This window comes from Trichocoleus sp. FACHB-262 (genome assembly GCF_014696035.1).
In the GTDB taxonomy this organism is placed as follows: Bacteria; Cyanobacteriota; Cyanobacteriia; order FACHB-46; family FACHB-46; genus Trichocoleus.
This window is the reverse complement of the sequence record NZ_JACJPK010000074.1, coordinates 1-115343: the sequence shown is the minus strand read 5'-3', so window position 1 is coordinate 115343 and position 115343 is coordinate 1. Positions and strand designations below refer to the sequence as shown.

Genomic DNA, 115343 nt, shown 5'->3' with positions numbered 1-115343 from the left:
TACGGTCACTCGCGCGGTGCAATTGGCGGGAGGGATTACTCAAGCCGCTGATACCCGCCAGGTACAAGTGCGACGGGCTCGTCCGCTCAATGTTGGTGGGGAGCAAGTGTTGACAGTCGATCTTTGGCAACTCCTGCAAACGGGAGACTTACGGCAAGACCTGTTGCTCCAAGACGGAGACACTATTTTTATCCCGACTCAAACAGTTGTCAATTTAGCGGAAGCTAACCAATTAGCAGCTGCTAGCTTTGCGGCCAGTAAAGCCGAGCCTTTACGCATCGCGGTTGTGGGGCAAGTGAATCGTCCCGGACCTTATACCTTGACTGGAAACATGGATGGGCAGGCCGAGGCAGGTGGTGGCGTACAAATGCCAACTGTAACGCGAGCCATTCAGGTAGCCGGAGGGATTACCCAGTCAGCAGACATTCGACGGATTCAGCTACGACGGTTAACCAAAACGGGGGCTGACCAAGTCATTGATGTTGATCTCTGGAAGCTATTGCAGGCTGGAGATGTACGTCAAGATATCCCCCTGCAAGAAGGAGATACCATCGCGATTCCTACCGCGACCGCCATGACTCCCACGGAAGTAACAGAGCTAGCTTCAGCTAGTTTTTCGCCTAACAAGATCACAATCAATGTCGTAGGTGAAGTGGTACAGCCCGGTGTGGTCGAAGTGCCCCCCAACACCCCCCTCAATCAAGGACTGCTCGCCGCAGGTGGCTTTAATCGCCGAGCCAAAAAGGGATCGGTAGAACTGATTCGGCTAAACCCCAACGGCACTGTGTCCAGGCAACAAGTCGCGATTAACTTTTCCAAGGGATTGAACGACAAAGACAACCCGCCTCTTCGAAACAACGACACCATTGTTGTGAAGCGCTCAGGCATTTCTGGAGTTTCAGACGCGATCGGGACTGTACTTTCACCCCTTACTGGTGGTTTTGGTTTATTTCGGCTCCTCGGCTTGTGATTTCGGCTTGATTCATTTCTAGGGTAAATAGTAGGCAAATTATGCAGATGGAACCATCCCCCTATTCTTTAGTACCAGGAAATCTCCAGCCACCTGGCGAACTACAACCTCAGGCTCTGCCCCTGACATACTACGCTCCCCAGCCCTACTATGCCCCCAAGGACGAGCTTGATCTTAAAAGCTTTCTAGAGGTTTTACGCCGTAGAGCGTTGATTGTGGCGAGTGTGGCGATCGCAGTCACAGCAACCACTTGGGGATGGACTTGGAGTCAAACCCCAATCTACAAGGGTGACTTTCAAGTTTTGGTGGAACCTGTCACCGATACGCCATCTCCCCAGCAGTTATTACAAGAGAATCAAAACGCCCTCCAACCCACCTTTGACTACGCAACTCAAATTGAGGTGCTGCGCAGCCCTGGATTATTAGCTCCGGCAGTATCAAAGTTGCAGAAGCTATATCCCGACCTCAACTATGGTTCCTTAGTGAGTAATCTCACCATTACTCAGCTCAGCAACACCAAAATCCTTCTAGTCAGCTACCGCGACTCCGATCCCAAGAAGGTGCACACGGTCCTCGAAGGCTTGTCAGATTTGTACCTCAACTATGGTGTGCAACAGCGACAAGTTAGCTTGCAGCAAGGCACTCAGTTTGTCGATGGACAATTGCCAAAGCTGCGCAAACGAGTTAGCAGCCTGCAAGAAGAGCTGGAAAAATTTCGTCAAAGATACAGTCTCATTGATCCAGAGTCACGAGGCAATGAACTATCTGAACTCATTAGTGATGTAGAAAAACAACAGCAAGAAGCTCGTACGCAACTCATTGAGGCTCAATCCCTCTACGGCACCTTACAAAATCAAGTAGGATACCGCCCAACAGAGGCGATCGCTGCTGCCTCTTTGAGTGAATCTCCCCGCTACCAACAACTCCTGAATCAAATTCAGGAAGTGGAAGCTCAAATCGCGGTTGAGTTAGCTCGCTTTCAACCGACCAGTCCTAATATTCAAATCCTAGAAGACAAGAAGCAGCAGTTAGAAGCCCTTCTAGGCGAAGAATCCCAAAAGGTCTTGGGCAACCAGGCGCGACCCAGCGGTGCGGATGGTAATTTAACCTCTATCTCTTTAGACCTCAGTAAGCAGTTGGTGAATACAGCCAATCAAGTGCAAGTGCTGCAAATGCGGAATTTGGCCCTTGCAGAAGTAGAGCGCAACCTAAAGCAAAACTTTGAGCTTGTCCCAGCGCTGGCCAGACAATACACTGACTTACAACGAGAACTAAAGGTCGCCACTGAAAGCTTAAATCGCTTCTTGGGCACCAAAGAAACGCTGCAAATTGAAGCATCCCAGAAAGCCATTCCGTGGCAAGTTATTTCGGCCCCCCAAGAACCACAGCAACCGATTTCGCCCAATACTCCTCGCAATTTAGCTCTGGGTGTTGTCGCAGGCTTACTTCTGGGAACTGGAGCCGCGTTACTCACCGAAAAGCTAGACAACGTTTTTCATTCTCCCACCGATCTAAAAGATTTGACCCGGTTACCACTGTTAGGAGTGGTGCCGTTTCAAAAACGTTTACCCGAACCTGCGTATGGTGTCGTGGCTCCTCGCTTCACCTTACCAGAGCAGAACCTTGCTCCTGAGTTTAGCGAGCAATCGCAATTAGAAACCTTCAATCTGGAAAATGCCCCCATTGCCAGTCCTAGCCATTACACCACTTCTCCTTTCTTAGAATCCTTCCGATCGCTTTATACAAATGTTCGTTTATTAGGATCAGATACTCCTATCCGCTCCCTAGTCGTAGGGTCGGCAGTTCCTGCGGAAGGCAAATCCACGATCTCCCTACAACTGGCAAAAGCAGCTGCAGCGATGGGTCAGCGAGTCTTATTGGTCGATGCTGATATGCGCCGCCCCCAAGTCCATACTTACTTGGGCCTAGCCAATATGCGAGGGTTGAGCCACCTAATCGCTACCAATGTGACTGCTGAAGAGGTGATTCAGCGATCGCCTAGTGACGAAAATCTCTTTATCATTACCGCAGGGCAAATTCCGCCCGATCCTACGAAGTTGCTCTCCTCCAAAAAAATGCAAAACCTGATGGAAGAGTTGCAGGAGAGCTTTGACTTAGTGATCTACGATACTCCTCCCGTATTAGGGCTGGCAGACAGTAGCATCTTAGCCACCTATACCGATGGAATCATCATGGTAGTAGGACTCGGAAAAACCGATCGCTCAACCTTGGTCATGGCTTTAGATAGTCTCAGGATTTCTTCCACCCCCGTCTTAGGCATTGTGGCGAATGGTATTAAGGGCTACACCACTCAATCCTATGACTACTACAATCGCTACTACACCCAAAAGCGCGATTCTGTCCCCCTAGAAGTTCCTGCGAACCTAAGTTAAGTCTCGGTAGATTACAGAACCACAGCTTGGAGCATAGTATTCAGCCAGTCACCCTCTGAGCTGGATTTGAGCTAGATACTATGCCCCTAAATGTTTTTGCACTTTTTCATTCCTCATCCTTCCATCAAGCTTTTCTAGAGAATCCTAGTCTAGATAACCAGCTATGATTCAGCTTGAAAGATAAAGAGAGAGGATCTTTTACGGCTACGGGGTAGGAAATCTTCGTTTGAGCCTTGATCACATTAGAGTATTGCTTGGCAATGATCTCTGGCGTAAAGTGAGTTAAAAGATAACGCCGCCCTGCTGCCCCTAACTTCGCTGATAGTTCGCGGTTCTGAACCAAGTCACGAATAAAGTGAGCTAAACCGCTACCATCTCCATTCTCAAACGCTTGGCCACAATCAGCCGCTGCTAGCATCTGACGGAGATAGGAGTGGGATTCACAAATAATGGCGACAGGACGCCCAGCGGCCAGCGTGCCATAAAGTTTACTAGGAGCGACCAATCCTTCCATCCCCGGACTAATGCTCACCAAGGACAAATCGCAGGCAGTTAAGGAATAGGGCAAGGTCTGCTTATCTTGATAAGGCAGAAACAAGCAATTATTGAGACCTAGACTTTGAGCCTGATCAATGCAACCTTGATACTGGGCTCCACTACCAATAAATACAAATTGAACAGCCTCATTTTTGAGGTGATCTGCCGCCGCTAAAATGGTCTCCATATCATGGCAGCGACCAAAATTGCCCGAATAAAGCACCGTAAATTTTTCAGTTAAATGGTGCTGCGTTGCAAACCAATTATCTTGCTTGGCGATCGGCACAATTGTATTGGGATTTGCCCAGCTATGAATCACTGAAATTTTATCGCTCAAAGCTGGATACCGATCAGCAATCCGCTGCTTCATGGTAGGACTCAAGACAATAATCTGCTGCGATCTACTCCAAACAGCCCAATTAATTGCATGCCAAATTTGAGCTAACCAGTGTTTTTGCGAAACAACATTCAGTTGAATCGCTACGTCAGGATATAGATCATAAATTAGACAAATATAAGGCAGCTTAAAGCATAAGTTAGCGAAGAGACCTAGAACTGGCAAATACGGAGGTGCTGTGGTAACGAGAAGAATATTTCCTCGTCGAGAATTCTTTAGTAAATGTAGTCCAGAACGCAGACAAAATAGCAAACCACTAACTACTTTTCCCCGGATGCGCTGCGGCCAAATTTGGGTAGTTCGCGATCGCCGAACTAGGACACGCTCAACCTTTTCAGTCGCTGGAGCCGATTTAGCTTGAAAAGCATATCCCGGTTGACCCGTAAAAACCTGAACTTCAATTCCTTGATGACTTAATTGGGAGGCCAGTTCTTCAATCAGTTGTCCGGTAGCAGCATAATCGGGGGGATAAAACTGCGTAATAATCGACAAATGCAGCGATCGATCAAGGTCTAAAGGGCTACCGTTCTTCATGTCTGGCTACTACTAGGGAGCTGATACAGTGATTGCTTGCTCAACCGAATTCCCTTTCAACTCTGGATATTAAACTTTCAAAATCCTAAATTTATTAATTTTATCTGAGGATTATACCCACTAAAATCTAATACTAATCATTTATCTCCAAGACTCTGTTAGATGTCAAGGAATATTTAATATGATTAAAGCAATGGAAACTCTTTATAAAAATTTCACTTTTTTGATGCCAGCTCGTAGCCAATATATTGATTTGCTCCTTGGTTTATACCATTTTTCTATGTTTAGGAGCTACTAAAACAGCTCTATTTCGAGTCAACCCATACCGTATTACTAGAAAAATTTGCTTCATCAGAAAAATTAGAAATTTTTTGGGGAACACACGATAAAAGTTTTCATTTATTTACAATGAGCGCGAAATGAATGAAAGTAGTGTTGGTGATAAAACCTTGCTTAATCTAAGCTCAAGTGAGGGATACTAAATTAATGCAGGTGCTTAAAAATACTAAGTGTGATGTTCAAAGTTGTTACCCGTAACTTCTCTCAAGAGTTTGGCCGTTGGACAGATGCCTTAAACACTGCTAAATCTCTGCAACCGCAATGCAAAAGCCTATTGCAAGATATCCGAATTTTTGAGGGAGAAGACTTGGTCTGGGTTTATAGTCGTTCCCATACTTATCCACAATTTGTTGGCCCTGGTGCTTACAAACGCTTAGCCATACGCTTTCTTCAAGAAGCGATCGAGAATGGAGAAGCATGGGCAATGGGAGAAGTAGCCGAAACAAGCTCAGAAACTAGCTCGGAAACGGGTGATGACTAAAACTTTCTTCTCTTGCTTAGCCTAGATTGTAGGAAAACTTGATTTATGAAGCAACTAATAGCTCTCCTTATAGTGATCCTTATTATTTTGAGTGGTGCCCCTAGCCCCGCTGGGGCTGCGGATGTGAATCAGGGAGCAGAACTTTTCCAGATTCACTGTGCTGGATGCCATGCCAATGGTGGCAATATTATTCGTCGCGGTAAAACTCTGAAGCAGAAAGCACTGAAGAAATATAAAGTAGACTCCTTAGAGGCGATCGCGGCTCTCGTAACTAGTGGCAAAAACAACATGCCTGCCTTCCAAGAGCGTTTAAGTGCGCCGCAGGTTCAAGCCGTATCAGCTTATGTTTTAGAGCAAGCAGCTCAAGACTGGCCTTGAATCGAGAAGCGATCGCCAGGCAACTTATTCCTCAAAAGCGAAAAAACAATTAAAGATTTTTGAGAGAAAAATTTTGGACTGAGTACTTACGCACTTTTGCCGTATTTTTCATCAAAAATCCCAGATTCTACTGAACTAAATACGCTAGGAAGTGTGAGACAACTATGAAGTAATCGTGAAGCAAGCATGAAGCAAAGAATTTTATGAAGATTGACTTCAAAAAGCAGAACATCAAAGTTACCGCAACTGCACCTGGTTCCTGGCATTTTCAGGTCAGTACCGCGACTCAACAACAATTTGCCATTGAAGTCAGCGCTGCTTCTACGGGCTTTTGGCAATCAGAAATTCGTGACAGCCAACAACGTCTGCTCGGATGCACCTGCGATCGCGCCCCCGAAAATGTGTTTGCTAAAGCGATCGCGCTCCTCCAAGCATTTCTCACTGAACCAGGCCTCACAGTCAACGCAGTAGTTTAAGGCTGACCTCATCACTACAGTGGCAGCTAGTTAATTACGATTTTAGTTTTAGCAACTTAAAACTAGCGGGTTAAAATTTCTAGTTTGATTCAGATTTTTTGATTCACATTTATTGAGATTCCTGGTTCGCTACATTTATTACCAGGAGCATGATTGTAGATTAAAGATTTGGTCGAGATAGTGGAACAAACGAGGAACGAGATACGACTGATAGGCAGTTCCTCCAATTTATTCAGGGATGCGATCGCGCCACAATCATTGTTCAATAGCTAGGGAGATGGCTCCTTCGCTTTCACCTTGATTTTCCTCGCTCCTGCTCACACGTTTTCCTACCCTCGACATGCAAACAGTTGCCAAGTTTCCCTGGTTTGTGCCCGGTTTAGTCGGTACGCTTTTACTTTCAGCTCCTGCCCACGCCGATGTTTTGCAATCTTGGCGGTTTGACGCTCGCCAGAATCAGTTAGAAATTAGCACTGATGAAGGAGTGCAGCCAACAGCTCAACTGATTGCCAACCCTAGCCGTGTTGTAATTGATCTACCTGGTATCCGCTTGGGACGACCCAAAACCAGCCAAGTGATTGGAGGTACCGTACAAGCAGTGCGGACGGGTCAGTTCAATGCCCAGACAGCCCGATTCGTCGTGGAATTAGCGCCGGGATATACGGTGGACCCGCAGCAAGTTCAGGTCAGAGGCAGTTCCTTGACGCGATGGACGGTGAAGTTGCCCACCCCCCAGCCCACGACTGCGATCGCCGATCCTCCCAGTAATGTGCCGCAGGCGATCGCCACTGTCGCCCCGCCTCCTGAAACTTTCGGTGGCTTGATCCCGGCAGGGAGACCTCTAACTTGGTTACAACAGCGAGTATCCTCGCTCCGTACCTCTAAATACTCATCTCTTCGCTCCGGAATTTCATTTCTGGATATGGAGACTGGCAATTATTTGGATTTGAACGGAGACAAAGTCTACGCGACTGCCAGCATTATTAAATTGCCCATCTTGATCGCCTTTTTCCAAGATGTAGATGCTGGCAAAATCAAGCTCAACGAAACCTTGACCATGACGCGAGATATGGTTGTCGGCGGCTCAGGAGAGATGCAAGATCTCCCTGTGGGCAGCAAATTTACGGCGTTGGAAACCGCCACGAAGATGATTACCATCAGCGACAACACCGCCACCAACATGATCATCAAGCGCATGGGTGGCATCCAGGTGCTTAACCAACGTTTCCGCAGTTGGGGTCTGGAGAAAACCGTAATTCGCAATTGGCTCCCCGACTTACGCGGCACCAATACCACCACTGCCAAAGAGTTGACTCGCCTGTTGGCTATGCTAGATCAGCAGAAGTTGCTCTCTTCTAAAAGTCAGGCCCAAGCGATCGGCATTTTGCAACGAGTCAAAAACCGGAAACTCCTGCCTGTCGGGTTGGGACGAGGAGCCACGATCGCGCATAAAACTGGAGATATTGGCTTCCTTCTTGGAGATGCTGGAATTGTCGTCATGCCTAATGGCAAACACTATCTCGCCGCTGTCTTAGTGGAAAGCGCTTACGACGACCCAGCCGCTAGAGACTTTATCCAGGATGTGTCTCGCATTGTCTACACTTACTTGGATCAGGCACCTCGTACTGCTTCGTTCAATCAACCCAATCCCTAAACAAAGCAGATATCCTTTAAGAATATTAGTAGGGGTTTAGCATTCAGGCGTTGAGCTAGGGAAAGCCTAGTAGCTACGCCCCTACTAATATTCAATAGAACAGAATCCTTAGGATCTTCTGAGATCCTTAGTGCCTTGAGTAACTAAATAGGCTACAACTGCTCCTACCAAACCGATCGCAAGGAAGCTGACTTGATCTTGAGAACTTCGGAATGTTTCTGAAGCAATTTTATAACCAATTGTGGTAATTCCAGCCAAAAACAGAAGTCGGAGGAGATCTACATACCAACGGCTACGGCGATCGCGACGTTTTAGGTCCCGAAAAAAATCAATGGTATCGGTGAGCAGAAAGGAGCCAACGCCTGCAAAAACAATCAATCCGGCTAAATATTGATATTGCATAGATTTTGTCTCTGGGTGTCCTTGCTAGCATCAGGTGCGATCGCCAAAAATTGTCTCAGTTGCTGAGCAAATCGGTGGGGATTTTCCCAGTGGATATTATGACCGCAGTTGGGCAAGATGCTCAATGTAGTTTTAGGACATAAGTTTGCCATTTCTGTGTTGATAGCTCTAAATTTCGTATCCTGTTCACCTACAAGCAACAGCAACGGCAGTTGATTCTCTGGTAAGCGCTCCCATAAAGAAGGTTGCTGCCCTGTACTCAGATAACGGAGAGATTGGGCCAGTTCCTGCGGATGATTGTTTAAGCGACGTTCTACGATTTGTTCAAAATCTGGATGCTGTTTGAGGGAGGTGAAAAGCGGTTGGTCGTACCACCGCCTCAGGAAATCGGAAAAATTCTCTGTTTCTAATTGCTCGGCGAGTCGGGCATCATGGTCGCGGCGTTGCGATCGCTCGGCAGCAGTTTTGAGCCCAGGCGAAGCTGACTCTATCGCGACTCGATGAAAAAACTGGGGAAAATTTATGGCTAGATATAACGCCAGCCGTCCACCCATAGAATAGCCAACTAAGGAACAAGTAGAAATCTCTAATTGCTCTAAAAGCTGAATTAACCCTTGAGCGGTCTGCGGCATGGTGTAAGATTCGTTTCCACCTCTGACTTTCGTTTTGCCATGTCCTGGCAAGTCCACGGCTAAGCAGCAAAATTGGTTGGCTAGCAAGGAGATGACAGAGTCAAAATCATGACAGTCGCCCAAAAAGCCATGCAAAAACAAAACTAGTGGTTGTCTGGAATCACCTTCTAGAGAGTAATGCCACTGATAGTTACCCAGTGTAGTTGTCCCTGTCATGATTCGCGGCTCAGCGATCGCCTGTTCTCGGCATTATAGTGGCTTTTCGATTCAGGCAGGACCGCTATTGCCAGCTAAAATTCGCTCTCGAATTTGAATCTGTGACCCGACGGCTGGTCTGCCAAATGCTTCCCAAGCACTGTGCCCCCGCAAAAATAACTCCATCCATTGAGTTTCTTGACCTGCGGAATCTGTCCAGCCGCTACTGCCTGGTGCAAAGGCGATCTGTCCTGGTTCTACAGCAAAACTACCATCACTGGCGATCGCGGTTTGCTCTGTGTCCCCAATCCGCACAGAGATTGCGGAGCCAACCTCAGCTTTGCGATCGCTCTGTTTAATAGTGGTCTTTAAGTTGCCGTAACCATCAATGTAAGCGATACAGTTCTCTGGGATATCAGGAATATCCGTCGGCTCTAGGACATCATCTAGCGCTTCTGGTTGCCCTAGAGCGATCGCAGCAGCGGCTTGAGGAAAGAGATCCCGCGATCGAAACTGGGAGCCTTCAGCAGCTACTGCAGCCCAACGCAACTCTGCTGCCGCATCCCGCACAAAGGAGAAGGCGTGCCCTGCATTGACCCCCATGACCCGTACTCCATTGGGCAGGCGGGCAAAAGCCAGCCTCTCCCCAGCATTTTCTGTACGGGCTTGCTCATCATCCTGGCGAGGCGCAACGTTGTGATAAATGATAGTGCCAGCGGGAGCTTCATTGAGACCTAGCTGGGCCACACAAAAGCCCGCTGCTAGCGTAGAAAAGGCGGGAACAGGCGTAAGGATCGGTTCAGCGTCTGGTAAATACAGTCTGATGCGCTGCACGACTTCCGCAAAAGCGAGGTCGCCTTGTCCATAATCGGCAATGATGTGGATCAGCATAGGTTTATTACGAGCTGTTTTTCAACCTTAATGCTGCGGCTGAGTTTGATCCTCAATCTAGGGGTGAGTGCTGAAGATGAGCGATCGCTACCTTCTCACCCTTCGCTCCTGACTCCTTACCTTTCATGGCTGTAATTGCTGCAATTTCTTCTGAGCTGATTGTGACAGCGCCTGGGCTTCAGCATAAGCTGTTGTTCCAGGCTGAACCTTGCCCAGTTGATCCCTAATGCCTTGCAGTTCGCTGAGGAGATAGCCCCGATTGGTAGAGAAGTTTTCCCTTGTAGCAGACGCTAAAAACGAGCGAGTCGTCCTTTGTGCTGCTTCTAGGGCTGCGGCAGAGTCTCGTTCCGCCTCTAGTCGAATTCGCACGATCGCCAAATTTTTCTTGTAATCTGCCAATAAAGACCGGGAGGCTACATAGCCGGGATCGGCCAAACTAGCCTGCTCCACTTGTGTAACTGCATCTTCCCATAACGCTACTATCTGCTCCCATTTTGCGGCTTGATGGGGAGAATTTTGGCCAAGTTGGGCGGCTCTCAAGGCTAACTGCATTCCAGCATTCATTAATGTATCGGTGCGGGCACTACCAGCAGCAAAACCTGTAACTTGCTCGAAATCCCGTTGACTGGCCACCAATTTAGTTTGAGCCATCCGACCCGCCAAGGTAGAAGAGGGAACTTGCTGCAACTGGTCGATCGCCGTTTGCCAGTCAGCGATCGCATCTGCTTTGGCAGCGGAAGCTTTGGCTTGTTGATATTCCTGCTTGGCAGTATTCAGCGCTTTGTCACTCGCTCCTAATTGTGTTTGAGCATTCTGCTCTTGAAACACTTTCGCTTCCATCCGCCCAATACTTTTGCGGGCTGTTTCAAACTCATCCAACGTGAAGCGCCAACCGCACTGAAAGAACCCACAATAGGTTCGGGGGCTATAGCCTAAAAACCAAACAGGTAAGGCATCCAAATGCGTTTGGGCTAACTTGACCTTTTCTCCTCCCAAGCTAATATCAGCGGAACTGGTGGCGCGATTGACCAGTTGATCCGACTGCTCTACCAAGGAAATTGCTTGTCGGTAGTTGTGGTCCATGCTGAGGTAGCTGGGGAACAGGAGAAACGGTGCAACTTTAGCCACCGGAATCCGAATCATGGGAAACGGCAAGTTGAGGACATAAATCCCACCGACTACACCCACAGTGGTCACAGTCACGAGCTTGACCTTACTCCAAATTCCAGGAGGACGATTTGCCCTTAACGCTTGCTTGATCGCCTTATGACTAAACTCTGGAAAAATATCACTAATCACCTGGCGTAATTCCGCTTCAGCCACAGGTACACCCATCTGCGATCGCAATCTCTCTAGCCGTCGTAGCACAATTTCTTTCTGCACTTGGCCCGCAGCATCATTGCTAGCGCAATTCTGGATTTCGGTTTGCAGGATATGAAAGGCGCGATCGCTGAGACGAGACATAAGAGCTTAGCCAAAACCACTGAATTACAGTTTTCCCGATTCTGGCCAATCTACTCCAATTTTTCTCTACCGATGGAAAGCGATCTTGAAAGCTCATCACACTCTAAATCGCTCGGCTTCAACAGGACTCTAGGCAGAATTGATGAACCTGCGTGGCGGCTAAGCCCTGCCAGGGCTAGGTAACCGTAAAAATTTATAGTGCCGAAATAATTCCGAATTAATTCTTGCTCAAATCATCATAGATTCCACGGATGTTTACCCTTCTGCAGCCGTGATACTGATCAACTGTCTGTCCATCTATGGTCAGGCTGACTACGGATAGATAGAGATGCTGTAGCTACAACAGTTGTGATTAACCTAGCCCCAGAAAAAATTATTTAGCATGCCTCAGAACCTCTCTGCCTCCAGTCACTTACAGCGTGAGGAACTCTGCTATCTATTTGTTGAGAATCTCCCCTTTGCTGCTGCCCTGCTCGATCGCAACATGAACTATCTCATCACCAGTCAGCGGTGGTTGAGTGACTTGGGGTTAGATCAGCTAGATATCACAGGGCGATCGCATTACGAATTTTTTCCTCAGCACTCTCATCCCTTGAGTGCTGCTCACCAACAGTGCTTAGCGGAAGTCACTGAGCTTTGTGTCGAAGAACAGTTTCAACGATCAGATCGGGCGATCGCTTGGCGACAATGGAGAATTTGCTCTTGGCAAGATCGATCGGGTGCCATCGCGGGCGTCATGCTACTGGTTGAAGACATTACCCAACGCAAGCAAGCCGAGGCAGCCCTGCGCGAAAATGAAGCAGAGTTACAGGCTATTATTGACAACTGTCCTGCCATTATTTACCTCAGGGATACACAAGGTCGGCTAACCCGTGTGAACCGCCAGTTTGAAATTTTGACAGGGATGAGTGCCGACCAGATTTGCGGCAAGAGCAGTCATGATCTCTTTCCCCAACATGTCGCTGATGAGCACTGGAGAAACGATCAAATCCTATTGACCTCTGGCAAAGCAATCACGGTAGAGGAGTTGGCACCACAGGCTGATGGTTTACATACTTATCTCTCCGTCAAGTTCCCTATTTTTAACGCTAAGGGCGAAGTTTCTGTAACGGGTGGTATTTCAACAGATATCAGCGATCGCAAGCAATTTGAATCAGCTCTGAGGCAATCAGAGGCCAAGCTGAGAGAAAAAGCCCAGCGAGAACAACTGCTCAATCAGCTCACAAATCAAATTCGGAGTTCCCTGAATCTCAACCAAACTCTAGAAACGGCGGTTCGGGAAATTCAATCTTTGTTGCAGCTCGATCGCTGTTTGTTTGTCCGCTACTGTCAAGATACTACGCCTCCTTATTGGGAGATCACTCAAGAAGCGAAAGATCCTGCCCTCGACAGCTTATTAGGATTTAAAAACGTCGATGCAGACATTCTGCCCTTAGCTGAGAAATCTTTAAGACGAGAGGGTGTTCGCATTGATGATGTGCAAAGGGAGCCTGACCCAACTACTCGGGAGTTCTTTACCTTTTTAGGCTACACTTCCACGCTGACGCTCCCTGTTCATACTCAATCTGGTGAGATTGGTGTTATCTGTTGCGCCATGACTCAAGCGAACCGAACTTGGGATGATTCAGAGGTGGCCTTACTGCAAGCAGTGGGCGACAATTTGGCGATCGCCATCGATCAAGCCAAACTGTACGAACAAAGCCGTGCGGCTGCGGCGACCGCCCAAGCGCAGACCAAACAGCTAGAGCAGACACTCCGCGCACTCCAGCAAACCCAAGCGCAGTTAGTTCAAACCGAGAAAATGTCTAGTTTAGGCCAGCTCGTGGCGGGTGTGGCGCATGAGATCAACAATCCCGTAAATTTCATTTATGGCAACCTCTCTCATGCCGATGGGTACATGCAGGACTTGCTGCATCTGTTAGCTCTCTATCAACGACATTACCCTCAGCCTCATCCAGAGATTCAGCAGGAGATGGCCGACATTGATATAGAGTTCCTCTCAGGAGATTTGCCTAACCTACTGTCATCTATGAAAGTAGGAGCAGACCGCATTCAAAAGATTGTGCTAGCGCTGCGTAACTTCTCCCGCATGGATGAAGCCGAGGTTAAGTCAGTGAATCTCCATGAAGGCATTGATAGCACCTTGATGATTCTCCATAACCGTATTAAGGATACGCCTAACCATCGCGGCATTGAGATCATCAAAAACTACGGCAATCTTCCTCTATTGGAATGTTACGCCGGACAGCTAAATCAAGTCTTTATGAATGTGCTCTCGAATGCGATCGATGCGCTCAATGAACGAGATAGCCAGCGATCGCTTCAAGAAATCAAACAAAATCCCAGTACCATTACGATTCAGACTCGTAAGCTTGATGCTCAGCAAGTGCAGATTAGGATTGCAGATAACGGGCCTGGCATCCCAGAACCTATCAGACAGCGCTTATTTGAGCCCTTCTTTACCACCAAACCGATTGGTAAAGGTACGGGGTTAGGTTTATCCATCAGCTACCAGGTGGTCGTTGAGAAACACTTGGGTCAGCTTGAATGTTTCTCTGCTTTAGGTCAAGGTGCTGAGTTTTTGATCACTCTCCCTCTCAGAATCCAGGGGATAGAGCGGATATAGATGTGTAGGGGAGAATGGCGATCTCCCCTGTAGAAATTTCATCTATAGCAATCCAGCTCTTAATAGAGAGAAATTAAACAACAGCACGGGCTAAGTCATTGAGGCGCTGACGAACTACGAGATTGGCAACGCCATCCACGTTGTAGGCATAGCGGCGCTCAAACTCTTTAACCGCAGCAACGGTTCTAGGACCATAAAACGGTTGATTCTGAGGAATATTGGCTCGGATCACCCGGTTGAGATTATCTTGCAAAATCCGCATCGCTTGTTCTGCTTTTGCCATTGTGAGCGGACCAGCAATGCCGTCTACCTTAAGTTTAAAGTAGGTTTGGAAGGCTCTAATAGCTTCTACTGTAGTTCTGTCAACAAGTGGTCCTTCGTAGCTGGAGATGGGAAAGTTAGGATCGGGTTCGGGAGAGGAACCGAAACCATAACCGTTCAAAATACTGCGGAATTGGGCATTGGTGTAAGCCATGATGAACGCTCTTCTCGAAGGTGTGTGGGCTTGATATTGCGATCTACAAGCTCCAAAATTGCGTTTTCGGGAACCTAGCAATAGATCACCCATCTGGGCGAATGGCGTTTGGCTTAAAGTTTTCGATTTCTTGCCGCGAGGCTAGCAATAACAGTGGCTAGTTCTGCTGGCTCGACTGGTTTAGGGATATGAATTTGAAATCCAGCCGCAATCACTCGCGTGCGGTCTTCAGTGCGGGCATAAGCTGTCAAGGCTACAGCAGGAATTGAGCCTCCTTGCTCTACTGGTAAAGCCCTAATCCGGTGGATTAAGCTGTATCCATCTTCTTCCGGCATCCCAATGTCACTAACCAGCACATCGGGTTTTTGAGCTAAAAGGAGTTCTATGGCTTCTTGAGCAGATGTTGCTGCTAAGGTTTCGGCTTCACATTGCTCTAGCACTGCTAAGAGGTAGTTTCGTGCATCTACTTCATCATCTACAATCAAGACCCTGACGCCTTTTAGAGAAGGCGGATTATTAAAAGGAACTGCTTGGGCAATGGTGGGATGAATGCGTTCTGTATTACTTTCCTCAATCCGCACCGGAATGAGGGGCAACTTGACTGTAAAAGTTGAGCCTTCTCCCGGACCAGGACTATAAGCCTCTACTGTACCGCCGTGCAGCTCAACGAGATGACGGACGATCGCCAACCCCAAGCCTAAGCCACTATAGGAACGGGTGATAGAGCTATCCGCTTGACGGAAGCGATCGAACACATAAGGAACAAAATCTGAGCTAATTCCTTGGCCTGTATCGCTAACAGCAATTTCAACATGAGAATGCACTCGCTCTAAGCGGATTTGCACCCGACCACCCTTGGGTGTGAACTTGATAGCATTAGATAATAAATTCCAAATAATTTGTTGTAGACGATCTGAATCTCCTGCGACGCACCCACTCCCTGGGTCGAGGACAGATTGCAAACGGATTTCCTTTGCTTCTGCGGCTGGCCCCGCTGTTTCCAGGGCAGTTTCAATGATTGCCTTCAGCTCAATGGGACGGACATTTAGCCGCAGCTTGCCCTGAATAATCCGGGAGACGTCCAACAAATCTTCTACGAGCTGAGCTTGGGAGCGGGCGTTCCGTTCAATAGTCTCCATCGCTCGTGCTGTAGTCGCTTCATCGAACTTGCGCGTATTCAGCAAACGGGTCCAGCCCAACATCGCATTCAGGGGCGATCGCAATTCATGAGAGAGCGTTGCCAAGAACTCATCTTTTACCCGGTTGGCTGCCTCTGCTTCTGTCCGTGCTTTCTGTTCTCGATTGAGTAGTTGAATTCGTTCTGCTTCGGCTCGCTGACGCTCTGTGATATCTGTAAGGAGATAAACTGCGCCTGTAAAAATATTCTCGGAATTAAATACTGGATCGACCGTAACTAAAAACCATCGAGAATCAAACTGAACTTCTTGAATTTCTCGCTGTTGAGTTACTTGGACCCGAGCAAAAGGAGTGATGTCTGTGTAGCCTAAAAACTTTTCAATTAGGGTTTGTTGAGAGTATCCAATAATGTCTTCTACGGGTCTGCCTAAAAGTTGAGACAGTGCCCGATTACAACGGAGAAAATTTCCCTCTCGATCGAGTAAGCCAACTCCATCACTGATCGAGTCAAAGGTGATTTGCCATTCCTTGGCCAAAGCTAGAGCGGCATCTTCTGCCCGCCGGATGCGTAACAGCGAACGAATGGTGGCAAGTAGCTCAATAGGTTCCACCGGCTGGGCCAAGTAAGCATCCGCACCACTGTCTAAGCCTTGGGCTTTATCTCGGCTTTCGATAAAGCTAGCAGATAGGTGTAAAACAGGAATAAAAGCTGTTTTGGCGTTCGTTTTAATCTGGTGACAAACTTCAAAGCCATTGAGATCAGGAAGCTTCACATCCAGAATTACCAAGTCGGGAGATTGCTCTGTAACGACTTGCAATCCCGCATAGCCGGTTTCGGCTTCTAGGGCGATAAATCCAGCATTCCGCAGAATCCGAGAGACAATATACCGATTAGACTCATTGTCATCTACATGCAAAATCTTGATCAATGACTCCTCAGTCATGCTCGATTCCCCCCGCCTCCAGCACTAATCCCGCTTTGATCAGCGCTTCTTGGAGCTTGGCGATCGCGACCTCGGCTGAGGAATTTTCTTTGGAGAGAATAGCCACCGTCCGCTCAGCTAAAATCTGACTCTCTTCGCCCTCTAAGAGCTGCGATGTGTTGATGATCACCGGAATACTACTCGTGGCAGGCTGCTGCTTCAGTTGGTCCAGCACTTCAATGCCACTCATCTCTGGCATGACTAAATCTAAGATTATCGCCTGAGGCTGTTCTGATTGCGCTAAGCGAATTCCTTCGTATCCATTGCTGGCTTCTAGAATCGACAGTGGTATGTGAGGCAGCAGTTGAGATAACTGTTGTTTCAACAGATAACGAGCCACTAGGTCATCATCGATCAGCAACAGTTTTTGTTGTTGGTTTTGATTAATTAACATATTTAGTTGCTTGAGCAATGACAGCCTATCTACAGGCTTAACCAGGAATGCGTCCGCGCCCAGATTCCTAGTTTGTCTCTCATTATCTACCACACTCATTACCAAAACTGGAATAGATCGAGTCGCGGGATCTTGCTTTAGCTGCGTCAGAAGGGACCAAGTGTTTTCTCCTTCCAAGAGAATATCCAAAACAATGGCTACGGGTTGCACTTGGGCTAAGACCTGGCTGGCATGCTCTAGTGTACGCGCTGGAATTAGCTGGTACGTTGAACCTTCGAGATATTTTTCGTAGGTAAAAAGGGTTTCAGCATGATCTTCCACCACTAGCACGGGCGATCGCTGCGGGTCAAACTGCCAATCAGGTTGGGCGACCGGCACCCCTTCAGGCAGATGAGGATAGACCAGAGGAATGGTGGCTGAAAAGGTAGAACCGTTACCTGGAGTGCTTGTCACCGCGACATCACCCCCCAAAAGTTCTGCTAATTTGCGCGAGAGTGGTAAGCCTAATCCAGTGCCCTTCACCCGCTTCTGTAAGTGCGACTCGATCTGAATAAAGTCCTCAAAAATTCGTTCTAGATCCTGTGGACTAATGCCAATCCCTGTATCAGCGACCGAGAGCACCACGTGATCGCCAGCCCTCACCGCAGACACTCGCACTTCTCCGTGCTCGGTATACTTCAGAGCATTCGAGATGAAATTTCTGAGAATCTGTGCCACTTTGCCTTCATCGCTATGGATTGCCGGAATATCTATAGGTTCCTCAAAAATCAGGGAAACAGAAGAGTTATGTTCTAAAAGCGGTCGCAGCATCCCCCGCAGCGTCGCAAATAGTTCATCAACCTCAAACGTAGAGAGGTGAACAGCCGTCTTTCCTGCTTCTACCTTGGCTAAATCCAGAAGGTCATTGACCAGATCCGAGAGTCCCGCTGCTGATTTACGGATAAAAGTGACTTGTTTTTCTTGCTCCGACGTGAGATCGCCATCTGTTCGATCCATCAGCAATCGCGTCAGAGACATAATTGAGTTCAAGGGAGTCCGGAACTCATGACTCATGTTCGAGAGAAAGCGGGTCTTCAGCTCATTGGCTCGTTTCAGAGAGTCTGCCTTCTCATCTAGCTCGGTATACAAAGCCACAACTCCCCGATTGGTATCCTCTAGCTCTCGGTTGAGTTGCGTTAACTGTTCTTCTCGTTTACGGAGTTCTGCTAAGGCTTGGAGGAGTTCTTGGTTTTGCTGCTGCACCTCTTCATAGGGATTTTGCGGCGATCGCTGAACCAACTCATTAACAATGTTCGTGATCTGCTGGCTGTTGAGAGCGGCGACTTGCCTCGGAAGCTGCTTAGCTAGAACTACGGTCGTGCCTCGTCCTGGCAAAGACTCAATTTGAAACTGATCCATCAGTTGCCGTGCCCCGACAATGCCCCGCCCTGCTCCCGTTTCAGACTGATAGCGTCCTTGCAAAACGTCCTCAAGCTGAGGGATACCTTGTCCTTGGTCGCGGATGATGATTAAGAAACTCTGGGGCGACTGACCTTCCAGGCGAAACTCAACTCTGCCACCTCCCGTATACTGAAAGGCATTGCGAGCCATTTCTGAGACAGCAGTAGCAATTCGAGTTTGGTCTTGTGCGTCAAACCCAATGAGCGCTGCAATTTGTCGAACTCGTTGGCGGGTTAGGACCACATCTTGTTCATAGCGAATTTCGAGGGTTAACAGCACTGTACTCATCTCAGTTCACCTCACGCGCAACCAGCACGGTCACATCGTCTCGTCCTCGGTTAAAGTCTCGATAGAGAATTCCGGCAATCAGGCTGGGATGCTGGTTGACCAAGCCAGGATAGCGATCTAAGCGCCATTTTGTTCCCAAACCATCGGAATGCATAATCAGTATCCCTTTCGGCTTCCACGAGTAGGTAAAGGTCTGATTTTTTCGCATTTCGCAGCCCACAGTGCCGTTGTGAGACACCATATTGGTAGTGCGCTCAATCGGCTGGTCAGTCGCCAAAAGGCTACCCACGATATTGCCAACTCCAACGTACTGCACCCTCTGTTCCTGCAAGTTCACTTCTGCGATCGCCACTGCTGCGCCCCGCGTGCTCCGCAAAGCTGCATGCATATCCGCCATCAGCTCGGATGGAGTGCGATCGCCTGCCTCTTGAAACACCTTTACTGCTTCCAATGAGGCTTGGGCTGCCATAGGCCCATGTCCTAACCCATCGGCAATCAGTAAGAGATGGCGATCGCCGACAAATTGGCTGCAATAGGCATCTCCTGACACCTCTTCACCCTGCATAGGCAAACAAACTACCCCAATCTCTAACTCACCCGCTGCATAGACTGGGCAGGCAGAACCCGCCCACAGCCGGCAGAAAATCGCGGTTCCTTCTGGGGAAGCGGAATAGATCTCAAACTGATCGGAGAGACGTTGAATTGCGCCTAACCCGGTTCCAGAAGTGCCACCCGTGGAGAAGCCGTCTCTGAGGCACTCGCTCACATCCCGCATTCCTGGTCCCCGATCAAGAGAAAGAATTTCTAGCCCCGCCACACCTTGTCGCTCTAGCGATCGCAGCAGCAAAGCCCCCTCTTGAGCATGTTTAATCAGGTTGTTGGCTATTTCAGTCACGACAATTCCTACCTTGCCTTGCTCTACCTCACTAAAGCCGAGCTGCGTTGCTAGAGATGCGGCTCTGCGTCGTGCTTCTCCAACCTGACTCGGCTCTACCATCGAGAGAACAATGGGGTGGGTCATATTCGTTTTATTTCCATTTTGTTACCGTCACCGTGGTTCCTTGACCAACCTGAGAAACAAGCTCAAACTCGTTCACCAGGCGCTTAGTTCCGCTCAAACCCATGCCCAATCCACCTCCTGTGGTGTAGCCGTCTTTCAGGGCAAGGTCAAGATCAGGAATACCAGGCCCTTGGTCTGCAAAGGTTAAGCGCACCCCTCGTCGGGCACCGACTTGCACAGTCTCTAGAGTCGCAGTTCCGCCCCCACCGTAGTCCAATGTGTTCCGAGCCAATTCGCTGGCTGCGGTCACAATTTTGGTTTGGTCCACCAAGCTGAGCCCGATCTCAATGGCCACCTGACGCACTGCTTGCCTCACTAGCACTACATCAGCCGAGGATTGGATACTCATGATTTCACATTTCTCCATAGATGCCTGTAGGCTCCTCTGGCAAGACGGGGCTCTCGTCTTCATTCAAATCTCGATGCACAGCCGATCGCAAGAGAGCCATGCCTTTTTCGACATTCAAAGCAGTGCGAATGCCAGTCAGTGACAAGCCCAACTCGACTAAAGTAATCGCAACCGCTGGCTGCATCCCCACGACCACGGTTTCTGCATCTAAAACTTGGGCCATTTTGGCAATATTGCCCAAGACTCTGCCAATAAACGAATCCACAATTTCTAGGGCCGAAATGTCAATCAGGACGCCGCGAGCATCAGCTTGACTAATGCGCGTGGTCAGATCATCCTGCAAAGTCATAGCTAGGCGATCGTGCATATCAACTTGAATCGTCACCAACAGCAGGTCGCCCATTTGGAGAATTGGAATGCGTTCCATAACACTTCCCTCCTTAACTTTGAGTGCGAATAATCTTCCTGCCTGTGCGCTCAAGCGCTAGCTTAAAAGCGTCGGCCAAACTAGATTTGGTCGTCACGCCTGCCAGGTCAACCCCCAGATAGACAATAGTTTGAGCAATCTGGGGCCGAATGCCACTAATGATGCATTCTGCGCCCATAAGGCGAGCCGCTGTAATCGTTTTGAGTAAGTGCTGAGCAGTGAGCGTATCTACAGTTGGCACACCAGTAATATCGATGATGGCAAAATCCGATCCTGTCTCGACAATCTTTTGCAGCAGCGACTCCATCACCACTTGCGTCCGAGCGCTATCCAAAGTCCCAATAATGGGCAGGGCCAAAATGCCCTCCCAGAGCTTGACGACTGGAGTTGATAGCTCTAGCAGTTCTTCCTGTTGTCGCAGAATTACCTCTTCTCGGTTCTTCTGATACACCTCTGTCGTAAACAGCCCCAGCTTATCGAGTAGAGCAGTCGCGGTCCAGACATTCTCCAACAGCTCTTCTCCGTCCTGGGCTAGTTCCTGGCGCAGACGAGCAAACAATGGCTGCTTGAAGGAGAAGACAAAGCTAGCCGTTTCTAAGGGAGTAAAACCCTTTTGGGAACGCATCCGAGAAATGTTACTCAACAGCCCCCGAACCTCATTCCAAGGCGCTGAATAAATGTCGCTCAAGCTGTCTTGGCGTACGGCTTCACGAAACAAATGAATAAACTCTCGGCATTCCTCGCGCAGCTCGCCTTCCTTGAGCAGCCCCCGCCGATGGCTGGCCGTGATGGCTTGCAGCCACTCTGTTAGTAGCTCAGCCCCATGCTGATCGAGAATGTCATAAATTTTGCTACCCATTCCTCTTTACCACCCCATCTCCAGTGACAACTCCATTCCAGGTGTTAACCTAGCTCCTTGAAGCAGCGACTGAAGAATAACGAATAGGCCTGAACTAAAATTTGACTAAAATTTTGAGTCCTATCGTTTAGTCCTTGAAGAAGTGGCCTTCGTTAGGGGAACTAAGGTAGCTTGATGCAACATCAAGCCTCACTCATTATAGAGGAGCTAGGTTCGGCTCAGAGTGCCTCTCAGTGCGATAAATTCTCAAGCTATTCCCTACAGATGATTTGCCCGTTGGGTAATTAGGCAGAAACTATGCCTTTAAGTAGAAATTATGCCGCCTCGACTGTAAAATTTTGCGATCGCCACCTATTTGGCGTAGCGATCGCTTGGACGCAGTTTTACTCAAGGGTTCACTATCCGAGCGATATTGTGGCGGGCTGAATGGTTTCCATGAAGTATTGGCTACGCAGGAATGAGCTTTAGCGTTGTTTGGAGGTTGGATTAGCGGCTGGAATAGATTCTAAAACTGGGGCTGGGTTGTTAACACCGTTGCTCAAGCGCTCTTCTAGGTAGCACGCTAGGGAAACTAAAGCAGGCAGGGAGAAGTTAATGGCAATCAATCTGACTAGATGACCCGCTGTGACAATCTCAACATCGTGATGTAAGACCAAGGCAATCCAAATCATTTCTGGAGAGCCTCCCGGAGCCGTCACCAACAGACAAGTGAGCCAATCCCAAGGCGTCAGTAGCATGGCAATTCCTGCCGAGAGCAAGCCTGCGAAGAAGGTCAATGTCACAGGCACCAAAGCATAGGCAATCGTAGCGCGACTAAACTTGGGATTAAGTCCCCAATATTCGCCAATTGTGATCCCTAAAAGGATTTGACCGATCACCTTAAATAAAGGTGAAAAGCTGAAGTCCATTTGGGCAGTTAGTGGCAGAGCAGCAAATGAGAAATTTAGAGCTATACCCACCACAATTGAACCCAAAAAAGCAGCTACAGGAATCTTCAGTTTACCTGCCGCAGAAACAACCAAAGCTGTCAAACTGAGCACCAAAACCAGGAGAAATAAGTAAGTTAAATTCAGCTTAAATAGGTCTTGAGTGAGAGTCGCGATCGCTGTATGAATGTCATAGGGATGGGAAACGTTGGCAATGAGCGGAATCGCTGAAATTAAAGTAGTAAAACGAATGAGCTGCACTAAGGAAACCAGGGCAGTGCTTTTGCCATAGTCTGCTGCTAGGCTCGCCATAATCCCAATGTTGCCAGGTACAGTGGCTAGGGTAGCAGTGAGTAAATCTGTTTTCTGTAAACGAGAATAGATATAAGCAATTAAGCCCCCGCTAGCTAACAAAAATAAAGCAAGAAAAACAAAAATTGGTAGCTGAGCTGTAATGGCTTCTAGGTTATGCGGCTGAATCGAAAAACCCACCGTTAAGCCGACAATCATTTGGCCCAGCTTTCTCAAATTACGGTTAGGCTCTATGCGATCGCTGAATCGAGCTCGGTAAATATAAAAAGCTAGGGCTCCAGCGGCAATTCCGCCCAAAATCCAAGCTCCACCACCGATGCCTAAAGCAATAAACCCAAAGCCAGCCGCGAAAGCCAGAATCGTTTCAACTAAGACTAATGAATAAGTAACAATATTTTTAGTGGTTATATTAAATTTGGCAGCAATTACTTCTATCACGAAGGCTCTCTTAACTTTATTTTTAAGCCTATCACTTCTCCCAAAAAGTGCTAAAGCCAAGGGAGAGATTTAGGAGGATTCAATGAAAAGAGAAATACGGTAACTCCGATCGTTATTTGATACTGATATTGCCTAACGATCCTTGCAGATTATTCAATCCGTAATCAATAACTCTAGTCCTCAATACCATCAGCGACAAGTCGGCAAAGTTACCAGGCCCTCTGAGAGGCGTGAATTTTCACGCCGATGTGGTTGCCCGTTTTTTGAAATCCTCAACTGCTCAATCTGTCCCTAGATAGAGAACTCCAGCTCAATCTTGCTAACTTATTTTTATCTTTGAAAGTTGATTTTAACCTTAGAGTGATATGAGGAATGGCTAGGAAGCCCGACAATACACCATAGGAAGGCTCTCACATTTCCACTTCTCACCCTCCTCTAAAGCGGTCAGCCAAAGGACTCAGCCAAAGCTATGAAAATGGGACAATGGATCGGCTTAATTGCCCTGCTAGTTTCGATGTACATCTTATGGCAGATCCGGCAGGTGCTGTTGCTGGTCTTTATGGCGGTGGTGTTTGCGACCGCGTTGAACCGTTTGGTGAGGCGATTGCGGCGATCGGGAGCGAAGCGAGGGTTTGCAGCATTGTTAGCTATCACTTGTTTCGTAGTCTTTTTCATCGTCTTTGCTGCGGTGACCATTCCACCCTTCGTTGAGCAGTTTCAACAACTGACCGAACTGGTTCCACGAGGACTAGAACGCCTGCGGATCTGGGTAGAAGCTTTACGAACCCAGTTACCTGGTCAGCCGCTGAGATACTTGCCCAGCGTCAATGACCTAACCCGCCAAATTCAACCTTTTGCTAGCTGGGCCTTTAACAATTTCTTTTCACTATTCTCAAATTTCTTAGCGATTCTGTTGAACCTGCTACTAGTCATGGTTTTGACCATTATGCTACTGGTCAATCCTGCTCCCTATCGACATGGATTTGTGCTGCTGTTTCCTTCGTTTTACCGCAGACGTGCCGATGAGATCCTGTCAAAGTGTGAAATCGCTCTAGTCAATTGGATGGGCGGCATTCTGATTAATATGGTTGTCATTGGTTTGGTCAGTGCCGTGGGTCTGTGGATTTTACGAGTGCCCCTAGTGCTAGCCAACGCTGCGATCGCGGGGCTCTTGGAAGCCATCCCTACCGTAGGCCCAACGCTGAGCTTGATTCCCCCAATGGCGATCGCGCTTTTGGATGCTCCTTGGAAAGCAGGAGCTGTATTAGCTTTCTATGTAGGAATTCAGCAGCTAGAGCAATTTTTGCTAGTGCCATTTGTCATGTCCAAACAGGTGGCAATCTTGCCTGCTGTGACGTTACTTTCGCAGGTAATTTTTGCCATCTTCTTTGGCTTCCTCGGCTTGTTCCTCGCCATTCCCTTAGTCATTGTGGGTCAGATTTGGGTAGAAGAAGTTTTAGTTAAGGACGTGCTTGACCAGTGGGGTGCAGAGTCTAAACCCAGTATGGCTTCAGCGCCTGTAGAAGTAGTTAATGGTCCAGCAGAAGTGATTGATCATGCGGCGGAGTCTTAAACTTCACTTGCATGCAAACTCGTGTTTCAATTGTGATTCCAACCTTGAATGAGGCCAACAGTCTAGAGCGCACGTTGCGTCCCTTGGCCTTGTTGCATCCCCCTGCTGCCGAAATCATCGTCGTAGATGGCGGCAGTGAAGATGAAACAGTCGCGATCGCTGAAGCAGTGGCAGCATCGGGTTGCATGCCTCCTGGGACGCAACTACGCCTTCTAGAAACCGAGCAACGGGGGCGATCGCTGCAAATGAACTTCGGCGCAGAAACTGCTACAGGAGATATCCTTTGCTTTCTCCATGCCGATACTTGGGTACCAGATGACTTAGTTGAAGTGATGAGCCATACTTTGTCAGATGCCCAAATCGCCTGTGGTGGATTTGTTTGTTTATTGGCAGGACCGCAAACCACCCGCTGGGGCATCTCCTTACATCACTACCTCAAAACCTATTACGCGCCCCTGTTATTTCGACCCCGTCTCTTTTTTAAGGGATTACGTCTTTTGTTTGGCGACCAAGTTATGTTTTGTCGTCGCCAGGACTTTTGGGAATGTGGCGGCTTTGATCCAGCTTTACCCATCATGGAAGATGGTGATTTGTGTCTCAAATTAGTCCAGAAAGGACGTATCTGCATGGTCAACCGAGTCGTGCAAACTTCCGATCGCCGGGTAGCCCATTGGGGTTCACTGAAAGCCACTGCCATCTATTCCTACATTGGCTTTCTCTGGGGATTGGGTGTTTCAGCGACCTATCTCAAGAAGTTTTATGCCGATATCCGCTGATTCAGTTGCCAATCGTAATCCAGATATTGGATTGGAGTTTCAGCATCCAGGGGTCGATCTACTTGGAGATAACGACGGATGTAGTCTGGAATAGAAGGGGCCACCTGGAGAAAGTCTTGCCGATACCACTTGAAAATCTGACTGCAATATAGCGTTTGCGTTTGCGAGTCGTAGTGCACCTTATCCTCGTTGTTGATAAAACGGCTGACATCCGCCTCCAATTGCTCCTCCACGCGATCAGGCCAGTAAGCTTCATTGCGTAGTAAGGGACAACCAATCGAGGCACAAACCAAGGCAAAATGAATCCGGGGTTCCTGGAATTGCGATCGCAGAACTTTATGTTCAATATCTGCCAAGCTGTAGCGCTTCCCTGCCACCACATGAGCGGGACGAGAGAAAAACCACAGAAAAGCGGCCCAGTTCGGTAATCCCAAAATCTTCGGTTGAATCGATGGAATCGGGTAACACTCTAAAATTCGCGCGATCGTAAAGGCATTGTAGAGATTAATCCATAATGCCAACTGCTGGTCTCGCGACAACTCCAGACTGAAATCAGGAGATTGAAAAGTTGAGAGCCATTGATTGAGCGTATCTGGCTGGTCCCGCTGCCAAGTGCGATAGTCTACTCGGCCCTGATCATCTACATATTGCTTGAGTAGGGCATCCCAAGGCGCAAAAGCGATCGCGACCATAATCTCCTAGAGTTCTATTACCTCTATAGGTTAAACCCTATGATCTGGCTCCAAAGCACAAGCTTGGCAAGAGTTGCCCAGCTCAATTTGCAGGGTCGTATGCTCAATGCCGAAAAAATCGTGCAATTCTTGAGCCATTTGAGCTAAGAACGCATCTCCAGGATGTCCTTGTGGCATCACTAAATGCGCTGTCAAAGCGGTCTCCGTCGTGCTCATACCCCAAATGTGTAAGTCATGAACTTGAGTCACCCCTACCTGCTCAGTTAAATAAGTCCACACCGCCTGCTCGTTAATCTGGGTGGGTACAGCATCCATGCTGAGGCTGAAAGCCTCCTTAAGTAATTGCCAGGTACTCGTAATGATAATTGCACTGACCACCAAACTAAAGGCAGGGTCTAACCAAAACCATTGAGTCAGCAGAATTGCCAACCCCGCCAACACCACACCCAAAGACACGATCGCATCCGCCACCATATGTAGAAATGCTGCTCGAATATTGAGGTCATGCTTACGACCTGCTAAAAATAGAGCCGCCGTAGCACCATTAATCACAATTCCCAGGGCTGCTACCCCGATCATGGTGCTGCCCGCAACTTCCGGGAGCGGCGCTGAGCGAACTAAGCGTTCGATCGCCTCCCAAGCAATACCACCCGTCACGACGAGTAAGAAAATTGCATTAAAAAATGCAGCTAAAACCGAAGAACGCCGCCAACCATAGGTATACCGCCGCGAGGGTTTCCGCTGAGCTAAGAGACTCGCTCCCCAAGCCAAAGCCAAACCCAACACATCGCTTAGGTTATGCCCCGCATCGGCCAGTAGAGAGACAGAATGGGCTAAAACTCCAAACACAGCCTCCGTTAGCACGAAGCCCAGATTTAAGCTGAGGCCAATGACAAAGGCGCGGTTATAGTTAGCCAGGCCATCATGATGGCCATGAGAGTGGTGATGACCGTGATGCCCCTGATGCTGATGATGCTGGTGCTGCTGATGGTCGCGATCGCGATGGTGGGGAGTATGCTCAGACATAGCACCATGATAAACATTCGGACTCTGGGAGCCCACCCTAAACTGAACCCAGTTCTTAGGCGATTAGGATAACCAATTGGTTTTAAGGAAATGAGCCAGTCGTCCTTGCACTTGGCTCAGGCACGCTTCCGCATCGCGCCGTAGATTTGCCAAGTTCTCTGGGCTAGCATTATCAATGCCTTCCTTTGAGTAATTCAGTTTGGGCTGAATTCTCAAGTAGTGGTCGTCAGCGATAATTTGCTGGGAGACGTAGGCATGAATGCCGGAAGGGGCATCCATCGTCACACCAATAATGCGGGCGTTCCAAGCCCAACGCAGTATCCCCCACTGTCTCGCTTCCACCCAAGGAATTGAGCCTTCAGGCTGCCCAGTGCCAATAGAGAGTACCTGAATATCTTGTGGCGCATGACCTAATCTTAGAGCTTCCGCGATCGCACAGGCAGTCGGGTTATTGGCTCCTACTCCACCATCAATGGTAGAAAACTCACCGATCAGACGGTATGTAGAAGTAGCATCGGGCACTACAGGCCAAGGTTGCGCCATAGTTGCCGTCTGGGTAGCAGCATCGTAGCGCTCAATTGAAGCTCTTTGCCCTTTTCCTGGCCCTGCCAAGATTTCAATTTGCATTTTGTAATAATCATCTGCATCTTGCCAGGGAGTCGCTGCTAAGGTAAGCGTCTGAGGAGTGGCACCTTTAGCAGTTCCGTCTGCCCGTACTAGGAGACGATGGGCAGGAAAATAGGAGGGCGCAGAAGCAGAGCAAGCACAGATCTCCCATAAGGGCACGTTGGCATACCACTTGTCATGCCGCCAACTCTTGAATACCAGTGGCATGCGCCGAATTGTATCGTAGGTCGTGACCAATAATTTTTGAGATTCGCCATTAGATTTCTGGGCAGAACTGATTTGGCAGAATCTGCGATCGCCTAATTCTGTTTGCAGCACTTTCAGCAAGCCTGCATCAGAAAACTTGGGCACAGAGAGAGAAGGGGGGAAACTGGTCAAACCATATTGCGCGATTAATTTTAACCGCTGCGGCATCAAATAGCCCCACCAATCCCCATAGGGAAAGATAGTTTTGCCGCGCTCTTGATAAAGATTGATTAACCTCTCACTGCTAAAGCCTAAAGTCACACCAGCGGCCAAGAGTGAGCCTGTGGAAGTTCCAGCGATCAAGTCAAAATGCTGGCTCAGGGGGCCGCCTAACTGTTGCTCCACTACTTGCAGAATGCGTGCTGCAATAACTCCCCGAATTCCACCTCCATCTAAGCTGAGAATCCGAAATGTCATAAAAATTTCCCTTAAAAATCCTAAAATCTGATGGCAGAGTACTACCTGCCTAGTCTGTCAGAGTCCGGAAAGCGAGCTTTTAACTTTAGATTCACTCACAGATCTCCGAAAGAACTTTAACTTACAATCAGACCATATTTTGCAATTCTGCGGCCTAGCAGGCTAAACCTATGATGCGGGTATCGCTCCATCGCCTGTTATTTGTCACCATGCTGGCTGCAACCCTAGCCTGGATGCCCATTGCATAACCGAGCGATCGCAACCGTTGCAGTATGAACCACAAAAAATGGGCAACTACTATGTCTTTGGCTACGGTAGCCCAGGCAATCATTTCTACGACTTCAAACTTCGAGTAAATTAGCTAAACCATATGTGTATCAACTGCTACTACGTCTTCGGAGGGGCAAATCTCCTTTCAACGGGGGATGTTCGAAAAAGAACATGTTCGCTAAGGCAGATGAGCAGCGAGTAGAAAGCAGGATAAGGTCAAGATCCAACAAAGAATATTAGAGCTAAGAGCGCAACGATCCTGTCAGAGGCTGGCTCCTATTTTCTGTTGGCTAACTTTGTGACTAACCGACTTAACGAAAATTATTTAACAAGTATAGTCATGCTTTCAACAAAACAACCTACTGCTCAGAACAATCGCTCCTATATTCTGCTGATCTGTGGAGCGGCGGCGCTGGGTGGCTTTTTATTCGGGTTTGATACTGCGGTCATCAATGGTGCGGTTGCGGCTTTGCAAGCTCACTTTCAAGCAAATAGTGTGTTGATCGGCTTAGCAGTTTCTTTGGCACTGTTAGGTTCTGCGATCGGAGCTTTCTTTGCAGGCCAAATCTCGGATCGCTTTGGTCGAGTCCGAGTCATGATCATTGCCTCAATATTATTCACAATTAGCGCGATCGGCTCTGGCTTACCATTCGGCATTTGGGATTTTATTTTTTGGCGAGTTTTAGGTGGTGTAGCCGTTGGCGCTGCCAGTGTGATTGCCCCAGCCTATATTGCTGAAGTCTCCCCGGCACATTTACGAGGGAGAATGGGATCTTTGCAGCAGTTGGCAATTGTGGTTGGGATTTTTCTGGCTTTGCTTTCTGACTACTTTATTGCTGTTTCTGCGGGTTCTGCGACTGCCCCTTTCTGGTTCGGCATTGCTGCTTGGCGATGGATGTTTTGGACAGAAATTCCTCCCGCTATTCTGTATGGTGTAGCGGCATTAAGGATTCCAGAGTCTCCCCGTTACTTAGTGGCGCAAGGGCGAGAATCCGAAGCGGCGGCTGTCTTTGCCAAGGTAGATAGAACCATTGATGTAAGAACCAAAATCCAGGAAATTCGTGATACAGTGCTTCGCGATCGCACTGCGAAATTCTCTGATCTGTTGAGTCGTAGAGGTGGTTTAATTCCGATTGTTTGGTTGGGGATGGGATTGTCTATTTTCCAGCAGTTCGTGGGGATTAATGTCATCTTCTACTACAGCAGTGTCTTGTGGCGCTCGGTTGGGTTTAACGAGGCGAGTTCGCTCTGGATTACCGTGATCACTTCAGTCACTAACATCGTCACTACCCTAGTCGCGATCGCTTTTGTGGATAAATTTGGCCGCAAACCCCTATTGGTTTTGGGGTCCATTGGCATGACACTGACGCTAGGCGCAATGGCAACTGTCTTTAGCAATGCGGCGGTAGATCCAGCGGGCAATCCAGTACTGGCAGGCTCTCAGGGCATTATCGCGTTACTGGCCGCTAACCTATATGTGTTTTGCTTCGGCTTCTCTTGGGGGCCTGTGGTGTGGGTGCTACTGGGCGAAATGTTTAACAACCAGATTCGTGCGGTTGCCTTGGCAGCTTGTGCAACGATTCAGTGGGTAGCCAACTTTCTGGTTTCAACTACATTCCCACCCTTGCTAGAATCCTTTGGTTTGGGGACTGCGTACGCTCTCTATGCTACAGCAGCAGCCATGTCTTTCTTCTTCGTGCTCTTCCTAGTCAAAGAAACTAAGGGCATAGAACTAGAAGATATGTAATCACGCAGATACTACTCAGAGGAGCAGGCAAACGCAAGGAGATTTGAAATAATAGAAGTAGGGAACGATATGAATCGGCTCTGTCTACAACTTCACACTTTTTCGATGTCTGAGGCCAACTGATGCAACGTTTAATTGCTGGCGTATTAGTAGTTTTGGGGTTAGAGCTATCCAGTGCCGCAGCGGTTCAGGCTCAGGCTGCCATTGATAGATTGGGAACTTTTAACTTTCCCAATACCAGAGACAGTCAACCTAACTACCCCAATAGTGCCCGAGTTTATTCTAATGGTGCCATCCGTTCTCCACGAGGCCAAGTGGCCTCTCCTGCCGCAACCATTAGACACAGTGACGGGTCTACGAGTTTCTATTATCGTGATGGAACTCAGATTAGGGTAGACAAAAAGGCGATCAGCCCCGTTGGCACTCCTTTGAGGTCAAGTGTGATCAATGAAGGAATGAGAAGATAGAGTGCGATCGCTCTATGTCTCAGGTGGCGCGTTCTGAAAGCATCCGATCGAATTGCGATCGCACCTAGAGGGCGGATCAGAGAGCCCAAAGCGATCGAGCAGAATAGCCACCCCAACTGCTAGAACCGCTCCAATCGACAGACCAACGGCAAGCAAGATCAGGTAAAGGCGCTTAAAACTTTGTTGAGTAGCTCGGAGCCGTTCTTGCTTCGCCTGTTCCGCTTCTGGTGATGGAGTAGGGGGAGTAGGCGTTGGTGGGGTTGATGGGGGTGTTTTCTGGCCTGAGCCATTATTACCATTAAGATGAGAATCGGACGGGTCGGAGGGATGCTGATTCATACCTCTGTCTTGCATACTCCCTGATGCGGCATTGTCGATCACTAGCCTCAGTCTAAACCCTTTCAGCGATCGCCATAATTAAACCCATTTCACCGGATCGAGTTGATAGTAGTGTTGTAGCTGCTCGTAAAGGGCGGGATGCGTTTTTAACAATTGCTGGGGTTTTTCAAAAAATGTTTCGGTTGCCACAGCGAAGAACTCAGCAGGATTTAGAGTGCCATAGCTATCCATCACCGTTTTGGTTCCTCGTTGCACATTGTGGCAGAGTTGTTGATACTCCTGCGTCATCACCTTTGCCCAAACTGCATAATCTAGATCTTTAGGCAAAAACGGCACCCCCTCAGCGTTGCCATCCTCTTGATCTAATTGGTGAGCAAACTCATGCAGCACTACATTATGTCCATCTCGCCAATTACTTGCGTCCCGCTGCACCTGCTCCCAAGACAACACCACTTGATCACGGCTCCACGACTCCCCTAGTCGTGCTACCCGTCTTTCCTCCACCACATAGTTACCCTCGATCGCAGTTTCATTCACAAAGTAAGTGCCGGGATACACCAAGATCGATCGCAACTTCGGAAAGTATGTCCCTCGCTCGTTCAACAACAGCAAACAAGCGACTGCCGCGATCGCCAGCTTCATCTCCTCTGTGACTTGCAACCCCCCACAGCCAATAAACTGCTTCTCTTTCAGAAAGACTTGGATATGTCCCTGTAGTCGTCTCCTTTCAATCGCAGAAAGACGGGAATAAATAGGGAGATAATTCTCTACTACGGCATTCCAAAGCGGTGGAAATGGGCGTTCTTTGAGGCGATCGCGGCGTCGTTTTACCAAGAGAGGACTGGCAAAAATCCCAACCACAACCAGGCCGATCGCCAGAAGAAGAATAACTGCTGCAACCATGTACTGTCGCGATCGCTGCGAAGGCGCTTGGAATTAAGACAAATTTTCTGGGGTGCTTTGCGGCGTTCTGAAACGAGAGAAAAATCGCCACAGTTTTGCGATCGCAAATCCCAGAAATGTGATCACCACAATAATGGCAACAACTGGCAAAGTGATCGCTAAAATCGAGAGCGCGATCGCTATTACTAATTCCACTGTCGCTACGATTGGATTCGCTAAACCACCAGAAGTTGCAGTTGAGGTAGCTCGTAACAGATTCGTCAGGCTTTTGGTGATGCCTGCCGCTCCTCCTCCCGCTACCAGCGCTAAGGTCCATTGCGCTACTGGGTTTAGATCTGGAGCCAGTGAAGCTGTGACGATTGTACCTGCCAAGATTGCCGCTGGGGTTGCCACTACATCTAAAAGATGGTCAAACCAGGGGATGTAGTAGCCACCCACTTCTAGAGTTGAGGCGATCGCAAACACAGCTAAAGCCTGGGGACTTTCAATCCAGTCGAAGTCAGTGGGTAAGTTGGCATGACCCAGCACAGCCGCAGCACTGAGCGTCAGGAGTGGCACAAAGACTCGGAAGCCAGAAGCTGCACTCAAGCTCACGCCTAATAAGATCTCGATTAAAGTGTTGAAATTCAAGAGCTGATCCACACGCTCCTCCCCTATTGCTGTATCTAGCCCCTAAATTTAGGATAACGGTTGCCCCATATCCCTAGCCTGAGTCTAAGGGTGGTTATCAGGACCATCTAGCTTTTAGGAAAGTGAATGTGAGCTTGTGTATCTATAAAGTCGGTAGAATCAGACCTCGTTTTAGAGATTCTTCCCGCTACTTGGGGATAACTACAGCCAAGGAGATGCTCACCTAACTTCTATGCTAGAACCTGAACAAGTTCTCCACATTCGCCAAGGCACACCAACTGAAGCGCACTACCGACTGAAACAAAAACTAGGGCAAACGGCTGGACGGCAAACTTGGCTGGCAGAAGATTTAGCAGCGCAGCCTCCAGAACCAGTAGTGATCAAGCTCTTGGCATTTGGCGACCAAGTGCAGTGGGATGACCTAAAGTTGTTTGAGCGCGAAGCTCAGGTGTTGCGGCAACTCAAGCACTCGCAAATTCCCAAGTACCGCGATTATTTTTCCATTGACGATCGCCTGCTTTGGTTTGGACTGGTGCAAGAGCATATTGCTGGCGCTTCCCTGAAGCAACTGATCGCTGAAGGTCAACATTTCAGCGAGCGGCAAGTGCGGCAGATGGCAGCGAATCTGCTGCATTTATTGATTTATCTTCACGAACTCAGCCCTTCGGTATTACACCGTGACATCAAGCCCAGCAATTTGATTTTGGGCAAAGATAATTACATCTACCTAATTGATTTTGGTGCGGTTCAAGATAAAGCTGCGGCTGAAGGTAGCACGTTTACAGTTGTGGGAACTTACGGGTATGCCCCGATGGAGCAGTTTGGGGGCCGAGCTGTTGCCGCTTCTGACCTGTACGCGCTGGGAGCAACCCTAATTCACCTCCTCACAGGGGTATCCCCAGCAGAGTTACCTCAGAAAGATCTGCAAATTCAGTTTGCCGATCGCGTCAGCTTAGACCCTGACTTTGTCTGGTGGGTGGCTAAACTGGTACAGCCTGACGTAGCGAAACGGTTTCAAACGGCCCGACAAGCGCTAGAAGCTTTGCGATCGCTAGAAGCCAGTAAAGCCTCACCGCTCTCGACTTCCTCCCAACAGCCTGACCCATCTCGTGAGCGATCGCCAGCACTTCAAAGAGAGCGATCGCTGGTGCCTCATTTTGATACTCGAATTCAGTTGCATCAAACTGCTGATGAGTTGCTGATTCAAGTCCCAGGCGCAAACCCCTGGAATTTGCTCTACTTAATTCCGGTTGCCATTGGGCTAGCGATCTTCGGTCAGATATGGGCACCTGTGATGGCTAGTATGAGCTGGCAGTTTGGCAATACTCTCTTTTTCTTCTTACCAATCGTGCTGCTAGTTGCTGCTTCGACCTATTGGGATTTTCTACCAACTTATGTGCAATTTACTCCAGAGAAATTTGCAATTTATAAATCTCCCTTTGGCTTCTCCTTGACGATGATTCAAGGCTCAAATGCAGAGATTCACAATATTTTTCATACCCTGAGAGCCTTCCGGGCGGGCAAGCAAACTTATGAAAAAAGGGTGGTCACGATCCAGACCTACAGTAGCGAAAGTTTCTTTGCTAAAGGATTTAGTTGGGATGAATGCAACTGGCTGGTGAAGGTGATTAAAGAATGGTTACGGATGACTTAATCCAGCTGACTCTTCACAATTTGTTAATGATCTTGTTTAGCATTTTGCTGTTATCCTACCTCTTCCTCAGGGCAGAATAGAAGTGTAAAGCTCGACACATTTTACTCTCGATAAAAACATCACGCGATTGCCCATCCCGCTTACTGTCGAGAGCCCCCCTCAACTCCCACATTCTGCCCGAAGGAAGGACAGCAAAATGGTTCAAAGTCTCAATACCACTGGTGTTAGCAAATTCACAGCAGCGGATTTAGATCGATTTGCCGAAGTGCTTAATCGAGATGGAATTTGTGTCATTCCCGGACTCTTCGATCGCGAGTTGGTCCAAGAGTGGGCAGCAGCATTTGATGCACTCTTTCGGGAGCGTCAACAGCGGCCCGGTGGGTTAGCCCCTCGTGAGAAAAACCGTTATTATTTGACTCTGCCTTGGGTGCAACCCTTCGCTAATACGGAAGTATTTGCCAACCCCACGATTTTGGGTGTGCTCGATCGGGTCTTTTTTCAGGAATACCGCTTGGTGCAACTAGGGGCCGATACGCCCTTCCAAGACTCGGAATACCAAGAACTGCACCGGGATTTCCGTCCCCTCTTTACTGATCAGATCGTTACGCCACTCTATGCTCTAGCAGTTAACTTTCCCCTAGTCGAAGTGACGGAAGACAACGGCCCCTTCCAAATGGCACGCGGCACTCATGTCATGCCTCGCGAAGAAGCATTGGTGAAGATTAGAGCGGGTGAGATTCCCGTCGAGTCTTTCCCCATGCAACTGGGTGATGTAATCATCCGATCGCCTTTGGCAATCCACCGAGGTTCGCCCAATATCACCGCTCAGCCCCGACCAATGGTGGTAATGGGTTATGTGATGCACTGGTTGCATACTCCGGTGATGGATCTCACAGTTCAGAAAGATTATTACGAGAGCCTACCGCAGCACCTCCAAGAAATGTTGCGCTGCAACGTGGTAGACCAGTTACCAGAGAATAAGACTGAAACTTACATCAATTTCAAGTACTAAAGCTTAATCCCAGAAGCTTACTCCAGATAGAGGATGATTGAACGGCGATCGCTAACGATCAAAGTTCCATCCTCTATTTTTTTGCTGCTTCATTTCCTGGTGATGAGGATGGATTGCAGTGCAAGGAGTGATGATGACTCAATCTGAAGCGAGACCCGGAGCCAGCCCAGAAACAGGTACTGAAACCAGAACCTACACCAATCCAGTTTATCCAGATTATTTCGCCGATCCGTATGTTTGGCAGCATCAAGGTATTTACTACGCGATCGGCACAGGGCCAGCAGAAGCCGCCGGAGAAGTAGAGGAAGCTGGGCAGAGACGAGTTTTTCCGCTGTTGCGCTCTAATGACCTGATTAACTGGGAATTTGTGCAAAACGCCTTGGTACGGCCTGACCCCAGTTTAGGAGATAATTTCTGGGCACCGGAGGTCGCTTACTGCGACGGCACTTTCTATCTCTATTACTCGGTGGGGCATGAAGATAAAAACCACCAGTTACGAGTTGCTACCAGCCAAGATCCGCTAGGCGCATATCAAGATGTGGGCGAACCGTTGTTAGATCCGCAGTCCTGCCCGTTCGCGATCGACCCCCACGCCTTCCGTGATGACGATGGTCAATGGTACTTATTCTATGCCCAAGACTTTTTAGACACTAACGAAACTACTCGTGCTGGCACTGCCCTAATGGTCGATCGCTTGGAAAGCATGACCAAACTAGCAGGTGAAGGCAAAGTCGTCTTGCGGGCCAGATCCGATTGGCAAAGATTTCTCACCGATCGCCCCATGTATGGCGGCATCTACGATTGGCATACTCTAGAAGGCCCTTGTGTCCGGAAGTATGGCGATCGCTACTATTGCTTCTACAGTGGCGGACGCTGGGAAACGGATAGCTACGGGGTGGATTATGGCGTAGCAAACCACGTGATGGGGCCGTACTCAGATGCGGGAAATGAAGCAGGCCCAAGGGTTTTGCGATCGCATCCCGGTTACGTCCTCGGTCCGGGTCATAACTCAATTACGGTCGGTCCAGATGGCAAAACAGACTACATCGTTTATCACGCCTGGGATACAGGCATGGAAGCTCGACGCATGTGCATCGACCCCATCCACTGGAGTCCAGATGGGCCGCGTTGTCCTGGTCCTAGTTGGACACCGCAAAACATTGTATTAGGCTCGAAGTAATCTCAGCCTAAGTTGTGGTTTGGGGGTTGCGTTCTGCATATAGGTAGTCGCAGTAAAGTGCCCAAGCGGCACCAGAGAGAGCGGCTAGAGATCCAGCGATCGCGGCAGTCGCTCCCCAACCTAGAGGGCCGAGCCAATTGGTAAATTCTTTCAAAATCGCGGTGCTGCCTTTCGCCACAATGTACGCAACGCCAGTTGCAGCCACGGTCACTAGTCCCACCTGGGTCAGCATTTCCATCAAATTGCTGTGGGACAAATCCTCTTCAAAATAAATCTTCCAAATTCTGGTGTACATCAGCACGTCGGAAGTGCTGAGTAGCACTTGTTTTGGTAGTTCTCCGCCGAAAGTCGGCACCGCCACTGCTGCACCGCTGCCCACGGCGTAACCCGCGATCGCCAGGGCTACATCCAACCGCTTTTTCTCTAGGTTGCTCACGCTATTCTCTCCTTGGGGTTGTCTTAGAAGACCACCAGTAATTTTGGCGGTTCTGCGAGCTATCCTAGCTTGAGACCCTAATTCCTCCTCACCCAGACTCGCCTTGAACCCGATAGCTGCCCCTCTTGCCGATCGCTTGCGCCCCCGCACTTTAGATGAATTTGTCGGGCAGGAGCATATTGTTGGCCCCGGACGACTGCTGCGACGCGCCATTCAAGCCGATCAGCTTGCCTCTGTGATTTTTTCTGGGCCACCCGGTACAGGCAAAACGACGCTGGCACGGGTGATCGCCAACAGCACTCAGGGGCACTTCATTTCGATTAATGCTGTTCTGGCAGGGGTGAAAGAAATTCGCGCAGCGGTCGAAACGGCTCAAGAACGGCGCGATCGCCACAATCAACGAACCATTTTGTTTGTGGATGAAGTGCATCGATTCAACAAGTCGCAACAAGATGCGCTGCTGCCGTGGGTGGAAAATGGCACCGTAATTTTAATTGGAGCCACCACAGAAAATCCTTACTTTGAAGTCAACAAAGCTCTTGTCAGCCGTTCTCGGATTTTTCAGCTCAAGTCCCTCACTGCGGCTGATTTAGTTGGAGTTGTGTACCAAGCTCTGACAGATGCCGAACGAGGCTATGGCGATCGCTCCATTCAAATCGATCCAGAAGCGTTAGACCATCTTGTGAATGTGGCGAACGGAGATGCGCGAAGTCTCCTGAATGCGTTGGAACTTGCGGTTGAAACCACAACTCCTACTCCTACGGGCACAATTCACATTGATCTCGCAGTTGCCGAAGAGTCGATTCAGCAGCGAGCGGTTTTATATGACAAAGAGGGAGACGCCCACTTTGATATCATCAGCGCCTTCATCAAAAGTCTGCGGGGCAGTGATCCAGATGCAGCGCTATATTGGCTGGCTCGCATGGTCTACGCCGGAGAAGATCCGCGATTTATCTTTCGCCGAATGTTGATTTTGGCAAGTGAAGATGTAGGGCTCGCAGATCCGGAGGCTGTCGCTAGAGTCAATGCCTGTGCCGCCACATTCGATCGCGTGGGCATGCCCGAAGGTCGTTACCCGTTAGCCCAAGCTGCTTTGTATTTGGCAACCGCCCCAAAATCTAACAGTGTGATGGGCTTTTTTGATGCCTTGGCTGCCGTGGAGCGAGAACGCGAAGCAGATGTGCCCTCCCATCTCAAAGATGCTAATCGAGATAAACATAGTTTTGGGCATGGAGCCAACTACCTTTATCCTCATGCCTACCGCGATCATTGGGTGGCGCAGCAATATCTACCAACGGCGCTGCAAGGCCAAGTCTTTTACCAACCTTCAGAGCAAGGGTTTGAAGCGGGCATCCGCACCCAAGTCGAGCGTCGTCGGGAAGCCCAACTGGCTGCGATCGCCGAAGGCTTAGATGTAACGGCTCCAGAAATTCTCACCTACAGCCCCACCAATAAAGCTCAAGAACGTTGGCTACAACGCACGCTATCTCAAACCGGAGAACGCTTGGCACAGGTCCGCGATCGCCTGTTTGAAATGGCTCAACCCCAGCGGCATCACACAATCCTAGAACTCAATGGTGGCAACGGTTTACTCACTTGGGAAGCACTGCGCCGAGTCCCAGAAGGTGGTGTCTACGTACAGGTGCCAACCTCAACAGACGTAGAACGCTTACAAGCTCAAGCAGAAGCTTTACCAGAGTTGCTACGACCGACAATTCTGCAAGGCCCTGTGCAACAGCTACCCGCTTTATTAACGGCTCAGGCACCCGACATCCGGTTCGATCATATTGTGGGCCGCAACGTCTTAATGGCAGCAGTAGATAGACCTGGCCTAATTCGCATTTGCGTATCTCTCTTACAATCCGGAGGCCAAATCACATTGGCGGAAACAATGCCACGCCATAGCCAACGATTGTATCGATTGCTAGACCCAGCTCACGTTGAGCCTGATCTGTATCAACGATTAGTAATTGCTGAAGAAGCCATCTACGCAGACACAAGCGATCCTAAGATCAGTTGGGACCACACAGACCTAAAGCTTGACTTTGAGCAAGCAGGATGTAGGGCTCAAACCGAGACAGTTCAAACAATTGCGGAAATGTATATCTCTGCCGCTTTAATCGAGCGATGGTTTGCGATTGCAGCTTATCCGCCTACCTATGCCAATCACCTCAGCCATTACCTGTCAGAATTAGAGATAAATTGGGTCAGCAAGCTGTTTCAGCGCTACTTACAAGAGAAAACTGTATCCTGGGTAAGCACAATTGCGTTTGTGCAGGCAGAGAAATCGCTTACTTGAAAGGCCTTTGGCGATCTAAACCGTTGTACATCATGGTCATCATGGGATCGGCCTCAGAGCGAGAGTTGGACTGATAGCGCTCTGCTTTAATGAATTTTTGGCTCAACATGAGACCCAGGAGCAAAGCCACCAACTGCAATTGCCAGGGTGCCAGAATAAGACCAAAAAGGACGCCTGTAATGGCTGCAACCGCTGATAAAATAGCGATCTCATCGCAGGATCGTTCGTAGATGAAAAATGCAGTAATTGCAATTCCCAAAGGAGCTAAGAACAACCAAGACATAGTCAATACGTTGTAAACACTGCTAGTTAAGATGACTTAACTATTGAATCAAGTTAGCATAATATTTGTTAATCTCTCTCCGTACAACGAAATAAGTTTCAAGGTAGAAGCGGTCTAGAAACTCAAAACTCGCTCTCAGTCTGGAGGAAGGGCTTGTCGGCTTTACTGAACACCAAGAGCAACAATAACCCTTGTACTACTAAAAAATTTGTTACAAGGAAAAATGTCGCTTCCTCAATAGGTAGCCCAAATAAATGCAGCCCAGTGGTATACACCTCTGATATGCTCCAAATGCCTTGGCCAATGGCAATGCGATCGGCTATCCAGAGGTACAGAGTGGGGACTAAAGTGGCGGTGAGCCAAAGACGTTTGCGAACCCAAAGCTGTGCTCCGCCCACCAACCATTGCAAGGCTAGGATCGGGCTAGCCCACACCAAAATCAGCCCCAGATAAACGCCAAAATCGCGTTGTAGTAACCAACCACCCGCGAGACCTAAACCTGCCCAGATAATCGTTCCTCCTATATTGGCTGCGAGAGAGGATTTGACTTCGCCGGATTCCTCGGTATGAGCTAACAACCGATATAGCCATAACCCGGTCAGAATCGGCTGTAGCACAAAAAATAAATACTCTTCGATGGGGACATATCCAACAGTACCTATTACGCGATCGCGCCCGTAGTGCCACACATCGCGCCAAATTAGATAATTGTCCCAAGGTGTCGTGTAAATAAACGCTACAGCAGCAATCAAGAGCAGAGAGAGCCCAGCTTTACGACCTCCCACGCCTGCTAGAGGTTGCGGTTGCTGCAAGGCGAGTAACAAAATGGGCGGCAAGATAAAAATCAGGTGAAACAGTGAGTAAGTCATTTTTATGAAGTTATTTTTAAGGATTAGTCAGGCTCATAATAATTTTTAACCAGGGGTATCAGCAATAAATTCCAGCGGTAGAGCAAGCGTTCTATTAACGAATGCATTACCGAGTTTATTGCTGAGTTCCGGTCCTACATTAAGCGTGAAATGTTCTAGCAGCATCCTTCCAGAGGCTTGAATCGAATCAAATATCACTAGTTAAAATAAATTGCCAGTCGCTTTGCATCCCATGACTCACAACACTAGCGGTTGCACTAGGATATACTTCGAGCCTTGACAGTTCTGTGGCTAGAGCATCTTCTGTAGGAGCACAAAACATATGAGTGTATCCAGGTTGGGGAACTGCGATCGCTCCTACTTTGCCTACTCCCCACTGCACATGGAGTAGAGGCAATATTTGGCCTGTGCTCTGCAATCGCAGATCTTTTACTCCTTGGAGGGAGAGATAAGTAATAGGTCCACGATGCTTATTTAGTATTGGCTCTAGCTTCTGCATAGTCATGGCATCACAGCTATAGATACCAAGTGTCGTTGCCCGACAAAAAGCAATTTGATCAAATCGCTCTAGAACGCGAACCCAGCGACTGGCACTGCCATCTTCGGTATTCATGGAGATGGTGTATCCCGCAACACAATTTGGCAAACCATCCGCGATCGCATGGCTAAGAATTCGCATCGAAAGCTGCTGTCTTTGGTAAAGGGGATTAACTTTCAAGTCACACAGATACCAAGCTGGCTGCAAAGCTTCTGCCCGCCAAGTTTTTACCTGTCGTAAAACTCCTGCTCCCACAGCCGCTACGCGATCGCCATCCAGCGCCACATAGTAATTGACAGATCCTAAGCGGTCAAAAAAGGCGAAGTAATCCGATCCGTGGTCTAACTGAAAAAAGTCATCTCCCAAAGGGTAACTAGCCATCTGCTCAATGGCAGCGATACCAGGTTGCCACCGTAATCGCTCTTCTAAGCTCAGGCGATGGAACTTCATAGCCGCACTCCTGCAACCACTTCTCGATAAAAGTAGGAGCGATCGCTAGCGCCTAACTGAGCACTTAGCTGCCGATCAACTGCAACATGCTCGGCCATCGTTGCCGTCAAATCATGATCACCATTCAGACGCCTGCCCAGCAATATCCCGCCTGTTCGTAAACTTGCTGCCGCTGTAGCCAGCATTTGGTGTAGATCAGAAATGGGCATCCAATCAGAAATATTGGAGAATTGAATCAAATCGTAAGCATCCTGCTGAACCAGCCTTGATAAAACTTCTGTAAACGGCCCTAGATGCAGTGCTAACCGTGAAGTACCTAACTGACGAATTGATTCTTGCACCGCAGCTTGGAGATAAGGCGGCACGCCATCCGAGCCAACCGCATAGCGATCGCGCCATACCTGCGTCAAAAAGTAATTTTGATTGGGTGCAAATCGTTGTAAAGCTTGAGCAAACACATCCGCAAAGTGCTCACTAAAACTCCGATCCATAGAATAGCTCACCGCTGCGGGGCCAAAAGTTTGCATCAGTTTGTCTCGCTCGAATACAGCTGCAAACACGGCTGACCAGTGGGGATGAGCCATTGCTGCTTGAGGGTTATGAAGCGGGTCTATTCCCAGTTCAGTAAAGCGAGTTGCTAGCTCCCTAAAGAGTTGCTCAAACTTGCCAATTCGATTCACTCCAAAAGCGATCTGGTCCAGACGAGCATCCCAAAAGAGACGAGTTGATTCAGGGAGGTGAGTCTGTAAGCGTTGGTATAGTTGGAAGCGATCGCCCGCTTCTGCCCCTAGTTCAGATCTCCCTGCGGCATCAAAAAACTCAAGAGAGTCAGATGCTGCCCCTAACAACCGCCACTGCTCTGGTAGAGAGAGATGTAATAAAGCTGTCAGTTTGAGCGTGACTAAATGCAGTTGAGCAGGGTTAAGATCGACCGCATCAATCTGCGCGATCGCGGGATGGGCTAACAAACTCAGCGCTGTACAGCCTCCAGAAGCAACCAACAAGATCCGTAATGGCCGTTCCTGCTGTTTCGCCAGTCGCTCCACCAGTTGCCATTCAGTCAAAGGATCTTCTCGGACTTGGGAGAAAGCAATTTCAGAGGGAGGGCAGCAAATCGGCATATAGGCTCCAAAAATAATGTGCCCCTAATAGCAAGGCTTGAGCTAGAGACAGACGAGATCGAGCGTCTTGCCAACCAGGGCTCGCTAGTTGCAATAAGTCATGAGCATGTTCAGTATCTAGCTTTTCATGTACGGCATAGTGCGATTGGCTACCTGGCGCAACCCATGCTCGCTGGGTCAGGGTTCGAGCGATCGCAGCACTAATGCCCACATACAGATATTCGATCATCCCTAGCATCGCTGCTCCTACCTCCGCAGGTTGGGTAAGACAGTAGTTCAGGATAGCCTGATTGAAAGCTAAAACAGAGGTAGGGCAGGGCTTTGTCAATCCAGTGCTAGTAGCTCCCAATGCCTGGAGATACTGCTGGAATGTGTATTTGTGAGACCGCCAGCGATCGCCATGCCCATGCTCTTCAGCTACATTCTCTACGATCGCCAATCGCATTTCTAAACTGGGAATCCTAGCCAAGACGGCTGCTAGCGCCTGAGAGAAGGACTCTACAGCAAATCGGAACGGCAATTGGCTATTGCAGAAAGCCTCTCGACTAGTCGCGGGGGCTATCATCCAGCAGAAATAGGGATGATGTGGAAAATCATATGCGGCTGCAACCTGGGCAACAGCAGCATCTAACGTGGTGAACTGGATCAGATCTTCACAAACCAATGTGGGTGAGGGTAGCACCAGGGGAAATAGCGTTGGCAGTTTGGTCGGCAGCTCTAGCATGACTGCTTTTCTCCTTGCGTTACCAGCGCTACGCTACCCACAGAAGTCCGGCGAATACTAGCAACCACAAACTCGCGAACAAAAGCGAAATATGAAGGGAGATAAGGTGCACCGCGAGATTCTAGTTCTGCTTGCAGCTCTTTGTGGAGTTGAGGAAGATGATACCAAGGGACAGCGGGATACAAATGATGTTCTAAGTGATAGTTTTCATTGCACATAAAGAAGCGGGTAACAGGATTAGTTAGAAGCGTTCTCGTGCCTCGGATTAAGTCAGTTTCATGTTCTAGCAGAGTATGTTGGCTCATGCCTCGAATATTAACCATCCCATTGATCAACAACATGGGTATGAGCCAGCCATGTACCAGGAGCGATCGCGGGATAGGAGAAAGTGCCACACCTGCAATCAGCAGTCCGAGCAATAGAACTTCTAACCCAATCCACAGGCGATCGCGACGATTTCCCTGCCAAAACCCCAACAGAGGAATTGCGACAATATAAACGGGATAACCCACTAATAAACGTCCCCAGTGCATCAAGAAGACTAACCAACTCCAATGGGTGTAGTTCTTGTAGTGGTCAGGATCGCCTTGAGCACCCAAGTGCTTGTGATGTTTGAGGTGCAATACCTTGTAGGCTGCATAGTTCTGCAAAACTGGCATCGCACAAACCATACTTAGCCCCCGATTCCAATGGGGATGAGGAGACAGTACACTATGCACCCCTTCATGGGTAAACAAACTGATGCCATGCAGAGCAGCAGCGGCCAGAATGTAGAGTGGCACACAGGCCCAGAGGCACCAAAAGCCGCCCCAATAAGTCGCCAAAACCCAAGCTGCAGCCGCAGCAAAGCTATAGAGGCCCATAAAGACTCCTAAACGGCTATGGTGTGCTGCTTCTAGAAGATGCAGCGATCGCAGCAGATCGAGAGGAATTTTAGGACGGTCGCGATCGCTCAACGGACTCTCTACCGTCAGTTCTGTAAAAGTTAATTTAGGTACTAATGACTCGACGGTCATAGAAAAGTCACATAAAGGAGTGGATTGATTTCTACTATGGCTGTCTTGATAAGTTTTCTCTCACTTGCATGTGTAGGTTCATAGACTGAACAGCGGACAGAGGCGATCGCAGTCTCAGCCTAGAACCATCAACTTCAGGGTTCTCTGCCAGCAGCAGGTTTGTCGTAAGATAGTCATTGGTGTATGTGAAACCAAAAGCCGCTTGAACAGCAACTCGACCATTCTTCAGCAAGCTGCCTTGGCAGTGCTTGAGCGCTCTCATCAGCGTCCCACTCCTGAACAGGTGGTTCAGGCACTGTTAGATGTAGAAAAAGCGAACAGGCACCAAAAAATCCGTTATTCCTTGAACGATATTACGGGTGACTGGCGGCTTTGCTTCATCACAGGTACTCGCAAAACTCGGCAACGGGCTGGAGTCGTGCTAGGAGCAGGCCGCTATGTGCCATCTTTGATCACGATCTCTCTAGCTTATGCCGCATCCCCTTTAGCTGCATCTCCTTCAACTGCGACAGATAACGCGTCCTACAGTGCATCTTTTGAGACAGGTAACGTCACCAACCGAGTTCAACTGGGTCAGCTTCAAATGGCACTGTCAGGCCCAACTAAGCTGTTGAGCAAAAACAACATCTTGGCGTTTGACTTCACAAGAATCACTTTGCAACTGTCTAAATTCTCCCTATATCAAGGTACAGTTCGCGGTGGGGAAACCAGTGAAGCTAAGTTCTATGCGGCGAGTGTGGGGGTGGAGAAGCAAGCTTTTTTCAACTACTTCTTAGTGCAAGAAGATATCATTGCAGCCAGAGGTCGAGGTGGGGGACTGGCTCTGTGGGGGCGGCAAACATGAAGTCCTCTTTCATTACTTTTCTGTTGCTACTCGTGTTGTTACTCTTCCCTGTTTCACCAGTAGAGGCAAAATCGTTTTGTCGTTTGCTTAGCGATCGCACCATCTGTATTCTTAGCATCCAACGCAGTGCCAAGAATTACTGGGAATACAGAGCTGCTGTGAGTGTTGATGGAGTGGCTAGACCCACTGAAGTATATAACTGCCGCGATCGCCTGCGAGTTCGTCAAGATGGAAAAGTAGTGCCATTTAAGCCGGAAAGGGTAGGAGAAGTAATCTGTAATCTCATGCAACGATGAGAATGGAATCAGCGACATGAGGCGTGTAGGAGCACAATCAATGAACGACCAATTTTTGCTATCTGCCAATCACTGGCAAGATTGGGCGACAGTACTAGGTTACTTAGCTTTTACTCTCTTCATCGTCTGGCGTGTGCTTAGTCCTCGGTAGCCAGCGATCGCTTTCATGCGTTTTGCTCAGCAGGTACGGGATTCCCATCCCTTCTACGCTAATCCACCCTGTTTCTCAACTTAAAGGAAATATAGACTGGGAGAGCATTCAGTTTGGTGAAGCGATTCTCGTCTCTGTCCTATCACTCAAGTTACTAACCCACGTTGCTCCAGGAACTTTCCCATGCCTACCAGAGAAGACATCTTACAGAACTTTAATCCCAATGATATTGGCCTCGACAACGGTAACTTGTTGGGTCTCCCTTTCAACTACGAATCTGCCCAAACCATCGTATTTGGTGTGCCCTGGGAAGTGACGGTCTCGTATGGTGCGGGTACAGCCGCAGGCCCTCAGCGCGTCCTAGAAGCTTCTCGCCAACTAGATATCTACGATTTTGATCATCCAGAGGGTTGGCAGCAGGGCATCTTTATGGCTCCAATTCCAGAACATATTCAGCAGAAAAATGAGAGTCTACGGCAGGATGCCACTCGCATCATTGCCCACATGGAACAAGGAAGGCAGATTGAAGCTGATCCAGACTTGGCAGACCTACTGCAAACCGTGAATCAGGAATGTGAAGCGGTAAACCAATGGCTCTTTGAGCAAGCTAAAGCAGCAATGGCGCAAGGAAAGCAGGTCGCAGTGATTGGCGGCGATCACAGCGTTCCCTTGGGCTGCATTCAAGCTTTGGCTGAGCGTTATTCAGAGTTTGGCATCCTCCACATTGATGCTCATGCTGATTTGCGCCAAGCCTATGAAGGGTTTCAGTACTCTCATGCCTCCATTATGTTTAATGCCTTAAAAGTGCCTCAAGTCTCAAAGCTGGTTCAAGTAGGGATTCGTGACTTCTGCCATGATGAAGTCAGTTTAATTCAGCAGTCAGGCGGGCGAGTCTCCACCTACTACGACCCTCTACTGAAGCAAAAGCTTTATGCAGGCGTGCCTTGGCTAGAACTCTGCAAGCAAATGGTGGCCGAGCTTCCCCAACATGTTTACATTAGCTTTGATGCTGATGGCTTAGACCCCAAACTTTGTCCTCATACCGGAACTCCAGTGCCCGGTGGCCTGGAATTGGAACAGGCGTTTTGCTTGTTCCGTGAAGTGGTCAATAGCAGTCGAAAAATTATTGGTTTTGATGTGTGTGAAGTGGGTGATGACGAATGGGATGGCAATGTTGGGGCTAGAGCTGTTTATAAGCTTTGTAACTTGATGGCTTTATCACGATCTGCTTTAGCTACCTCAGTGTGGGCTTAATGGCAGTTGGTCAAGAAGTTTAACTGATTGAGCATACTAAGGCAAGCTTTGATTTTGCCACCTATTTTGAACCAGGGGGGGCGGGGTTGCCTTTCTAGACAGGATAAACCCCGACACCTGTTCAAGCATTGAAAAGGATTGTTGTAGCAAAGAATATGCAATCCAAAGGCCCACTCAGCGAGAGGGCACAGTGAGGTTTTGCCAGTCAACTTTACCAGCATGGACTTTGACCGTCTCAATAGGGATATCCTCGGGAAGTAATGTCGTGAGAACCTCATCATTTAGAGATGTCAAGACAGCTAATCGATTCGCTTGTTGCTCGATGCTTTTCTCAAACAGATTACGCGCGACTCTAGCATTGCCAAACGTTGAGTTTCGGTTCGCATAAAGCTCTGCAAACATCGTTTGTAGTTTATCTCGCGTGGAAGGAGTCAAGTGAAAATGACTTTTGCTACACATCTTTTCAAAGATGGCAAGCAGTTCCTCCGGTTTATAGTGGTTGAAGTAAAAATAGCGATTGAAACGAGATTTCAAGCCAGGATTAGATTCAATAAAAGTGGTCATTTCGTCGGTGTAGCCTGCCACAATAATCACTAGGCGATCGCGGTAGTCTTCCATGCGTTTCAGTAAAATATCGATCGCTTCTTGACCAAAATCACGTCCTGCTTCTTTAGGAACTAGGGCATAAGCCTCATCAATAAATAGAACGCCATCTAATGCCGAGTTAATTAATTCATCTACTTTCTGAGCCGTTTGGCCGACATAACCTGCGACTAAACCTGTGCGATCGGTTTCTATCAAGTGTCCTTTTTTCAGAAATCCTAGACCGTGATAAATCCGCCCCATCAATCGCGCCACGGTAGTTTTGCCCGTTCCTGGTGGCCCACAAAACACGGCATGGAGTGACACTGAAGTTTGGGCTAAACCCCGCTCAGCTCGGACTTTCTGGATTTTGAGAAAGTTGGTCAGGGTTTTCACTTCTTCTTTAATATTTTCCATTCCAGTCAAATCATTGAGTTCCGCTAGCGCTTGCTCTAAAATCTCTTCTGGCTGCTCTGGGGCGGGAGTTGCAGCAGCTTGTGGCGCTACTCCAGAGTTTGTACCAGGATTTGATGTGGGATTTGGTGTTGCATGAGCAATCTCAGAGACAGCTTGTAATCCTGCTTGATAACTCTCTAGTTTCTGATAGGAATGCAGCAGTTGCCAAATCAGAGACAAAGATTCCAAATCTTGTAAATCCACCGTGTCATCTGCTTTGATGATGGCTTGGGCAAATTTGTAGATGGCATTGATCACATCTCCTAGATAATTGGTGCCTTTTTCCTCATCTAGTTGATTCAAAATTGAGGGTAATATCAACTGCTCAGGTTTTTGGTCTTTGGTGAAATCTAAAAGAAGCTGCAACGTGATTTTTTGATACTGCAACTGCACTTCCGAGGAAGCTTCCCAAAGATTAACAGCAGCATTGAGTTTCTCAGCATCTTGCTTAACCAGAGCATAAACCACTAGATAGGCCATTAATTCAGCAGAGCTTAACTTGCCAGTGCTACGGCCACAGAGCTGCACAATTTTGGCTAAATCTATCAAGATGGCATCCGCAAATCTAGCATCTACGCTTAGCACTGGCGAGAGCGACTTATAGAGCAGATTTGCTTCTTTTCGCAGCAGTCGGAAATTCACAAAGTGTTTGAAATCCACAAAAGGCTCCTCTGTTGGCGATCGCGGGGCAGCTAGCAACGCTTCATGCTGCTGAATTTTAATCTGTTTGCCTTTGGGCGTCAGCTTCACTAGGAACGAATATCGCTCAGTTTTGAATTCGCTCACCATTAAATCTCACCCGGTTGGATGATCTATTTGGGTCGTGACGCCATCTAACAATCTTGCCTATTCTAGATGCATCAGTTAATCATTCAACCTAATTCAGCGAATATTCATCCTTAGGAGGCACTTATGCTACATCATCTTTCTGTTTCCGTTAAAAATCCTCAGCACGTTGCTAGCGTCTTAGCAGAAGTTCTCCAGGGTCGGATGATGCCATTCCCTCCTAACCCTGGCAGCTACATTGTCTTCGCCGCTGATGAATTCGGGACTGGAATTGAGCTGTATCCTTTGGGCAGTGAACTAATTCCCGATGCCTGGGAAGGGCAGGCAGGCTTCCAAATCAACGAACAGCAGTCTTCTCAGTACACCCCTGTCCATGCTGCTTTTTCTGTATCCCTCAGCTTAGAAGAGATCGAACGCATTGGTGAGCGGGAAAGCTGGCGGGTGCTTCCAGCCAACCGAGATGGCTTGTTTGACGTGGTTGAGTTTTGGGTAGAAAACCGCTTGATGCTGGAATTCTTCACACCTGCGATGGCCCAAAAGTATATGAATGTCTTTAGCCCAGCAGGCATTGAACAGGCTGCCCAGCAATTTGTCACGACCGCAGAAGCCCGCCGATAATAAATTTTCCTCAGGCGATCGCCTCTCGATAAAAGTTTTGCATCTCTGTAAACCACTGCTGGCGCGAGTCATCCCAACTATAAAACATATGTCCACCTTGGAAATGTTTTAGCGTCAAGTTGGGGCGGATCTCAGGGTCGAGCTTCATGAGATCCGCTAGGTGATTGGAGGCAAAGTAGGGAGTCACCAGATCAAAAAATCCGTGGGTGATATACACCTGCATATAAGGATTCAGTGTCATTCCTATCCGCAAATCATCCACTGCACCAATAAATCCTTGTTTTAATTCTCCTTTGAGATCAAACTGCCAAGCCTTAAAGGTTTCCATATTCAGGAGGTGGTAGGTCAAATCTGTTTCCAGACCCAAGGTATCGCGCAAGTGGCTGTTGATTGCTCCTGTAAACAGGCGATCGAGTCCATCCAGCGTCGGGTCAATCCCTTGATAAACGGTGCGATCGGGGAAGGGATCGATCGCGGTGATTGAGGCATCATACAACCCCACAATCCGCTGGCGATCGCGCAACAGTTCTCTCGAAAAAACTTCAATATCAACCCGCCCAGCCTGTCTCTCCACCAAAGACAGCGGCAACCCAATCAAATTTGCGATCTGTTGATAGGCTGATTGGCGCTCCTCAGAAGTTAGCGCATCTCCCATCGCTAACAGCGGAATCAGCGTCCTACGGGCAAAGAGTTCGGCTGCGACCATATGGGCAGATAGATCTCCGGGATCTCCAGCCCACTGAGCGTGTCCATGATGAGCTGCTGCCGCGGCCAGGGAGGGTAGCAATGTGGCCCAGGAAGTGAGGTTGTAATCATTTCCACCCAGCAAGCTGAATTCTAAGGCGGGAGAGATTAAAATCGCTCCGGAAAGACCAATACCAAACTCCTGTTGGAGCTTGCGAGCCAACTTAGCAACCCGGAAGCCACCATAACTTTCCCCTGCAATAAAGATAGGAGATAACCAGCGTTTGTGGCGCGAGAGAAATCTTTGGATAAACTCTCCCAATGCCTTTAAATCCCGCTCCACTTCCCAGAACTCTACTTCCTTGGGTTTCTCTGCTTCCGTGCTGCTAGGTGTCTCACTCGATTTGTCCTGCTTGTCTTTGTTAGCTGGCAAACTACGGCTAAATCCCGTTCCGATCGGATCAATAAACACCAAATCTGTAAAACTGAGCCAACTTTCGAGGTTGTCGACCAATCGCACCGGAGGTTTCGGCAAGCCACCATTGGCATCAAAATAGATCCGTTTTGGCCCTAGCGCACCCATGTGGAGATAGGCAGAAGCAGCCCCAGGCCCACCATTAAACACAAAAGTTAGGGGACGAGTGGTTGCTTCATCTGTTTCAGCTAGATAGGCAACGTGGAACATTTCTGCCACAGGCTTCTCTTGGTCAAACAGCGTTTGCCACTCCGCTGAGGCGGTATAGCGAATCCGGCGATCGCTCAGCGTCAGGGCATGCTCGGTGATACTGGATTTGCGAGCGACGGGGGAATTAGGGGTGTCAGACATAAGTTCAGGTTGGGCAACAGCTTAGATAGAGGTAGTTCTTAAACTAACATTCAGAATAATTCCTGAAAATCGGCAATCATCACTGCCTCAAGTATCAAGAGAAAGATCAGACTAACCCAGGAAAGCCGGTTGCATAACTGGCTTGGATGACGTTGCCGTCTAAGCCTTAGGGCTATGCTACAAATCTGTAGAATTGCAGCCAGGAGCAACAACCCTAGTAGCCATAGAAATCCAGGACCAGGACCATAAAGCAAAAAGCCAGTGAAGTCCAGCGGTCTGACTCCCGGTGCCATCCCTAAGAGAATGAGGGAAAGAATCAGTAGACTGCCAACTAGAGCCAGCAGCCAAAACAAAATCCTGATGACTAGATTCATAGGCTAAGCAACACGTTATCTAGCAGCGCAACGATAGAGTTGATAAGGCACGCCAATACGATGATAGTTTTCCTCATCGCGCTCGCAAGCCACCGTCTCCCCTCCCGACTTAGCTTGGCTCGGTAAGCTGAGCTGCTCTGGAAATTCTCTTTGCCTCAAACCACTGCCAACAATCCACAAATTAGGTGGAGTGGAGACAGGCGGTTGCACGTTGGCTAAATTCTGCCAAAGTTGGCTGTAGGTGGGTTGGCGACTCAAGAAACCAAAGGAGACGTTTTGATTTAGTTCTGGAGAAGTGAGCGATCGCCGATGCACTTCCAAGTCGAAGCTCAACCCTAGAGCAACTTCCAAGAGTGTGTCATAACCTGTCACCACCATCAGAGGTTTAGTGGGTTCCAACATTAAATTCTGAGCTACCTGTTGCGGCTGGTAAGGTTTCTGAAAGATGAAACCCAGTCCTAAAAAGATACAGCTAAGGAGACCAACCACTAAGACGCTGATCTGGACTCGGTAAGCACTCCAGTAGTGAGACCAGGCCATTCTAGGAGGCAGAGAGCTGTTTTGAGATAGCTGGGTTAGGCTTGCTCCTAATAAAGCACAGACCGCTGGATAGTAGACAAAGTTGTAGCGCGGCACTACCGTAATGTCTTTGCCTAACACATAGACAATCCCCAAAAATTCCACCAGCACACACAGAATAAAGCTGGTCAAAGTGATAGTTGCTAAATGAGTCTCTGGCTGTACCCAAAGCTGCTTCAAACCCTGGATGACGTGGCGCATAAGCCAAATTGCAAACACCAACATCAACAAAGCCGCTGGAATAGCGCTCCAGAGTGGCTGATTCTCCACAGGGAAGGAGATCACCATGATCAGCCAAGCCGCAGGCAATTGATAGAGCGGTGCTAGCTTGTCGAGCCAACTGGATTGAAAGGGAGATAGCCAATCGGTTTCTGGGCGACTTGTGTGACCTAGCAATGTAGGCAACCAAGGGAGATAGCTCAAAACTACGCCAGAGATAGCTAGGGCGATCGCCCCCCAGTGGTAGCGGGAGATTCTGGAGCGTTGCCAAACTGCCATCCCCACTAAGGTAACCACTTGCCCCACAAACGCCAACAAGAAAAAATAGTGGATATAGAAGCCAATGCCATTGACCAACATCCAACCGAGCCAAGGCAGCGGTCTGAGCCGTCGAGATTGCCACAAGTCTTGCTGCATCTGGACTAAACTCAATAATGCCAGCGTAATCAGCAACATTGGCAAGGTATAGTGACGGGCTTCCTGCGAAAGATACACCGCAAAAGGAGACACCGCCATCAAAGCTGCTGCCGTCAAGCCTGCCTTGGGAGCATAGGCAACGCGATTTAGTCCATAAATAGCTACGATCGCTGCAACCCCAAACAACGCCGGGAGCGATCGCAACTTCCACACCCAAGACTGGGCCAATGGGTTGATCCACCGCAACCAACTATGCAGCAAGCAGAAGAACAGCGGCGGATGCACAGACTCAGTGCTAACAGTTTGGGCGATTTGCGGACAACTAACACCCGATTTGAGCGTGAAGACCTGATCCAGCACCGTATGTGGAAACAGCACATTTAGCGGCACATCATAGTAGCTGCGACCAAAGCTAAAAATCGCCGTAATCACTTCATCTAGCCACAGAGGTTTGGCATCCAAGTTCCAGAAGCGTAACGCTGTGCCCAACGCGATCGCTCCGATCAAAGCCAAGTAGTGTAAACGTTTCATGCGCCCAAGATCTCGTCATCCACTGAAAAGCCTACTGCCGCTGTGTCCCGACCGGAAACGAGATAATCTTGGTGAAACGAGTCTTGCAGCCCAGAAACAAGATCGAATTTAGGGTGCCAGCTGAGTTCAGCGATCGCCTTTTGCACCGAGGCAAAGAAGTGTTGGGTCCGCAGGGGAAAGGCTTTGCGCTTACCGAAATCAAATTGTTTGGGGTCGTAGTGCACAATCTCAACTGCATCCGCAGATTTCCCCGCAGCCGCCGCACAAGCGCGAGCTAAGCCATCAAATGTGACATAGCGATCCCCAGAGATATTGTAAACTTGCCCGATCGCTGTCGGATTACCCAACACATTTGCCATTGCTTGAGCTAAGTCTTGCACATGCCCCAATTGCGTCAAGTGCAGACCATGACCCGGAATTGGAATCGGGCGATCGCGAACAATACGATCAAAAAACCAAGCTTCTAAGTCGTTGTAGTTTTGCGGGCCGTAGATATAGGTGGGGCGAATTGCAGTAAAGGGCAATCCCTGCTCCGCCAGATAAGCTTCTGTTTCGTGCTTTCCACGATGCCGACTTTTGGGGTCTACCACATCTCCTTCCACATGCGGCATCTGCTCAGATTTCAAATACACTCCCGCAGAACTCATGTAGATAAAATGTTGTACTTTGTCTCGGAACAGATCTGCTAACGGTTGAGTGTCGCTCAACTCCCGACCGTTGTTGTCAAAGATGGCATCAAACGTCTCTGTGGCTAGTTTGTCTTTGAGTTGAACAGGGTCTGTGCGATCGCCCTGAATCTGCTGCACACCCGCCACCGGAGCAGGTTTGTTCCCCCGATTGAACAAAACTACTTCATGCCCTTGCCCAACCAAAATTCGAGTTAGGTAGACCCCAACAAATCGGGTGCCACCCATAATCAAAATCCGCATACCCAGACCTCCTCACAACCCAGCTTTATTATCTTAGGACGTGGGAGGAAAGAGGTAAAAGTTAGGAGTCAGAAGCTAGGAGCCAAAAATCAACAGTTAGTAAATAATAGTGAGGATTTAGGCTAAGGGCGATCACCGTGGAAAAGCGATCGCCCTTAGCCTAAATTTATAGCCTGCTCTATGCGTTTTGAAGCCTGCCTGTTTCAACCAGGCGATCGAGGGCAGCTTTGACATCTTGTTGGGGGTAATTGAGCTGGTAGGCAATCATTACGACACTCCAAACAGGACGCCGCCGGACTACATCAAAGACGCTTTGCTCTAAGTTAGTCATTGGAATTTCTCCTCTGCAAAACTTTGGGCTATCATTCTTCCTACGTTACCCTTGATGAGGCATTCAAAACTCCGTCAATGAGCGCAAATTTTGTCGCTAGAAAAGCCCTATCACCAAGGTTAATCTACCCTAAGGAAGGAATAGGTCATAGATGGAGCTGCGTCACGGCAATTTTGCCAGAGAAACAGACATCAACATCACTACCTAGAGTGCGAGCGCGTTTGGAATATTCTCCTTTGTAAATTAGGGAGTCTCCTTCGATCGCGTAATCAATCGGTAGTGGCCGCTTGCAGGAATCACAAAACACGACCTCTGGATCAGGATCACCGGGTTCTAAATGAGGAAGATTGACATTCCAAAAGCTGCCGAGCTCTAGGGGGCGATCGCGCAGCTGGGTTAAAACCTGAGCAGTCCAGCGCGCGGCTGTATCCCAATCCACATTGCGTCTCCCTTTGCGGTAGTGAGATATAGCTACACCTGGAATTCCATGTAATGCAGCTTCGCGCACGGCTGCTACGGTTCCAGAAATATATACATCTGCGCCCAAGTTGCCTCCAGCGTTGATCCCAGACAGGACAAATTGGACTTTGGGAAAGAGATGGCTGATCGCGATACGGACACAATCGGCAGGAGTGCCTCCGATCGCATACTCGGCGGGCGATCGCTGCTCAATATGAATGGGAATGGTAGTCGTGACCCGATGCCCACAACCAGACCATTCTAGTTTGGGAGCGACCAGCACACCTGTTCCATTCACGGCCTTTTGCAAAGCTCGAATTCCAGGGGCATCAATACCATCATCATTGGTGAGAATTAGAGTCATACTGGGTGGGGGCTGGATTAAAACGGGCACAAAGGGAATTGGCCTTATTTTAGGGGGGCGATCGCGTGATTAATCAAGTAGCTGCTCAATTAGAATGATGCTAGAGCCTGCTCCATCCTTTGAACCTGAGGCACGATGGATTTTAGTCAAGCGCTAGCTGCAAAACGAGACATCATTGTACAAACCTGGATTGAGACAGTTCGCCAGGATTTACAGATTCCGGCGGTTGACGATCTACCGCGATCGGCAATTCGGGATCATCTTCCGGATGTGCTTGTAGCCATGGTTAGCATTCTCTCCCAGACTCAAGATAATGATATTCAATCCATTGTTGAGAGAAGTTTAGAGCATGGGGTCTTACGGGCGGCTCAAGGTTTTGCACCCAATGAAATTGCTCGTGAGTATCACCTTCTACGTCGGGTCATCTTTGCTACTCTGGAAACCGATTTTCTCAAAGGAACGGTGTCGGACGTAATACGGGCATATAGCTTAATTGACACCATGATTGACGAAGCGATTACCCAGTGCTTTAACAGTTATGTGGAAGAGCGCTTGTGTGAGTTGCACCAACTCCAAAGCCAAGCAGAACTCACAAACCAGGAACTTACTCGCTTAGTGAAAGCGAATCAAGACAATCTATCCCAACTAGCTCATGAGCTAAAAAACCCCCTCAATTCCATTATTGGCTACTCAGAGTTGATGTTGCGAGCGTCTCGCAAGGTGCCAGAGACACGAGACACCACATCCCATGTAGAGCATATTGAGACTGTCGTTCGTAATGGTAGACAGCTACTACGACTGATCAATGATGCCCTCGAGATTTCCCGCTATGAAGCAGGCAAAATGGACCTGCATCCAGAACCCACTGAAGTACGTTCTGTGATTAAGGATGTGGTGGAGATGCTCAAGCCTTTGGCAGATACCAAAGCTCTAGAGCTTGTGGTTAATTGCGATCGCGCCCCTGCAACGGTGTATACAGATTCTCTACGCTTGCAGCAAATTGTTACCAATCTCCTGAGTAATGCAATTCGCTACACCAAATCAGGCACGATTTGGCTCTCCTGTGAGACTTTAGGCGATCGCCAATGGTTGTTGGCAGTTAAAGACACAGGAATCGGGATTGCCCCAGAAGAGCAGTCATTGGTTTTTGATCCCTTTTATCGCGCTGAGAACAACGAGGTGCATGTGCCAGATAGTACTGGATTGGGCTTAGCGATCGTCTCCCAACTTGTCAATCTCATGCAAGGAAAAATTGAGCTAAAATCTCAGCTGGGAGTAGGCTCTACCTTTACGGTGACTTGGCCTCTAAAAATTCAAGCTTAGGGAGCATAAGGTCTATATTTAAGAATTGCTTTTTCCATGGAGCGCAAAAAAGCAACTCTCTACTAACCCTCGAAAAGTAGTAACCCTCGAAAAGTGGCTACTGCGAGGGGCTCATTGTGTCTTTTAAACGTAAAAACGCATTAATCCTAGCCATTAACTCGTCATAGTCAATCGGCTTGCGGATGAAGTCATTGGCTCCCAAGTCTAATCCTGCTGGAGCACTGGCACTCTCAGACGCAGTAATCAAAATCACTGGGATGAACGGTAAGCTTTTATTTTGCCGGATGCGCCGGGTTAGTTCATAACCATCCATGCCAGGCATCATGGCATCGATCAGGGCTAAGGCAGGAGGTGACGCTTCTAAAAGAGCTAGAGCAGATTTACCATTTCTGGCACTATCAACCTCAAATCCTTCTTCAATCAAGATTGCTTCTAAAAGAGACAAATTATCGGGCATGTCATCAACAATTAAAATGCGTTTGGCTGGGGGGTGAGCTTGAGTAGGAGACATAAAACTATTTTTTAGGTGGAGGTGTTATGGCCCTTCATATTAGTGATTGAAGAGTTAACTTACCTCCGTCTTAAGATGATCCCAGCTACTAAACACCTCAAACCAAAACCATTTCAGGCCAACACCAGATCTGTAGCAATCGCCCTCAGTTAACCTCGCTTGGCTCTTCATTCCAGCGACTCAGCTCGCTAAGGATAGAGAGGTAAGCTTAAACCTGAGGTAACTCGAAAGCTTAAGAAAAAGGATGCTGGAGGTGTAGTTTCCAGATCCCCTGCTCCTAGTCCTAGACTCAGCAAACCAGTAATGACCGCTGCTAGCAAGAGTTTTTCTGCCATTGCAGTAGCCCCTCAGCTCAATTTCATATCTTAAAGATACTCCTTTAAGTCGATGACAGAAATCCTCCAAGTAAATGACCCAACTGGGTGAGTCGGGAGCGTTGGAGTGATCGCGCCTAACCAAACAAAAAAGCACCCAATTTCCATACCAAATTTAAGCCCAATGAACAGTTTTTTCTACTAAAAATAGCAGCCATTCATTATAGAAATATTTGCAGGCGGGGAGCAGAGATGGAAAGCGATCGCCAGCAAAATTAGACTGTGATGAACCATAACTAATAAATTAGAATTCTCTAACTATAAAAGCCCCAGTAATTTCTAGGGCTTTTATAGTTAGAACTTCAATAGATGCATGCTTCAAGCCTAACGGTTTTTATGGCTGTTCCGACCGCCTTCACGCCCAATTTCTGCCATGTGATCGCGGTCTTGGCTGACTGTTTCGCCACCTTTGCGCCCAGCTTCTCTAGCTTCTTCAGGGCTAAACTCATGAGCAGTGCCTTTCTCGTGTGCAGCCTTGCCACCCATGCTAGCAATCTCACGTTGCTTGCTTTCGTCCATGGAGGCAAAACCCTGTTTCCCTTTCTCTTCCTTCTTTTTATTTGCCATAGAAAGACTCCTTGCGTCAGCGACTATTAAACTTTGTTGAAACCCAAAATCATTACAAGTGATTCACTTGTTGTCTCTAGCCTAAAAAAACAGATGTACCGCTTCCTCCGACTAAGGATTGATAATTAAGAATTAAAAGAGAAAATTTTTCCTTCTAATGACGGAGAGCCATAATCTAGCTCTTTAGACATAGAATTTGGCGTAAATCTAGCTCATTCAAGGTTATAGTAGCCAAGCATGAAAAGCTCACAGAATAAATGTAGTAGCAGTTCTTAATAGATTTTTTAATCAAGAACTTTCAGAAATTTTGATTAAAAAGTTGCGATCGCTCTTGCTCCTCCAAATCGCTAATTTTCTGATTCACTCGCTCACGGATTCCGTCTGCATTCTTTAATCTCTGTAACAATTGTTCATAATTCGTCTAAGCGGTGTATCGTGAAAACATTGGTTTAGAGATACGTGCGTATGAGACACTTCCTCATTAACATTCGCTGTTGGAGTGGTTTGCTTCAACGCCTGGTTCTATGCCTAGCGTTAGTTATGTTGGCTGTGCAGTTGGTGGCCTCACCTGCTAGGGCCACTGGAATTTATGAGATGCCTAGCTCGCCGCCACAAACGCTGCTTTTGGACCAAGCTGATGTCATCAGTCGCCTCAACGAAGGCAAAATTACTAAGGAATTAGAAGATTTATCTCAGCAAACTGGGAACGAAGTTCATTTGGTCGTGATCCGTCGCCTTGACTACGATGAGAGTCCAGAAGGGTTTACGAATAAGCTGTTTGAGAAGTGGTTTCCGACTCCTGAAGCCCAAGCCAAGCAAACGCTTTTGGTGCTAGATAAAGTGACGAATCAGGCGGCAATCCGCACGGGTGACCAGGTAAAAGCGGTGATGTCGGATGCGATCGCGACTAGTGTAGCTCAGGAAACGTTGCTGGTACCGTTGGTGCAGGGTGACAACTATAACCAGGCGTTTTTAGATGTGAGCGATCGCTTGGTAGCAGTGCTTTCGGGTCGGTCTGATCCGGGTCCACCTCAAGTTGTGGACAATGTACGGGTGGAAGGAACATTCGCCACGGCGGAGAAAACCGAGCAGGAGCGAGGCAATTCTTTGGTTTGGGTGGTTGGGTTGTTGGTTGCTGCCACCGTGATTCCAATGGCGACTTACTATTTCTACTTGTTTTTACAGTCTCGGGCATAGAACCGAGCCTTGGGGGCACTCGCCCCCAAATCCCCGCTGAGGGACGGTTGCGTCCCCCAGACCCCCTCCAAACGAGCCTAGCTGTTAGCGTTTCGAGTTCTTGGGTTGCTACTTCTTAATCTCTGGTTCTTGGCTCCTGGCTTCTAATTCCTCACTTTTCACTCCCTTCATCCTTCATCCTTCTCTAGTCCTGCACATATTCCTCTCCGGAGAGCATGGCGGTTTCAGCTCGGACGAATTCTCGGCCTAGGTAGGCGGCGTGATCGAGCTTGGTGACGAGGCTGGGTTCTTTAGACTCAAAGAGTTGGATGCAGAGTTCTTTGGCACTTCTAGCACTGTAGATTTTGGTGTGAGTGCGTTCTACTTTTCCCCGAACTGGGATGACTTCGCCTGTTTCTGGATCAACGGCTAACCCGCGATCGTTGATGGTGTTGGTGTAGTGCTTGGCGCAAATTTGGTTGGTTTCGCGATCGATGTAGATGATGAAGTAGCCGCCTGGATCGAGGTCGATATAGCGGTTGGATAATTTGTTATCGAGGACGGTAACTGCTTCAACAATTGGATTCATGGGAATGCGATCTCTGGACAATTTCTCTGCACGTTGATTGTGACCTTGACTACATTCTACGAAGAGAGCAGCTCTCCTGCGAATTGAGTTGTAAATACTGGGACTATCTTTCAATCCTGGCGCTGGAAGCGGCCTAAGTGTTCTTCTCCTTGGCGCTCTGGGATGGAGTTGGCGACAGGTGCTAGCTCTAGAATCTGGAAACTAGGTTGAAAATACTGCTGAATCTGGACGGGTGCAATGCCAAAGGGAGGGCCACCTGGACGGTTGTGGGTGAAGAACAGTGCTAGAAGTTGTCCTTGAGGTTTAAGCAAGGTGTGGACGAGTTGCACATAGTCAGCTCGCTGTTCTGGGGCGATCGCGCAAAAGCAGGTATGCTCAATCACGTAGTCAAAACTACCAGGAAATTCGGCGGCTAAATCAAAAATGTTGCGCTGGAGGAACTGGGCTGGGTTCTGACTAGTTTGAGCTAGGACGGTAGCGGCAGCGATCGCGGTTGGCGCGAAGTCAAACCCCATCACTTCAAAACCATGAGCCGCAAATAACAGCGCATCATACCCTCGTCCACAACCAAGTACAGCAGTTCGGCCTGGTTTAGGAGCAGGAGATGAGTTTAGCAACTTGGCAAATGGTGGTGCAGCTTGTCCAATATCCCAACGGTCTGTACCTTCGCAATACCGTTGCTGCCAATAATCTGCTTCTCGAACTGACACCATAAGTACTATTCTCTTCAACCTTACCTAGTCTAAACAAACTCTATGGTTGACTCGGCTTTGGCTCGACCCCATACGACAGTTGTGTTGGCAATGAGTGCAGATGGCAAAATTGCCGATGTAAGGCGATCGCCCGCTCGGTTTGGTTCTGCGGCGGACAAAGCTCATTTGGAAAAACAAGTGGCTCAAGCAGATGCAGTACTGTTTGGGGCGGGTACGTTGCGTGCTTATGGCACGACGCTGCGGGTCTCTCACCCGGAACTGTTGGAGATGCGATCGCAGCAAGGCAAACCCGCCCAACCTGTACAAATAGTTTGTTCTCGCTCTGGTGAATTTGACCCCAACCTGCGTTTCTTTGCTCAACCTGTACCCCGCTGGTTGCTCACGATTACCCTTGGGGCAAAGGCTTGGCAGGAGAGAGCTGAATTCGAGCGCATCCTGGTGGCTGAGGCACCTGAGGCACCTGAGCAAACCTTGGATTGGGAGCAGGCTTTTCAGCAACTAGCCACATTGGGAATTCGGCGTTTAACGGTGCTGGGAGGTGGCGAAGTAGTTGGTTCCTTGATGGCTCTGGATTTGATTGATGAACTGTGGCTGACAGTTTGCCCCTTGATTCTAGGTGGAGCGATCGCGCCTAGCCCAGTGCAAGGTTTAGGTTTTTCGGCAGAATCAGCGCCCCGCTTAGAATTGCTCTCGGCGGAAGCTAACGGCCCCGAAGTTTTTCTCCACTATCGCCTGCAACGCTGAAAAGATTGAATTACGCTAGAGAGCGGATGGCCCTAACTCCAGCAATCATGGTCGAACAACTCCAGCCCCGGTATTCCCTCGCTTGGATCAACAAAGTTTCTGAAGTGCCCCAGGCTGAATGGGACGCATTAGCCATGCCCTTGAACACTCCATTTTTTGAATGGGACTGGCTCAACAACATGGAAACTTCGGGCAGCGCTACCGCCAAAGCGGGATGGTTGCCCAATCACCTCACCGTTTGGCGCGATCGCCATCTGATCGCTGCTGCCCCGCTCTATATCAAGGGCCACAGCTATGGCGAGTTTGTCTTCGACCAGCAGTGGGCCGATTTAGCCCAGCGCTTAGGCATCAGTTATTACCCCAAACTTCTAGGGATGTCGCCCTTCACTCCTGCTGAAGGCTATCGCTTTCTGATTGCCCCTGGCGAGGATGAAGACGAAATCGTAGAAATGATGCTAGACGAAATCGATCACTTCTGCGATCGCAACCGCATCTCCGGTTGTCACTTTCTCTATGTCGATCCGGAATGGCGACCTGTTTTAGAACGTCACGGCTTCACCCCTTGGCTACACCATAGCTTCATCTGGAGCAACCTCGGCTTCCAAAGCTTTGATGACTACCTCAATGTCTTTAATGCCAACCAGCGCCGCAACATCAAGCGAGAACGCAAAGCTGTTGAGAAAGCAGGTCTGACGCTGAAAACGTTTACTGGAGATGACATCCCCAACTCCCTATTCCCACTGATGTATACCTACTATGCCGATACCTGCGACAAATTCGGCTGGTGGGGTAGCAAATATCTAACCCGACGGTTCTTCGAGCAACTCCATCCTCACTACCGTCACCGAGTTGTTTTCGTCGCTGCCTACAGTGAACAAGACCCCCACCAACCGATGGGCATGTCATTCTGTCTCACTAAAGGCGATCGGCTCTATGGACGTTACTGGGGCAGTCAGCAAGACATCGACTGTCTCCATTTCGATGCCTGCTACTACAGCCCAATTGAATGGGCGATCGCCAATGGCATTCAAACTTTCGACCCTGGCGCGGGTGGTCGTCACAAAAAACGCCGAGGCTTCCCTGCCACGCCCAACCATAGCCTGCACCGCTTCTACGACAAGCGCCTCAGCCAAATCCTGCGATCGTACATCCGGGAAGTGAATGAGCTAGAGCAGCAGGAAATGGATGGCATCAACGAAGCCCTTCCTTTCAAGCAAGCCAATGCCAATTTAGAGCAAACAGATGGTGACCATTAAAGAATTATTTGTCAGAAAGTGTTTGTAAAAGAGCGTCAAGCAATGATTGATTCCCATCTCCGCCAATTCTTAGTTAATCGTCGTAGCATCAGCCGGATCATAAACACATAAATCATGCTTTCGTGATTCTCTGGTAAGCGTTCGTAGTCACAAGTCAGAATACGAGCGTTCTCTAACCATGTCCAAGGGCGCTCAAACATCCATCGTTTGGGTTCCACTTGAAAGCCTTTCGTCTCCTCAGCATGTTGGCTAATTTCTAGTTCCATTTAATGCTCCCCAAATGCTTGCTTGACCAGAGTTGCTAAACCACCCTGATACCTTTTTTCTGCTAGAACTTTGGTAATCCTTTCGTAGAGATTTAATACTCACAACAGCACCGCAGGGCCGCTTCGACAATAGTCTTTAAATCCTGTCATCTATTCTAGAGATAGACGTGATCGTAATGCTGCCAACTTTGTCGTGTTCAATCACTCATCCAATAACTCTTTCAAGAACTAGCCTGGATAACAGTCGAGCACTGAGCACCTACCCGTATTACCACAAAAAAGAAAATGAGTTCTACGATCGCTGGCTACAACTTGCTCGAAGTTCTTTATGACGGGGCTACAACCTGCGTTTATCGAGCTAGAAGGGTATCTCACAGTGATCTGGGATCAACAGTCATTATCAAAACGCTGAAAGCTGAATATCCAACGGTGAATCAGCTGAATCAGTTGAAGCATGAATATCAAATTCTGCAAGACTTAGAAATCGAAGAAATTGTTAAGCCTTTAGCATTAGAAAACTACGGCAATGGGCTAGCTCTAATTCTGTCTGATTTTGACGGAGAATCATTAGCAAAAGCGATCGCCACTCGACCTTTTGAGTTGAACAACTTTTTACAAACTGCGATCCATTTAGCTGCAATCTTGGCGCAGTTGCATCAACAAAATATTGTTCACAAAGATATTAAGCCTTACAACATTCTGGTGAACTTAGCAACGGGTGAAGTCAGGCTAATTGATTTTGGGATTGCTACCCGTCTATCCAGAGAAAATTCAGCGATTAGCAGCATTAATGGTTTGGAAGGAACGCTTTCTTATATGTCTCCCGAACAAACTGGGAGAATGAACCGATCCATCGACTACCGCACCGACTTTTACTCTCTAGGCGTTACTTTTTACGAGATGCTGACTGGGCAGTTGCCGTTTCTAGGAACCGACGCGCTAGAAATCATTCACTGTCACATTGCCAAAACGCCCGTTCCACCTCATCTGGTCAATTCAGAAATCCCAGAGACACTGTCTAACATTGTCATGAAGTTGCTGGCTAAGACGGCAGAGGAGCGCTATCAAAGTGCATTGGGACTGAAAGCTGACTTGGAGCTGTGTTTGGAGATGCTGCAAACTGGCACAATTTCTCCTTTTCAGGTGGGAGAGTTCGATTTATTTAGCCAGTTTTCGATTCCGGAGAAGCTGTACGGGCGCGATCGCGAAGTTAGTTTATTGATGAGTACGTTCGCTCGCGTAGCGTGTCCGCAGGACAATCACGTCAATGCTGGCAAAACGGCAGCTTTGATGGTTACAGGCTACTCTGGCATTGGTAAATCGTCATTAGTCAATGAAGTTCGCAAGCCCATTGTGGGTGCGAGAGGATATTTCATCTCTGGCAAATTTGACCAATTCCAGCGCAATATTCCTTATTCTGCCATCATCACGGCCTTTCAGTCACTAGTGAAACAACTTCTGACTGGAAGTGAAACTCAACTGACGCAATGGAAAACTAAGCTTTTAGCTGCTTTGGGCTACAACGCTTCCGTCATAATTGATGTGGTTCCGGATGTGGAGCGGATTATTGGCAAGCAATCTCCTGCTCCAGAGTTAGCGCCTACGGAAGCCCAAAACCGATTTAATCTAGTTTTCCAAAACTTTATCCGGGTATTCTGTTCGCCGGACCATCCTTTGGTTCTATTTCTCGATGATTTGCAATGGGCTGATGCCGCCACGCTGAAGCTACTAGATGTAATCTTGACGGATGCAGAAATAGGCTATTTGTTTTTAATTGGAGCTTATCGAGATAACGAAGTGAGTCTGAGCCATCCCTTGACGATCGCTCTAGAGGCACTACGCTCTAAAGACGTTGTTATTCATGAAATTACTCTGGCTCCTTTAGCTCTCACGGATATTAGCCATCTGATTGCGGATACGCTGCATAGTGATATCACGTCTGTCCTACCCTTGGCTGAATTAGTGGTTCGCAAAACATCGGGCAATCCCTTCTTTGTGAATCAATTTCTCAAAACGCTATATCAGGAAAACCTGCTAACCTTCAATCCGCTCTCGAACCACGCGAAAGCTGGCTGGCAGTGGGATATGACCCAAATTGAGGCGCTTGATATTACCGATAACGTCGTTGAATTGATGATTCAGAAGCTGCGAAAACTCCCTGAATCAACTCAACAAGTGTTGCAGTTAGCCGCCTGTGTGGGCAACCAGTTTGACTTGCAGACGCTAGCAATTATCAACAAGCGATCGCCAGTTGCAACCTATCAAGATCTAGAGTCAGCGATCGCAGAAGGCTTAGTATTGCCTACCTCTGAGTTAACCCTTGCACCGGATCTCCTAGATCTCACGAATACGGATCTAGTCAGCCTAGAATGCAGGTTTCTCCATGATCGGGTGCAACAGGCGGCCTATGCCTTGATTGAGGATAGTTCTAAGCAAGCGACTCACTGGCAAATTGGTCGTTTACTTTGGCAAAACATATCACCAGAAACATTATCAGAAAAGATATTTGAAATTGTCGATCACCTTAATTTAGGCATTGAGCTAGTTGAAAATGAAGCGGAACAGATTGAGATTGCCAAACTTAATTTAACTGCTGGCCAAAAAGCTAAAGCAGCAACGGCCTATGCAGTGGCGATCGCGTATTTGCAATTTGGGCTGAAGTTGTTAGCCGAAGATAGCTGGAACCACCAATACGACCTCACATTATCTCTACATACCGAAGCGACAGAGGCCGCATTTTTGAGCGGTGACTTTGAAGAAATGCAGAGATTGGCTGCAATCGTGCAAAACTGCGCCAGAACGCTATTGGATAGCGTAAAAGTGTACGAAATCCAGATTCAAGCTGATATGGGGCAGCAACAGCTACTAGCAGCACTGAACACAGGATTGCGAGTCTTAAAGCAGCTGGGGATCGAGTTTCCTGACGCGCCCAATCCAGCGGATATTGGGCAGGCTCTAGGAGAAACTGCGGCAATTTTGAACAGAACGCCAACTGAGGCATTACTCAATCTCCCTGCAATGAGCGATCCTCATCAACTCGCTGCGATCAGGATTTTGTCCAGTATCTTTTCTGCTTGCTATTCTGGCATGCCCTCCTTGGTGCCTCTGACCGTATGCAAACAGGTTAATTTATCTGTGCAATACGGCAATGCTGCTGTATCTCCCTTTGCCTATGCTGTCTATAGTCTGCTGCTTTGTGGAGCGGTAGGAGAGATTGAGCGGGGCTATGAGTTCGGTCAATTAGCGTTACGTCTCGTGTCGAAGTTGAATGCCAAAGAAATCGCAGCCAAGACTTGCCATTTGGTCTATGCTGGCGTTCAACACTGGAAAGACCATGTCCGAACTACATTAGAACCATTTCTGTCAACCTTCTCTAGTGGGCTGGAAACTGGAGATTTAGAATATGCTGGCTACGCCGTTATGGTGTGGAGTCATTACTCGTTTCTTGCGGGTCAGCCACTCATACAGCTCGAACGAGAAATAGTCACCTACACAGATGCGCTCCATAGCATCAGCCAGGAAACGGCGCTGAACAATACAAAGATCTGTTGGCAAGCCGTCTTAAATCTGATAGGAAACAGCCAAAATTTATGCCAGTTAGAGGGGGAAGCTTACGACGAAGTCAAGATGCTGCCATTGCATCAGCAAACCAACAATCAACTGGCAATTCACTACTTATACTTGCACAAACTTGTGCTTTGTTATGGATTTGAAAATTACCGAGAAGCCCTAGAACATATCCCTCATATAGAAAGTTCTTTTGGGGCATCTACAGGCCAGCTCACGGTTGTGATCTTCTATTTTTATGATTCCTTAGTACGATTAACTATCTATTCTGAAGTTTCACATATTGAGCAACAAAATATTTTAGAACGCGTCCAAACCAATCAGGAAAAACTGCAAAACTGGGCGCATCATGCCCCCATGAATCATTTACACAAATACTATTTAGTAGAGGCAGAACGACATCGCATTTTAGGCGCGAAAACAGAAGCAATGGAAATGTATGACAAAGCTATTGCTGCGGCCAAAGACAATGAGTACATCAATGAAGAAGCTCTGGCTTATGAACTGGCCGCTAAGTTCTATTTAGCGTGGGGTAGACACGCGATCGCCCAACTCTACTTTCAAAAAGCGCACTACGCCTATCAAGTCTGGGGCGCTCAAGCTAAAGTGGAGCATTTAGAAGAAAAATATCCTCAGCTTTTTACTAAAGCTGCCGCTAAAAGTGGCACAAACACAACCAACCCTCAAAGGACAACCAATCATTCTGGAACGGATCACAACCTGGATTTAGCCACGGTCATGAAAGCCGCACAAGCACTTTCGGGAGAGATTGTTTTCAGTAGTTTACTGACGACATTGATGCAAATTTTGCTAGAAAATGCGGGTGCAGAAACCGGGATACTCATTTTAGAGAAAGATGCACAACTCTTTATTGAAGCGACTGGGCAGGTAAAGCAAAATGAGGTCATTGTTCAGCAATCGATCGCGGTAGAAACCAGCCAGCAGCTCCCGCTGTCCATCATTAATTATGTGCGGCAAACTCAGGAGAGTGTGGTTCTCAATGATGCAACTCGTGAAGGGATTTTTACCACCGATCGCTACATTCTCGATCACCAACCAAAATCTATTTTGGGTGTGCCCATCGTGCATCAAGGTAAGCTAATTGGCATTCTTTACCTAGAAAACAATTTAACCATAGGTGCTTTTACAGCAGAGCGAGTTAAGGTTTTACAGCTTTTATCCTCACAGGCCGCGATCGCCATTGAAAATGCTCGTCTTTATCAAGATTTAGCCCTTGCAAATGCCAACTTAAAGCGATCCCATGAACAGTTAGAGAATTACAGCAAAACGCTAGAAGCAAAAGTCGAAGAACGAACGGTCCAGCTACGCCAAGAGGCGCGCGATCGCCAGAAAGCAGAGCAAATTGCTCAGTCTGCCAACCAAGCCAAGAGTGAGTTTTTGGCCAACATGAGCCACGAACTGCGGACCCCGCTGAATGGCATTTTGGGATATACCCAGATTTTTCAAAAAGACCGAGAACTATCCCAACAGCAACAGAATCGCATTGCCATCATTCATCAATGCGGAGAGCACCTCCTCAACCTAATCAACGATGTTTTGGATCTATCTAAAATTGAAGCTCGCAAGATGGAACTGTATCCGAGAGAGTTTCATTTTGATGAATTTTTACACAGCATTGCTGAAATTTGCAGAATTAAAGCAGAGCAAAAAGGAATTACGTTAACTTATCAAACTCTGTCTCCGCTCCCTAAAGTGATTCGAGCCGATGACAAACGCCTGCGCCAAGTCTTGCTAAATCTGCTGGGCAATGCGGTTAAATTCACCGAGGCTGGGGCGATCGCTTTTAAGGTAGGTTATCACGAGCAGAAAACTCGCTTTCAAATTGTAGACTCTGGCATTGGCATTGCCTCAGATGAGCTGGAAGAGATTTTCCAGCCGTTTCAACAAGTTGGTGAAAATAGCCGCAAAACAGAAGGAACTGGATTAGGACTGGCGATCAGCGGTCAACTGGTAGAGATGATGGGCGGCAGGCTTCAGGTCCAGAGTACGTTGGGAGTAGGCAGCACCTTCTGGTTTGATCTAGAGCTACCAGAAACTCAGGCACCAATAGAGGCTGCGACTACCTCAAAGGGGGCGATCGCTGGGATCAAAGGCGACAAGCGGAAAATTTTAGTGGTAGACGACAAACCCACAAACCGCGCCATCCTCGTCAATCTCTTGGAGCCGCTCGGATTTGAGATGTTAGAGGCTGTGGACGGTGAAGATGGGCTGAACCTGGCGCAATCGTTTCAGCCCGATGCTATCCTGATCGACTTGGTGATGCCAAATTTGGATGGTTTTGAGGCCACCCGACGCCTTAGGTTAATGCCAGTTCTGCAAGACACGATCGTGATTGCAGTTTCGGCTAGCGTTTTTGAATTCGATCAGCAACAGAGCCTCAAGGTTGGCTGCAACGATTTTCTACCGAAACCTATTCGAGAAGACGCGTTACTCCAGAAATTACAAGAACACTTGAAACTAGAATGGATTTACGAAAATGCCAACGAAACTGGGGCACCCTGGAAACAGGATCAGCCAGAAAATAACTTCATAATGTCTTCCTTAGCTGCGGCTGACTTCCCCACTCTGCCCGCCGAAGAACTGGCTATTTTTCTGGATTTAGTTATGCGAGGAGATTTACGAACCATTGCCCGGCGAGCCACCCAATTAGAAGAGTTAGACCCACAGTTGAGGCCGTTTACCACCCACTTGAAACAGTTAGCTAAAGAATTTAAGGGGCGACAAATTTTGGAATTTTTAAACCAATTTTAATAAGAGGTATTCATGAATACAGGCATAACTGAAGAAGATGTGATTTTAATTGTGGACGATATGCCCACAAATTTAGATGTGCTGCTCGACTTACTAGAGGCGGCAGGTTTCAAAGTGGTGATTGCAGAAGACGGAGAAAGAGCGATCGCCCTGGCTGAATATGCACCTCCTGATCTGATTTTGCTCGACGTTCTCATGCCTGGAATCGATGGATTTGAAACCTGCCGTCGGTTAAAGGCAAACCCCGCTACCCAAGAGATCCCAGTTATTTTTCTCACGGCGGTTAGCGACAACGTAGATAAAGTTAAAGGCTTAAATCTGGGCGCAGTTGATTACATCACGAAACCGCTACATCATGAAGAAGTTTTGGCCCGAGTCAATACTCATGTGCGGCTGCAAAACCTCACCAAGCGCTTAACAGCACAAAATGAGCGACTAGAGAAGGAGATTCAACAACGCCAACACCTGGAGGTAGAACATGAGCAAGCATTTAGAGCCTTACAGCGCAGTGAAGCTCGATTTAGATATCTGATCGAATCCAATGTGATTGGCGTGATTTTTAGCAAGCTAGACGGCAGTATTACAGACGCAAATGCTGCCTTTTTGCAAATGGTAGGGTACGATCGCGCTGACTTAGAAGCGGGTAATATCAATTGGCAAGTGCTCACCCCTCCAGAATATAACCATTTCAGCCAAGTCGCAGTGGCAGAACTCGCCAGTTTGGGAGCGTTTAATGCCTTTGAGAAGGAGTACTTCCATAAAGATGGCTACCGGATTCCAGTGATGGTCGGTGGCGCTTTGCTGGATGAATCGCAAGAGGCGATCGTGACGTTTGTATTAGACCTGACACAACATAAGCAAGCAGCAGATAAAATCCGAGAACAGGCGGCTCTGCTCAACATCACCACTGATGCCATTCTCGTCCGAGATTTAGATAACAAAATTCAGTATTGGAACAAGGGCGCAGAGCAGGTCTACGGCTGGAGTTCGGAAGAGGCGATCGCCCAAGACGCAAATCAGCTATTGTATCCCCCAAACTCGCTCGATCAGCTTGAAAGTGCTCAAAGCAGTTTAAGAGTATTTGGCACTTGGCAAGGTGAATTATATCAAGTCGATCGCCAAGGTCAAGAAATCATTGTGGCGAGCCGCTGGACCTTAATGCATGATGCCCAAGGAGAACCGCAATCGATCTTGACCGTCAATACCAACATCACGGAAAAGAAACAGCTCGAAAGTCAATTTCTGCGAACCCAACGGCTGGAAAGTTTGGGAACCCTGGCGGGTGGCATTGCTCATGATCTCAACAACATTCTGACTCCCGTTCTCAGCACAGCCCAATTGTTACAGTTCAAGTTTCCCCATGCCGATCAGCAGAGTCAGCATTTGTTTGAAATTATTGAAACGAATACCAGACGGGGAGCGGCTCTGGTGAAGCAAGTGCTGCAATTTGCTCGCGGGGTCGAGGGTAAACAGGCGATCGTGCAAGTGAAACACCTGATCCACGAAGTGAAGCAGATTGCTGAAAAGACGTTTCCTAAATCCATTGAGCTGCTCATCGACGTAGAACCAGGGCTTGGGCTGGTGTCTGGTGATGCCACGCACCTGCATCAAGTGCTCATGAACCTGGTCGTCAATGCTCGTGATGCCATGCCTCACGGCGGTACACTCACTATTTCTGCCAAAAACCTGTTTGTAGACGAACCCTATGCCCGCCTGCATCTGGATGCCTCGGTGGGTTCCCACATTGGACTGATTGTGAGAGACACCGGAACTGGCATGCCACCGGACATTGTAGATAGAATTTTTGAACCTTTTTTTACTACTAAAGAGCTGGGCAAAGGCACAGGATTAGGGCTTTCTACGGTGAGGGGCATTGTTAAAAGTCATAGAGGATTCATAGATGTATCCAGCAAAGTGGGTCAAGGAACTGAGTTCAAAGTATTCTTGCCAGCAGTAGAAGCATCTGTTCCCATTCAAGTAGAACCTGCTAATCCAGCCAATGGCAATGCCGAATGGATTCTGGTGGTCGATGATGAAACAAAGATTTTAGAAACAACCAAAATGGCGCTAGAAGCTTATAACTATCATGTGCTAACAGCCCACGATGCCATTGAAGCGATTTCACTCTGCGCTCGCCACAAAGACCAGATTGCTGTCGCGCTAGTCGATATGATGATGCCATCAATGGATGGCCCCACCACCATTCAAACGCTGCAAAAAATTAATCCGCAGATTAAAGCGATCGCCGTTAGTGGTTTTGTCTCTAACGACAAATTGCAGGAGGCGAACGGCATCCAGAACTTTCTTGCCAAGCCCTACACCATTCAAGAGCTGCTACAAATGCTACAGGCTGTCCTCAGACAGCCCACCGAGAAACAAATAATGCAATATAATTTTATCGACTAACATTAATTCTTTAAACAGAAATTTTGAAGGGGTCAATTGCCTGCTAGAGGTTGAAATCCCCAAAACAACAAAATTGGACATTAATTCTTTAAAAGACAAATGGAGAATAGGGGATTCGAACCCCTGACCTCTGCGGTGCGATCGCAGCACTCTACCAACTGAGCTAATTCCCCAATAGCGCTCGGCTATTATAACAAGAAACTTAAACAAGCTCTAGAGAGATTGCTGATGAAATCGGGGTTAGAGAGATGCGGCTTGACTCAAGTTTGGTTGAGCATACAATTCTTGCACTCGGTCCAGCTCTAAGTCAGATAGGTAGTCTACAGCCCAGTTGGCTTGCCGCTGCATCATATGAAACGGATAAGTATTAGCGACTCCTACGACGGACATTCCCGCTCGCTTCGCTGCCTGAATTCCTGCGGGAGTATCCTCGATCGCGAGACATTCAGAGGGTTGCAGATCCAGCTCCGGATATTGTTGATTGAGCCGTTCCACGGCTAAAAGATAACCGTCAGGTTCAGGTTTGCTTGCCGTAATCTCATCACCCGCCACGATCGCGCTGAAGTATGGAGCCAGTTGGCTCTTCTGCAAAACCAACTCGATTTCAGCCTGTAAGGCTCCACTGACAACCGCAAGTTTGAGTTGCGCTGCTCGCAGGTTAAACATCAAGTCGGCTAAGCCTGGATAAAGCGGCAGTTTTTCTAGGGTTTCTAGGTGGCGTTGGTAGGCACGAGCTTTGCGAACCATTAAGTCCATTAGATAGGGTTCTGTGACGACTCGGCCCCGACTGTTTAACAGCTCACTTAAACAAGCGCGATCGCTGCGTCCTAAGCAGACACGACTAAACTCTCCAGGACCGAGCCGTAGGTTTTCCTCAATCAGCAGTTGTTCAATCAGCTGCTCATGAACCGCCTCATCGTTGATGATGACACCATTAAAATCAAACAGAACCGCCTTTAAAACCATACTTAGCTTACTCAAATGCGGGAGCTGGAAACCCTGTGTCAGGGACAGCAGAGTCATCAATCCTAACAGAGTTGGGATGGGGGCTAGCAGATTCAGGATCGTGCCCCGGAAGTGGCTTAATTCCCCAAGTGATTTGGTGTATCCACCACAGCTCTTGAGTTTGTACCGCGCCAAACCCCGCTGCCCCCATCCAGGCATCCACACTTCCAGTGGCATAAGCTTGCATGTAGGGTTCTTCAAAGATTTGGGTCAACCATTCAGTTTGCCGCAGGGTGTTTTGGCTGCCATCCAGAATCAAAACTTCTCCGCCAGGTTTTAGAAGCCGAGCCGCTTCCTGCAAAATGGCTCGTGAAACAGTCGGAGGAGTTTCATGAAACAGCAGAGAAGCGGTGACTAAATCAAAAGAGCCATCTAGCAAGCCTGTTTGCTCAGCGTTGGCATGAATAAACTTGATATTTAGCCCAGCCTGCTGCGCTTTATAGTCGGCCATGACTAGCATGTAGGGCGAAAAATCCAAGCCAATGACTTCAGCTTCTGGAAATGCTTGTTTGAGCAATAAAGTCGTTGAGCCTGTCCCACAACCTAAATCTAAGATGCGTCTGGGTTTGCCTTGCACAGTGGCGATCGCCGCTTGCCGAATTAAGGTTTCGTTGGGCAGCAAGACATACTGAGTGATCGGGTCATAAGAGACCGCCGCTCGGGGATTTAAATAGCCTTTTTCAACCCCATGAAAATTTTGAGTGCTGTAGTAAGCAGGATAAACCAGGGTGGGGTTGCGGAAGCGATCGCTTTCTGTTTCCCAATCGATGCTGCGATAAAACTGCTCTAAGCCGTCACGATCAATAAACAACTGTAGAACAGGCGACAAAAATCGCTCAAAAATTGTATCCTTCCGAACTGCCATAGGAAGCTACCTAATAGGGGTTCTTGCCAGCCGCCACAACCAAAAGGTAGGACCGCCTTAGTAACATTCTACTTTTATGAAGTTTAATGAATTAACTCGCGTCATGCCACCGCTCACATCTCAACTTCCTACCAAGTGAGCAATAAACCTAACTCAGCCATAGCCCAGAACTGCTAAGGATGCCTCTAGCGAGCGATCCTGAAAAAAGCCTATTTTTGCTACGGTCTTGACGGTGCAGTTAGAGTGCGCCCCTAAACAGCAGTACTAGACAGCAATTGGGCACTCTCTAACAAATGTGCAAGCTCCTAAAATTCCCAAGAACTAGCCATGCCTGCCCTTTTACCTGCCAACGAAGCAGAAAGGTTTGAAAGTCTGCTTCAGTACGCCATCCTGGATACTGAGGCTGAGGAATCCTTTGATGAACTCTGTCGCTTGGCTGCCTACATTTGTCAAACTCCTATCGCCTTAATCAGCCTGTCTGACAGTAACCGTCAATGGTTCAAAGCGAAGGTTGGCTTAGATGCTACAGAAGTCCCACGAGACGTTGCCTTTTGTAGCCATGCCGTTTTGCAATACGACATGTTTGTGGTGCCTGATACCCTCGCTGACGAACGGTTCGCCACCAATCCGTTGGTAGTCGCTGATCCTCATATCCGATTTTATGCTGGTTCTCCTTTGCTCACTGCTAAGGGGCATGCCTTAGGCACTCTCTGCACCCTCGATCGCGTACCTAGGCAACTCAGCCCAGAGCAGTTGACAGCACTGCAATCGTTGGGCAATCAAGTCATGAGGCAACTGGAATTACGGCGCAATTTGGGGGCTTTAGCTCGAATTACACGCAAACGGCAAGAGGCAGAAGCGGCTCTATGGCAAAGTCGAGAGCAACTCCGAAATTTGGTTGAGCAAATCAATGATTGGGTTTGGGAAGCGGATATTAAGGCTGTTTTTTCTTACGTTAGTCCCAAAGTTTCCGCCATTTTAGGTTACGAACCCAATGAGGTGATTGGCAAAACCCTGGACCAGTTTATGCTTGAGGACGAAGCCAAGCGCTACACAACTTTAATCAGTTATTTCACAGCTCAACAAACGCCCTTTACTCAGCTAGAAACCACTCTAGTCCACAAAAATGGTCGGCTTGTGGTTTGCGAGAGTAGTGCTTCCCCGATCTTTGGTCAGCAAAACCAATTGGAAGGTTACCGGGGTGTGACTCGCGACATTACCGAACGCAAGCAAGCAGAACAACAAATTCGTAAAGCCCTGACGAAAGAAAAAGAACTAAGTGAACTTAAATCCCGTTTTATTAACACAGCCTCGCACGAATTTCGGACCCCACTCACTACTATCTTGGCCTCTGCTGAAGGCTTAGAGCACTACAGCCATAAATGGTCTGATGAAAAAAAGCTGACTTATCTCCACCGCATTCAATCAACGGTGCACCATCTCAATGGGCTCTTAAATGATGTTTTACTGATTGGCAAATCTACTGCAGGCAAGCTGGAGTATCAGCCAACGCCTCTAGATTTAGAAAAATTTTGCTATGAATTGGTGGAGGAAGTTCAGCTCAGTAGTCCTAATCACTCGATCAACTTTGTCAGTGATGGTTTGTGTCATTCAGCCTGTATGGATGAGAAGTTAGTGCGGCATATCTTGATTAACTTGCTATCAAATGCAGTTAAATATTCTCCCACAGGAGGTCAAGTCAATTTTCAGCTTTCTTGTCAAGATAGAATGGCTGCTTTCCAAGTTCAAGACTCAGGAATAGGAATTCCTCAGCAAGACCAAAAATGTTTGTTTGAATCTTTTCACCGAGCCACAAATGTAGGCAATATTCCAGGAACTGGCTTAGGGCTATCCATCGTCAAGCAAGCTGTAGAAACGCACAGGGGCACTGTTTCGGTTAATAGTACGGTTGGGCTAGGTACCACATTTACCGTGCTGCTACCACTTAATAAAGAGTAATAGAAAGGATAATAAACCATGAAAAAGATTTTAGTAATTGAAGATGAGCGAGATGTGCGAGATGTCATTCTGGACATCTTGGATGCAGAAGAATTTGATGCACTTGGAGCAGAAAATGGTTTAGTTGGAGTGCAGTTGGCCCAAGAAAAAGCACCGGATCTAATCATTTGTGATGTGATGATGCCTGAACTGGATGGATTGGGTGTTTTGGCGGCATTGCGAAAGCACCCTGAAACAGCAGCGATCCCATTTGTGTTTTTGACGGCTAAAGCTAGTAAAGATGATTTTCGCCAAGGGATGGAACTGGGGGCCGATGATTATCTGACCAAGCCGTTCACGCGATCGCAATTGCTCAAGACGATCTCTACTCGCCTGGAAAAGCAAGCAGTGGTAGATGAGAGAGTGCAGCAAAAACTTGATGACGTACGCAGCACGATTACTCTGGCTCTACCTCATGAATTAATTACTCCTTTGAATGCGATCGCAGGCTTGTCGAGTGTGCTAATGAACGAGTGCAGCTTGATGGAGCAAGCTGAAATTGTGGAGGTAGCAGAAGACATTCACAACTCCACGCAAACTCTGCATCGGTTGGTGCAAAACTTTCTTTTATATGCTCAGTTGGAGCTATTAGTTAAAAGTCCAGAACGAATCAAGGCTCTCCGTAAAGGCATCACTCATTCTGTCAGTATGCTAGTTAGCGATTGGGTGACGCAAAAGGCCCAAGAGATGAATCGAGCCACTGATTTACAGTTAGAGCTGAAGGACGCAGTGGTTCAAGTTCCACAAGCCAAACTGAAAAAAATAGTGGATGAACTGGTTGATAATGCCTGTAAGTTCTCGCCCTCAGGGACTCCCATACGAATTCTTAGTAGATGCAATGAGCATACATTTATTCTCTATGTAATTGATCAGGGTCGAGGGATGACTCCAGAACAAATTGAGAATGTTGGCGCTTACGTACAATTTGAGCGCAAACTGTATGAGCAACAAGGTTCAGGACTAGGGCTAGCCATTGCCAAACGCCTAGCAGAATTGCAGGGTGGAGAACTGGGGATCGAGAGTATTCCCGGCAAGCAAACGACTGTGCGAGTCGTTCTACCTTTGGCACAAGACTAGGGTCAGTGTTGAGGCAACTTTTCGATAGATAATAGCCAAAGTCTGGGTCCTTCCTTAGCTAGACGATATTTAATCCCCTACTTGACTACAGTAAAAGAACTAAAACTAGTAACCTTTTTTACTGAAATATTAAGCGTTTTATGATTACCCAAGATATTATTCTGCTATTGCAAACCACGGCCACCCACTTACTTCATCAGCGCTCCGAAATAAGCTGCTCGAACCTCCCCTGCCATTGTGATCACCCGGGGCAAAAACTTCGGTGTGAGGAATGCCCTTATCTAGAAGCCTGCTTATCGCGCTCTAAACTTAGAGGCAGAACCTAGTCGTCTGCACTACATCAAGCTATGCACCGAGACTGTCCTTGGGGTAGATGCCATCGGGCAGCTTACTCAGCTACTTTCTTCAATAACTTCAAAAACTGTTGACCTTGTTTGAAGGCGAAGAGGAGCAGAGTGAATGTAGCAAAAGCCAAATTGACTTCGGGAAGTTTGGTTGCAAGAACTGGCATTGAATTGGCATTGAAATCGACTTCAAAATTGAGTTATTAAGTTGAAAGACGGGCTTCAATTTGTTTTAGCAAACACAACAGTCTTGCTTAGTTGTATCTAAAATCATTAGATGCAATTTAGCTATTTTTGCCTCCACTAATTTTTACCCCCACTAAAATTTTCAGTTTATGTATCTAGCGCTTTGGCCGGGAAAAGTTTATCCCCTCGGTTCTTATTGGGATGGAAAAGGTACCAACTTTGCCTTGTTCTCAGAAAACGCCACAGGAGTGGAGTTGTGCTTATTCGATCGCGATGACAAGGAAACTCGAATACACCTGACCGAAGTAAGCAACTTCGTTTGGCACGGGTATATCCCTGGCATTGGTCCTGGTCAGCGTTATGGCTTCCGAGTTCACGGTCCTTATTCTCCTCATGAAGGACACCGCTTCAACCCCAACAAGCTGTTGCTCGATCCTTATGCTAAGGCGATCGATGGTGACATCGGTAACGGACCCGAATTATTTGGCTACTCTTGGGAGTCTCCAGAAGCTGACCTCTCCTTCTCTGAGTTAGACAGCGCCCATTTAATCCCCAAATCAGTCGTTGTTGATGAATCTTTTGACTGGGAAGGCGATCGCCTGCTCCGGACTCCCTGGCATGAAACCATTATTTATGAAACACATGTCAAGGGTTTTACGAAACTGCATCCCGATATCCCAGAAGAGTTGCGTGGTACCTATGCTGGCATGGCTCACCCAGCCGCGATCGAGCATTTGCAGCGATTGGGCATTAGTGCAGTTGAGTTGATGCCTGTGCACCATTTTCTGTCGTATCCCGGTCACTTAGCAGATAAGGGTCTCAAGAACTACTGGGGCTACGACTCAGTCAACTACTTCGCTCCCCACTCTGGCTACAGCGCTGGTGGCAGTACAGGCCAGCAGCTAAATGAGTTTAAGGAGATGGTGAAAGCGCTGCACCGCGCTGGGATTGAGGTAATCTTGGATGTGGTTTACAACCACACCGGAGAAGGAAATCATCTTGGTCCAACCCTATCCTTGCGTGGCATTGATAACAGCGTCTACTACCGCTTAGTAGATGATGATAAGCGCTACTACATGGACTTCACAGGTTGTGGTAACTCCCTGCATGTAGGTCAACCCCAAGTGCTGAAGCTGATCATGGATAGCTTGCGCTACTGGGTGTTGGAGATGCATGTGGACGGTTTCCGCTTTGATCTAGCATCTGCTTTGGCGAGAGAACTGTATGAGGTGAATAGCCTAGCTGCCTTCTTTGACATTATTCACCAAGATCCAGTCTTAGCTGATGTGAAGCTGATTGCGGAACCGTGGGATATTGGTGATGGTGGCTATCAAGTGGGCAATTTCCCTGTCCTTTGGTCTGAGTGGAATGGAAAATATCGTGACACGGTGCGGGATTTCTGGCGCGGAGAGAACAGTATTTTAGGAGAGTTTGCCTACCGCTTTACTGGTAGCCCTGATCTCTATTTCCAGTTCAATGGCCGCCGCCCCAACGCCAGCATCAACTTTATTACCGCCCATGATGGTTTCCCCCTCAATGACTTAGTGAGCTACAACGAAAAGCATAACGAAGCCAACGGTGAGAATAGCCAAGATGGTGAGAGCCATAATCGTTCTTGGAACTGTGGCGCGGAGGGAGAAACAGATGATCCTGAAGTATTGCAGTTGCGGGAACAGCAACGGCGGAATTTCTTATTGACGTTGATGCTCTCCCAAGGCATCCCAATGATGTTGGCAGGAGATGAGCTAGGCCGAACCCAGCAGGGCAATAACAATGCCTATTGCCAAGACAGTGAAATTTCTTGGACCAACTGGGAGTTGCAAGAAAAGAACGAAAATCTTTTGGACTTTGCTCGCGAGTTAATCTATTTCCGACGACAGCATCCAGTCTTCCGGCGACGCAAGTGGTTCCAAGGACAGGCTATTCATGGGACTGGCGTGAGTGATATCGTCTGGTTCAACCCGGATGGTACTGAGACAAGTGATGAGCAATGGGAGATTGGTTACGCTAAGGCGATCGGAGTATTCTTAGATGGTCGCCAGATCCCCAGTCCAGGCCCGCAAGGACAACGAATCAGTGATGACAGTTTCATCCTGTTCTTTAATGCTCACTACGAAATGATTGAGTTTGCCTTGCCTGAGGCCTTTAGGCAAAAACAGTGGCAGTTGACAATTGACACCAAGGAACCACGCTTCATTCAAGAGGAAATTATCTTTAATGGAGAGCAGATGATACCTGTCAATGCGCGCTCCAGTGTCGTTCTCCGCCTGTTGGGATAACCCTTAGTCGTTGAACTAGAAGGCAACATCCAAAATAACCCAAAAAGCGATCGCCTAGGTCTATTACTAGCGATCGCTTTTTTGTGGTTTGATCAAGAATTGTGATCGCCTATGTGTTTTTGAAGACTATTCGATTTCATGAATGACTAGTCCTTTTGAGTGTTCCTACATATGCCTATAGCGGAAGTTAGCGTTGCTTCCCTACTACGCTTCATGGTGTTAGCGCAAGCAGGACAGGCAGGTAAAGAGGCAGACATAAATCAATTGATTTAACTTCATCTCCCCCATCCTTACATCTTTATGACTACCTAGAATTGTACTTCTGAGCGATCGCTCGTTGGAGTTATTTTTGTTTTAGACGTTGCTCGGCGGCTTGCAAATGTCTTTCAACATCGCTCGCTCCGGGAGCTGCTTGCAAGGCTTGTTGAAATTCTCGAATAGCAGCGGTTAAGTTACCTTGCTGTTCGTAGAGCAACCCCAAGTTATTATGGATGATCGCTTTAGAGTAGGCATCTTTGGCAACCTTCAATGCCTCTTCATACACCGCGATCGCTTCTGTAGATCGATTCTCCATCTCTAGAGTTTCCCCTAACCACAAGCGCGGCACAATTTCTGCGGGATCAAGCGAAATTAGCCGGCGGTAAGTGATAGTTGCTTCACTTCCACGGTTCTGAGATTTTTGCAGTTCCGCTAGCTGATAGAGCAATTGCGAATTGTCAGGATAGCGTTGAATGGCTTCTTGATAGAGTGCAAACGCTGAATCTACTTGATTTTGTAGGACAAGTGTTTTAGCTAACTTTTCATAGCCGGAGGCGATGTCCTCGGGGGACGCTTGTGTTGCACGTTGTAGTTCGATCAGACGACGATAAGTTGACGTTGCGGCAACCAACTGATTTTGCTCAACCAAAACATCGCCTAAGTAACCGTGCAGCTTTTCATGTTGGGGATGGCGTTGCAGCAGTTCTTGGTAGAAAGGGATCACAGTCTCTAATTTATTTTGCCGCCTTAAGCTCTCTTCAAGGCCGTTAACGTCAGCGGTAAAGATAATACCAAAGTAGTCAGTATTGGCTTCTAGGGTTATGGCTTGACGGTAAGCAGCTTCTGCCTCTTGCCAGCGCTGCAGGTCTAAGACGGTGGATGCTAATTCTTGATAAGCTTCTATATAGTTAGGATTCAGTTTGATGGCTTGGCGGTAGTGCTCTAGTGCGGCCTCCGTCTTTCCCTCAATTCGCAAGTTTCTGCCTAAGCTCAAATGAGCAGCTGGATCGTCTGGCAGCATTTGCAACCACCGTTGGTAAACTGCCATCTCTTCGGCTCTATGATTAGTTCCGAGAAGGGTCAAATTCATTGCCAATGAATTATAGGCATAAGCTAGTTTAGGATCGAGGGCAATGGCACTTCGAAAAGCGGCGATCGCTTGAGCAGTTTCTCCTTGATCGGAAAAGATAGTACCTAAACCACAGTAGTCAACTGCGGTGCTGGGACTTTGCTGGCTTTCTATCAAAAGACGGCCCAATCTCTCGTAAGAGTTAGTAAATGATGGATTAACGGCGATCGCTTGGTGATAAGTGATGATCGCCTGATCTACCTTTCCTTGCTCATACAAGATGTCAGCAATTTTGAGATAGCCAAAAATTTCGTGAGGATTTAGTTCCACACTTTTACGAAACGCACTGATCGCTTCCTCTAACCTGCCTTGATCGTGTAGAACTACCCCTAGTTTGATGTAAGCATCGAGTAGCTTTGGGTCTAGCTGAATCACTTGTCGCCAAATCCGCTCCGCCTCAGAGTATTGCTTGGCTTCTAGTGCTGCTTCTCCTTGCTTAAACAGTTGCTCCAGCGAAGGAGCCGCGATCGCCACATGAGGCGTAGCGGTTAGCAACAAAGACAACAGCAATCCGCTGAGCTTGGGCAGTCTGTTCATGGATCTCAAACTTCGTCACCGTGTCAGAATAGCTACATCCGTAACTTTGGCAATTTTGGAGACTGACAAGTTAAATTTTCAGAAAATTGCTGAATTTCCCCTGAAGATACTTAATGAGGGGCATCAGTGAGTTGAGTGGAAAACGGCTCAATTCGCCCTCATGGAGAAGATGTGATGAATAAGGAAATTCTGAGTTGGCTGGCTCCCACGGTAGCCCTCTTGTTGAGTTGTGGCACAGCGATCGCAGTGGCTGAACCGCTATATGAATGCTCACCCGTATCCCCGACTTCACTGACGCAAAGCTCTACACCTCGGATTGAGTTTCGCTTGCAAAAGCCAGGTACAGAGGCACAACTGCAAGTCCAGCAACAAATGCTCGCTCGCCTGCTACTCCAGAAAACACAAATCAGCCAAACTGAAAAATCCATCGCTTTATACGAAAATCGGGCTGCCATAGAAAAAACCTACCAAGCGATCGCAGCTTTGTACGAACCGACCCGCCTCACTAGCAGCCATATTAAATCTGCTGACACTGCGTCCACTTTCACCCCGCCTTCTCCGTGGCAATCTTTCACCGCTTTAGACATTAGCGTTGAATTTGACGATTCAGGTAGCGAAACCTTTTCTACATTGACAAAAGCGATCGCGGGAACGGGACGCACCTTGGGCATTTTCTTGAATGACCGATTGATCAGTGCGCCCCTCGTTGATGCGGTCTATGCCTCCACGGGGATTACAGGTGGGCAAGCCATGATTAACGGCAACTTTACCAACGCAGAAGTGCAGGAACTTGCACCTTGGTTGGGGTTATCCTTAGAGCCAAAAACCTCTAAACGTAAGTAATGAGCTACTTTCTGCAACTCAAATCATTTTTTCTGAGACCGCTTCTTCTCTGGTAAATTGCGAAGCGGAGTTTCTCGCCCTCGGTAAAACTGCTGCTCTAGCCTACCTAATCCCAGCCAGGCTGCTCCACTCACCAAGCTGGCGATCGCTGCTGCTACCACACCAAACCCTGCTTCATTTCCTAGCGAAACGGCCAGCAATGGGGCGACGGTCCAGGCGATCGCTGCCAAGATGAGACAAGCTAACCTAATTTGTTGTAGTCGGGTCAGGGCCGCACTGCAACTAGCGCACTTGATGGTGTGCGAATAGTAGCGATCGAGCAATTGCTCTTTGGGCAGTGCGGGGGGTAACGTCGCGCCTGAAAACGGATCAGCGCTGTATCGGTTCACCCATTGCCGCAAAGCTGAGACAAAGCGATCGGCTCTTGTAGGCAAATAAAATGCTTTGGCAAAGTTGGCGCTCCCGCCTGCCTGCTCCAAATAGCGCTCTTGGTGATGCAAAAAGATTTGGTCATCTTCTAGCACATTGTTCTGTCCCAAGTGAGAATACCAACGGGGTGTCAGGCGAATAAAGAAACTAGGCAGTTTAGCAGAGAACTTGAAAGGGAATATCGCAAACAACCGACACTCGCCTTTACGGATTGGGGTAGCGTAAACCACCGTCAACGTTCTGCCGAACTGCTTGGAAGTCAGGTCGTGCCACATCAACCCTGGGGCAATAAAGGTGGTGTCTTGGCGACCGAGTGTCCCCTTGCGTGGGCCTTCCTCCCACAACCCCTGGAAGCCTTGCTTGCCAGATTCCACAAGCTCCAAATCTACTGGGGCAGCATTGGCGCGATTGCCCACGGAGCGGTGGTGCGTATAAGGCACATGGCTGGCATCTAAGACGTTTTCCAACAAGGTCAGCGCGTCGTAGGGCAAATCTCGGAAGGTATTGAGGCAAACCCAGCCGTCTAATTCTTCTATTGGAGTTACGATCGGCACTGCGGTTTTGGTGGCGTGGTCTGGGTTGCCAGGATAAACAAACAACAACCCCTGACGGATTGTAGCGGGAAACGCCCTCACACAAGCCCGTTCCGAGGTTTCTGCAGTACCTCCGATCGCCTGTTGCGGAATGCGATCGCAGTGGCCCGCTCCAGAGAAAGCCCAACCGTGATAGGGGCACTCTAGCAAACCATCTTCAGCAATTCTGCCTTCGGAAAGCGGCGCTAAGCGGTGAGGACATTTATCTTCTAAAACTCGCCAAGCCTCTGTCGCCTGCTCCCACCAGATGACTAAATCGGTTTCCAGTAGGGTAAATCTAGCTGGCTTGGTCTTATCTAGATCTTCTACATAGAACACTGGATACCAAGCTTCTTTGGCATCAAACCGAGATGGGTCAGGGCCACCCGCGGGCAATTCATGCGTTTCGCTATCTTGTTCTAGTACTCCGCTCTGGAGAGTGGCCACAGTTGCGCTACCTACAGTGGTTTCCAGCTCTGTGTCTGCGATCGCCTGCGCTTGAGTTAAAGACGCATCAGACATCACTCTTGGGGTTATCTCCATTTCTTTCCTTTCCGCACGGTTCCCTAGCACTTAACTCCTATGTTAAGAAGTTTTGAGCGTTACTGGGAACAACTGTTTGCAGGTGATCGGCTGTAGGGGCGAACGGCCGTTCGCCCCTACGAGGATGTGGAAATCGGATTCTGAGATTTAGCACATTACGAACGGTTGGCAGGGACTTGAAATTGGTAAGTGTCACCGTGGCTGAGGTATTCGATTTGGGTGTCTAGTCCTGCGGCGGCGATCGCCTGTTTAAATTCTTCTAAGGGAGACTTAAAGACGGTGTAATCGTTGTAGTGGATGGGGATGGCGGTTTTGGGGGCGATCAAGCGCACCATTTCTACGCCTTGCTTACCGTCCATTGTCACCAACACGCCAAACGCTCTAGTACCACCTAAATGCAGCAGTGCCAAATCAATGTGAGAATGGCGTTGGGGAATTTCCTTGATTTCCTCATAGACCAATGTATCGCCCGTGATATAGAGGCGAAAGAGAGCCTGTCCAGTGCTATTTTGGAACTCTAATAAGCTACCCATCACCGGAGGTAGTAAAGTGGCTAAAGCGCCAGGTCCATGTCTTCCTGGCATGGCACTGATGCGGAGCTGCACCCCTCCTTTCTGAATGGTTATGGTTTCCCAAGTGTCTAAAGCATAGGTTGCTTGGAAGCCCTTCTTCTGCAACTTCTCAGTCGCATGTTTGGTCGTGACAATAGGAACAGTTTTGTTCAGCTTTTGCTCAGCAATGTGATCGAAGTGATCTTCGTGCATGTGGGAGAGTACGACCAGATCCAGCGGCGGCAACTCCTCAATCTCAATCGCAGGATTGGTGACTCGTTCAGAACGCAATCCATATCCTAAGTGAACGTGATCTCCCTGGTGCAAGAAGTTAGGGTCGGTCAGGATAGTGAACCCAGCATACCGAAGAATGACAGTCGCAGTACCAACAAAGAAAATGGAACCAGTCGCAATATCAGGGGTGTGGTTTTCGGCTGGCAAAACTAAGGTACTTGAGTCAGTCATACATCACCTGAGAGATAACCCAACGCTTCCAGTCGGCCTACTGGAATAGCATCAAGAAGATTAATTCGACAGTCGCGGAAGTTAGCGGTAGCGGAGACGAAAAAGCTTGGTGCTAAAGCTTGGCTTGGTAGCCAGCCTAAGGTTAGAGAGCGATCGCAATTAGCAAAAGAAATAGGAGGTTCTACTTATTCAGCAGATTAGAAGCGATCGCTGAAGCTAACGTCTATCTAAAGAAAGCTTGGGTATATATCTAAAGAGCTGTAAAACAATCAAGCTGGTTTGTAGCTAAAGTCACAAAGTAGTCTTGGTTTTTGTAGAGGGGGCTTTAGCAAGCAACTGTATCGCTCTACACACATTTCTGGCCTATGTGCTGAGCCATCAGTTCGCCCTCAAGAGAGATTCAGTCAACGCTAAAGCAGATTAAACATAGATTAGCGAATTCAGAAACCAGCTTTCTGGTTAGACCCATCGAAACGATTTACGGTAATACCCAAGGCATCAAATCCAGCCAGCTCAAGCAGCTTCAGCGATTGTACGAACAGCGGCAACCGAGCGATCGCTTTTGTACTCCGGAGTTGGCTCAAGAATTAGCGGCTGTTAGCACAGCGATTCATCATCCTGTCTGTATGTACCTAAATCGCCGGGGACAGGTGTTGCGGGTGGCCGTGGGTACGCCAGCCCAAACTCAGCTATCCGAGCAGGAACTACCTCGACATAGTGCCGAGCGCTTGAGCGGAGTTCGGTGTCTGGCAACCCAGCTTAAAGCAACTCCTCCGGATGGCGCTAACCTAACAGCGATCGCTCGACAGCGCTTAGATGCCTTGGTTACCCTAGTTTGTGCTCCCAGTGATTCCAAGTCGAATTCCAAGTCGAAAGGTGCGGTCGCGAAAAATGGAACTTCAAGCGAAATTCAATCTACTTATTTAGTGCATCTCGTTCCGGATCTGGATCAACCTTGGGAAATTTCTCCCCTTCCCCTCGCAGAGCTGACAGAGGAAGACTTTAGCGATCTAGTCGATGACTGGGAAAAAGAGTTTCACGCCGCTGGGTATGGAGCTTTTCAGTTTGAGGAAAAAGGAGATGACCAAGACAAGATTTTGCTCGTGGGGTTGATGACCGATGATCTGTCGCCTCAACGCTTCCAGGATGGCTTGGAAGAACTGGTTCGTCTAGCCGAGAGTGCTGGAGGAACGGTTCTGGAAACCATGATTCAGAAGCGATCGCAACCGCATCCCCAAACGGTCGTAGGTCAGGGGAAAGTAGATGAAATTGCCCAACAAGCTCAAGCGATTGGAGCCAACTTAGTAGTGTTCGATCGCGATATTTCGGCTTCCCAGATTCGGAATTTGGAAGCCCAAATGAACCTACGAGTCGTAGACCGTACCGAATTGATTCTGGACATCTTTGCCCAACGCGCCCAGTCGCAAGCAGGTAAATTGCAGGTCGAACTCGCCCAGTTGGAATATATGTTGCCGCGACTGCGTGGTCGAGGGCAGGCGATGTCTAGGTTGGGCGGTGGTATTGGCACCAGAGGCCCAGGGGAGACTAAGCTAGAAACCGAACGGCGGACGATTCAGCGGCGGATTAATCAACTGCAACAGGAAGTGAACCAGTTGCAAGCCCATCGTTCTCGCCTGCGCCAACAACGCCAACACAACGAAATTCCGACCGTAGCCCTAGCAGGGTACACCAATGCCGGGAAGTCTACTCTGCTCAATACCTTGACTCACTCAGAAGTTTATACGGCTGACCAATTATTTGCCACCCTCGACCCCACCACACGACGGCTAACCATCACCGATTCTGAGACCCAATCTCAGCGATCGCTCCTGCTCACAGATACAGTGGGTTTTATCCATGAACTGCCGCCTCCCTTGATGGATGCCTTCCGAGCCACTTTGGAAGAAGTCACAGAAGCCGATGCGGTGCTGCATGTGGTGGATCTCTCCCATCCCGCTTGGGAAAGCCATATACAGTCAGTCCAAGAGGTGTTGGCAGATCTCCCAACCATTTCTGGTCCTACATTGTTGGCGTTTAACAAAGTAGATCAAGTGGAAAGCGAGGCTCTAGCGGCTGCTCAGCAAACTTATCCGGATGCTATCTTTATCTCAGCGACGCAAGGACTGGGTTTAGAAACACTCAAGCAACGCTTGGTGCACATCGCCACGCCTGCCGCGGATGCCAAGATGAACACGGAGTTCAGCGCCCCTTAATTTATCCGGTTTATGGCAGCGATCGCACCTCGGTCGCACCCCGTTTCAAACAGCACAACCTAAGGAGTCTAACCTGCATCTTCAGCGGTGCTGTCTTCGGATGGGGCTTCTACTAGTTGCCGACTCAACCAATGCAGGTTGAGAAACATTAGACTGCCCAGCACCAAAAGCATCACTCCTAGCACCGTGCCATATCCTTTGGTATGCCACCAAAGCCGCTTCACGAGCGCCGAACTTAACTGGTGTGCTTGCCCTAAAGGGGAAAACGGACTCCGAATAGAATTAACTGTCTGATTAGTCAATCTTTTTTGACCCAGACGAGTGTGACTATCAAATGCGATCGCCATGCTAAGTACTCCTGTTAGCCCTACTGGCGGGCCAGCAATTTCGTGCCACTTAATCTACGGTAAACCGGTAGACTTGTGTGTATTTGGCAGTATTGCAGGCCAGAATCAGGAAAACAAGTTCAAATGTTACTTTTTCAGAATTTGCTTAAAAGTATTGGGCTTCAGCTACGAGGCTCAAAGTCTAAGCAGTCTTCACAGGGGCCGTAGGGACGCACCGCACATCTAATATGCAGCGATCGCGCTGAGTAAATACAGTGAGGATTGCCTAGAGGTTTTTGCTTCGTGGCGGCAAGTCGCGCTCGGAATTGAGCATTTAACTCATCCGTACGGGCTTTATGCTGCTGCCACTGCCACCAAAGATTTAGCAAGCTCAGCGGCAAGTAAAGCAGCGAGCTACCCACGACGATTCCGGTAAGCAGTCCGGGTGAGCCTGCTTGCAAGGCCAAACAGAGATTGGCAAACATGATGCTGATCAAGCAGTAGTTGCTGTGCCGCATCAGGGTGCGAGTTGATTGTTGAAACAGAGACCTGAAAGCCATGACCGTGGCCTGGGTAGAGATTGGCCCTGATTCAGAATAGCGCTTCTCTCAACAGTGATGGCAGTTTTGCTAGCCAGCGCCAAGGGAGGCAATGTCATCAATCAGTAGTGCGGGCTATTGTGGAGAATATGAAGTATCGTAACCTTTACTCTGGCCTGCAATGGCGCTTGCAGGAACTCTCCCAATCGCTGAATCTATTTCAATATGGTGGCCGCGCTGTGGAGTTGGTCTGGTCAACCAATCACCGCTTGACCCTTGCTTTGGCCCTTTTTACCTTGGTTGCGGGGTTACTCCCTGGCGCGATCGCTTATGTCGGCAAGCTAATTATTGATAGTGTGGTTGCAGCGTCTCAATCGCAAGCTGTCGGCGATCGCTGGGATGCGTTAGGTTATCTGGCTTTAGAGGCGATCGCCGTAGCGCTTTTGGCGGGCAGCAAGCAAGGTCTAACGCTCTGCCAATCCCTGCTGCGCGTGCTTCTAGGGCAGAAAGTAAATGTGCTGATTCTGAAGAAAGCACTGACGCTGGATTTGGCGCATTTCGAGGATTCCGAGTTTTACGACAAAATGACCCGTGCTCGCCGAGAAGCGTCTAGCCGCCCGTTAAGCTTGGTGGGGCGAACCTTTGGACTCGTGCAAGACAGTTTAGCCCTGATTACCTATGGCGGTTTGCTGCTGAATTTCTCCATCGGAGCTGTCTTTGTTTTGATGTTAGCCGCTGTGCCTGCCTTTATTGCGGAGACGCGCTTTGCGGGACAAGCGTTTCGGCTGTTTCGCTGGCGAGCCCCAGAAACGCGCGAACAAACCTATTTGGAAACTTTAATCGCTCGTGAAGACTTTGCCATGGAGGTGAAGCTGTTTCAGTTGGGGCCGCTGCTCTTGACCCGCTACCAAGAGATTTTCCATCGCCTTTATGATGAGGACCGTAGCTTAACCATTCGGCGAGGGCTTTGGGGCTACTTGCTCGGCTTACTCAGTACGGCGGCCTTTTATGCAGCTTATACCTGGATTGTGATTGAGGCGATCGCAGGCCGTATCTCTCTGGGTGACTTAACCATGTACTTGGTGGTGTTTCGCCAAGGTCAAACAACCTTCTCCTCAGCTCTCAGCTCCATCGGCGGGATGTTCGAGGATTCGCTTTATCTCTCTAATCTATATGAATTTTTAGAGCAAGAAATTCCTCAACCCTTCGGAGCTGCAACCAGAGGGCCAACTGCAGGCGATGGTATTCGCTTTGAAAATGTCTCCTTTATTTACCCAGGTAATGCTCAACCTGCTTTAACCAATATCTCTTTTCACCTTAAACCGGGGGAGAAGATGGCGATCGTGGGAGAAAACGGCTCTGGCAAAACCACGCTGATCAAGCTGCTCACTCGCCTCTATAGCCCGACCTCAGGCCGCATTCTCCTCGATGGTCTTGACCTGGAAGCTTGGGATATGGAAGTGCTGCAACGTCGGATTGGCGTCATCTTTCAGAACTTTGTGCGTTATCAATTCACCGTAGGGGAAAATGTTGGGGTTGGGGATGTGGAACATATTACCGAATCGCCCCGTTGGGAAGTAGCCGCAAATAAGGGGATGGCGTTGCCCTTTATTGAAGAGATGACAGAGGGGTTCCAAACTCAGTTGGGCAAGTGGTTTAAAGGTGGGCGAGAGTTGTCAGGGGGGCAATGGCAAAAAATTGCTTTGTCGCGTGCCTTTATGCGAACAGGGGCCGATATTCTCGTTCTGGATGAACCTACTTCAGCGATGGATGCGGAAGCGGAAGTGCAAATTTTTAATCACTTTCGGACCGTGACGCAGCACCAAATGGCGATCTTGATTTCCCACCGTTTCTCTACAGTGCGGATGGCGGATTGGATTGTGGTGCTATCGGCTGGTGAGCTAATTGAGCAAGGCACCCATGAAGACTTAGTCCAAGCAGGCAAGCGTTATGCTCACTTGTTCTCTCTGCAAGCAGCGGGTTATCAGTAATGCTTTAGGGTCGCTATAGTGGTAGTAGCATCCTGGTCTTATTTGGGACCTTGGTGTGGCATAACTTCATTTTTTATGAATACCGAACTTCTCACTCGAAAGCCTTGGCTCGCTCTTAGTCTGCTCGGATTGGCCTACACAGTGCTGGGATGGCATCTATCTACTCACCATATCTTTTGGCTGGTGGGTACTTTTGTCATTGGTGTCACGCTAATTGCAGCTTGGAAGAACAATCCAATCTTGGAGTCCTTGGTTTGGCTGGGGACTCAGAAGTTGTTTGCCGTGGTTGGCATTACCCTGCTCGTGAGTGTGATAGTCGCTTTGGCACTGACCCAACCCATGTTATTAAACCTGATTTTTCTACCACTGGCGACGCTGGTATATTCTGAACTGGAAATGAAAGCGATCGGCTTGAAGGCCACTGATATCTTTTTGTGTTCGGTTACAACAGCTAGTCTAGGTTTGATCATCGGGGAAGCAATAGACCTGTGGATTATCCCGAGCATGCGATATTAAAGGCATCACCTTAAAGAAGTGTATTAAGTTACAACCTATTTCAGGGATCATGAGATCTTTGTAGCAAGTAGCATCAGAGGGGCGCTGAGCTAATGTCTCCTACCGAACCTATAGTGGCTGCACCGTTTAATCTCACCCTGGTATCAGGTCTGTCGGCTGTAGCACTGGTTCTGGTGCATCTTTTCTCTAGCAACCTACGTTTTCTTGAAGCTGTTCCTCGTAGCCGTTGGTTGTCGTTTGGCAGTGGTGTGTCGGTGGCTTATGTCTTTGTCCATGTGCTGCCAGATCTGAGTGCAGCTCAAGAAACTCTCCGCGAAACCTGGGGTAAAGGATGGACGTTTCTGGAGCACCATGTCTATTTGGTAGCGTTGGTAGGTTTAGCAGTTTTCTATGGATTAGAGCGAACTGCAAAAATTTCACGACGGCGCAATCGCGAATCAGGCCAAGGAGATGTGACGGAAACAGGTGTCTTCTGGCTGCATATGGGGTCGTTTGCCCTTTACAATGCCTTGATTGGTTATCTTCTGCTGCATCGAGAAGAACCTGGGTTTGCCAGTTTGCTACTTTTTGCAGTGGCTATGGCCTTGCATTTTGTGGTTAATGACTATGGCCTGCGCGAGCATCACAAGAAGTACTATGACCAAGTGGGCCGTTGGATACTAGCCGCCTCTGTGATGGCTGGGTGGGTGATTGGCAGCGGCACTCAAGTTCCTCAAGCGGCGATCGCGGTTCTGTTTGCCTTCTTAGCAGGTGGCATTGTGCTGAATGTGTTGAAGGAAGAACTGCCGGACGACAGAGAAAGCCGCTTTTGGGCTTTTTTAGTTGGGGCTGCAGGTTATTCAGCTCTATTGTTGGCTTTATAGCTCGCTAGACCCGCTAAATGCTTACAGATGGGGATTGTGGACTTCCTAGTAAGTGTGTTTTTAGCCTATTTAATGTCTGTCGTTGACCTTAAGGAAGAGATTTGCGAATTCAGATGATTTTTTAAGCTACTTTTAAGAAACTCTGACAAATAACAAGATTAGAACAAGGTCTGGACAAAAATTGCATCCGCCTGAAAAAGGCTAAGCATAATTACGGGTGGAGTTCAGGATAACCATCAAATTTTATGCCTAGACAAGGAATTGCATGGGGTCCTATCGTCTTTGTGGTAGCCACCCTTTTTGCCAGCGCGGGTTTAATTACTTGGGGATTGTCGTCTTCCCCGGACGTTCCCACCTCAAGTATTCGCAATCCTGCTGTACAGTCCGACGGTTAGGCAGGGTTGCGACTTGCTGCCATTCATCACCTATGTTTATCATCTATTAGATAGGTTGCTACAACTCAGTAAACTAGGAACTGCGATCCAAAATTGATACTGAGATGTTAGAGGCCTAACTGCCCCATGTAGATTTAACCCAATCAGGAGTGTGGCAGCAATTGCTCGTCAGTGCTCCACTTTGTTCTAGCGTGGTCGCTGGTTGGCAAGGTATTCACTTGGCACACCATCACCTGTCAGCCCATGAACTGCCTGATTGCTATTTTGCCCAGCACGTCATTACGATTTGCATGGGGCAGTTTGAGGTAGAGCTGAAGCTCGGGAGTCGTTGGCAACTAGAGCGATATAGACCTGGTGATATCGGTATTTTTCCAGCGAATCAGTCTCATCCTCAAGCTCGCTGCGATCGCGGAGCTGAGTTTATCCAGCTTTATCTAGAGCCTCAACGTGTTGCTCAGGTCGCGGCTACATCCTTAGAGACAGACTCAGTTGCCATCATGCCCCAACATAAAATTCGCGACCCCTTGATTCAACAAATTGGCCTCACACTCAAAACCGAGTTGGAATCTAGTGGCACAGATAGCCGCTTCTATGCCGATGCTATGGCGACTGCGCTCTCAGCCCATCTGTTCCAGCGATATTCTACCCAGCGATCGCTCCTGAGAGAATATACAGGTGGCTTACCGCCCTATAAGCTGAACCAAGCGATCAGCTATATCCACGACCATTTAGACCAAGACTTACGATTAGCGGAAATCGCTGCGATCGTGCAAATGAGTCCGCATTACTTCGCCACTTTATTCAAGCAATCCACGGGCTTGGCTCCGCATCAGTTCGTGACACAATGCCGGATTGAACGTGCCAAATGGTTGTTAGCCAAGCAGGAACTAACAATTTCAGAAATCTTGCTACAGCTTGGTTTCAAGAGCCAAAGTCACTTTACTAAAGTATTCCGGGAGCAAACTGGGTTGCCCCCACAGCTTATCGGAGCCATAGCTAAAAGTCTTCGGAAGATTAGAACAGTTTTGGAAGAATCAGCCAGACAGAGCACCAAGGCGATCGCTAAACTTTGCCACTCCTTTAGAAATTTTGCCAGAGTGGTATCTCTATCCCACGTTTCAAATTTTCCGCATTGTCCCCAACAAACTCCTGGGTATACTGCTCAATGCCTCAATTCCTTTGGGACTCATGTTGATTCCCTTTATTGAGAATGCCAACAAGTTTCAAAACCCCTTCCGCCGCCCTGTAGCGACTACTATCTTCCTGCTTGGGACACTGATCACGCTCTGGCTAGGCATTGGAGCCACGCTGCCAATTGATCAGGCCATAACCTTGGGCTTGTTTTGAGAGTCTATCTGACGCTAGGCGCAATTTAGAGAAGTCGTTGTGTAGGGTGGCATATTTACAAGCTGTGCTCCAGCCCAGCTATTTGTGCCATGACCTCCGACAAACCTCTGCCTAAAGCACTCATCTGTGACTTAGATGGCACGCTCTGCAATATCTACCATCGACAACACTACATGCGCTCCCGACCCAAGAACTGGAAAGCTTTTTATCGAGCTTTAGGGAAAGACTTAGCTCATGAGTTTTGTCGAGATATTGTTCAGATGTACAAAGAGAGAGAATTTGCCATTTTGTTGGTTTCTGGGCGGCCTGCTGAATACAAACCAGAAACTGAAGCCTGGCTAGCCGATCATGAAGTGGAATATGATGCGCTCTGGATGAGAAGAACGGAAGATTCTAGACCAGACTTTATCGTCAAAAAGGAGATCTACGAACAATTCATTCAAGGTCGCTATAATGTCTTCTTTGTGCTTGACGATCGCGATCAGGTAGTGAAGATGTGGAGAAGCCAAGGACTCACTTGTCTGCAAGTTGCGGAAGGGAATTTTTAAGCAATTGCTTCATTGCCGCTTGCTCTACAAATCAGCAAATCAGCCCATAACAGGGCACAATCACTATCAGGAGATAGAGGCCATCAAGCTGTGGCGATCGCTACCGTAGAACTTAGTCAGTAGTAGCACAGTATAGTTCCGGGGACCTATGGCAGTAGCAGATAAAGGGAGTTCCAAACGGGCAGACTCCACCTCTGATCCGATGCAGGACGCGATCGCCACAGCCACTCGGATGGCGCAAGCAGCAACCGAAGTCTTGCAAGCCACAACAGGTAATGTCAGCACGACTACGGCAGCGATTGGTGAAACGATTGGTCCATCTGTGCAGCGATCGCTAGAGCAAACCACCGAAACTGTGGGCAAGTTCGTCACCCCTATTGCCGAGAATCCTTTGGTGAAATTTGCGGCCAAGGTTCCCGGAATTAATTTATTGATGGCGGCGCTCGGTCAAGTAGATGTGCAAAAGGCGCAGCGGGAAGTAGACCAACTGCGGCAAACCTATCCCTTAGAAGCGCCAGAGCAATTGGCTCAGCGGATTATTTCGGATACTTCGCTGAAGGCAGGCGGCATTGGCCTACTGACCAATTTTATCCCTCCCTTGGCGCTAGCTCTGTTTGCGGTGGATATAGCGGCAGTCACCGCCCTTCAAGCTGAGATGATTTATCGCATCGCAGCAGTTTATGGCTTTCCGCTCACCGATCCGACTCGACGCGGCGAAGTGCTGGCGATTTTCGGTTTGTCAGTAGGTGGCTCTGGTGTCCTAAAGCTAGGTCTGAGCTTTGTGGAAATCTTGCCTCTGATTGGGCCTGTAGTGGGAGCATCGAGTGATGCTGCTTTGCTCTACACTTTAGGACAGCTCGCTTGCCGCTTCTATGAAGTCAAGCGTCAAGCGGCAACTCAGCCAGAAATGAGTGTTGCGAATCGTTAGCGCGATCGCTAAAGTCAACGTAGTGTTCTACTGACCGCCAAGGATTTTATGCCTATCTCTAAGCCAGAAGCCAAACAGCTCTTAGAACAGCTCATTTTTGAGGATACCTTGCCTCAAGACTGGGTACAGGATGTTTGGGGGTTGAGTCCGCTTCTGGGGGATAGTGCAGCTAAGTTGCTAGAAGCATTTGAATCGTTGATTGAGTATTGCCCAGAAGAAAAATTAGATAGTTTATTGCAAACCTTGGCTCCAGAGCAGCTTGAGTCAAGGTAATGGGTGTTCCCAGGCGGTAGAGTAATCTCGCTGCCATACACCGCTCTCCTGGGCCTACGCAGGATCGACAATGACACCCATAAATAAAATTGCTCCAGTTTGCTGATCTCGAATAGTACAGAAGAACGGGCGATCGATGATCAAAGTAGGAGGTAAACCTCTTTCCATCTCGATCGCAGTCACAGCCGCCGCTTTCGCTCCTGCTTCGTTGACCTCAAAAAAAGTTTTGTGAGTAATTTGGCTAATAGCAGCGCTGTCCTTGCAGAGTTGCGAGAAATTAGCTGTTTCATCAAAGGCTTGCTTCATACCTAAGCTCACTAGAGCCTGCTTCAGTGCGGATTTCGTTTCATACTCTAGCTGAAAGCTGGGCATCGTAAGGTTGATCAAACGTTGAGTAATAGACTTTGGCGGAAACTGATCGAGCCATTTAGACCCACTCCCCGACCTCAAGCTCTCATAAAAACTGTTCACCTGAGCCGGAGAAGGAGGTAAAAAGATATCTAGACTGAGGCGTTTGTCTTTAAAGGGAATTCTGACTGCATGAAAATCTTTACCTTGGTAACAGCAGTATTCATTAAACTGCCTCATCATGGGAACTTGCTTTTGACTGCTATCTAGGAGAGTAAACATCCCTGGCTGGGTCTGCGTTGGGTCAAAGCGATCGCTCCAGTTACCTTTGAAGTAGATGGCGTTAAGTAAAGCTAGAATTGTGGCTGGGCTAAGCTGCTGCACAATTTGCTGAATCTTGCCATGTGTTTGATCACTTGCCCACTGATTAATGGTTGCTGCTGCGTCAGGACGACTAAAGTCCAAATTCTGCACTTCTGCTTGATAAAACTCTTGAACTCGCTGTAGAAATTCAGACCGAAAGCGTAGATTTGGTTCGGCCCAAAGTGAATTTGCGATCGCCACTTGCACATCTGCCAAGCTTTCCAACTGCTTAATAAGCTCAGCATTGGCTTGATTCACCTCCTGGACGCTCATATTTTGCAAGCCCAAGGCGATCGCCATTTCTGCTTGGGTTTGCCCAACAGCACCGTTGTAGAGCATAGAAAGCGCGATCGAGATGCTGAGTGGAGAGATAAAAATATTTTGGTTAGGCTGTTGTTTGAGCAGTTCCGAAAAAAGCTTGAAACCGAATTGATTATTAGCGGCGATCAATTTATCGGTAGCGGTTTTCATGGAATGTCGTGATTAAACAAATTAGGGACGCGATCGCTGCTCAGCTCGCCCTGCCAAGCATTTCTGCCTCCTAGACAAACTATGAGTGAATAGTGCCATCGGGCATGATAGTCCCGGATAGATTAGCTCCCGTCAGCTTAACCATCAAACGATTATTGATCCCGACCCGGGCACCAGTGAGATCAGCGCCACTCAAATTAGCCCCACTCAAATCAGCCCCCATTAAGTTGGCTTCTCTCAGGTCGGCATAACTTAAATCAGCTTGCAATAAATTGGCGCGGAATAGTTTGGCGCGGAATAGTTTGGCGTGGCTGAGGTTGACGTTGTGCAGAAAAGCGTCGCTGAGGTCAGCGTTGCTTAAATTGGCATCGCTTAAGTTGCGATTGGCATAGTCTTTTTCTTTGAGGTTTGCCCCCTGGAAATCACTGCCACTCAGGTCAGGGCCTCGATATTTAGGAACTTGAGGCGTTTGATATTTGGGGACTTGATGGGTGGGTGTTTGGGTTGGGTAGGCAGGATAGTCAGATGCTTGAGGCTGAGGGTAGGGAGATTTAGGTTCTGGTGCAGGAGAAGTTTGAGTTTCGTAAGCCGCGTAGTAGGACGATCGCAAGTAAGGGTGCAGCGGGTAAGCAGCAGGCTTAGGTGGCTGAGCAGCAGGCTTAGGGGGTTGAGCAGCAGTGGGGGTTTGGTAAGTAGCCCTAGGGGGGTGATAAGTAGCCTTAGGTGGGGTGGCTTTTGGTGGTGGAGGTGGGGCAGGTGGTGGAGTGGGGGGAGTACTTTTGCTGGCGGTACTTTTACTGGCAGTTTGGTTTCGTTTGGCCCCGGCTTTGGCATGGCAAGACCGTAAGAGGTCTCGCGCCTCATTGATTTCTTTGAGTTTTTCGTGAGCTTCGTGCTGCCGTTCAGAATCATCTTGGGGCACGCGATCGGGATGCCACTGTCGAGCCAAGTCTTTGTAAGCTTGGTTGATTTCATCCAGAGATGCGCCTGGTTTTAGTCCCAGGACTCTGTAGCATCGGTTGAGCTCGTTGATCCGTACCATCCACTACCTCAGGCAACCAATTGTGCCGCCTACCCAAATGGGCAATGACCTTCAGACTGTGGCAGGCTGCACGGTTTTGTCTGTCCATTCTATCGCGGAGGAATTGCCCACTCCCTGCTTCGACGAGGGTGATTTAACAATGTTGGGGTTTTGTAGTGTCAGTTACTTAGGGCAACCAGAAGTTAGGCAAGATACTTTGTCCCCAATTCCGGAGAGATTGATTTAGCGATCGCATGGTCTGAATATGAGGTTCATCGGGTTCTACAGGCAAAATTGTGGCGGGTGTGCCTCGTCCGAGTTGGGCGATCGCTAAGTTAGCTGCTTCTAATCCCGTCACATAGGCCTTCTCTTGAGACCAGGAGCCGTGGCGGGTTACCACCCAGTCACCGCTCATAAACAGGTTGCTGATACTGGTTTCTGCTGGCAACAGGTAGCGGTAGCTGCCAGGGGCAAAGTGAGTCACCGCTCTAGGCAGTCGTACCACACCGCTATCAATCACCTTGGCTTCGTGGAAGGCGGGAATGCAGGTGGCTAAGTCGCGCTGTACTAAGGGCACAATTTCTGTGTCACTCAAGGGCAGGAATTGGTTGGCGTGGTAGAAATCTGCTTCCACCACGGTTCCTGGCTCGTCTCGGAACTCATCGTGGAGTGCATTCAGGTCAAAGAACGTCCAGCCTGTGGTGGCTTGGAAGCCAAAGCAAGCATTGGAGGGGCGAGGAATCTCAATTTTGCGATCGAACCATAAGCGAGTTGCCATTACATCAATCGCGCTCAGGTTCATCAAATCACGGAACTCCCGACGGTTGCGGAGCGTGGGGCTACCACTGACAATTTTCTGCATCCCAGTCACCCCCACGGCAAAGATCACCGCATCGGCATCAAATATTTCATCTCCGCAAACTACACCTGTGGCTTGGCCTCGGCTATCTAAACGCACATCGCTCACTCGTCGCTGGGTCAGCACTTTGCCGCTCGCTTGCTCAATCTGCTGCACCCAAGGACGGAAGATCATCTCACCCACAGTGCCCCGACACCAAACCACATCGAAATCGGGTTGGTGGGCCAAGATGAAGTAATAAAGCATGCCCAACGCTGCCGCTGCCGAACATTGCTCTCCCGGCGCAAATAGGCCCACTAGCAACATCGGTTCAAAGGATTCCCGGTAGAGTCGAGCAGAAACCCCAAAATCCTTGAAGAGTTCTCGCGCTGTCACAGAGTCGTAGCGTCGCCATGCAGCATCGGAGTTGTCAAAATCTATCAACGCATACAGTAGCGGCAAAGCCGAGAGGCGATCGCGCAAGGGTAAGCGCTTGAACTGCGTGTAGAGAAACGTACCAAGTGGTGTAGGTAGACGCGGCAGATCTTGAAAAATCGGTGACTCCACCTCTAGCCCCACGGGGGAATATTGCGAAGACCGAGTCCAGGGAGTGAAAGGCTTTAGCCCCAGTTGATCTACCAAAGAAAAAATATTGCGATAAGGATACCAGAAGCCATGAATTCCAGCCTCGATGGAGCGACCACCCGGCGTTTTCCAGCCTGCTACCAACCCACCTGGATAAGCACCTGCCTCCAACAGCGTTACATCATAGCCTTGCTTCGCCAAATGGTGAGCTGCCCCTAAACCAGCCCAACCAGCCCCCACAATGACTATCCGTGGCGATCGCGCGTCCATCACTTTTACATTCTTCACAACATCTTTTTTCAGGATGGCATCTTTTCGCTGGCTTTACTTTGCCCCAGGGGCAGAAGCGAGCCAAATTGACGCCAGAGAACTCACAACCTCTGGCTTGTAAGGTACACAAACAAAAAACAAAGATGTTATCTATGCCAAATCATCTTGGTTGGCTCCATCTCTGCCAACAACTGTCCCCGCGAAATCACATACCGTACCGAGGCTCGACGGCGAATTGCATCATAGCGATCGCTGGCCGCCAATACAATTAGATTCGCAGGCTTTCCCACCTCCACTCCATACTGATCTCCCAAACCCAGCGTTTTGGCTCCCTGCCAAGTCACCATGTCATAGCAGGCATCAATCTCTCCCATCCCTGTCATTTGGCAGACATGCACTGCCATAAACGCCACATCCAGCATGTTACCTGTGCCCAAGCTGTACCAAGGGTCTTGCACGCAATCATGGCCCAAACTCACATTCAATCCTTGCTGCCACAACTCCTTTACCCTAGTCACCCCCCGCCGTTTCGGGTAACTATCTGTCCTGCCTTGCAGCGTGATGTTAATCAACGGGTTGGCAATGAAATTAAGCTGTGCCCGCTGAAGAAACCCCATCAGCTTGTAAGCGTAGGCATTGTTATAAGACCCAAAGGCCGTGGTATGGCTCGCGGTTACCCGTGGCCCCAACCCAGTGCGAATCGCGTATGCCGCCACAACTTCCAAAAACCGTGACTGATCATCATCAATCTCATCACAATGTATGTCAATCAAGCGATCGTACTGCTGTGCCCACTCAAACACCTGTTGTACCGATCGCACCCCATCTTCTCGCGTCAGTTCATAATGGGGAATCCCGCCCACTACATCTACACCGAGTTTCAGGGCTTTCTCCATCAACGCCTGATTCTGGGGGTTGCCGTAAATGCCATCCTGCGGAAACGCCACGACTTGCAGCGTGATCCAATCTTGCACTTCCTCCCGCACTGCCAGCAAAGCTTGCAACGCCGTTAAATTCGTCTCGCTGACATCGGCATGACTACGAACAAACAACACACCTTGCATTGCTTGTTGCTTTAGGGTAGCGATCGCGCGTTGTTTCACATCCTTTAAGGTCAAACTTTGCTTGCGATCGCGCCAAATTTCAATCCCCTCAAACAAGGTGCCACTTTCATTCCAACGGGGTTCTCCTGCTGTCAGAGCTGAATCTAGATGGATATGGGATTCTACAAAAGGAGGACTCACCAACTGTCCCTGCACATCTAGTTCTTGCAGGGCTGTAGCTTCCAAGCGAGGTGCGATCGCCATAATCTTGCCTGCTTGGATGCCAACATCCACAGACTCTAAAGCATCTGGCGATCGCAATAGACGACAATGACGCAGAATTAAATCGTAAGGCTGTGAGGACATAAAGCAATTCTGCCTAAGTAGAAGCAGTTTCCTCACTGTATTAGCAGAAATTAACCCCAAAAAAATACCCCCGCATTGCAGGGGCATTGAGATTAAGTTTTACCGATTAATCGGGATTAATTAGCTGAGAGCAACATGACTGCGCTCGTAATTGCGTCGAAATGTCGGATGAATGTCACCTTGAATGTGATTCCAATAATCGCTTAGATGCGTGAACCCCGCTTCAGCCGCAGAGCGACTCAGTAGAGTTTGCTGGCGATTCTTGATCAGATGATGTTGCTGCGTCATTCGGATGCGGGCTCTATTCTCAGTCGATAAGCCAGTCGCTTTAACAGATTCAGCCAGAGGTGCTGCGACCACAGCCGTTTCATTGGCTACTGTCTCATTCACATCTGGGCGATCGCTTGTGCGATAAGCCACACCACGGTATTTCAAGTCTAAGCTCGCTTGTTGAATGGGTGCTTTTTTGAAGTTACGAAAGCGCCAATCCAAACCCCGATACTTTCCGGTCTCTCCAGCAGTAGTTTCAACAGCAGGAGTGTTGGATTCGTATTTGCTGCCACGATAGGTCAATTGCATGATTTTCGCCTCAAATTAGAACTGTAGTGATATGAGGCGCGTTCCTTCGGGATCACTCCCTACTTCCGTTTCTTGGCTGCTTTTAGTCGTCAATTACTAAACTCATCCAAAGAAATGAACGATTTCGTTTTCACTTCTGTATCTATTTTGACACTTTTAAGCGAAATTTGCTCCAACTAGAGGCGGATATTTCTTCAGGGTTTTCTGACAACTATCGCATTCAAGCTATTCATCAATCTGCCAAGCATCCTTCGTCAAGTCTTCATCGATAATTCGCTTCGGACGCACCACTAAAATCAGTTGGCCTAAGAGAGGCAAGCTAGGAGCCTCCTCGAACCATTGCAACTCTAGCTGTTGGTCTTGAGCCACCACGAAATAGCTGTTGGCATTCCATTGGCGTTGGGCTCGGTCTACCACCACCAAAATCTCTTCTGGCTGGCCAGGCAGCGGCGCAGGTAAATGATTGCTGTCACAGAGCAAGACCACTGGATCTTCTGCACCTAAGAGCACTTTCCAGCCTGGAACCGGAACCCAAGCACCAGTCCCAGAAAATTGCACCATGCGAAAGGCTCCAACCTCCTCGGTTAGCGGCACTGCTTGCAAATCGGCTAGGGTCAAGGGCAACTTGCCCACGACAGGCAGTACCCGTGGCAGCTCTTCTTCGTTTTCTAACCGATAAATCGGTAAGCGAGGAGCAGAACGTGAGGAAGTGATGCTGAAATCAGTCAATAACTGTTCTAATTTTTGCCGCGCTGCAACGCTGTTGACAAACCGCAATCCTTTGGCAATCAGGCGCGAACGGTCTTGCAAGTCGCTGTGTTGTCGAGCTAACTTCCAGCACTGGTAGGCGATCGCATCTCCCGGATGCTTGGTAAAACCCTCCGGTGGAGTGCTCCGAGGAGACAAATCTTTCATCGCTTTGGCTAAATCATGCGAGTCATCAAGATCAATATTTTTCTCAACTACAAAGTCTGCTGCTGCAGCTCGCTCTGCCTGGTTCAGAATGCGAAACTCGTACAATATATCGCTGCCTTTACGCTCAAAGTGTTGTCGGGTTGCCTCCGAGACTCCCGCATTCACCATCGAGGTGAAAACCTGCGACCCTACAATGACTTGATTTTGCTGAATTGGCTCAAATCCTGTTTCCTCAAAAATCTTTTGTGGGTTGAAACCTGCTTTTTGCAACTGCTGACAAGCTTGACCCCACTTTACCCAAGGTCCTTCTTTGCGACGCAGCGATCGCAATAAGGTGTCTGTATCCAGAGCAGCTTGGGGATCTTGAAAATTTGGGTTGAAAGCATTTGAGGAAGTTTCAGTCATGGTTGAGGTAGGCAGCAGATCACTAAAGAACAGCAAGCAGTCTTTAATTCTAAGCCCTTCACGATTTCTATACTACTGGGGCATCTTGCCTTAGAAATCTATCTCTGCCGTGCCTCGCAAGCATTAGGGTTTCAAAAAGTTTTTAGATTGACTTGACGAATCTCTACAATCTAAGGCATGATTGTAAACGCGAAATATAAGGGGCTATAGCGCAGTTGGTAGCGCACTTCAATGGCATTGAAGGGGTCAGCGGTTCGAATCCGCTTAGCTCCATAGCGTACTTGTCCGTTAAAGAGCTATTTGTCAGTTTTAAATAGCTCTTGTCGGATAATTTTAGTAAATTACAGTTTCTCAAGGTTTCCAGCTGTTGCCCTAAGCATCTACCCATAATATCAAGTAGAAAAAGCAGTTTTAAATAGCTCTTGTCAGGAAATATTATGAGCACTAGTTGATAGCATTGCTGAAATGCCATTGAAGTGCGCCTTTCAACCCAACTGTACATTTCAGAGCTATTTGTCAGTTTTTCATAGCTCTTGTCAGAGAATATTGGTGGACTACGGCTTATCAAGGTTTTCAGCTTCCACCTCAAGTAGTTGCCCATATATATAAAGTAAAAAAGGTAGTTTTTCATAGCTCTTGTCAGAGAATATTGCTGGCAATCACTCACAGTGTTGCTGGAATGTCATTGAAGTGCGCCTTTCAACCCAACCTCCCGCTATGGATAACGAGCCGGAATGTTTAGCCGTGAGTTGCCAAAAACGATTGATGGCATACAAGGCTAGATACTATAAAACTTTTGCCTGAAGAAGCTAATAAGTTAGCATTGAGACTCATGAAGAAAAAGGTAACTTTTTTAGCAAATTTTCGATTCCTTATAAACCTGTATCAGCCAACTTAACCAGATGAAGGCAGATGTAACTTCAAACCTGCTTGAGTTCGAGCCGTATTGAGTACTTTCAGCCCACCTGACCGGATGAAGGCGGATGCAATCCCTACATTGCATTTTGTTTATTTGATTGACTACACCTTTCAGCCCGCCTAACCGGATGAAGGCGGATGCAACTCCGGCCATTCAAACTCTTATCTAGACTGATTTAGTTGGGGTATTTTGGCAAACCTCAATTAATCCTGGCCAAGGAATGACTCACGTCATAAAACAGAACTGATAAAAGTACCTCTAAATTGGTTGGCATACACAGTTTAGAGTTTTGGCAAACCTCCTAGAGATTTTGTTCCCACTTCGGTTTGCCAAAAATCAGGAAGGGTTCCTCCTTGCTCGGAGGCGATTCAGTAGCTGCCACGACAGGGTTCCCTGTATCCTTATAGTTAAGGGAGATAAACCATAACTATAAAAACATAGCCTCCTGATGCTAGGCGCGACCCTGCACCACATCTATGAAGCAACTCCATAGAAGAAGCGGACAACTACTAGGGGCGGAAAGCAATTAAACTGCCCCACACTTGTCACTGACTCGAAAGAGACCAGCGCGCTATTGGATGAATGATTAAATTGTCAAGGTGCAAAACTGATTTAGTTCCCTACAGGGGCTGCTTATGGGCAGATATTGCGACTTCTTTAGCCTTTTGTGCAGGAGGTAATTGGCTAGGCTGTTGTCCCGTAATCACGAGAATACCTTCCCGCTCAGCTCGGTCTCGAATGCATTGCACTAATCGGCTGTAGCTCCAGCGATGTAGGCTCCGACGAAACTGTTTCGCATACTGCTGCTGAACTTCTATCTGATGAGGAAATTTTTGTCTAGCTCGGGATTGAATATCACTTTCAAGGGTCTCCCTGATATGTTTGAGATCGGGTACTGCAATGCTGCCTGCTTGGTATTGGCGAGCTAAGTGGACCAGCCGAGAGGCAATGAGACGTTCCACGTAAAAACCTAAGTTCGATTCTGTCTGACTTTCTCGGTATCGATCTTGCTGTTGCTCGTGTTTTTGCTGAAGTAGTCGACGCTGCCGTCTTTGATGGAGCTTATTCACCAACCGCCACTGCTTCAACCGTAATTGGAGAACGCTGCGATGGCGATGCTGGGATTGAATCTTGGAATTCCTCAAGAGCTGCTTTGTAGTCTGGTACTTCAAAATCATTCCAGTTTTGAGGTCAACCACACAAGCTGTGAGTGGTGTTTGAGGCTGAAGACTAATCCCAACCGTGATCAAAGGATTCCCTTGATAAGAGACAACACTGGGGCGTTGAGGAGCAGGATTGTCGAGCCGAGCGAGGGTTGAACGCTGGCGCTTGATATAGATTTGCTGATTTTGGGTCAGACCTTGTTCTTCCCATTGCGACTCTGTTAATTGGTCTAGACCTTTCAAGTTCTTCAGCGTTTTCTGTTTTTCCTCTTGGCATACTTGCTCTGTCCCTTCTGCTGTTAACAAACGCATATCAATGTTGCAATGGAGGTATAGACGATGGGTCTTCCAAGGAGGCCGCTCTTGAGAAGCTAGGTCATGAGTTGCATTCCCCTTCTTGTGATGGCTCTGATTATTTTCCTGCCACATTAACTGAGCTGACTGTAGGACAAATAGACATTGAGAGAAGCGTTCTGTGTCAAGTGCTTGAAAATGCAATCGATAGTCACTGACAAACTGTCGAAAGATATAAAGCTGACGGCGATCGCACTGGATTTTGAAGAGGTGGTCTTTCCAGCCCCGAAAACGAACACAAACTCTTTCTGTCGGCTGCTTAGCTCTTTTCTTTTTACGCTTTGGACTTTTGGCTGAGACCTGCTTGGTTGCAAGACCCCTTTTTTCAGTAGACCAGTTTAGATCGTCGGCACTACCAAAAATGATGGGATAGGGTAAGGAATTAAATAGCTGAATTTGCTTTTGCTCGCGCCACTCATCAAACTCTGCCTCAATTTGGTCAGGGTTATGATGCTGAGGGAAGGCTGTGGCCGTTAGCAAGCTATCGATAAATCTTTCTCCTGTCGGGTCTCTCCCTTGGGGAAGCTGGCTTTGAAGCTGCTCTTCAAGGCGCTCAATTTCAATTCTTTTGCTCTCAAGCCGTTGATTCCAATTTTCTAACGATTCATCCTGCTCACTGACTGTTAACTTGTTTTTGAGCAAATGGATAATAGCGCGTTGGCTGAGCACATCAGTTGTAGCGTCAAAGGCATCTAATAAACCACCCAGTAAATGTTTACCTGTCAGTTTTCGTTCAGAGCTTAAGTGGTGAAGAATGACCTGAGCCTTAGCTCGAATTGCTTCTGGGGTGAACGTGGTACTCTCTGCCAATTCCGAATCACACTCTACAACCTGCAACCAACGTTTCTTTCCGCGAATACAACGCTGTCTTTGCTTCTGGCAGGCAAACCAAGATTTATAGATGTATTGCGTCATTAAAACGGCTGAAATCCGAAAGCGGCTAGGAAGATCTTGTGAGCCGACCTTGGTTGCATCAGACGCGATGATTTGCTCAAGTGTCTGCCTAGGGATTGACCCTTGACGCTGCCATTCTGGAAATTGAGAATGTTTAGCAACTCTCCGAAGCAGAGCATTCACTAAAAGTGTATAAATAACCATTGCTTCCCAGAAGCTCTTCCGGGTTGCCTCATTGGCACAAAGGCAGCATCGGATGGTTCTGATCGTCATAGAACTGAGGTCCGATTCATTTGAGTCTTATTGTAAGCATATGACTTGCCACAGTCGCAACTGCTTCATTGTAAATTTTGCTTAAAAAACGTTCGCTTAGGGACACTAAATTCTCGGATAAGGTGGTTAGGAGTTGTGAGCAAACATGGAGCTTGATGAATTTCTAAAATTCTGGAATGTATCACGCGAAGAACTCGCATCGATTTGCGATTGCTCTCTAACAACTGTGCATCACTGGTTTTCGCAAGGGGAGCATCGTAGAGTTCTCAGCGACAAGCACAAGCAGCAGTTAGCACTGGCTCACTACATATGGACTACCGTAGCGGCTGAGCCAGAGCAGTTAAAGACTCTTAGGAAGATGTATGACCCAGTCAGGCGAAAACCTTCTTAAAGTTTGTTCATATCTTAATGTACTCTGTCTTGTCACAGTGACAAGACAGTTTGTTCAGAAATCTAGACTGAGTCTTTTTAATGATGAGCATGGGGAATTTTCGGATCGAAACGGCAATAAGCCAAGTCTTCCATAGAGAAGCTCTAACTCTCCAATTTCTCGATCAGACTCTGCCAAATTTGAATCTGCTGCTCCAAAGCATGAGGATGAGTATCGCCAGTAGTCGTGTCCTCCGCGTACTCCTGATGCCACAAGCTCATTCTGGTAAGTTCATTCTGAGCCAGCTTTATGAGCAGCCTCAATGCTTTCCCAGATGAACTCTGTCCTCCTGATTCAAGCTGTGTCCACTCTCTGTCATCGGTATTAAGCCGCGTCCTATTTGCTCAACTAACTCAGACCGGGATAATCCCGCTTCAACCGCTAACCCATCCAAACCCTTCACACCCGTAGGAGTGAGTGATAGGCTGACTAGCCCTTTTACTTCCTCGTAAATATCGGGCTGCCCCTTGATACTTTTTCTTCCTTTCCTAGCCACTATATAGCACCTAATTTTGTTTTCGTGTAGGCTAGGTGCTATATAGGTTGTTAGATCAGCGATTTGTCGTGTTCACAAACGATAGTACGCTTCTAGCTGCTATATAACACCAGCGGTCTAGTCAGAGCAAAACCTTGCACAGTCAGACTCTGACTAGGCTTTCAAATTAGATCGAATCAGGAGACCAGTTAATCATGCCAAAAAAGCGAACGCAACTACTTTAGCGGCCATTGTGCAATTCGTAGTCCAGCAGTGTGGGTCGTTGCACAAAGCAGAGAGACAGACGGGGGTGAGCCGAGCGGCGATCGCCTCCATCTGCAACGACACAACTCGACTTCCCCGCAGAACAACACTGAGGAAAATTGCACCTTATACGGTTAACGAAGTTACTCATCAACCGTACTCTTGGCTAGACCTAGAGACGATCGCTCAAACCAGAGTGACTGAACCTGCTCCTGAAATCTTAAACCCAACAGCTTCCTCAAATCAGTCTGGCAAGCACCAGCAATTAGAGGAAAGGCAACCTGTATTAGAAGAACTGCGAGGTTCTATCTACGAACTGGCTGTTGCGCTCAAAACAATCTCGAATACGCTAAGCAGCCGACCATTTATAAGTCTTGGCAAGCCAGATAACAATACAAGTACTAGCAGCACTAAACAACCTGCTCTGGGGGAGCGCTGTGAAGAACGCAAACCGACATTTCAAGAGCAATCATGGCTGGCACTCGCGATCGCTGATGAAGATGCTCTAAAGTCACTTGTCCTAGGGTGCGAGCCTCCTGCTGTATCTGCTACAGCAGAGTCGAGAATTCAAAAGATTGTGGCTCAAGTTGGCGTGCCTGTTCAGTATCCCCAGGCAGCAGACGCAGTGGTAACTGTTTACATCCAAGAAGACCTGACCACTACAGGCATTTTCTGTCAAAAAATACTAGTTGTGGCTCAAAAGGAGAACCAAAGTTTTGGAGAAACATTGAAGCGAATCAATTACTTTCAGCATGAACTGAGTTGTGACAAAGTGATTTTAACTGCTAAAACAGTTTCTAAATTTGAAATCAAAGGTTTCGTCAATCAGGGAATTAGTGTTCTGATGGTAGGAAAACAATACACAAGTTAAACCTTGCCCCTTGAAGTATTTAGAGAAGATTCGTCGTACATAGGTACAAGGGCTTACGATTGAATGCTCTATCTCTATTGAAGAGATTTTTCGTAAATCCAAAACTCTTCTTCTGGAGCAACTGATACCCAGCTTCTTCAAGTGCCTTAAGGATTGACTGACGATTCGGAAAAAAGCCACTTACCGCTTCATAGCCTTGCTGCTGGGCTAAGTGACGCATCTCGCTCAACATAATTGGCAAACTGTCTTCCCTGCTCTCAACACAGCCGACCCATAGTGCCTCATTAGAAGTTTCTAAATGGCTTTGGAGAAATACACTTTGCAACGCCTTTTCTTGCTTGATGCCCCACAGTAACCCTTGGTTGAGGCGATCGCGGAGCACTTGAGCTGTCAAGGCTTGCCACTTGGCTCCTCGGCACACAAACAAGCGATTGGATTGAGACTGACTGAACAGAGACCAGGCTGCATCAAAGGATTCCAAGCCGAGTTGTGAGTTTGGAGTGATGGGTATTTTGCGAGTACGGTGGGCAAGCATGGGGATGAGGGGATGATCGCGAGGTACGTTAAGGAGCAAGGGAATGAGTATCTACAACTGCATCGAGATGAGCAATTAGCGCTCTTTTGATGCTGATACCCCGCTGCTTGCGGCGGGGTAGTTCATTTTTCAGCTTGTCGGAACATCTCCAACACAGGTTTTGGCTTGCTGATGCCGTATTCTACCAAGGTGTACTGATAAACTGCCCTGAAGTCAGCAGGCGGATGATCTGGATCGAGGTTCAGTTGCTTCAGCAACCTAATTACAAGTTCGCTCCGCTGGAGCTTGTTCTGAATAACAGGACTCGCGAAACCAACAATTAGGTCAATCAGCTTAGCCAACTCAAGCACAGGCTCTCTCCTATTGACTCAGGGCAATCCAATGAATACCTAATTGTTATTATCCAAACCCTAAAGTAAAAATAGTTAAAACAGGCGGATTTGCTTAATCTACCCTTTAAAGTTTCTTTCACAATTAGTGAGCAATACCTGTACTAGCTCATTTCATAGGTATGAGCATTAAGCAGTTGCATTCTTTAAGTTGTCTTGGTGCCGCCCGTAATTTTCGGATTATTAGGTTGGAGAGTGATCGCCTCGTGGAGTGGACTTTAAAGCAGCAGTTACCGTTTAATTCGCTGTATTACTATGGGGGCAATCAATTCATTCACATCAGCTGTGTTTTAGCGGAAAGCAAAGCATTTGGACATTTGCTAGCAATCGGGTGCCAGCAATCGGGTGCTAATAAGGAAAATTCTGTAAATCTGGGAAATCTTAACATAGAAGGGGAATCCTGAGTTTAGTCGCTTTTTGGGCATCATGGAATCCTTCGCAATTATGCCTACATTAGAGGATCGCTACAGTCGCCATCGGTTGATTGACTGGTGGGATCAAACAAAGCTTAAAAATGCAAGGGTATTAGTTGCTGGAGCAGGTGCTTTAGGCAATGAAGTACTCAAGAATTTGGCTTTGCTAGGTATCGGTCATATAACGATTATTGATTTTGATACCGTTTCGATCACAAACTTGACTCGCTCAATACTATTTAGAGATACCGATGTTGGTCTAACCAAAGTAGAAGTTGCACGTCGGCGGCTGCTTGAAATTAATCCAGAATTATCAATCCTTGCAATTCACGGTGATTTGCAATTTGATTTGGGAGTTGGAGACGTTCGATCCTGCAACTTAATGATCGGTTGCGTGGACAGCATAAATGCACGATGGGCGATCAATCAGCTTGCATACCGTGCCGGAATTCCTTGGATTAATGGTGGAATCGGAGTAACCGATGGAGAGATAAGCTTTTTTGATCCAAAAGTAGAGTCAGCTTGCTTTGAGTGTGGAATTTCTGACCAGATGTGGGAACGGCGTAATCAAAACTATTCCTGCCACGGAATGAAGCGAGATTTTCCAGAAAAAGTTATACCAACTACTGCAACGCTTACTTCTACGGTTGGAGGAATGCAAGTTCAGCAAGCTTTAATGTACCTGCATGGTAGGACGGGTTTTCTTAATTCTGGGGAAAAGGTATTTTTATCCTTTAATCCCTGGACAAGCTTTAAGGTAAAAATTCAAAATCAAGCAAACTGTACAGCACATGATTTTTCTATAAATCAGGTCATTCATTATTCATCTAATCAATTAACTACTCAAGATATTTGCCAACATTTGCAAGAAAAGGGCTTCGGTAGCCCAGTTGTCTGGCTACGAAATGAAGTGCTTACAAAAATGCAGTGCTTAAATTCGGGATGTCGTTATGTTGAGGACATCTATCGCCCTGCAAGACAAGTTCCTGAAGAAACTCTAATTTGCCCAAAGTGTGGCAAGAAGCGAAGTGCTGAAATTATATCTAATTTTTCTCTTAAGCACAGTTCAAATGTACTCTTGACGCAACTATGTCTTCCCAAAAATGAAATTTTATTCTGCGAATTAGATAGTGGAAATATTGCAATACAGTTTTCTAAACCTTAGAGGATTTTATGCGTCAACTATTACCTGTAATTGTTTGTGATTCTGCTGAAACTCGAAAAGCTCAAGTTCAATTACCAAGTAACATCAGAGTTGATAAATTGATTCAAGAAATAAAAGATCGATGGAATCTTCCTAGTGATGTTGATTACGCTATACGACTTGAAAGAACAGGGCAACAGTTAGACTCATCCATCATTGTTATGGAATTAGATCTTCAGGATAACGATGTGCTTCGTATTTATCCTATGGTACAGGGAGGAATGATATGAGTATTCGTGCACAAAGACTAGCCAATGATTTTCAAGAACTTTCTGATCTAGTATCTAGCTCAAACGGGAAGATCACCATTGATTCAATAGAAGGAGATCCACCCTACTGCTATTACATTAGATATTATTGCAGGGGAATTGAATCTTTACGAAATGGAAGCCCAGTATTTCGCAACGAACATCAAGTAAGAATTGAATTAGGTAGTGAATATCCACTCAGTGTTCCAAATGCTCAATTTTTAACGGCTATTTTTCATCCTAATATCTGGGAAGATGGAAGGGTGTGTTTTGGTTTTTATTGGAGCATTTCAGACCCCTTAACTGAAGTTGTGGTAAGAATTTCCAAGCTAATTCAATATTCAAGGGATATTTTGAATCTTGATAGTCCAGCCAATATTGAAGCTAAAAACTGGGCGAAAAATCAACCTGAAAACTTCTCGTTAGATTGGGAGAATTTTGAAGAAACAGATAATTTTCCAAAAGGAATTATTTGGAATGATCTACAGTAAAGTCCGGAAAGCATTGGAAAAACTTTACACTAAACTTTCTTCATTTGTTACAAACAAGCTGTTAACAGGAGTTCGTCAGTGCGAAATTTTTGAAGAAAGTGGCATAGGGATGCTTCCGTCTCTACACGAAGAAACTTCTTGTTCAGATATCATTTGGATTGAGAGTACAGATGTTTATCAACCAACTGAGGCGGAGTACACACTATTTACTCATAAACACGCTCTTCCGCCATTTTTTTCCTCTGTCTATATTTCTGAAATAGCAATTGGATCACTTCTGCACCATCTCAAAAGTAGTATGCTCATTGAGCAGGGTGGAATTCTTTTTGGGAATGCCTATAAAGATCCTCAATTTGGAATCTATGTAGAAATTGTAGATGCGATCGCAGCACCAGCAACAATTGCGACTGAAACATCTTTTCAACTTACATCTGATTCCTGGGACGGCATCTTAAAGGATGCTAAAAAACTCAGTTCTAAAACCACAATCATGGGGTGGTATCATTCCCATCCCAATCTCGGTGTATTCATGTCAGCAACAGATATGAAAACCCAACAGGCTTTTTTCTCTCATCCCTGGTGTATATCCATCGTTTGTGATCCAGTTAGAAAAGAAATTGGTTACTTCCAGGGATCACAAGCCCATTCAGTCAACCCACTCATTTTTTGTTCCTGGCTCAGGAGATAAAGTTTGCATGATTGATCTACCCATTTGGTTGGTTGTGGTGGCAGCGGCATCAGTAGCTTTATTAAGGCTAATTTCTGAAAGTAAGGTTGATAAAGATATCATTGAAAAATGGGTTGGTATCTGCGCACCGCCGGACAAAAATTTCTGCTTTAAATATGCTAAGAAAAAATACTGGGGAAGTCGAGAATACTTGGCTAGAAAGATTGTTCGACTTATTAAAGAAGAAGTTGAAGTCGAAAGCTTTGATGGTTCAAAAACCATATTACCACTTCAAGATCTCAAGCAATTTCAGCATCCTTACCAGGATATTGGTTCTTTAAGAATAGTTCCTTCTAATCCAGAGGTTGAACAAGGTCAAACAGTCGAATTTTCTGCTGAAGCAACTAACTATCATAAGAACAGTCGAACAATTTCTGCTGATAAATTTATTTGGAATGCTGCGGGTGGTCATTTTGACGAATCAAAATATTTTCGACAAAAATATCATGCTACCCAAAAAGGAGCATTCACAGTTCGTGTTTCACTAGGGTCATTCTCAGCCGAAACAAAAGTAATCGTTAAAGAACCGCCTCGATTGCACGAACTTCTTATATCGCCGCAAAATATTACGCTTGAATTAGATGAAGAAAGAACCCTAAAACTTACAGCTAAGGATCAATACGGTCATTCGTTTAAGGTAAATCAGGTTGAATGGACAGAAAGAACCTTTATTTACCAAAACTATGGTACGACTGCACCAGTGATTATTCCAAGCTTAAGTGATAACGCTACATCTCTAAAATTTCAAGCGAAGAGACCTGGCAATTTCTTGATTACTGCGAAATCAGGTGGTATTGAAGGTAAAACAACAATTACTGTCAGAGAAACTCGACGAGTATCTAACATTAGAATTGAACCGGTGAGAGTCAATTTAGAAATCGGACAGAGTCAACGTTTCACGGTTGAGGCAAAAGATCAGTATGATGAAAAAATTAATATTAAATCAATCAATTGGCAAGTTTCTAGGGGTGAAATTGATCGGCAAGGTAATTTCTTAGCTCAGGAATCTGGTCAGGTTACGATTACAGCGGCGATCGACAATATTGAAGCAACAGCGATCGCAATGGTGAAAGAGCCAAGGCATTTAACCGCTTTAGTGATAGAACCGTGCTGGGCAGAAATGCAAGTTGGACAGTCTCAAAGATTTACTGTTGAAGGTCGCGACCAATTTGAGAAATGGATTAAGGTTGAACAGATTGATTGGCAAGCAAGTCTTGGGCAAATTGATCAAAATGGGGTTTTTAGAGCAACTGAGCCTGGAAAATGTATTGTGACTGCTAGGAGTGGTGCAATTCGTGTTCAAGCTCAAGTCGCCGCTAATCCGGTTCCTCAAGTTTTCCCTACAACACTCATCGACAGAAAGGATCCGGTTACCCGAAGCTTATTTAGAGCAGGAGAAATTGCTTATTGCTGTATGAGATGTCAACTTGGGCATCATGAAGACTCCTGGGCACATTTAGCCCAGAAATGTTCTAACTGTAAATCTGATCGAGATGTTAATGTTTACCAACTCCCTGGGGAATTTCTTGGCCAAGCAAACCAATATGCTTCTCGTACCGTAGATTTGCGTTCACTGCAAGGTAAAAATGCTAACGGGGTTACCTCTATCGGTGATGCCTTAAATTCTATTTGTGATGTGGATGATTGGGATCATTTCCGCATTGAATATTCAGAAGTACAGGACTGGGGCAGCAGAGAGCTAGAAGTTAGACGAGTTCGTACTGTAACATCCACTGAAATTGAGGTGGAAGATTCAACTGGTAATATTCGTTGGCTACCAATCGCCTTATTGCTAGCCATTGTTGCAGTACCATCCGCCGTTAAGATTGCAGGTATAGGTGCAATAGGCGGGATTGTGATTTGGTCGCTGTTCAATTACACTTTTGAGCCATCTCATGTTGAAAATGAAACACCTGATCAAGATGTACTTGTAAGTGATGCCAATATTGATGCAACAGATGTAAAGCAACTTCTTATCAGAGCAGGGAATCAAGTTACTGTTAAAGGAAAGATACAGCGTATATCAATTACTTCTGCTGATCGAGCAGTTCACTTTTATTTTGGGGATCATCTCAATAGCTTTTATGCATACATTCCTCCCAATTATCGTAAAAATTTTCCAGACTCCAGAGCTTTATATAATTGGCGTGGGAAAGAAATTGTAATGTCTGGCATTGTAATTGCGTATGAAAACCAAGACCCTCATATCATTCTACGAAGTTCATCGCAGTTACAGAATTTGTGAAGATGGCTCTACCCATTACTTCTGTCTCTAATTCCCCAAACTCTTAGTGTCTTGATGGGAATTATTTTTATAACATCACCTTTAGTTTTCTCCTCTGACCTCAACTCTTCTGGCGATTTCTCATTTAACGAAATTGCCTTGAGAATCACTACCATCATGGACTTAGAATCATTGGTGCCATCACACAGGTCTATAGTTGATCACTCTCTACCCTAAGATGCTGATTCCAGCATAAAGTTGAGCTTTGCGATCGCGATTGTAATTTAGACTAGAATTTGCCAGTTCAATTAGTTGGCAAACCTCCTGTGGGATCGGTGCGCCGTTATCGCTGGACTGACTTCACTAACTTCACCCGATAGGGATCAGCATCCTTCTGCCACACTACACGATGCCCCTTTAATTCAGCACAGTGCACCTCCAGGAATTTTTGCCAGCCACGATAGTCATAAATCAAACGTAAATCATTCAGCGAACCCCCATCGGTCTCCTGTCGGGTTAGCTCCGCAAACTTCTCGTAGAGCGGATACTCGGCTGTCACCATTGAATTCTTCTGATGCAGTAGAGGTGGGTTGTCGTTGGAGTCGTAATCCCGGTAATGGACGTGGAGAGCCCGCAAGTCTATCTCCATACCCGTGTGAAGGGCAGAATGGGAATTGGTGTCAAAATTTGGGTAGAACAGGTAGGAAATCTTGGGTTTCCGGAAGTGGAACTTGACGACATTGGCTTCTTGAGGACGACCGAGCGTACGAGAAGCGCAACCTTCGTAAAGCCTTAGCATCGGAGTCGAGATGCCCGAAAATTCTGTGCCCGTGCTTTACCTGGTCGATATAAATCTTCAGTTCCAACAGATAGTAGGGCTTCAAATGATTACCCCAAAAGCGTTGGGAGCTATTAGAAATGAATCATAAGATAAACTTATAAGCACGGGTTGAACTTTCGGCAAAGGGTTGCTCAAGATTTACACTTCTGGCAACAGGATGCTTGAATTGAGCGAAAATGTAAGGCGATCGCTCTACGAAAAAATCGGCATTTCAATATGGATTCTGGCAAAGGGATGCCTTATTCAGCGGCAATCGCTTGGCTTAAGTCACAATGCCTGCATTCCGGGCTTCAACCCCAGGTGTTTCAGTTGCTGCCAATCACCATTGAATTGTTGCAAGCATTCATGGCATCGTAAGCGTAAACAACAATAGACTCCTTGATAGTTCAGCCAGCACGCCAGTTTAACTGCACAAAACTCGCGGTCGCCTAGGACCATCACTTTATACTCCTTCAGGGATCGCAGTACCTTGAGTAAAAACTTCTTTTGTTCCTTAAAGTTGCTGCTTCCGCGATGAGACAGTTCTATCCAGTAAATGAGAATGGCTCGTCTTTGTTCTACCCAACTGAGGACTCATACCAATTCTTCAAAGTAGAGCTACAGATGCTACAAAGCTGGTGTGGAGTTCAAGCAATCAATATGGCCGGGGTATACCAGCTAGAGATTACCGAGAGTGAAGCAGAACTCA

Annotated in this window: 99 protein-coding genes, 2 tRNA genes, 3 pseudogenes and 1 riboswitch (1 of these 105 running past the window's edge); of the genes and pseudogenes, 47 read left to right on the top strand and 57 right to left on the bottom strand. The window is 47.8% G+C overall.

Annotated features, from left to right (window positions below):
* Together H6F68_RS15540 and H6F68_RS15535 are read left to right on the top strand one after the other, a co-directional pair.
* Nucleotides 1-970, top strand: partial view of an SLBB domain-containing protein gene (locus tag H6F68_RS15540; RefSeq protein ID WP_199300109.1) — the 3' portion only. The gene continues 509 nt to the left of window position 1, outside the view; 970 of the gene's 1479 nt are visible here — the last part of the coding sequence; its start codon lies beyond the left edge, outside the window; its stop codon occupies nt 968-970.
* A gap of 47 nt (nt 971-1017) precedes the next feature.
* The gene (locus H6F68_RS15535) at nt 1018-3363 is read left to right on the top strand and encodes a polysaccharide biosynthesis tyrosine autokinase (RefSeq protein WP_190560321.1); all 2346 of its coding nucleotides are present in this window, start codon (nt 1018-1020) and stop codon (nt 3361-3363) included.
* Between the two features lie 124 nt (nt 3364-3487).
* On the opposite strand, the gene H6F68_RS15530 is transcribed toward H6F68_RS15535, so the two are convergent.
* Complete coding sequence (locus H6F68_RS15530; RefSeq protein ID WP_190560319.1) at nt 3488-4831, bottom strand: glycosyltransferase family 4 protein; 1344 nt, start codon at nt 4829-4831, stop codon at nt 3488-3490.
* A 514-nt stretch (nt 4832-5345) separates the two neighbouring features.
* On the opposite strand from H6F68_RS15530, the gene H6F68_RS15525 reads away from it, so the two are divergent.
* From H6F68_RS15525 to H6F68_RS15510, 4 genes are all read left to right on the top strand, one after another.
* Nucleotides 5346-5651, top strand: coding sequence for a hypothetical protein (locus tag H6F68_RS15525; protein ID WP_190549843.1), 306 nt, complete (start codon nt 5346-5348; stop codon nt 5649-5651).
* Nucleotides 5652-5696: 45 nt separating this feature from the next.
* Nucleotides 5697-6029: a cytochrome c6 PetJ gene (petJ, locus tag H6F68_RS15520; protein WP_190560317.1), complete on the top strand. Its 333-nt coding sequence runs from the start codon at nt 5697-5699 to the stop codon at nt 6027-6029.
* A 203-nt stretch (nt 6030-6232) separates the two neighbouring features.
* Entirely contained in the window at nt 6233-6505 is a 273-nt protein-coding gene (locus H6F68_RS15515) for a hypothetical protein (protein WP_190560315.1), read from the top strand.
* A 340-nt stretch (nt 6506-6845) separates the two neighbouring features.
* A complete protein-coding gene (locus H6F68_RS15510; protein WP_190560313.1) occupies nt 6846-8159 on the top strand; it encodes a serine hydrolase in 1314 nt (437 codons plus the stop codon).
* Nucleotides 8160-8267: 108 nt separating this feature from the next.
* Here H6F68_RS15510 and H6F68_RS15505 read toward each other — a convergent pair whose 3' ends face one another.
* From H6F68_RS15505 to H6F68_RS15490, 4 genes are all read right to left on the bottom strand, one after another.
* The gene (locus tag H6F68_RS15505; RefSeq protein ID WP_190560311.1) at nt 8268-8561 is read right to left on the bottom strand and encodes a hypothetical protein; all 294 of its coding nucleotides are present in this window, start codon (nt 8559-8561) and stop codon (nt 8268-8270) included.
* Complete coding sequence (gene menH / locus H6F68_RS15500) at nt 8543-9409, bottom strand: 2-succinyl-6-hydroxy-2,4-cyclohexadiene-1-carboxylate synthase (RefSeq protein ID WP_190560308.1); 867 nt, start codon at nt 9407-9409, stop codon at nt 8543-8545. The genes H6F68_RS15505 and menH overlap by 19 nt, the downstream gene beginning before the upstream one ends.
* A 51-nt stretch (nt 9410-9460) precedes the next feature.
* On the bottom strand, nt 9461-10279 hold the full coding sequence (locus H6F68_RS15495) for an S-adenosyl-l-methionine hydroxide adenosyltransferase family protein (protein ID WP_190440168.1): 819 nt from the start codon (nt 10277-10279) through the stop codon (nt 9461-9463).
* A 123-nt stretch (nt 10280-10402) separates the two neighbouring features.
* Entirely contained in the window at nt 10403-11743 is a 1341-nt protein-coding gene (locus H6F68_RS15490) for a hypothetical protein (RefSeq protein ID WP_190560306.1), read from the bottom strand.
* A gap of 382 nt (nt 11744-12125) precedes the next feature.
* Here H6F68_RS15490 and H6F68_RS15485 point away from each other — a divergent pair, with 382 nt between their 5' ends.
* Nucleotides 12126-14369, top strand: a complete 2244-nt coding sequence (locus H6F68_RS15485) for a PAS domain-containing protein (RefSeq protein ID WP_190560304.1) — start codon at nt 12126-12128, stop codon at nt 14367-14369.
* A 73-nt stretch (nt 14370-14442) separates the two neighbouring features.
* On the opposite strand, the gene H6F68_RS15480 is transcribed toward H6F68_RS15485, so the two are convergent.
* The 7 genes from H6F68_RS15480 to H6F68_RS15450 all read right to left on the bottom strand — a co-directional run bounded on the left by H6F68_RS15480 (nt 14443) and on the right by H6F68_RS15450 (nt 21781).
* Nucleotides 14443-14844, bottom strand: a complete 402-nt coding sequence (locus tag H6F68_RS15480; protein WP_190549863.1) for a peptidoglycan-binding protein — start codon at nt 14842-14844, stop codon at nt 14443-14445.
* A 113-nt stretch (nt 14845-14957) separates the two neighbouring features.
* Nucleotides 14958-16925, bottom strand: a complete 1968-nt coding sequence (locus tag H6F68_RS15475) for a response regulator (RefSeq protein ID WP_190560302.1) — start codon at nt 16923-16925, stop codon at nt 14958-14960.
* Nucleotides 16918-19086, bottom strand: a complete 2169-nt coding sequence (locus H6F68_RS15470; protein WP_190560300.1) for an ATP-binding protein — start codon at nt 19084-19086, stop codon at nt 16918-16920. Before H6F68_RS15470 ends, H6F68_RS15475 begins: the two co-directional genes overlap by 8 nt.
* Before the next feature lies 1 nt (nt 19087).
* Nucleotides 19088-20107 (bottom strand): ATP-binding SpoIIE family protein phosphatase, encoded by a 1020-nt coding sequence (locus H6F68_RS15465; protein ID WP_190440158.1) that lies wholly within the window; start codon nt 20105-20107, stop codon nt 19088-19090.
* Nucleotides 20108-20114: 7 nt separating this feature from the next.
* Complete coding sequence (locus tag H6F68_RS15460) at nt 20115-20495, bottom strand: anti-sigma regulatory factor (protein WP_242017051.1); 381 nt, start codon at nt 20493-20495, stop codon at nt 20115-20117.
* 4 nt (nt 20496-20499) lie between these two features.
* On the bottom strand, nt 20500-20922 hold the full coding sequence (locus H6F68_RS15455) for an STAS domain-containing protein (protein ID WP_190560298.1): 423 nt from the start codon (nt 20920-20922) through the stop codon (nt 20500-20502).
* A 13-nt stretch (nt 20923-20935) separates the two neighbouring features.
* Nucleotides 20936-21781 carry an STAS domain-containing protein gene (locus tag H6F68_RS15450; RefSeq protein WP_190560296.1) on the bottom strand — a complete coding sequence of 282 codons (846 nt, stop codon included), beginning with the start codon at nt 21779-21781 and terminating at the stop codon, nt 20936-20938.
* 297 nt (nt 21782-22078) lie between these two features.
* Between H6F68_RS15450 and H6F68_RS29400 the strand changes: the two genes are divergently transcribed.
* On the top strand, nt 22079-22207 hold the full coding sequence (locus tag H6F68_RS29400; protein WP_277876078.1) for a hypothetical protein: 129 nt from the start codon (nt 22079-22081) through the stop codon (nt 22205-22207).
* Between the two features lie 38 nt (nt 22208-22245).
* On the opposite strand, the gene H6F68_RS15445 is transcribed toward H6F68_RS29400, so the two are convergent.
* Entirely contained in the window at nt 22246-23457 is a 1212-nt protein-coding gene (locus H6F68_RS15445; protein ID WP_190560294.1) for an AbrB family transcriptional regulator, read from the bottom strand.
* A gap of 469 nt (nt 23458-23926) precedes the next feature.
* Here H6F68_RS15445 and H6F68_RS15440 point away from each other — a divergent pair, with 469 nt between their 5' ends.
* Both H6F68_RS15440 and H6F68_RS15435 read left to right on the top strand, forming a co-directional pair.
* The gene (locus tag H6F68_RS15440) at nt 23927-25030 is read left to right on the top strand and encodes an AI-2E family transporter (protein WP_190560292.1); all 1104 of its coding nucleotides are present in this window, start codon (nt 23927-23929) and stop codon (nt 25028-25030) included.
* Nucleotides 25031-25041: 11 nt separating this feature from the next.
* Nucleotides 25042-25806, top strand: coding sequence for a TIGR04283 family arsenosugar biosynthesis glycosyltransferase (locus tag H6F68_RS15435; protein WP_190560290.1), 765 nt, complete (start codon nt 25042-25044; stop codon nt 25804-25806).
* On the opposite strand, the gene H6F68_RS15430 is transcribed toward H6F68_RS15435, so the two are convergent.
* The 4 genes from H6F68_RS15430 to H6F68_RS15415 form a co-directional block, all read right to left on the bottom strand.
* Nucleotides 25788-26498 carry a DUF547 domain-containing protein gene (locus H6F68_RS15430; RefSeq protein WP_190560288.1) on the bottom strand — a complete coding sequence of 237 codons (711 nt, stop codon included), beginning with the start codon at nt 26496-26498 and terminating at the stop codon, nt 25788-25790. The two genes, H6F68_RS15435 and H6F68_RS15430, sit on opposite strands and share 19 nt — an antisense overlap.
* Nucleotides 26499-26528: 30 nt before the next feature.
* Nucleotides 26529-27524 (bottom strand): cation diffusion facilitator family transporter, encoded by a 996-nt coding sequence (locus H6F68_RS15425; protein WP_190560286.1) that lies wholly within the window; start codon nt 27522-27524, stop codon nt 26529-26531.
* A 63-nt stretch (nt 27525-27587) separates the two neighbouring features.
* Nucleotides 27588-28814, bottom strand: coding sequence for a patatin-like phospholipase family protein (locus tag H6F68_RS15420; protein ID WP_190560283.1), 1227 nt, complete (start codon nt 28812-28814; stop codon nt 27588-27590).
* A 154-nt stretch (nt 28815-28968) separates the two neighbouring features.
* The gene (locus H6F68_RS15415; RefSeq protein WP_190560281.1) at nt 28969-29145 is read right to left on the bottom strand and encodes a hypothetical protein; all 177 of its coding nucleotides are present in this window, start codon (nt 29143-29145) and stop codon (nt 28969-28971) included.
* A gap of 279 nt (nt 29146-29424) precedes the next feature.
* Here H6F68_RS15415 and H6F68_RS15410 point away from each other — a divergent pair, with 279 nt between their 5' ends.
* Both H6F68_RS15410 and H6F68_RS15405 read left to right on the top strand, forming a co-directional pair.
* Nucleotides 29425-30831, top strand: a complete 1407-nt coding sequence (locus H6F68_RS15410; protein WP_190440129.1) for a sugar porter family MFS transporter — start codon at nt 29425-29427, stop codon at nt 30829-30831.
* Nucleotides 30832-30953: 122 nt separating this feature from the next.
* The gene (locus tag H6F68_RS15405) at nt 30954-31298 is read left to right on the top strand and encodes a hypothetical protein (RefSeq protein ID WP_190440127.1); all 345 of its coding nucleotides are present in this window, start codon (nt 30954-30956) and stop codon (nt 31296-31298) included.
* A 12-nt stretch (nt 31299-31310) separates the two neighbouring features.
* Here the strand turns inward: H6F68_RS15405 and H6F68_RS15400 are convergent, their stop codons facing one another.
* The 3 genes from H6F68_RS15400 to H6F68_RS15390 form a co-directional block, all read right to left on the bottom strand.
* A complete protein-coding gene (locus tag H6F68_RS15400; protein WP_190560279.1) occupies nt 31311-31637 on the bottom strand; it encodes a hypothetical protein in 327 nt (108 codons plus the stop codon).
* A 78-nt stretch (nt 31638-31715) separates the two neighbouring features.
* Nucleotides 31716-32540, bottom strand: a complete 825-nt coding sequence (locus tag H6F68_RS15395) for a zinc-dependent peptidase (RefSeq protein ID WP_190560277.1) — start codon at nt 32538-32540, stop codon at nt 31716-31718.
* A gap of 33 nt (nt 32541-32573) precedes the next feature.
* The gene (locus H6F68_RS15390) at nt 32574-33182 is read right to left on the bottom strand and encodes a DUF4126 domain-containing protein (protein WP_190560275.1); all 609 of its coding nucleotides are present in this window, start codon (nt 33180-33182) and stop codon (nt 32574-32576) included.
* Nucleotides 33183-33402: 220 nt separating this feature from the next.
* Between H6F68_RS15390 and H6F68_RS15385 the strand changes: the two genes are divergently transcribed.
* The 3 genes from H6F68_RS15385 (at nt 33403) to H6F68_RS15375 (ending at nt 37016) form a co-directional block, all read left to right on the top strand.
* A complete protein-coding gene (locus H6F68_RS15385; RefSeq protein ID WP_190560273.1) occupies nt 33403-34824 on the top strand; it encodes a serine/threonine-protein kinase in 1422 nt (473 codons plus the stop codon).
* A gap of 196 nt (nt 34825-35020) precedes the next feature.
* Nucleotides 35021-35836 carry a phytanoyl-CoA dioxygenase family protein gene (locus H6F68_RS15380; protein WP_190560271.1) on the top strand — a complete coding sequence of 272 codons (816 nt, stop codon included), beginning with the start codon at nt 35021-35023 and terminating at the stop codon, nt 35834-35836.
* A 130-nt stretch (nt 35837-35966) separates the two neighbouring features.
* Nucleotides 35967-37016: a glycoside hydrolase family 43 protein gene (locus H6F68_RS15375; RefSeq protein WP_199300108.1), complete on the top strand. Its 1050-nt coding sequence runs from the start codon at nt 35967-35969 to the stop codon at nt 37014-37016.
* Nucleotides 37017-37023: 7 nt separating this feature from the next.
* Here the strand turns inward: H6F68_RS15375 and H6F68_RS15370 are convergent, their stop codons facing one another.
* Nucleotides 37024-37452, bottom strand: a complete 429-nt coding sequence (locus tag H6F68_RS15370) for a hypothetical protein (RefSeq protein ID WP_190560269.1) — start codon at nt 37450-37452, stop codon at nt 37024-37026.
* Between the two features lie 103 nt (nt 37453-37555).
* Between H6F68_RS15370 and H6F68_RS15365 the strand changes: the two genes are divergently transcribed.
* Nucleotides 37556-39751: an AAA family ATPase gene (locus H6F68_RS15365; RefSeq protein WP_190560267.1), complete on the top strand. Its 2196-nt coding sequence runs from the start codon at nt 37556-37558 to the stop codon at nt 39749-39751.
* On the opposite strand, the gene H6F68_RS15360 is transcribed toward H6F68_RS15365, so the two are convergent.
* From H6F68_RS15360 to H6F68_RS15335, 6 genes are all read right to left on the bottom strand, one after another.
* Nucleotides 39744-40034: a hypothetical protein gene (locus tag H6F68_RS15360; RefSeq protein WP_190440107.1), complete on the bottom strand. Its 291-nt coding sequence runs from the start codon at nt 40032-40034 to the stop codon at nt 39744-39746. The two genes, H6F68_RS15365 and H6F68_RS15360, sit on opposite strands and share 8 nt — an antisense overlap.
* Nucleotides 40035-40156: 122 nt before the next feature.
* A complete protein-coding gene (locus tag H6F68_RS15355; RefSeq protein WP_190560265.1) occupies nt 40157-40903 on the bottom strand; it encodes a lycopene cyclase domain-containing protein in 747 nt (248 codons plus the stop codon).
* Nucleotides 40904-41090: 187 nt separating this feature from the next.
* The gene (locus tag H6F68_RS15350) at nt 41091-41891 is read right to left on the bottom strand and encodes a hypothetical protein (RefSeq protein ID WP_190560263.1); all 801 of its coding nucleotides are present in this window, start codon (nt 41889-41891) and stop codon (nt 41091-41093) included.
* On the bottom strand, nt 41888-43012 hold the full coding sequence (locus H6F68_RS15345; RefSeq protein ID WP_190560261.1) for a DUF3419 family protein: 1125 nt from the start codon (nt 43010-43012) through the stop codon (nt 41888-41890). The genes H6F68_RS15350 and H6F68_RS15345 overlap by 4 nt, the downstream gene beginning before the upstream one ends.
* A complete protein-coding gene (locus H6F68_RS15340) occupies nt 42987-43736 on the bottom strand; it encodes an iron-containing redox enzyme family protein (protein WP_190560259.1) in 750 nt (249 codons plus the stop codon). Before H6F68_RS15340 ends, H6F68_RS15345 begins: the two co-directional genes overlap by 26 nt.
* A complete protein-coding gene (locus H6F68_RS15335; RefSeq protein ID WP_190560257.1) occupies nt 43730-44752 on the bottom strand; it encodes a fatty acid desaturase in 1023 nt (340 codons plus the stop codon). The genes H6F68_RS15340 and H6F68_RS15335 overlap by 7 nt, the downstream gene beginning before the upstream one ends.
* A gap of 202 nt (nt 44753-44954) precedes the next feature.
* On the opposite strand from H6F68_RS15335, the gene H6F68_RS15330 reads away from it, so the two are divergent.
* The 3 genes from H6F68_RS15330 to H6F68_RS15320 all read left to right on the top strand — a co-directional run bounded on the left by H6F68_RS15330 (nt 44955) and on the right by H6F68_RS15320 (nt 47297).
* A complete protein-coding gene (locus H6F68_RS15330; protein ID WP_242065524.1) occupies nt 44955-45596 on the top strand; it encodes a hypothetical protein in 642 nt (213 codons plus the stop codon).
* Nucleotides 45593-45892 carry a hypothetical protein gene (locus tag H6F68_RS15325; RefSeq protein ID WP_190560255.1) on the top strand — a complete coding sequence of 100 codons (300 nt, stop codon included), beginning with the start codon at nt 45593-45595 and terminating at the stop codon, nt 45890-45892. Before H6F68_RS15330 ends, H6F68_RS15325 begins: the two co-directional genes overlap by 4 nt.
* A gap of 334 nt (nt 45893-46226) precedes the next feature.
* Nucleotides 46227-47297: an agmatinase family protein gene (locus H6F68_RS15320; protein WP_190560253.1), complete on the top strand. Its 1071-nt coding sequence runs from the start codon at nt 46227-46229 to the stop codon at nt 47295-47297.
* 174 nt (nt 47298-47471) lie between these two features.
* Here the strand turns inward: H6F68_RS15320 and H6F68_RS28495 are convergent, their stop codons facing one another.
* Complete coding sequence (locus tag H6F68_RS28495) at nt 47472-49124, bottom strand: AAA family ATPase (RefSeq protein WP_199300107.1); 1653 nt, start codon at nt 49122-49124, stop codon at nt 47472-47474.
* A 123-nt stretch (nt 49125-49247) separates the two neighbouring features.
* Between H6F68_RS28495 and H6F68_RS15310 the strand changes: the two genes are divergently transcribed.
* Complete coding sequence (locus H6F68_RS15310) at nt 49248-49739, top strand: hypothetical protein (protein ID WP_190560251.1); 492 nt, start codon at nt 49248-49250, stop codon at nt 49737-49739.
* A gap of 10 nt (nt 49740-49749) precedes the next feature.
* Here H6F68_RS15310 and H6F68_RS15305 read toward each other — a convergent pair whose 3' ends face one another.
* The 5 genes from H6F68_RS15305 to surE form a co-directional block, all read right to left on the bottom strand.
* A complete protein-coding gene (locus H6F68_RS15305) occupies nt 49750-51249 on the bottom strand; it encodes a S10 family peptidase (protein WP_190560250.1) in 1500 nt (499 codons plus the stop codon).
* 389 nt (nt 51250-51638) lie between these two features.
* On the bottom strand, nt 51639-53369 hold the full coding sequence (locus tag H6F68_RS15300; protein ID WP_190560248.1) for a glycosyltransferase family 39 protein: 1731 nt from the start codon (nt 53367-53369) through the stop codon (nt 51639-51641).
* Nucleotides 53366-54298 (bottom strand): NAD-dependent epimerase/dehydratase family protein, encoded by a 933-nt coding sequence (locus H6F68_RS15295; protein WP_190560246.1) that lies wholly within the window; start codon nt 54296-54298, stop codon nt 53366-53368. Before H6F68_RS15295 ends, H6F68_RS15300 begins: the two co-directional genes overlap by 4 nt.
* Before the next feature lie 178 nt (nt 54299-54476).
* Complete coding sequence (locus H6F68_RS15290; RefSeq protein WP_190440076.1) at nt 54477-54629, bottom strand: hypothetical protein; 153 nt, start codon at nt 54627-54629, stop codon at nt 54477-54479.
* A 145-nt stretch (nt 54630-54774) separates the two neighbouring features.
* Nucleotides 54775-55452 carry a 5'/3'-nucleotidase SurE gene (gene surE / locus H6F68_RS15285; protein WP_190560244.1) on the bottom strand — a complete coding sequence of 226 codons (678 nt, stop codon included), beginning with the start codon at nt 55450-55452 and terminating at the stop codon, nt 54775-54777.
* Between the two features lie 135 nt (nt 55453-55587).
* On the opposite strand from surE, the gene H6F68_RS15280 reads away from it, so the two are divergent.
* Entirely contained in the window at nt 55588-56775 is a 1188-nt protein-coding gene (locus H6F68_RS15280; protein ID WP_190560242.1) for a HAMP domain-containing sensor histidine kinase, read from the top strand.
* Between the two features lie 97 nt (nt 56776-56872).
* Here H6F68_RS15280 and H6F68_RS15275 read toward each other — a convergent pair whose 3' ends face one another.
* From H6F68_RS15275 to H6F68_RS15265, 3 genes are all read right to left on the bottom strand, one after another.
* Nucleotides 56873-57286, bottom strand: a complete 414-nt coding sequence (locus tag H6F68_RS15275) for a response regulator transcription factor (RefSeq protein WP_190549915.1) — start codon at nt 57284-57286, stop codon at nt 56873-56875.
* A gap of 188 nt (nt 57287-57474) precedes the next feature.
* Complete coding sequence (locus H6F68_RS15270; protein WP_190560240.1) at nt 57475-57621, bottom strand: hypothetical protein; 147 nt, start codon at nt 57619-57621, stop codon at nt 57475-57477.
* A 363-nt stretch (nt 57622-57984) separates the two neighbouring features.
* A complete protein-coding gene (locus tag H6F68_RS15265) occupies nt 57985-58227 on the bottom strand; it encodes a KGG domain-containing protein (RefSeq protein ID WP_190440066.1) in 243 nt (80 codons plus the stop codon).
* Nucleotides 58228-58767: 540 nt separating this feature from the next.
* Between H6F68_RS15265 and psb32 the strand changes: the two genes are divergently transcribed.
* Nucleotides 58768-59424 (top strand): photosystem II repair protein Psb32, encoded by a 657-nt coding sequence (gene psb32, locus H6F68_RS15260; RefSeq protein WP_242065523.1) that lies wholly within the window; start codon nt 58768-58770, stop codon nt 59422-59424.
* A gap of 184 nt (nt 59425-59608) precedes the next feature.
* Here the strand turns inward: psb32 and H6F68_RS15255 are convergent, their stop codons facing one another.
* Both H6F68_RS15255 and H6F68_RS15250 read right to left on the bottom strand, forming a co-directional pair.
* Entirely contained in the window at nt 59609-59992 is a 384-nt protein-coding gene (locus H6F68_RS15255) for a DUF4346 domain-containing protein (RefSeq protein WP_190549917.1), read from the bottom strand.
* Nucleotides 59993-60102: 110 nt separating this feature from the next.
* Nucleotides 60103-60705, bottom strand: coding sequence for a methyltransferase domain-containing protein (locus H6F68_RS15250; RefSeq protein ID WP_190560236.1), 603 nt, complete (start codon nt 60703-60705; stop codon nt 60103-60105).
* A 42-nt stretch (nt 60706-60747) separates the two neighbouring features.
* Between H6F68_RS15250 and H6F68_RS15245 the strand changes: the two genes are divergently transcribed.
* Both H6F68_RS15245 and H6F68_RS15240 read left to right on the top strand, forming a co-directional pair.
* Nucleotides 60748-61449 carry a RibD family protein gene (locus H6F68_RS15245; protein WP_190560234.1) on the top strand — a complete coding sequence of 234 codons (702 nt, stop codon included), beginning with the start codon at nt 60748-60750 and terminating at the stop codon, nt 61447-61449.
* Nucleotides 61450-61475: 26 nt separating this feature from the next.
* Nucleotides 61476-62705 (top strand): GNAT family N-acetyltransferase, encoded by a 1230-nt coding sequence (locus H6F68_RS15240; protein ID WP_399314090.1) that lies wholly within the window; start codon nt 61476-61478, stop codon nt 62703-62705.
* A 35-nt stretch (nt 62706-62740) separates the two neighbouring features.
* Here the strand turns inward: H6F68_RS15240 and H6F68_RS15235 are convergent, their stop codons facing one another.
* The gene (locus H6F68_RS15235) at nt 62741-62971 is read right to left on the bottom strand and encodes a transposase (protein WP_190560232.1); all 231 of its coding nucleotides are present in this window, start codon (nt 62969-62971) and stop codon (nt 62741-62743) included.
* A gap of 285 nt (nt 62972-63256) precedes the next feature.
* Here H6F68_RS15235 and H6F68_RS15230 point away from each other — a divergent pair, with 285 nt between their 5' ends.
* Both H6F68_RS15230 and H6F68_RS15225 read left to right on the top strand, forming a co-directional pair.
* Nucleotides 63257-69310 carry a hybrid sensor histidine kinase/response regulator gene (locus tag H6F68_RS15230; RefSeq protein ID WP_190560230.1) on the top strand — a complete coding sequence of 2018 codons (6054 nt, stop codon included), beginning with the start codon at nt 63257-63259 and terminating at the stop codon, nt 69308-69310.
* Between the two features lie 12 nt (nt 69311-69322).
* Nucleotides 69323-71716 carry a response regulator gene (locus tag H6F68_RS15225; RefSeq protein WP_190560228.1) on the top strand — a complete coding sequence of 798 codons (2394 nt, stop codon included), beginning with the start codon at nt 69323-69325 and terminating at the stop codon, nt 71714-71716.
* Nucleotides 71717-71816: 100 nt separating this feature from the next.
* On the opposite strand, the gene H6F68_RS15220 is transcribed toward H6F68_RS15225, so the two are convergent.
* The 3 genes from H6F68_RS15220 to H6F68_RS15210 form a co-directional block, all read right to left on the bottom strand.
* Nucleotides 71817-71889, bottom strand: a tRNA-Ala gene (locus H6F68_RS15220).
* Between the two features lie 67 nt (nt 71890-71956).
* On the bottom strand, nt 71957-72682 hold the full coding sequence (locus H6F68_RS15215; protein ID WP_190560226.1) for an HAD family phosphatase: 726 nt from the start codon (nt 72680-72682) through the stop codon (nt 71957-71959).
* Nucleotides 72683-72689: 7 nt separating this feature from the next.
* A complete protein-coding gene (locus tag H6F68_RS15210) occupies nt 72690-73586 on the bottom strand; it encodes a class I SAM-dependent methyltransferase (protein WP_190560224.1) in 897 nt (298 codons plus the stop codon).
* 327 nt (nt 73587-73913) lie between these two features.
* Between H6F68_RS15210 and H6F68_RS15205 the strand changes: the two genes are divergently transcribed.
* The 3 genes from H6F68_RS15205 to glgX all read left to right on the top strand — a co-directional run bounded on the left by H6F68_RS15205 (nt 73914) and on the right by glgX (nt 79470).
* Nucleotides 73914-75545 (top strand): ATP-binding protein, encoded by a 1632-nt coding sequence (locus tag H6F68_RS15205; protein ID WP_190560222.1) that lies wholly within the window; start codon nt 73914-73916, stop codon nt 75543-75545.
* 18 nt (nt 75546-75563) lie between these two features.
* The gene (locus H6F68_RS15200) at nt 75564-76661 is read left to right on the top strand and encodes a response regulator (RefSeq protein WP_190560220.1); all 1098 of its coding nucleotides are present in this window, start codon (nt 75564-75566) and stop codon (nt 76659-76661) included.
* Nucleotides 76662-77340: 679 nt separating this feature from the next.
* Nucleotides 77341-79470 (top strand): glycogen debranching protein GlgX, encoded by a 2130-nt coding sequence (gene glgX, locus H6F68_RS15195; protein WP_190440035.1) that lies wholly within the window; start codon nt 77341-77343, stop codon nt 79468-79470.
* Nucleotides 79471-79813: 343 nt separating this feature from the next.
* Here the strand turns inward: glgX and H6F68_RS15190 are convergent, their stop codons facing one another.
* Complete coding sequence (locus H6F68_RS15190) at nt 79814-81394, bottom strand: lipopolysaccharide assembly protein LapB (protein WP_190560218.1); 1581 nt, start codon at nt 81392-81394, stop codon at nt 79814-79816.
* Between the two features lie 174 nt (nt 81395-81568).
* Between H6F68_RS15190 and H6F68_RS15185 the strand changes: the two genes are divergently transcribed.
* Nucleotides 81569-82237 (top strand): SecDF P1 head subdomain-containing protein, encoded by a 669-nt coding sequence (locus tag H6F68_RS15185; protein WP_190560215.1) that lies wholly within the window; start codon nt 81569-81571, stop codon nt 82235-82237.
* A 23-nt stretch (nt 82238-82260) separates the two neighbouring features.
* Here H6F68_RS15185 and H6F68_RS15180 read toward each other — a convergent pair whose 3' ends face one another.
* On the bottom strand, nt 82261-83760 hold the full coding sequence (locus H6F68_RS15180; protein WP_190560213.1) for a Rieske 2Fe-2S domain-containing protein: 1500 nt from the start codon (nt 83758-83760) through the stop codon (nt 82261-82263).
* Between the two features lie 176 nt (nt 83761-83936).
* Nucleotides 83937-84797, bottom strand: coding sequence for an MBL fold metallo-hydrolase (locus tag H6F68_RS15175; RefSeq protein WP_190560210.1), 861 nt, complete (start codon nt 84795-84797; stop codon nt 83937-83939).
* A 530-nt stretch (nt 84798-85327) separates the two neighbouring features.
* On the opposite strand from H6F68_RS15175, the gene hflX reads away from it, so the two are divergent.
* Nucleotides 85328-87010, top strand: a complete 1683-nt coding sequence (hflX, locus tag H6F68_RS15170; protein ID WP_399314081.1) for a GTPase HflX — start codon at nt 85328-85330, stop codon at nt 87008-87010.
* Between the two features lie 68 nt (nt 87011-87078).
* Here hflX and H6F68_RS15165 read toward each other — a convergent pair whose 3' ends face one another.
* Nucleotides 87079-87357: a hypothetical protein gene (locus H6F68_RS15165; RefSeq protein WP_190560208.1), complete on the bottom strand. Its 279-nt coding sequence runs from the start codon at nt 87355-87357 to the stop codon at nt 87079-87081.
* A 161-nt stretch (nt 87358-87518) separates the two neighbouring features.
* Nucleotides 87519-87896 (bottom strand): DUF6464 family protein, encoded by a 378-nt coding sequence (locus tag H6F68_RS15160; protein ID WP_190560206.1) that lies wholly within the window; start codon nt 87894-87896, stop codon nt 87519-87521.
* 128 nt (nt 87897-88024) lie between these two features.
* Here H6F68_RS15160 and H6F68_RS15155 point away from each other — a divergent pair, with 128 nt between their 5' ends.
* From H6F68_RS15155 to H6F68_RS15120, 8 genes and pseudogenes are all read left to right on the top strand, one after another.
* Nucleotides 88025-89866, top strand: a complete 1842-nt coding sequence (locus H6F68_RS15155; RefSeq protein WP_190560204.1) for an ABC transporter ATP-binding protein — start codon at nt 88025-88027, stop codon at nt 89864-89866.
* 75 nt (nt 89867-89941) lie between these two features.
* Nucleotides 89942-90382: a hypothetical protein gene (locus tag H6F68_RS15150; protein ID WP_190439996.1), complete on the top strand. Its 441-nt coding sequence runs from the start codon at nt 89942-89944 to the stop codon at nt 90380-90382.
* A 92-nt stretch (nt 90383-90474) separates the two neighbouring features.
* On the top strand, nt 90475-91245 hold the full coding sequence (locus tag H6F68_RS15145) for a hypothetical protein (RefSeq protein ID WP_190560202.1): 771 nt from the start codon (nt 90475-90477) through the stop codon (nt 91243-91245).
* Nucleotides 91246-91930: 685 nt separating this feature from the next.
* A pseudogene (locus H6F68_RS29620) lies at nt 91931-92608 on the top strand (AraC family transcriptional regulator); the annotation flags it as partial.
* A 100-nt stretch (nt 92609-92708) separates the two neighbouring features.
* Nucleotides 92709-92987, top strand: a pseudogene (petD, locus tag H6F68_RS15135) (cytochrome b6-f complex subunit IV); the annotation flags it as partial.
* Nucleotides 92988-93076: 89 nt separating this feature from the next.
* On the top strand, nt 93077-93535 hold the full coding sequence (locus tag H6F68_RS15130; RefSeq protein ID WP_190560200.1) for an HAD family acid phosphatase: 459 nt from the start codon (nt 93077-93079) through the stop codon (nt 93533-93535).
* A 148-nt stretch (nt 93536-93683) separates the two neighbouring features.
* Nucleotides 93684-94463 (top strand): EcsC family protein, encoded by a 780-nt coding sequence (locus H6F68_RS15125; RefSeq protein ID WP_242065522.1) that lies wholly within the window; start codon nt 93684-93686, stop codon nt 94461-94463.
* Nucleotides 94464-94511: 48 nt separating this feature from the next.
* On the top strand, nt 94512-94736 hold the full coding sequence (locus tag H6F68_RS15120; RefSeq protein WP_190439987.1) for a hypothetical protein: 225 nt from the start codon (nt 94512-94514) through the stop codon (nt 94734-94736).
* 54 nt (nt 94737-94790) lie between these two features.
* Here the strand turns inward: H6F68_RS15120 and H6F68_RS15115 are convergent, their stop codons facing one another.
* The 6 genes from H6F68_RS15115 to H6F68_RS15090 all read right to left on the bottom strand — a co-directional run bounded on the left by H6F68_RS15115 (nt 94791) and on the right by H6F68_RS15090 (nt 101940).
* Entirely contained in the window at nt 94791-95918 is a 1128-nt protein-coding gene (locus H6F68_RS15115; RefSeq protein WP_190560198.1) for a serpin family protein, read from the bottom strand.
* A gap of 79 nt (nt 95919-95997) precedes the next feature.
* Complete coding sequence (locus H6F68_RS15110) at nt 95998-96960, bottom strand: pentapeptide repeat-containing protein (protein WP_190439985.1); 963 nt, start codon at nt 96958-96960, stop codon at nt 95998-96000.
* 166 nt (nt 96961-97126) lie between these two features.
* Nucleotides 97127-98650, bottom strand: coding sequence for an FAD-dependent oxidoreductase (locus tag H6F68_RS15105; RefSeq protein WP_313930141.1), 1524 nt, complete (start codon nt 98648-98650; stop codon nt 97127-97129).
* Nucleotides 98651-98778: 128 nt separating this feature from the next.
* On the bottom strand, nt 98779-100041 hold the full coding sequence (gene codA / locus H6F68_RS15100) for a cytosine deaminase (RefSeq protein WP_190560196.1): 1263 nt from the start codon (nt 100039-100041) through the stop codon (nt 98779-98781).
* Nucleotides 100042-100161: 120 nt separating this feature from the next.
* On the bottom strand, nt 100162-100620 hold the full coding sequence (locus H6F68_RS15095) for a DUF4278 domain-containing protein (protein WP_190560194.1): 459 nt from the start codon (nt 100618-100620) through the stop codon (nt 100162-100164).
* A 35-nt stretch (nt 100621-100655) separates the two neighbouring features.
* A riboswitch (Glutamine riboswitch) is annotated at nt 100656-100743 on the bottom strand.
* A 102-nt stretch (nt 100744-100845) separates the two neighbouring features.
* Nucleotides 100846-101940 (bottom strand): RuBisCO accumulation factor 1, encoded by a 1095-nt coding sequence (locus tag H6F68_RS15090; RefSeq protein ID WP_190560192.1) that lies wholly within the window; start codon nt 101938-101940, stop codon nt 100846-100848.
* Nucleotides 101941-102140: 200 nt separating this feature from the next.
* Between H6F68_RS15090 and H6F68_RS15085 the strand changes: the two genes are divergently transcribed.
* Nucleotides 102141-102213, top strand: a tRNA-Ala gene (locus tag H6F68_RS15085).
* A gap of 1266 nt (nt 102214-103479) precedes the next feature.
* Here H6F68_RS15085 and cas12k read toward each other — a convergent pair.
* Nucleotides 103480-105543 (bottom strand): type V CRISPR-associated protein Cas12k, encoded by a 2064-nt coding sequence (cas12k, locus tag H6F68_RS15080; RefSeq protein ID WP_199300106.1) that lies wholly within the window; start codon nt 105541-105543, stop codon nt 103480-103482.
* 1158 nt (nt 105544-106701) lie between these two features.
* On the opposite strand from cas12k, the gene H6F68_RS15075 reads away from it, so the two are divergent.
* Complete coding sequence (locus H6F68_RS15075) at nt 106702-107583, top strand: hypothetical protein (RefSeq protein WP_190560188.1); 882 nt, start codon at nt 106702-106704, stop codon at nt 107581-107583.
* A 19-nt stretch (nt 107584-107602) separates the two neighbouring features.
* Here H6F68_RS15075 and H6F68_RS15070 read toward each other — a convergent pair whose 3' ends face one another.
* On the bottom strand, nt 107603-108118 hold the full coding sequence (locus tag H6F68_RS15070) for a hypothetical protein (protein WP_190560186.1): 516 nt from the start codon (nt 108116-108118) through the stop codon (nt 107603-107605).
* Here H6F68_RS15070 and H6F68_RS15065 point away from each other — a divergent pair.
* Nucleotides 108080-108208, top strand: a pseudogene (locus H6F68_RS15065) (IS200/IS605 family transposase); the annotation flags it as partial. The gene H6F68_RS15070 and the pseudogene H6F68_RS15065 overlap by 39 nt on opposite strands.
* Before the next feature lie 32 nt (nt 108209-108240).
* Here the strand turns inward: H6F68_RS15065 and H6F68_RS15060 are convergent.
* Nucleotides 108241-108468, bottom strand: coding sequence for a hypothetical protein (locus tag H6F68_RS15060; protein ID WP_190560184.1), 228 nt, complete (start codon nt 108466-108468; stop codon nt 108241-108243).
* Between the two features lie 483 nt (nt 108469-108951).
* On the opposite strand from H6F68_RS15060, the gene H6F68_RS15055 reads away from it, so the two are divergent.
* From H6F68_RS15055 to H6F68_RS15035, 5 genes are read left to right on the top strand one after another with little or no spacing between them, the layout of a single operon-like run.
* Nucleotides 108952-110085, top strand: a complete 1134-nt coding sequence (locus tag H6F68_RS15055; protein WP_199300105.1) for a ThiF family adenylyltransferase — start codon at nt 108952-108954, stop codon at nt 110083-110085.
* An 8-nt stretch (nt 110086-110093) separates the two neighbouring features.
* On the top strand, nt 110094-110354 hold the full coding sequence (locus tag H6F68_RS15050) for a hypothetical protein (protein ID WP_190560180.1): 261 nt from the start codon (nt 110094-110096) through the stop codon (nt 110352-110354).
* Nucleotides 110351-110863, top strand: coding sequence for a ubiquitin-conjugating enzyme E2 (locus H6F68_RS15045; protein ID WP_190560178.1), 513 nt, complete (start codon nt 110351-110353; stop codon nt 110861-110863). The genes H6F68_RS15050 and H6F68_RS15045 overlap by 4 nt, the downstream gene beginning before the upstream one ends.
* A complete protein-coding gene (locus tag H6F68_RS15040; RefSeq protein WP_190560176.1) occupies nt 110850-111551 on the top strand; it encodes a Mov34/MPN/PAD-1 family protein in 702 nt (233 codons plus the stop codon). The genes H6F68_RS15045 and H6F68_RS15040 overlap by 14 nt, the downstream gene beginning before the upstream one ends.
* Nucleotides 111552-111558: 7 nt before the next feature.
* On the top strand, nt 111559-113835 hold the full coding sequence (locus H6F68_RS15035) for a hypothetical protein (protein ID WP_190560173.1): 2277 nt from the start codon (nt 111559-111561) through the stop codon (nt 113833-113835).
* Between the two features lie 322 nt (nt 113836-114157).
* On the opposite strand, the gene H6F68_RS15030 is transcribed toward H6F68_RS15035, so the two are convergent.
* Nucleotides 114158-114613: a DNA phosphorothioation-associated putative methyltransferase gene (locus H6F68_RS15030; RefSeq protein WP_242065521.1), complete on the bottom strand. Its 456-nt coding sequence runs from the start codon at nt 114611-114613 to the stop codon at nt 114158-114160.
* Between the last annotated feature and the right edge of the window lie 730 nt (nt 114614-115343).

Coding starts and splice junctions, on each gene's coding strand:
- H6F68_RS15535 (WP_190560321.1), top strand. CDS start 1,018: ATGGAACCATCCCCCTATTCTTTAGTACCAGGAAATCTCCAGCCACCT.
- H6F68_RS15530 (WP_190560319.1), bottom strand. CDS start 4,831: ATGAAGAACGGTAGCCCTTTAGACCTTGATCGATCGCTGCATTTGTCG.
- H6F68_RS15525 (WP_190549843.1), top strand. CDS start 5,346: ATGTTCAAAGTTGTTACCCGTAACTTCTCTCAAGAGTTTGGCCGTTGG.
- petJ (WP_190560317.1), top strand. CDS start 5,697: ATGAAGCAACTAATAGCTCTCCTTATAGTGATCCTTATTATTTTGAGT.
- H6F68_RS15515 (WP_190560315.1), top strand. CDS start 6,233: ATGAAGATTGACTTCAAAAAGCAGAACATCAAAGTTACCGCAACTGCA.
- H6F68_RS15510 (WP_190560313.1), top strand. CDS start 6,846: ATGCAAACAGTTGCCAAGTTTCCCTGGTTTGTGCCCGGTTTAGTCGGT.
- H6F68_RS15505 (WP_190560311.1), bottom strand. CDS start 8,561: ATGCAATATCAATATTTAGCCGGATTGATTGTTTTTGCAGGCGTTGGC.
- menH (WP_190560308.1), bottom strand. CDS start 9,409: ATGACAGGGACAACTACACTGGGTAACTATCAGTGGCATTACTCTCTA.
- H6F68_RS15495 (WP_190440168.1), bottom strand. CDS start 10,279: ATGCTGATCCACATCATTGCCGATTATGGACAAGGCGACCTCGCTTTT.
- H6F68_RS15490 (WP_190560306.1), bottom strand. CDS start 11,743: ATGTCTCGTCTCAGCGATCGCGCCTTTCATATCCTGCAAACCGAAATC.
- H6F68_RS15485 (WP_190560304.1), top strand. CDS start 12,126: ATGCCTCAGAACCTCTCTGCCTCCAGTCACTTACAGCGTGAGGAACTC.
- H6F68_RS15480 (WP_190549863.1), bottom strand. CDS start 14,844: ATGGCTTACACCAATGCCCAATTCCGCAGTATTTTGAACGGTTATGGT.
- H6F68_RS15475 (WP_190560302.1), bottom strand. CDS start 16,925: ATGACTGAGGAGTCATTGATCAAGATTTTGCATGTAGATGACAATGAG.
- H6F68_RS15470 (WP_190560300.1), bottom strand. CDS start 19,086: ATGAGTACAGTGCTGTTAACCCTCGAAATTCGCTATGAACAAGATGTG.
- H6F68_RS15465 (WP_190440158.1), bottom strand. CDS start 20,107: ATGACCCACCCCATTGTTCTCTCGATGGTAGAGCCGAGTCAGGTTGGA.
- H6F68_RS15460 (WP_242017051.1), bottom strand. CDS start 20,495: ATGAGTATCCAATCCTCGGCTGATGTAGTGCTAGTGAGGCAAGCAGTG.
- H6F68_RS15455 (WP_190560298.1), bottom strand. CDS start 20,922: ATGGAACGCATTCCAATTCTCCAAATGGGCGACCTGCTGTTGGTGACG.
- H6F68_RS15450 (WP_190560296.1), bottom strand. CDS start 21,781: ATGGGTAGCAAAATTTATGACATTCTCGATCAGCATGGGGCTGAGCTA.
- H6F68_RS29400 (WP_277876078.1), top strand. CDS start 22,079: ATGCCTTTAAGTAGAAATTATGCCGCCTCGACTGTAAAATTTTGCGAT.
- H6F68_RS15440 (WP_190560292.1), top strand. CDS start 23,927: ATGAAAATGGGACAATGGATCGGCTTAATTGCCCTGCTAGTTTCGATG.
- H6F68_RS15435 (WP_190560290.1), top strand. CDS start 25,042: ATGCAAACTCGTGTTTCAATTGTGATTCCAACCTTGAATGAGGCCAAC.
- H6F68_RS15430 (WP_190560288.1), bottom strand. CDS start 26,498: ATGGTCGCGATCGCTTTTGCGCCTTGGGATGCCCTACTCAAGCAATAT.
- H6F68_RS15425 (WP_190560286.1), bottom strand. CDS start 27,524: ATGTCTGAGCATACTCCCCACCATCGCGATCGCGACCATCAGCAGCAC.
- H6F68_RS15420 (WP_190560283.1), bottom strand. CDS start 28,814: ATGACATTTCGGATTCTCAGCTTAGATGGAGGTGGAATTCGGGGAGTT.
- H6F68_RS15415 (WP_190560281.1), bottom strand. CDS start 29,145: ATGATTGCCTGGGCTACCGTAGCCAAAGACATAGTAGTTGCCCATTTT.
- H6F68_RS15410 (WP_190440129.1), top strand. CDS start 29,425: ATGCTTTCAACAAAACAACCTACTGCTCAGAACAATCGCTCCTATATT.
- H6F68_RS15405 (WP_190440127.1), top strand. CDS start 30,954: ATGCAACGTTTAATTGCTGGCGTATTAGTAGTTTTGGGGTTAGAGCTA.
- H6F68_RS15400 (WP_190560279.1), bottom strand. CDS start 31,637: ATGAATCAGCATCCCTCCGACCCGTCCGATTCTCATCTTAATGGTAAT.
- H6F68_RS15395 (WP_190560277.1), bottom strand. CDS start 32,540: ATGGTTGCAGCAGTTATTCTTCTTCTGGCGATCGGCCTGGTTGTGGTT.
- H6F68_RS15385 (WP_190560273.1), top strand. CDS start 33,403: ATGCTAGAACCTGAACAAGTTCTCCACATTCGCCAAGGCACACCAACT.
- H6F68_RS15380 (WP_190560271.1), top strand. CDS start 35,021: ATGGTTCAAAGTCTCAATACCACTGGTGTTAGCAAATTCACAGCAGCG.
- H6F68_RS15375 (WP_199300108.1), top strand. CDS start 35,967: ATGATGACTCAATCTGAAGCGAGACCCGGAGCCAGCCCAGAAACAGGT.
- H6F68_RS15360 (WP_190440107.1), bottom strand. CDS start 40,034: ATGTCTTGGTTGTTCTTAGCTCCTTTGGGAATTGCAATTACTGCATTT.
- H6F68_RS15355 (WP_190560265.1), bottom strand. CDS start 40,903: ATGACTTACTCACTGTTTCACCTGATTTTTATCTTGCCGCCCATTTTG.
- H6F68_RS15350 (WP_190560263.1), bottom strand. CDS start 41,891: ATGAAGTTCCATCGCCTGAGCTTAGAAGAGCGATTACGGTGGCAACCT.
- H6F68_RS15345 (WP_190560261.1), bottom strand. CDS start 43,012: ATGCCGATTTGCTGCCCTCCCTCTGAAATTGCTTTCTCCCAAGTCCGA.
- H6F68_RS15340 (WP_190560259.1), bottom strand. CDS start 43,736: ATGCTAGAGCTGCCGACCAAACTGCCAACGCTATTTCCCCTGGTGCTA.
- H6F68_RS15335 (WP_190560257.1), bottom strand. CDS start 44,752: ATGACCGTCGAGTCATTAGTACCTAAATTAACTTTTACAGAACTGACG.
- H6F68_RS15325 (WP_190560255.1), top strand. CDS start 45,593: ATGAAGTCCTCTTTCATTACTTTTCTGTTGCTACTCGTGTTGTTACTC.
- H6F68_RS15320 (WP_190560253.1), top strand. CDS start 46,227: ATGCCTACCAGAGAAGACATCTTACAGAACTTTAATCCCAATGATATT.
- H6F68_RS28495 (WP_199300107.1), bottom strand. CDS start 49,124: ATGGTGAGCGAATTCAAAACTGAGCGATATTCGTTCCTAGTGAAGCTG.
- H6F68_RS15310 (WP_190560251.1), top strand. CDS start 49,248: ATGCTACATCATCTTTCTGTTTCCGTTAAAAATCCTCAGCACGTTGCT.
- H6F68_RS15305 (WP_190560250.1), bottom strand. CDS start 51,249: ATGTCTGACACCCCTAATTCCCCCGTCGCTCGCAAATCCAGTATCACC.
- H6F68_RS15300 (WP_190560248.1), bottom strand. CDS start 53,369: ATGAAACGTTTACACTACTTGGCTTTGATCGGAGCGATCGCGTTGGGC.
- H6F68_RS15295 (WP_190560246.1), bottom strand. CDS start 54,298: ATGCGGATTTTGATTATGGGTGGCACCCGATTTGTTGGGGTCTACCTA.
- H6F68_RS15290 (WP_190440076.1), bottom strand. CDS start 54,629: ATGACTAACTTAGAGCAAAGCGTCTTTGATGTAGTCCGGCGGCGTCCT.
- surE (WP_190560244.1), bottom strand. CDS start 55,452: ATGACTCTAATTCTCACCAATGATGATGGTATTGATGCCCCTGGAATT.
- H6F68_RS15280 (WP_190560242.1), top strand. CDS start 55,588: ATGGATTTTAGTCAAGCGCTAGCTGCAAAACGAGACATCATTGTACAA.
- H6F68_RS15275 (WP_190549915.1), bottom strand. CDS start 57,286: ATGTCTCCTACTCAAGCTCACCCCCCAGCCAAACGCATTTTAATTGTT.
- H6F68_RS15270 (WP_190560240.1), bottom strand. CDS start 57,621: ATGGCAGAAAAACTCTTGCTAGCAGCGGTCATTACTGGTTTGCTGAGT.
- H6F68_RS15265 (WP_190440066.1), bottom strand. CDS start 58,227: ATGGCAAATAAAAAGAAGGAAGAGAAAGGGAAACAGGGTTTTGCCTCC.
- psb32 (WP_242065523.1), top strand. CDS start 58,768: ATGTTGGCTGTGCAGTTGGTGGCCTCACCTGCTAGGGCCACTGGAATT.
- H6F68_RS15255 (WP_190549917.1), bottom strand. CDS start 59,992: ATGAATCCAATTGTTGAAGCAGTTACCGTCCTCGATAACAAATTATCC.
- H6F68_RS15250 (WP_190560236.1), bottom strand. CDS start 60,705: ATGGTGTCAGTTCGAGAAGCAGATTATTGGCAGCAACGGTATTGCGAA.
- H6F68_RS15245 (WP_190560234.1), top strand. CDS start 60,748: ATGGTTGACTCGGCTTTGGCTCGACCCCATACGACAGTTGTGTTGGCA.
- H6F68_RS15240 (WP_399314090.1), top strand. CDS start 61,476: ATGGCCCTAACTCCAGCAATCATGGTCGAACAACTCCAGCCCCGGTAT.
- H6F68_RS15235 (WP_190560232.1), bottom strand. CDS start 62,971: ATGGAACTAGAAATTAGCCAACATGCTGAGGAGACGAAAGGCTTTCAA.
- H6F68_RS15230 (WP_190560230.1), top strand. CDS start 63,257: ATGAGTTCTACGATCGCTGGCTACAACTTGCTCGAAGTTCTTTATGAC.
- H6F68_RS15225 (WP_190560228.1), top strand. CDS start 69,323: ATGAATACAGGCATAACTGAAGAAGATGTGATTTTAATTGTGGACGAT.
- H6F68_RS15215 (WP_190560226.1), bottom strand. CDS start 72,682: ATGGTTTTAAAGGCGGTTCTGTTTGATTTTAATGGTGTCATCATCAAC.
- H6F68_RS15210 (WP_190560224.1), bottom strand. CDS start 73,586: ATGGCAGTTCGGAAGGATACAATTTTTGAGCGATTTTTGTCGCCTGTT.
- H6F68_RS15205 (WP_190560222.1), top strand. CDS start 73,914: ATGCCTGCCCTTTTACCTGCCAACGAAGCAGAAAGGTTTGAAAGTCTG.
- H6F68_RS15200 (WP_190560220.1), top strand. CDS start 75,564: ATGAAAAAGATTTTAGTAATTGAAGATGAGCGAGATGTGCGAGATGTC.
- glgX (WP_190440035.1), top strand. CDS start 77,341: ATGTATCTAGCGCTTTGGCCGGGAAAAGTTTATCCCCTCGGTTCTTAT.
- H6F68_RS15190 (WP_190560218.1), bottom strand. CDS start 81,394: ATGAACAGACTGCCCAAGCTCAGCGGATTGCTGTTGTCTTTGTTGCTA.
- H6F68_RS15185 (WP_190560215.1), top strand. CDS start 81,569: ATGAATAAGGAAATTCTGAGTTGGCTGGCTCCCACGGTAGCCCTCTTG.
- H6F68_RS15180 (WP_190560213.1), bottom strand. CDS start 83,760: ATGTCTGATGCGTCTTTAACTCAAGCGCAGGCGATCGCAGACACAGAG.
- H6F68_RS15175 (WP_190560210.1), bottom strand. CDS start 84,797: ATGACTGACTCAAGTACCTTAGTTTTGCCAGCCGAAAACCACACCCCT.
- H6F68_RS15165 (WP_190560208.1), bottom strand. CDS start 87,357: ATGGCGATCGCATTTGATAGTCACACTCGTCTGGGTCAAAAAAGATTG.
- H6F68_RS15160 (WP_190560206.1), bottom strand. CDS start 87,896: ATGGCTTTCAGGTCTCTGTTTCAACAATCAACTCGCACCCTGATGCGG.
- H6F68_RS15155 (WP_190560204.1), top strand. CDS start 88,025: ATGAAGTATCGTAACCTTTACTCTGGCCTGCAATGGCGCTTGCAGGAA.
- H6F68_RS15150 (WP_190439996.1), top strand. CDS start 89,942: ATGAATACCGAACTTCTCACTCGAAAGCCTTGGCTCGCTCTTAGTCTG.
- H6F68_RS15145 (WP_190560202.1), top strand. CDS start 90,475: ATGTCTCCTACCGAACCTATAGTGGCTGCACCGTTTAATCTCACCCTG.
- H6F68_RS15130 (WP_190560200.1), top strand. CDS start 93,077: ATGACCTCCGACAAACCTCTGCCTAAAGCACTCATCTGTGACTTAGAT.
- H6F68_RS15125 (WP_242065522.1), top strand. CDS start 93,684: ATGGCAGTAGCAGATAAAGGGAGTTCCAAACGGGCAGACTCCACCTCT.
- H6F68_RS15120 (WP_190439987.1), top strand. CDS start 94,512: ATGCCTATCTCTAAGCCAGAAGCCAAACAGCTCTTAGAACAGCTCATT.
- H6F68_RS15115 (WP_190560198.1), bottom strand. CDS start 95,918: ATGAAAACCGCTACCGATAAATTGATCGCCGCTAATAATCAATTCGGT.
- H6F68_RS15110 (WP_190439985.1), bottom strand. CDS start 96,960: ATGGTACGGATCAACGAGCTCAACCGATGCTACAGAGTCCTGGGACTA.
- codA (WP_190560196.1), bottom strand. CDS start 100,041: ATGTCCTCACAGCCTTACGATTTAATTCTGCGTCATTGTCGTCTATTG.
- H6F68_RS15095 (WP_190560194.1), bottom strand. CDS start 100,620: ATGCAATTGACCTATCGTGGCAGCAAATACGAATCCAACACTCCTGCT.
- H6F68_RS15090 (WP_190560192.1), bottom strand. CDS start 101,940: ATGACTGAAACTTCCTCAAATGCTTTCAACCCAAATTTTCAAGATCCC.
- cas12k (WP_199300106.1), bottom strand. CDS start 105,543: ATGACGATCAGAACCATCCGATGCTGCCTTTGTGCCAATGAGGCAACC.
- H6F68_RS15070 (WP_190560186.1), bottom strand. CDS start 108,118: ATGCTTGCCCACCGTACTCGCAAAATACCCATCACTCCAAACTCACAA.
- H6F68_RS15055 (WP_199300105.1), top strand. CDS start 108,952: ATGCCTACATTAGAGGATCGCTACAGTCGCCATCGGTTGATTGACTGG.
- H6F68_RS15050 (WP_190560180.1), top strand. CDS start 110,094: ATGCGTCAACTATTACCTGTAATTGTTTGTGATTCTGCTGAAACTCGA.
- H6F68_RS15045 (WP_190560178.1), top strand. CDS start 110,351: ATGAGTATTCGTGCACAAAGACTAGCCAATGATTTTCAAGAACTTTCT.
- H6F68_RS15040 (WP_190560176.1), top strand. CDS start 110,850: ATGATCTACAGTAAAGTCCGGAAAGCATTGGAAAAACTTTACACTAAA.
- H6F68_RS15035 (WP_190560173.1), top strand. CDS start 111,559: ATGATTGATCTACCCATTTGGTTGGTTGTGGTGGCAGCGGCATCAGTA.
- H6F68_RS15030 (WP_242065521.1), bottom strand. CDS start 114,613: ATGCTAAGGCTTTACGAAGGTTGCGCTTCTCGTACGCTCGGTCGTCCT.